Source organism: Lentzea sp. NPDC003310, assembly GCF_040610935.1.
Taxonomy (GTDB): domain Bacteria; phylum Actinomycetota; class Actinomycetes; order Mycobacteriales; family Pseudonocardiaceae; genus Lentzea.
Genome location: NZ_JBEXNC010000014.1, coordinates 56886 through 172228, shown reverse-complemented (window position 1 = coordinate 172228; position 115343 = coordinate 56886). Strand labels below are relative to the sequence as shown.

Here is a 115343-nt window from a genome sequence, read left to right as displayed (position 1 = left end):
GCCACCGCCAGTGAGAGGTTCTCATGGGCGTGAATGCCTATTTCGGTTCGCTCGTCGAGGACGTCCTTGTAGGCACGGATGCGGTCGCGGACGTCGTTCGGCAGCAGCCGGCCGCCGGAGTCCGTGACGTAGACGCAGTGCGCGCCGTAGGACTCCATCAGCTTCGCCTGCCGTGCGAGCTCTTGTGGTTCCGCGAGGTGGCTCATCATCAGGAACCCGGACACGTCCATGCCGAGCGCACGCGCGCCGGCGATGTGTTGGGCCGAGATGTCGGCCTCGGTGCAATGCGTGGCGATGCGGACCGACTGCACGCCAAGGCCGTGAGCGCGCTTCAGGTCGTGCAGCGTGCCGATGCCCGGCAGCAGCAACGTCGTGAGCTTGGCCTGCGTGAGGCCTTCGGCGGCCGCCTCGATCCACTCCCAGTCGGTGTGGCTGCCGGGTCCGTAGACGAGCGAGCCGCCGCTGAGGCCGTCACCGTGCGAGACCTCGACGGCGTCGACCCCGGCCTGGTCGAGCGCCCTGGCGATCTCGGTGACCTTCGTCGGGTCGATGCGGTGCCGCAGGGCGTGCATGCCGTCCCTGAGGGTCACGTCCTGGAGGTAGAGCTTCATGCGCGCGCGACCGCCTTCGCCATCGTCTCCGCGACCCGCACCGCGGCGCTGGTCATGATGTCGAGGTTGCCCGCGTAGGCGGGCAGGTGGTCGGCCGCGCCCTCGACCTCCAGCAGCACGGTGACCTGGTGCGTCACCGGTTCCTCGGTGAGCGTGCCCGGCTGGTCCACCGAGTCGATCTGGACCTGCTGCTTGAGCCGGTAGCCCGGCACGTACGCGGCGACCTGCGCGACCACGTGCTCGACGGACTCGCGAATCCGTTGCCGCGTCTGCGAATCCGGCGCGTGGACGAGCGCGAACACCGTGTCGCGCATGGTGATCGGCGGGTCGGCCGGGTTGAGCACGATGACGGCCTTGCCCCTGCCCGCCCCGCCCACGTCCGCGATGGCCCGCGAGGTCGTCTCGGTGAACTCGTCGATGTTCGCCCGCGTGCCGGGACCGGCGCTGCGCGAGGAGATCGACGCGACGATCTCCGCGTACGGCACCGGGGTGACCGCGGTGATCGCTGCGACGACCGGGATCGTGGCCTGGCCGCCGCAGGTGACCATGTTGACGTTGGGCGCGTTCAGGTGCTCGTCGAGGTTGACCGTCGGCACCACCATCGGCCCGATCGCCGCGGGGGTGAGGTCGATGACCTTCTTGCCGTGCGCCGCGAGGACCTCGGCGTGCTTCGCGTGCGCGCCGGCCGACGTGGCGTCGAAGACGATCTCGACGTCCGCGAACCCCGGCATGGCGACGAGCCCGTCGATGCCGTCCGCGATCGTGTGGACGCCGAGCTTCCGCGCCTTGGCGAGGCCGTCCGACTCGGGGTCGATACCGACGAGCGCCGCCACCTCGAGCGCGGCGGACCGCTTGAGCACCTTGATGACGAGGTCGGTGCCGATGTTGCCCGATCCGATGACCGCGACCTTCACGACTCCTCCTTCCCGAACGACGCCCGCACCGTCCCGAGGCCGGTGAACGTCGCTTCGACCACGTCGCCCGCCTGCACGGGGACGACGGGACCCAGCGCGCCGCTGAGCACGACGTCCCCGGCCCGCAACGGGGCGCCCAGCCCGGCCGCGGTGGTGGCGAGCCAGGCGAGGGCGGTCAGCGGGTCACCCATGCAGTCCACGCCGGCGCCGGCCGACCGCTCCACGCCGTTGACGGTGAGCACCACCGCCACCTCCTTGGGCGTGACCTCCGCGAGCGTCTTCGCGTCGGCGCCGAGCACGTAGAGCCCCGCCGAGGCGTTGTCCGCGACGGTGTCGGCGAACGTGATGTCCCAGCCCGCGATGCGGCTGTCCACGATCTCCAGCGACGCGTGCACCCGTCCGACCGCCGCCGCGACCGCCGCCTCGTCGAACGGCCCCTCGACGAGGTCGGCCTCCAGCACGAACGCCACCTCGGCCTCGGCGCGCGGCTGCAACAACCGGTGCGTGGGCAGCACGTCGCCGTCCGCGAACGCCATGTCGTCGAGCAGCACCCCGAAGTCCGGCTGGTCCACCCCGAGCTGCTGGCGCACCGCCGTGGAGGTGAGCCCGATCTTGCGCCCGACCGGCCGGGCACCGTCCGCGACGCGGGCGGCGATGGTGTGCTGCTGGACCGCGTAGGCCTCGGCCTCGCCGATGAGATCGCGGACAGGCGCACACGCGACCTTCTCGCGCGCCGCCGTCGCGAGGCGCTCCGCTGCAGTTCGGACTTCGCTCATGCCGCCCATCGTGGCGGTGCCCCGGCCTCACCGGTGACTCCGGAGTTCCGCTGACCGGAACTCGGTGGCACGATCGAGTGATGACCGAGGTGCCGAACACCCTGCTGGGCAAGGTGATGTCGGTGCTGAACGCCTTCGGAGCCGACGACGACGAACTCGGCTTCGCGGAACTGGGCCGCCGCACGGCCCTGCCGAAGGCGACGCTGCACCGCCTCCTGGGCGACCTGGCCGAGGCCCGCCTGCTCGACCGCGGCACGCGCGGCTACCGCCTGGGCGGCCATCTGTTCCAGCTGGGCATGCGCGCCTCGGTGGAACGCCGCCTGGTCGAGGTGTCCACGCCGTACCTCGAGGACCTCTACGAACGCACCCACGAGACCGTCCACCTGGGCATCCTGGAGGGCCACGAGGTCGTCTACGCGGCCAAGATCGGCGGCCACCGCCAGGCGTCCTCGCCGTCCCGCCTGGGCGGCCGCATGCCGCTGCACGCGACGGCGATCGGCAAGGCCCTCCTCGCGCACGCCGTGCCGTCGGTGCGGACCTCGGTGCTGTCCGCGCCCCTGACCCGGCGGACTCCGCGCACCGTCGTCACGCCCGGCATGCTCCGCCGCCAACTCGCGACGATCCGGCAGACGGGCGTGGCGTACGAGTTCGAGGAGTCCCGCGTCGGGCTCGCGTGCGTGGCGTCGCCGGTGCTCGGGCACGAGGGGGAGGTGGTGGCGGCGGTCAGCGTCGCCGGCCCGGTCACCCGGTTCGACCCGCGGGCGCACGCGACGTCGGTGCACGCGGCGGCGACGGGCATCGCACTGACCCTGATCCGCCGCGCGACGCTGTCGTCGGGCGGGTGAGTCCGGCCTTCCGACACGGCCGTCACCGCCGCGCGACGTTGTAGTCGGGCGCGTGAGTCCGGCCTTCCGACTCGCCCGGCACCGCCACGTCTGCCTTGCTGTCGGACGCTGAGTCCGGTCGTCAGACCCACCCGCCACCGCCGCGCGTCCCTGTCGTCCGGCGGCTGGGTCCACCCTTCAACCCATTCGCGCCATTTCTCAGCAGCAGTGACCTGACCTGCCCGAACACCTTTGCAACGAGTGTTTTCCGTCGTCCGCAAACGTATTTTGCATCCGGCGGACGGGGTCAGAACGCCTTCACGTCGAGGTACGCGCCGAACGTCCCGAGCCAGTGGTCGGCCATGTACCCGTGCCCACCGAACACGTACGTCCACCCGGCCTCCCGGTGCGCCACCGACGCCGTCCGGGCGAGCGCCGAGTACCGGTGCCCCTCCGGCAGGGCGTCCGCGATCGCCTCCCAGTTCCACGCGCGCGACAGCGCGAGCCCGGCCAGGTGCGAGCCGTAGGGGTCGCTGGGGTCGTCGACGGGGAACGGCTCGCGCAGCTCCCGCCACCGCTCCGACTCGAGCTCGGGCAGGTACGCGTCGAGCCACTCCGCGAACGCCGAAGCGGGCAGCGCGCGGCGCATCAGGTCGGCCGTCGTCAGGGCCGGCGACAGGAAGTCCGCGGCGTCCGGCTCGAAGCCGCCGTACCCGGCCTCGCCCCGGTGCCAGCGCAGCGCCGCCTCGGCGCACGCGGTGGCCAGTTCGGTGTCGCCGGTCGCGACGGCGGCGTCGAACACCAGGCCCGTCGCGAACGCCGTGTTGGTGTGCGTGCCGGTGCGCATCGGCAGGCGCGCCGCCGAGATCCACTCCAGCCAGCGGTCGCGCAGCACGTCCCCGATCGCCGCCACCGACCACGGCAGGTCCGAGGTGCGCAGCTCGGCGTCGAGCAGCAGCAGCCACGCCCAGCCGTACGGCCGCTCCCAGTGGCGGCCGGCCGGGGAGGCGAAGAACGCGGCCTCGGTGGCGCAGTTGTCGGGGGTGATGAGCTTGTCGAGGGCGTTGCGGGCCGTGTCCGCGCCCGCGAGAGAGGGGCGCAGCCGCAGCAGACGCACGGCGAGCCACGTCTGGTGCACGCACGAGTGCCAGTCGAACGACCCCGCGAACACGGGGTGCAGCACCCGTTGCGGCACGAGCCGGTGGTCGCCGTCGATGACGTGCGTCCAGTGCACCGGGTGGTCGCGTTGGATGTTGTCGACCGCGATGCCCAGCAGCCGGGTCGCGGTGCTGTCATCCAAACGGGTGGCGTTCATGGCCCACATCATGCAATGCGGCATCTCAATAGGGCAGAGGGCGATAGTTGACAAGTAACAGACTTCACTCTGCCGGAGGTAACAAGCGCTACGCCGGATGACGGCCCTGGGAGCGCTGACAGGCCCGGCCCGGTCTCTCAGTGTGGGACAACTAGGATGAGCAGCGTGAACTGGACCGTGGACGTGCCCATCGACACGCTTCCCGAGCTTCCGCCGCTGCCTCCCGAGATGCGCAAGCGCCTGGACGACGCCCTGTCGCGCCCGGCCGCCCAGCAGCCCGACTGGCCCGACGCCGAACAGGTGCGTCGCGTGCGGACCGTGCTCGAGAGCGTGCCGCCGATCACCGTGCCCGCCGAGATCGACCGGCTGCACACGCAACTGGCGCAGGTCGCGAACGGTGAGGCATTTCTCCTGCAGGGCGGTGACTGCGCGGAGACGTTCGCTGACAACACCGAGCCGCACATCCGCGCGAACATCCGGACCCTGCTGCAGATGGCCGTGGTGCTGACCTACGGCGCGAGTCTCCCGGTGGTGAAGGTCGGCCGCATCGCCGGCCAGTACGCCAAGCCGCGTTCGTCGGGCATCGACGCTCTCGGTCTGCCGTCCTACCGCGGCGACATCATCAACTCCCTCGTGGCGACGCCGGAGGCCCGCGTCGCCGACCCCGGCCGCATGATCCGCGCCTACGCCAACGCGGGTGCGGCCATGAACCTGCTGCGGGCGCTCACCGGCGCCGGTCTCGCCGACCTGCACCGCGTGCACGACTGGAACCGCGACTTCGTGCGCACCTCGCCCGCGGGCGAGCGCTACGAGGCCCTGGCCGGCGAGATCGACCGCGGCCTCAAGTTCATGTCGGCCTGCGGCGTGAACGACCAGTCGCTGCACGGCACGGAGATCTTCGCGTCGCACGAGGCGCTGCTCCTCGACTACGAGCGCGCGCTGCTCCGCCTCGACACGACCGGCGACGAGCCGAAGCTCTACGACCTGTCGTCGCACTTCGTGTGGATCGGTGAGCGCACCCGTCAGCTCGACGGCGCGCACATCGCGTTCGCCGAGATGCTGGCGAACCCGATCGGTCTCAAGATCGGTCCGACGACGACGCCCGAGATGGCCGTCGAGTACGTCGAGCGCCTCGACCCGCACAACCGCCCCGGCCGCCTGACGCTCATCTCGCGCATGGGCAACCAGAAGGTGCGCGACGTGCTGCCCGCCATCGTCGAGAAGGTCGAGGCCAGCGGCCACAAGGTCATCTGGCAGTGCGACCCGATGCACGGCAACACGCACGAGTCGTCGACCGGCTACAAGACCCGCCACTTCGACCGCATCGTCGACGAGGTCCAGGGCTTCTTCGAGGTGCACCGCCGGCTCGGCACGCACCCCGGCGGCATCCACATCGAGCTCACGGGCGAGGACGTCACCGAGTGCCTCGGCGGCGCCCAGGAGATCTCGGACGACGACCTGGCCGGCCGCTACGAGACGGCGTGCGACCCGCGCCTGAACACGCAGCAGTCGCTCGAGCTCGCGTTCCTCGTGGCCGAGATGCTGCGGTCGTAGTTTCCTGAAGACGAGCTGAAGAACGAAGGGCCCCGCGTCGAGAACGCGGGGCCCTTCGCTTTGTGCTGATCAGAGACCGACGATCGTGATCTCGGTACCGCGCCGCACCCGCTGGCCCGGCTGGATCGACTGGTTCACCACCGTCGCGTTCCCGCTCTTGTTGAACTCGACCTTGACCTTCAGGCCGAGCCTCTCGAGCGCCTCCTTCGCGTCGCGCACCTTCTGGCGTGCGACGTCGGGCACCTCGACCTCGCGGTTGTTCTCGTAGAACAACGTGACGCGCTTGTTCTGCGTCGGGTCGAGCACCGTGCCCGCCGGGGGATCCGTGCGGACCACGCGCGACCCGTTGTTCTCCGGGCCGTCGTCGCCACCCGCGTCGACCGCCTCCAGGCCCGCGCGCTGCAGCTCCGCGAACGCCTCGTCCTTCGTCTTGCCCGTCACGTTCGGCACGGGCAGGCGCGGCGGCGGTCCCTTGCTCAGGATGAGCGTCACCGGGGCGTCGATGGCGAGCGCCGTGCCGGGACGCGGGTCGAGACCGACGACCCTGCCGATCGGCACGGTGTCGTGGAACGCGTCCTTGGCGGCGTCCTTGACCGTCTTCAGGCCCGCTGCCTGGATCTCCTTGACCGCGGCGGCCTCCTCGGCACCGGCGGTGATGAACGGCACCACCGGCCTGCCGCGCGACACGACAAGCTTGACCTGGTCGTTCTTGCGCAGCTCCGCACCGGGACCGGGGTCGGAGCTGATGACGGTGCCGTTCGGGACGTCGTTGGACGGCACCTTCTCGACCAGGCCCGTCAGGTCGGCCTTCGACAGCAGCAGCTGCGCGTTCTGCTCGGACTGACCGGCGACCGACGGCATCTCCGTGTAGCGGTTCGCGCCGACGTACCAGATGAACACGCCGACGAGGACCACGACGACACCGGCGACGGAGCCCCAGATCGTGTAGAGCTTCTTGCGGCGCTTGCGCTCCTCCTCGAGCTTCTCCGCCTGCGTCTTCCGCTTCTGCGCGGGACGGCGGCGCGGCTGCTCGGGCCGCTGCATCGTGCGCGTCGCCGAGGCCGGGATGCCGGGAGGAGGCGTCGGCGGGCCGGCGGTGTGGACCGTCGTCATCGCCGAGTTGATCGGGGGCTTGGGCACGACCGGACGGGTCGCCTCGGCCGCCGAGGGGGGAGTGGCGCCGACCGCGACGGGCACCGGCCGCATCACGACGGTCCGGTCGTTCTCGGGCAGCGAACCGGGCACGGGCACCGGCTGCGGCGTGAGGCCCAGCTCCGTGCCCACGCGCTCCAGCTCGGCGAGGAACGCCTCGGCGTTCGCCGGCCGCAGCACCGGGTCGCGTCGCGTCGCCTTGCGCACCAGCGTGTCGAGCGCGAGCGGGATCTCCGGGATCGACGGGACGTCCGAGTTCACGTGCTGGTACGCCACCGAGATCGCCGTCTCGCCGCGGTAGGGCGCCTGACCCGCCAGCATCTCGTAGAGCACGATGCCGGCCGAGTAGACGTCACTGCGCGCGTCCGCCGAGCCCGTCTCCACCTGTTCGGGGGACAGGTAGGCAACCGTGCCCAGGATCTCGCTGTCGCTCGTGACGCCGTTCTCGCCGATAGCCCTGGCCAGCCCGAAGTCCGCCACCTTGACCTGGCCACCCGGCCCGATCAGCACGTTCTCCGGCTTCACGTCGCGGTGCACGAGCCCGGCGCGGTGGGCCGCGCCCAGCGCCGACAGCACCGGCCCGAGAATGCTCAACGCGACGGCGGGAGCGAGCTTGCCGCGCTGGTTGAGCAGGTCACGGAGGTTGCCGCCGTCGATCAGCTCCATCACCAGGTACACCTGGTCACCGTCGACGCCCTGGTCGTGCACGGACACCACGGCCGGGTGATGCAGCTGGGCCGCGGCGCGCGCCTCGCGCTCGAAGCGCAGCACGAACGAGGGGTCCGCCGTCAGGTGCGGATCCATCACCTTGATGGCGACATCGCGATCGAGGCGGGTGTCACGACCTCGATAGACGGTGGACATGCCACCGCGCGCGAGCACGGAGTCCACCCGGTAGCGCTGCTCCAGCAGTCCACCCATCACGTTCGAAACCGACCTCTCCACAGTGCGAGATGGTAAAGCTCAGGATGACCCGGTTGGCGGAAGGGCGTTCCCAGTTCGGTTATGGCATTGTGACCCCCGTGAGTGCGATTCCTGCCGCTGCGGATGTACTGGCTGCCGACCTGGAGGTTCTTCCCCTCCCCGAGGTCGCCGAACGGATGGGGCTTCCGGTCACCCGGGTCCACCAACTGCTGCGCGACGGGCAACTGCTCGCCGAGCGGCGGTCCGGCGTTCTCGTCATCCCCGAAGCGTTCCTCGCTGCCGGAGGTGTGGTGAAGGGTCTGCCCGGCACCATCACGGTGCTGCGCGACCAGGGCTTCTCCACGGACGAGATCCTGCGCTGGCTCTTCACGGAGGACGAAAGCCTCCCTGGCACTCCGATCGAAGCATTGCGCGGTGACCGTGGGCGTGAGGTAAAGCGCCGCGCGCAGTCCATGGGCTTCTAGACCACAGGCCGCGGCCGTTCCGGGCGTCTCCGCTGATGGGAGACGCCCGGAACCTGCGTGCGCGACTAAGCCGGTGCTCACCTCTGCAGCGCCCGCGCCATGAGCGCCTGCGCGGCACCGGGCACCGCCACGGCCAGTCGCCGCGAGTTCGGCACGGCCACTCGCCGCCACAACACCTCGCAGCCGACGAGCCCGAGGATGTCGCTATACAGCCTGTATGCAGTGCGCACACAGGGGCGCGACGCGACCGACAACATGTCGATGCCCGGCTCCGCCGACCGGTAGACCTCGTAGGTGTGCGCGACGAGATCGTCGAGCGCCCTTTGCACCCGGACGTTTGCGCGCGACCGCAACCGACACCATTGCAAAAGCTCGCGGTCAACGCCGTGCGCGGTTAGAACGTCTAACGGCAGATAGACCCGCCCGCGGTCGAGGTCCTCGCCGACGTCGCGCAGGAAGTTCGTGAGCTGGAAAGCCACCCCGAGGCGCGCGGCGTACGGCGCGGCCTCCTCGCGCGGCACGACGGTGCCGAGCACCGGAAGCATCTGCAGCCCGATGACCTCCGCCGAGCCGTGCACGTACACGCCGAGCGCGTCGAGGTCCGCGTACTCGGTCACGTCGAGGTCCATCCGCATCGACGCGAGGAAGTCCGTGAACAGCTGCCGGTCGATGTCGTAGCGGTGCGTCGTGTCCGCGAGCGCGCGCAGCACCGGGTTCGACGGCTCCTTCTCGAGGAGGCGCTCCAGGCGGTCCAACTCGCCCGCGCGGTCGGCGACCCCGGCCGCGTCGACGATCTCGTCGGCCCAGCGCGCGAACGCGTACAGGGCGTGCACCGCCGGACGCTGCGCAGGGCTCAGCAACGTCGTGGCCAGGAAGAACGTCTTGCCGTACCGCGCGTTCACCCGGCGGCAGGCCGCGTAGTCCGCCGCCAGGCCCTCTGTCGCGGGGCTCATTCGTAGCGCGTGGACAGGCCGAACGGGTCCGGCTTCACCAGCGACCGCGCGGCGAGCACCGACACCGCCAGCGCGAAGAACAGGTAGCCCCACGAGTAGAGCGCCGTGTCGCCGTTCGGGAACGTGACCAGCAGCAGGAACAGCGACGCGATCGTCATCGTGACCAGGCCGGCCGTGCTCCAGGCGAACCCGGCGGCCAGGGCCAGCGGCCAGCTGAAGTACCAGGGCAGCGTCGCGGGCGACAGCAGCGCCACGGCCAGCATCGTCAGCGCGCCACGCCGGATCGCGTCGCGCACCTCGCCGTCGCGGGCCGCCCACCACTGCGTGTACGCGATCCAGATCAGCACCACGGAGCCCAGCGCGCGCGCCACGCCGATGAAGATGCCGCCGTCGACGTAGACGAACCAGTTCACGACCATGCGCACGAAGTCGCCGACCGCGCTCGGCAGCGACAGCCAGTTGATGATCATCGACGAGCTGCGCAGAGCCGGGATCCAGCCGAGGTTCACCCCGGCGATCACCGTGCACACGGCGAACGTGCCGAGGAACGCGGCGAGGGCCGGCAGCAGCGCCTTGCGGAACTGGGCCTTCTTGTCGCCGTCGAGCCGCGCCGCCCAGATCCACACGAGGAACGGGGCGATCACGACCGCCGTCGCCTTCACCGAGAACGCGAGGGCGAGCAGCACGAACCCGAGCACGTGCCTGCGGTCGAGCACCAGCAGCACGCCGGCCGCCATCAGCCCGACCATCAGCAGGTCGTTGTGCGCGCCGCCGATCAGGTGGATGAGCACCAGCGGGTTCGCCGCGACCAGCCACAGCGCGATCGCCGACTTGCCGCCCAGGTGCCTGCTCAGGCCCGGCAGCGACCAGCACAGCAGCACCAGGCCGCCCGCGAGGGAGAACCGCATGGCGACGACGCCGAGGATGACGCTCGCGTCCGTGATCCACACGATCGCCTTCGCGATCAGGATGAACAACGGCCCGTACGGCGCCGGCGTGTGCTGCCACACCCAGCTGACGTTCTCCGACAGCGTGCTCTGCAGGACCGCGGGCCCGACCGTGTACGGGTCGTACCCGCTCAGCGCGAGCTGGCCCTGGGCCAGGTAGCTGTAGATGTCCTTGCTGAACAGCGGCGGCGCGAAGAGCAGCGGCAACGTCCAGACCGTGACCGCGACCAGCACCGCGAAGTCGCCGATCTCGCCCCACCGCACGAGGCGGCCGAGCCGGATCCACGCCCAGATGACGAGGCCCAGCCCGAGGTACAGGACCATGCTCGCGAGGTCGCGGCCGTGGCCGTAGCGCAGCCAGCTCAGCCCGACCTGGGCGAGCAGCGGGTCGCGCTCGAGGATCGCGCCGGCACCCATGCCCCCGAGCGCGATCAGCGCCACGCCCAGCAGGCCGAGCATGGTCGTGCGGATGGGGATGGCGTAGGTGTTCGCGCGCACGACTGGTCGAAGCTCCTGTGGAGACGCCTCGGAGCTCGTGCGGGGGAGGGACGGAGTTGCTGCCATCGCCCGAACATCGTTGCACAACGCGCGGAAGCGTCAGCAGGCAACGGCCCACACGGTCACGAGGAGTTAATCAACTCTCAGGAACGGCGGCGGGTGATCGACTTCAGAAGGCCCGCTTCGTGGAGCTGATCGCGAGGTCGGCGAGCTTGGTCGCGGCCGGTTCGGCCACGGGGGCGGCGTCGAGGGCGGCGAGCGCGCTCTTCGTCAGGTCCTCGATGCGCTCCTCGACGGCGTCGACGGCGCCGACCTTGACCAGCGCGCGCCGCACCTCCTCGACGGTGTCCAGGTCGAGGTCGGGCCGGCCCAGGGCGGTGTCCAGCACGTCGGCGCCGAACTGGGTGCCCAGGGCGACGAGCAGAGTGCGCTTGCCCTCGGCGAGGTCGTCGCCCGCGGGCTTGCCGGTGACCTCGGGGTCGCCGAACACGCCCAGCAGGTCGTCGCGCAGCTGGAACGCGACGCCGATGTTGGCGCCGAACGCCCGCAGGCCGTCGATCAGCTCGGGGGAGCCGCCCGCCATCGCGGCGCCCATGTGCAGCGGTCGTTCGACGGTGTACGCGGCCGTCTTGAGCCGGTCGATGCGCAGCGCGGCGTCGGGGGACGAGTCGCCCGTGGCCTGCGTCAGCACGTCGAGGTACTGGCCCGCGAGCATCTCGGTGCGCATGTCCCGCCACGGCTCGCTCATCCGGCGCAGCACATCGGACGGCAGCCCGGCGGCGAAGAGCATGTCGTCGGCCCACGCCAGCGCGACGTCGCCGATCAGCACCGCCGCCGACATGCCGAAGCGCTCCGACGAGCCGAGCCAGCCCTGCTCGCGGTGCCGCGCGCCGAACGCGACGTGCACGGTCGGCTTGCCCCGGCGCACCGACGAGGCGTCCATCAGGTCGTCGTGGATCAGCGCGCACGCCTGGATCAGTTCCAGCGAGCTGACCGCCATGAGCACCTCGCCAGCCAGCTCGCCGTCGGGGTCGCCCCCAGCCGCGCGCCAGCCCCACCACGCGTAGGTCGGGCGGATGCGCTTGCCCCCGCCCAGCACGAAGTCGGAGAGCGCGTCGACGGCGCTCGCGAAGCTCGGGTCCATCGCCTCGCCGGACGCGCGGCGGGAGGCCAGATACGTGGTCAGCGCGTGCTCGACGTGCTGGGGCAGGGCGACGTCGATCTGGTGGTGGGACACCCCACCATGGTCCGCTGTGTCCCGGGCCACGCGCATGTCGGGGCGGCGTACCACATGGTGAGCTGGTGTCCCACCCAGCGGAAGACCCACTAGGGTTGGCCCCATGACGTCGGTGGTGGAACGGCTCCAGGGGGAGTCCCCCAAGTTCTCGGTGGAGTTCCTCCCGCCGCGAGACGCGGAGGACGAGAAGATCCTCTGGAGGGCCGTCCGCGAGCTGGAGGGCCTCGACCCGGCGTTCGTGTCCATCACCTACGGAGCGGGCGGCTCGCGCCGCGACCGCACGATCCGCGCCACCGGTCGCATCGCGCAGGAGACGACGCTGCTGCCCGTCGCCCACCTCACCGCCGTCGAGCACTCCGTGGCGGAGCTGCGCAACGTCATCGGCTGGTACGCGGCGATCGGTGTGCGCAACATCCTCGCGCTGCGCGGCGACCCTCCCGGCGACCCGATGGGCGAGTGGGTCGCGCACCCCGAGGGCCTCAACTACGCCGACGAGCTGGTGCGGCTGGTCCGCGAGCTCGGCGACTTCTGCGTGGGCGTGGCGGCGTTCCCGTACGGGCACCCGCGCTCCGGCGACCTCGACACCGACCTGAAGTACCTGCTGCGCAAGCTCGACGCGGGCGCGGACTACGCGGTGGCGCAGCTGTTCCACGCGCCGGAGCCGTTCCTGCGGATGCGCGACCGGGTGGCGGCCGCGGGCTGCACCGCCGCGATCCTGCCCGGCATCATGCCGATGCTGTCGCCGCGCGGCCTGGCCAAGATCGTGGAGCTGTCGGGTGCCGACCTGCCGCTCGACGTGTCGCGCCGGCTGGAGCCGTACGCGGACGACGTGGCGGGGTTCCGGGCCACGGGTATCGACATCGCCACCGAGATGTGCCAGCGGCTGCTCGACGAAGGCGTTCCCGCGCTGCACTTCTACACGATGAACAGGGCGAAGGCGACGCGGGAAGTGTTGGGGCGCCTGGGTTTGGTGACGCGCGCCTAGAGCGTGACGTTGCGCTTGTGGGCGATGAGCGCGAGCACGACGACGATCAGCGCGGCCCCGCCCGTGAGCCCGGCGACGAGCAGTGCCCAGCCGAAGAAGGACTGGGAGTTCTCGCCCGCGTACTGCACGGTGGCCTGCAGCATCGAGGCCTGACCGGGTTTCGGAGACCACGCGATCGTGTTGTTCTCCTCCTCGCGGCCGTTGGTGTTCACGATCTTGCCGGGGAAGCTGACCTTGACCTGGATGTCCGCGCGTTCGACGGGCACCTGGGTCAGGTCCACCGACCCCGAGAGCGTGACAAGATCACCCGACCGGCGGAAGTTGAGGCTGTAGCGGCTGTTCGACGAGCTCGTGGACGTCGAGAGCGTCCGCATCTCGTCGAACGTCAGGCCGTTGAAGAACAGCTGCGTGCCGGCGTAGGACTCCACCCGGTACGGCTTGGTGGTGACGCGGCTCGCGAGCTCCTCCGGCACCTTGAGCTGCGGACCGGGGTCGTTGTCCTGCGTCGGCGGGGTGGCCGCGACGATCTCGCCGGAGATGCGGTCGTCGTCCGAGACGGCCATGGCGGCGTAGACGCGAACGCAACCGCTCAACGAGAACAAGGTGAGCAGCAAGAAGACCGGCAGCAGCAGTGCCCGGGAACGACGCACGGCGGACATCCTGCCAGGGCGGTCCAAACGACGCAGGTCCCCTCCGAAGGTCGTGAGCTTGACTAACTACCTTTTGGTGTCGGAAGGCGCGAGGTAGCGTCTCGGCGCATGGCATCCGTGCACGACATCAGCAACAAGTTCGTCAGCGACTACGTGGCGCTCGACCCCATCACCGCCACCGCCCTGGGCTTCGCGGGATCCGACGACCAGCTGCCGGACCTCTCCCCGGAAGGGCACGCCGCACGCGACGAACTCGCCGTCCGCGCTCTCGCCGCCATCACCGCCGCCGAGCCCGCGGATGCCTCGGAGGAGGCGGCCCGCGCCGTCTTCCTCGAACGCACGGGCCTGGAGCACGAGCTGTACGAGGCCGGGGAGACCGAGTCCTCGCTGAACGTCATCGCGAGCCCGATCCAGTCCGTCCGCGACATCTTCGACCAGATGCCGACCGACACCGCCGAGCAGTGGGCCACCATCGGCCGCCGCCTCGCCGCCGTGCCCGCCGCACTGGACGGTCTGCGCGCCTCTCTCTCGCACGCGGCCTCGCGCGGTCACGTCTCCGCGATCCGTCAGGTCACCAAGGTCGCCAAGCAGTGCGACACGTTCGCCTCGACGTTCTTCGGCCCGTTCGTCGCCTCGGCCGACGTCGACGGCACCGTGCGTTCCTCCCTCGACGCCGGCGCGACGGCCGCGGCCGCCGCCTACGCGGACTTCGCGTCGTTCCTGCGCACGACCCTCGCACCCCAGGCGCCCGCGAAGGACGCCGTGGGCGAGGAGCGCTACCGGCTCGGCTCGCGCTACTTCACCGGCTCGCGCCTCGACCTCGCCGAGGCCTACGAGTGGGGCTGGCAGGAGTTCCTCGGCATCGAGGCCGAGATGAAGGAGGTCGCGGGCCGCCTCAAGCCGGGCGCGACCCTCGCGGAGACCGCCGCGTACCTCGACGAGCAGCCGCGCTACCAGGTCCACGGCCAGGCCGGGCTGCAGGCGTGGATGCAGGAGCTGTCCGACAAGGCCCTGCTCGACCTGCGCGACGTGCACTTCGACCTGCCCGACGCGCTGATGAGCCTCGAGTGCAAGATCGCCCCGCCCGGCGGTGGCGTCGGCGCCTACTACACGCCGCCGACCGCGGACTTCTCCCGCCCTGGCCGCATGTGGTGGTCGATCGCCGAGGGCAAGTCGGTGTTCCCGACGTGGCGCGAGACCTCGACGGTCTACCACGAGGGCGTCCCGGGCCACCACCTCCAGTGCGCGACGGCGGTCTACCAGTCCCAGACGCTGAACGACTTCCAGCGCCTCATGTGCTGGGTCTCGGGCCACGGCGAGGGCTGGGCGCTCTACGCGGAACGCCTCATGCGCGAGCTCGGCTACCTCGACGACGACGGCGACCTGCTCGGCATGCTCGACGCGCACCTGTTCCGCGCGGGCCGGGTGATCGTCGACATCGGCATGCACCTGGAGCTGGAGATCCCGAAGGGCGCCGGCTTCCACGACGGCGAGCGCTGGACCCCGGAGCTCGGCCTGGAGTTCATGCTGACCCGCACGCTGCAGGAGCCGGCGGCGGCCCGCGACGAGATCGACCGCTACCTCGGCTGGCCGGGCCAGGCGCCGGCGTACAAGCTCGGCGAGCGCCTGTGGCTCGCGGCCCGCGAGGACGCACGGGCCCGCAAGGGCGCCGACTTCGACCTCAAGCGCTTCCACAAGGACGCGCTGGAGATGGGCGCGATGGGCCTCGACACCCTTCGCGAGCGGCTGGCCGCGCTCTGACGCACGAGCTCGTCGCAAAGCTCTGACCAGCGCTGACACCTGTGCAATGGACGTTTGCGGTCGACTGCAAACGTCCATTGCACAAGGCGTGCTGTCGTGGGAGCTCCCGCCGTCAGGCCGGATCGGCCCACCGCACGCGCACCCGGTGAGTGATCGGCTCCGCGTCCTCGGTCCGCACGAACTCGAGCCACGGCCCCGGCTCCGGCCGCACCGACGCGAAGCCGTCGCCGCTGCGCGCCACCGGGTGCCCGGTCGCCTCCGCCGACGCCAGCGGCTCCCGCGAGTCGACGACCACCGCCGCGACGACGCCGGGGTACTCGGGCCGCGGTTCGAGGACGCAGAACTCGTTGCCCTGCGGATCGCGCAGCACCACCCACGGCACGTCGGCCTGGCCGACGTCGGCGTGCTCGGCGCCGAGCTTCAGGGCGCGCGCCACGATGTCCGCCTGGTGCTCGGGCGAGGAGGAGGCCAGGTCGATGTGGACCCGGTTCTTCTCGATCTTCGGAGCGTCGCTCCACACGAACGTCAGCTCGATCTCGTCGCCGGCGAACTCGGACCAGAACGCGGCCAGCGCCGGGGGATCGGCGGACTCGAACGTGATTTCCACCCGTGCGAGGGTACTGTCTCGCGCGTGGCGAAGCTGGTGCTCGGACCCCTTCTCAGATATGTCGACGCAACGTCCGCGACGTTGTGGGTGGAGACCGACGCTTCGTGCGAGGTCGAGATCGCGGGCAGCACCGCCCGCACGTTCCAGGCGGGCGCGCAGCACTTCGCGCTCGTGCGGCTGGAGAACCTGGGCGCGCGCACCGAGTACGACGTCCGGCTGGACGGCGAGCTCGTGTGGCCGGAACCGGACAGCGAGTTCCCCAAGCCGGTCATCCGCACCGGAGAGGTCCGGCAGATCGCGTTCGGGTCGTGCCGTGCCGCTCCGAAGGCGCCGGTCGGGCCGGACGCCCTCGACGCGTTCGCGCAGCGGCTCATGGAGCTGCCGGAGGAGGCGTGGCCGCAGGCGCTGGTCCTGCTGGGGGACCAGGTCTACGCCGACGAACCCACCGAGGCCACCAAGCAGTGGCTGCGCGAACGCCGCAACGGCACCAAGGAACCCGACGGCGAGGTCGTGCACTTCGGCGAGTACGCGCGCCTCTACCACGAGACCTGGGGCGACCCGGAGATCCGCTGGCTGCTGTCGGTCGTGCCCACCGCGATGATCTTCGACGACCACGACGTGCGCGACGACTGGAACACGTCCGCCGTGTGGCGCAAGGAGATGGCGGAGAAGCCGTGGTGGCGCGACAGGATCCGCGGCGCCATCTCGTCGTACTGGGTCTACCAGCACCTGGGCAACCTCAGCCCGGACGAGCTCGCCCGCAACCCCTTGTACGCCAAGGTGAAGGCCCAGGACACGGACGTCCTGCCGCTGCTGCTCGAGTTCGCCGAGGAGGCGGACAAGGAGACCGACGGCCGCAAGCCGACGTGGTGGAGCTTCCGCCGCGAGTTCGGCCGCGCCCGGTTGCTCATGGTCGACACGCGCTCCGGCCGCATCCTCGACGAGGGCAAGCGGCAGATGGTGAGCGACGAGGAGTTCGACTGGATCGAGCAGAACACCGACGGCGAGGACATCGACCACCTGCTGATCGGGTCGTCGCTGCCGTGGCTGATGCCGCACGCGCTCAGCCACTTCCAGTCGATCAACGAGATCGGCGCGCGCAAGGCTGGCTGGCAGGGCAAGGCGGCCGAGGGCATCAGGCAGGCCGTCGACCTCGAGCACTGGCCCGCGTTCCGCGAGTCGTTCGACCGGCTCACCCGCATGATCGAGAAGGCCGCGAACAACGGCGCCGCGACGGTGTGCGTGCTCTCCGGCGACGTGCACCACAGCTACGTCGCCGAGGCCGAGTTCCCCAGGCCCACCAAGGCCTTCGTCGCTCAGCTCGTGTGCTCGCCGATCCACAACGAGGCGCCGAAGTTCCTGCGGCCGGGGTTCCGGTTCTCCTGGTCACGCCCGGCCTCGTGGATGTTCCGCAGGCTCGCGACGTGGGTCGGCGTGCCGCAGGACCAGGTGAGCTGGCGCAAGACCAGCGGCCCGCACTTCGGGAACTCCGTGGCACTGCTGGACTTCGACGGCCGCCGCGCCCGCTACCGGCTGATCTCGGCAGCGGGCGAGGAGACCACGAGCGTCCTACTTGGTCGCGAGCCGCAGTAGCGCCCACAGCTGCGCGATCGCGTCGTGGTCGCCGACCACCTCGACCATCCGGTCGGGCAGCCGGCCCCACAGCCAGCGGTACATCGTCATCGGTCCCGCCGACACCTGCGCGTCGGCGACGTGCGCGTCCTCCGGGTCGACCACGCGCCACGCCGACGCGCCGTGCGGCCCGCAGCGCGTGAGCCACAGGTGGTCCTCGACCTGGATGGTGACGAGGCTGTCCCGCGACCCCCGCACGCCGAGCACGTCCAGCTTGTGCCCCAGCCACAACGTGAGCACCTCGTCGACGCCGTCGACCGCGACCTCGTCGTCGACGGCGCCGACCTCCAGACCGGCCGCGCCCTGGACGTCCATGCGGTGCACGGTCGTCTCGTGCGCGAGCCTGCGCCGCCAGAACCCGTAGTTCTGCTGGTCGGGCCACCACGTCGCGCACGGCTCGTCCTCGTCGTGCGCCTCCAGTTCCGCGAGCACGGCCTCCGCGCCGGTCCGCATGAAGTCGAGCGGGTCCTCGCCGGGCTCGGGGTAGTCGCGCCACTCCCCGGCCTCCGGTTCGCGGCCGAGCCTGATCCACGCCAGCGCGCCGCGGTAGCCACCGCCGACGTGCCGCACCGTCTCCCCGAGGTTCAGCCCGGGGCAGGCGGGCACGCCCTTGTGCGGCGGCTGGCCGATCGCGGACATGACGAGCAGCTCCGCTTCACGGCGCAGGACTTCCAGGTGGTTCACCGTCGCGCCTCGCTCATCACGCGGTCGACGATGGACACGAACAAATGGGTCTGACGCACGAGATCGTCGGCCGTGCGCGCGTTGACGTGCCTCGTGATCCCCGCGAGCACGGCGGCCCGTGTGGCCGACCACGACGCGAAGAAGGTGGCCCACTCGCTCATCTCCGGCGCCATCGCGGCGAGCAGCACCCACGCGCTGGTGGGCCTCGACCGTCCGCGATGAGGTCGTCCGCGCAGGGCGAGCACCGCCGCGGCGGCGCGCAACGCGGCGAGATAAGCGGTCGCGAACCGTTGCGGGGGTTCGGGCGTGCGCTCCGCCTCGGCGAGCGAGTCGCGGGCCTGCCGCAGCAGGGCGAGCGCGGACGCGGGTGGCAGCGGAACGGGGATCGGAACGGGGAAGGCTGCCGGATTCGAAAGTTCGGCGGTCATCTCGGCCTCCTCGTGGCGTCGGCGAACGACGTCACCGCCGAGGGGAAGCCGGCGGCTCTCGGAGGTGGGGTGCTTCCCCCACCCCACCTCCGAGGCATGGTGAGACTCGAACACATGTTCGAGTCCCCACCAGCGTAGCTGTCCGCGGAGGGATTCCTCAACCCGCCCCACCGCGTGGGCGCGAGTCGTGGTCTGATGGAGACGTGAGTGCGCTCGAACACCCCGGAATCCGCAGGGTGGCGGAAGCCCTGCCGCCCGCCACCGCCGACCGCATCGTCGTGCTGCCGGACGCGGTGCGGACCGCGGCGGCCGCGGCGCAGGCGGTGGGCGTGGAGGTCGGCGCCATCGCGAACAGCCTGGTCTTCGCCGCGGTGCGGGACGGGGAGGCGACGCCGCTGCTGGTGCTCACCTCGGGCGCGCACCGCGCGGACACCGCACTGGTCGCCGAGCTCGTCGGAGCCGACGCGGTCAAGCGCGCCGACCCCGAGTTCGTCCGCGAGCACACGGGCCAGGTGATCGGCGGCGTGTCGCCGGTCGGGCACCCGGCGCCGATCGAGACCGTGGTGGACGAGTCGCTGTCCGGCTACGAGGAGATCTGGGCGGCCGCGGGTCATCCGCACGCCGTCTACCCCACGACGTTCGCGGACCTGGTGGCGCTGACGGGCGGTCGCGTCGCGGTGGTGTCGGCATGACGGCCTCGCCGCGCCTGGAGCGCATCGTCGAGCTCACGGCCGAGGAGCTGAACGTGCGGCTGGGCGAGGCCCTCGCCCTGTACGTGACGGCCATGAACTACCCGCCCGCCACGGTCGAGCAGCGCGCCCCGATGTGGCTCGCGCACATGATGCGCGAGGACTGGCGTTGCGTCGTCGCGCTGGGGGAGTCCGACGAGCTCGTCGGCATCGGCTACGGCTACCGCGGCGCGGCCGGCCAGTGGTGGCACGAGCAGGTGCGGCGCGGGCTGATGCAGGTCTCGCCGCCCGCCGTCGTCGACGCGTGGCTCACCGACTACTTCGAGCTCACCGAACTGCACGTGCTGCCGCGCGCGCAGGGCCGCGGCCTCGGCGAGGACCTGCTGCGCCACCTGCTGGAGGGCGTGCGGTCCGCGAACGTGCTGCTGTCCACGCCCGAGGGCCCGAGCAAGGCGTGGAAGCTCTACCGCCGCGTCGGCTTCGAGGACGTGCTGCGGCACTACCAGTTCACCGGCGACCCGCGCCCGTTCGCGGTGCTCGGCCGCAAGCTGCCGGTCTAGAACCAGTCCGACTTCCGCGCCGCGCGCATCGCCTCGCGCCGCAGCTCGGGAGTGAGGCGGGACAGGTACAGCCTCCCGTCCAGGTGGTCGGTCTCGTGCTGCAGGCAGCGCGCCATCAGGCCGGTCCCGCGCACGACGACAGGCTCGTTGCGCAGATCGACGCCGCGCACGACGGCCTCCCTGGCGCGCACCGTGGGGAACGCGAGCCCGGGAACCGACAGGCACCCCTCGCCGCCGTCCTGGGTCTCCTCGGACAGCTCCACGATCTCCGGGTTGAGCACGTACCCGCGCCGGCGGCAGCCGTCCTCCGGCAGGTCGTAGCTGAACGCGCGCAGCCCGACGCCGATCTGCGGCGCCGCGAGCCCGGCCCGACCCTCCGGCTCGACCGTGTCGAGCAGGTCCGCGACCAGCGCCTCGAGAGCGCGGTCGAACCGCGTCACCGGGTCAGCCGGGCTCGCCAGCACGGGATCGCCGAAGAGCCGGATGTCGCGCATCGCCATGTCGATCAGCCTAGGTTGCGATCATCCGGCCCCGGACCTACTCTCACCAATATGCAATATATTGGATATGGGTCACTGAAGGAGCGGGCGGCGGCCGAGATCCGGTCGGCGATCGTGCGCGGCGACCTCGAGCCGGGCGCGCCCATCAAGGACGTCGAACTGGCCGAGCGGCTGGGCCTGTCCCGCACCCCGGTGCGCGAGGCGCTCGCGACGCTGACCGACGAGGGCCTCGTCGAGACGAAGCGCCACGCCTACACCCGTGTCACCGCCTTGGAGGCGGAACCCGTGCGCGACGCGCTCGTCGTCGTGCAGTCGATGCACTCGCTCGCCATGGGCCTGGCCGTGCCCCGGATGACCGCCGAGGACATCACCGCGATGCGCACGGCCAACAAGGCGTTCAAGAAGGCGTTGGACGCCAACGACGCCGTGGCCGCGCTCGCCGCCGACGACGAGTTCCACGCCGTAGCCGTCCGCTGCTGCGCCAACTTCGCGATCGCCGCGACCATCGACCGCTACACCCCGCTGGTGCGCCGGATCGAGCACAGCCGCTTCTCCTCACCGAACGCGCGGCACTCCGTGACGCAGCACGAACAGATCGTCGAGGCCTGCGAGCAGCGCGACGAACCGCTGGCCACACGCCTGGTCGACCAGAACTGGAACACGCTGAAGGAGGAACTGTGAACAGATTCCCGCTGCTCTTCGGTCCGTCCCCGGTCCACCGCCTGGACCGCCTCACGTCCCACCTCGGCGGCGCCGCGGTCTGGGCGAAGCGCGAGGACTGCAACTCCGGCCTCGCCTACGGCGGCAACAAGACCCGCAAACTCGAGTACCTCGTCGCCGACGCCCTCGCCACCGGCTGCGACACCCTCGTGTCGATCGGCGGCATCCAGTCCAACCACACCCGCCAGGTCGCCGCCGCAGCGGCCCGCGCCGGCCTCAAGGCCGTGCTGGTGCAGGAGAGCTGGGTCGAGTGGTCCGACGTCGGCAGCGACCGCGTCGGCAACATCCTGCTCAGCCGCATGATGGGAGCCGACGTCCGCCTGGTGGACGCCGAGTTCGGCATCGGCGTCAAACCGGCCTGGGAACAGGCGATCGAGGAGGTCCGCGCGAACGGCGGCAAGCCGTACCCGATCCCGGCCGGCGCCTCCGACCACCCGCTCGGCGGCATGGGCTTCGCCTCGTGGGCCGACGAGGTCCGGCAGCAGGAGGAGCAGCTCGGCGTCTTCTTCGACACCATCGTCGTCTGCTCGGTCACCGGCAGCACCCAGGCGGGCATGGTCGCGGGCTTCGCGGGAGACACCGGCCGCCGCGTGCTGGGCATCGACGCCTCCGCCAAGCCCGCCGAGACCCTCGACCAGATCACCCGCATCGCGCACAACACCGCGAAGCTGCGCGAGGTCACCGTGTCCGAAGAGGACATCCTGCTCGACGACCGGTTCCACGCGGGTGTCTACGGCATCGCCGACGAGTCCACTGTGGAGGCGATGCGGCTGGGGGCGAGCCTGGAGGGCATGATCACCGACCCCGTGTACGAGGGGAAGTCGCTGGCGGGACTCATCCACCTCGTGTCGTCAGGGGAGATCGGGCGTGACTCGACGGTGCTGTACGCGCACCTGGGTGGGCAGCCGGCGCTGAACGCCTACAGTTCGCTCTTCCCGCAGTAGGAGGGGCTCGCGGGTTCGGTGGGGCTGGGGCTGGGGCGGGGCGGCGGCCGGGTTGTGCGGTCGGGTCGGCTCAGCCACCGCCGTGAGACGTGTCGGCTCGGGCGCGGGTCACAGCTCACCTGCTTGGCGGCGCCTTGGCTCACCAGCCCGCCGCCCACCAGCCCGCGCCTGTCCACCAGCCCGCCGCCCACCAGCCCGCGCCTGTCCACCAGCCCGCCGCCAGCCAGCCCGCGCGTGTCCGCCAGCCCGTCACCGCCGCTCACCCGCGCGGCAGCCGCACCGCCCGCCCGACCAGACCGAAGCCCGGCGCGGCCGTCAGGCGCGCAGGCGCAGGCCCTTCGGGGTGGCGCGGAAGCCCGCCTCCTGCAGCACTGCGGCCAGGTGCGAGGTGAGCGCCACCTCGCCGTCGGCCCGCTGCACCGCCAGCTGGCCCAGCCAGCCGTCGCGGACCGCGCGGCTCAGGGCGTTCGCCGCGGTGCGCAGGGTCGGGTCGTCGTCGGTGAACGACAGCAGCGACTTGCCTCCTCGTTCCACGTACAGGGCCGGGACGCCGTCCACCAGCACGGCCAGGGCCCCGGCCTTGCGGGCCGGGCGGTGCTTGCCCTCGCCGAGCGGGTCCGGCCACGGCAGGGCGGCGCCGTAGGGCTGGGCCGGGTCGGCCGCCGCCAGCACCACCGCGGACTGGTCCGCCTGGGCCGACTGGCCCGGCGGGCGGGACAGCGCCCGCAGGCGGTCGACCGCGCCGCGGGCCGCGAACTGGGCCGCGCCCAGGCCCTCGACCACGTAGCCGCGGATCACCTGGCCCGACTCCTCCATGGCCCGCAGCACCTTGTAGACGCCGCTGAAGCCGCCCGTCACGCGCTCGGTGTCTAGGGCGCCCCTGGTCAGCACGCCGTGCCGTTCCAGGAAGGCCTCGGCTCTCGCGTGCGCGCGGCGGGTCGGGTCCTGGGCCGGGGCCACGGCCAGGGACCAGCGGCCGCCCGCGGTGGGCGGGCCCGTGCGCGACGGCATGTCCGGGCGGGTGCGCAGGCGGGCGTAGCGGCCTCGTGGGGCGCTGCGGCGTGGTTTGTGCGCCGCACCGCCGCCGGAGACGAGGGCGCGCAACGGGGACAGCGTGTCGTTCGTGATCAGGCCCGCCCACACCAGGTCCCACAGCGTGCCGACCACCTCGGCGTCCGTGCAAGTCACCGACAGCGAGGCCCGGTCGACCACCTGGCGGAAGAACAGCGCCCCGCCGGACAGCGCCTCCAGGACCGCCGTGTGCAGCGGTGACTCCGGGATCGACTCGGGCACCAGGTCCGGCAGCAGCAGGTCGGCCACGTCGGTCGGGGCCAGGGCGATCCAGCCGTCGCCGCCGGCCAGCGCGCCGCAGCCCGTCCAGGTGACCTCGCCGGACGCCGTCAGCTCGTCCAGCAACGCCGGGTAGTAGCCGGGCAGCCGGGACGGCAGCAGCAGCGACTCCAGCGCCGAAGCCGGCAGCGGTGCGCCCGCCAGCTGTTCCACCACCGAGAACACGTCGTCGACCGTCGGCGCAGACCGCAGCCGCCGGCCCAGGCCGTGCCACTGCGGCAAGAACCTGCCCAGCGCGGCGGGTTCGACCGGCTCCACCTCGGACCGCAGCCGCGCGAGCGACGCCCGGCGCAGGCGGCGCAGCACGTCCGCGTCGCAGTACTCGGTGTGCGTGCCGCCCGGCCGGAGCTCGCCGCGCACCAACCGCCCCGTGGCCGCCATCCGTTCCAGCACACCCGTCACCACGGCCACGCCGAGACCGAAGCGGGCCGCGGGCTCGGCGGCGGGGAACGGCCCGTGCGTGCGGGCGTAGCGGCTCAGCAGGTCGCCCAGCGGATCCGCGACCGGCTCGGTGAACGCCTCCGGCACGCCGACCGGGAGCGCCACGCCGAGCGCGTCCCGGACCTTGCCCGCGTCCTCGATCGCGATCGTGCGGTCCTCACCGGCGATCCGCACGCGGATCACCCGGCGTTCTGCGACCAGTTCGTCCAGCCACGCGCGGGGCACGCCGCGTTCGAGCGCCTCCGCGTCCGAGAGGTCTCCCAGGAACCGCACCAGGTCCGCGGCGTCCTCGGCGTGCCGCGGGCGCCGGTCCTCGGACAGGCGCTGCAGGCTGCGTTCGACCTCGGCCACGACCTCCGGGTCGAGCAGCTCGCGGATCGCCTCCGACCCGAGCAGCTCCGCGAGCAGCGTCGAGTCGATCGACAGCGCCGCCGCCCGCCGTTCCGCCAGCGGCGTGTCCGCCTCGTAAAGGAACATGCCCACGTACCCGAACAGCAGGCTGCGGGCGAACGGCGACGGTGACGGCGTCTCGACCTCGACCACGCGCACCTTGCGCGCGCGGACGTCCGCCATCAGCTCCTTGAGCCCCGGCACGTCGTAGACGTCCTGCAGGCACTCGCGCATCGCCTCCAGCACCACCGGGAAGCTCTCGTACTTCGCGGCGACCGACAGCAGCTGCGCCGACCGCTGCCGCTGCTGCCACAACGGCGTGCGCCGCTTCGGGTCGCGGCGCGGCAGCAGCAACGACCGGGAGGCGCACTCGCGGAACCGGGCCGCGAACAACGCCGAGCCGCCCACCTCCGCGACGACGATCTGCTCGACCTCGTCGGGGTCGAGCAGCACGTCCTCCGCGCCCGCCGTCACCTCCACGCCCTCGTAGTCGAGCGCGTCGGGCAGGCGCAGCACGATGCCGTCGTCGGAGTGCGCGGCCTGCACCTCGACGCCGCGCTTCTCCCGCAGCCGCGCCGCGATCGCCAACGCCCACGGCGCGTTGACCTGGGCGCCGAACGGAGAGTGCACGACGAGCCGCCAGTCGCCCAGCTCGTCGCGGAACCGTTCCACCAGGACGGTCCGGTCGTTCGGCACGTGCCGCGTGGCCTCGCGCTGCTCGCCCAGGTACGCCAGCAGGTTGTCCGTCGCCCACTCGTCCAGGCCCGCCGACACCGCCCGTTCGCGCGCCGCGGCGTCCTCCATCGTGGACACCTCCCGCAGGAACTTGCCCATCGCCCGGCCGAGTTCCAGCGGACGGCCCGGAGCGTCGCCCTTCCAGAACGGCATCCGCGCGGGCTGACCCGGTGCGGGCACCACGATCACCCGGTCGTGTGTGATGTCCTCGACCCGCCACGACGACGTGCCCAGCAGGAACGTGTCGCCGACGCGAGACTCGTAGACCATCTCCTCGTCGAGCTCGCCGACGCGGGAACCCGGACCGTTCTCCGACGGCGGCGTCATGACGGTGTACATCCCCCGGTCGGGGATCGTGCCGCCGGACGTGACCGCCAGCCGTTGCGACCCCGGCCGGCCGCGCAGCTCGGAGTTCACCCTGTCCCAGGTGATCCGGGGCCGCAGCTCGCCGAACTCCTCGGACGGGTACCGGCCCGACAGCATGTCGAGCACCGCGTTCAGCGCCGAGTCCGGCAGCCCCGCGAACGGCGCCGCCCGCCGCACCAGCGCCGTCAGCTCCTCGACCGCCCACGTCTCCATCGCGACCATCGCGACGACGTGCTGCGCCAGCACGTCCAGCGGGTTGCGCGGGAACCGGACGGCCTCGATCGCGCCGTCGCGCATCCGTTCCGCCACCACCGCGCACGACACCAGGTCGCCGCGGAACTTCGGGAACATCACGCCCTTCGACACCGCGCCCACCTGGTGCCCGGCGCGGCCGACGCGCTGCAACCCGGACGCGACCGACGGCGGCGCCTCCACCTGCACCACCAGGTCGACCGCGCCCATGTCGATGCCGAGCTCCAGCGACGACGTCGCCACGACGCAGGGCAGGCGGCCCGACTTCAGGTCCTCCTCCACCGAGGTGCGCTGCTCCCGCGACATCGACCCGTGGTGCGCACGGGCCACGGCCGCGGTCTTCTGCACCGTCATCCCGGACTGGCCGATCGCCGCGGCCGGGAACGACTCCGGCTCGGCGGCGCCTTCCTCCGCTTCCTCCGCCAGCTCGTTCAGGCGCGCTGTCAGCCGTTCCGCGAGCCGCCGCGAGTTCGAGAAGACGATCGTCGACCGGTGCGCCCGCACCAGCTCCAGCACCCGCGCCTCGACCGACGGCCAGATGGAGGTGCGCTGCTCGGCCCCGGCGGCCGACCCCGACACCTCACCGGTCGGCTGGCCGAGCTGCGCCATGTCCTCGACCGGCACCTCCACCTCGACCTCGATGACCTTGGGCGTCTTCGGCTGCACCACCGACACCGGCCGCCCGCCGGCGAGGAACGTGCCGATCTCCTCGACCGGCCGCACCGTCGCCGACAGCCCGATCCGCTGCGCCGGCTTCTCCAGCAGCGCGTCCAGCCTTTCGAGTGACAACGCCAGGTGCGCGCCGCGCTTGGTGCCCGCCACCGCGTGCACCTCGTCGACGATCACCGTCTCCACGCCGCGCAACGACTCCCGCGCCGACGACGTGAGCAGCAGGAACAACGACTCCGGCGTCGTCACCAGCACGTCCGGCGGAGTGCGCCCGAACGCCCGCCGCTCCTCCGGCGACGTGTCGCCCGTGCGCATGCCGACCGCGATCGACGGCTCCGCGAGGCCCAGCCGGTGCGAGGCCTGCCGGATGCCCGCCAGCGGCGCGCGCAGGTTCCGCTCGACGTCCACCGCCAGCGCCTTCAGCGGCGACACGTACAGCACCCGGCACCGCCGCTTCGGCTCCGCGGGCACCGGGGACGCCGCCAGCCGGTCCAGCGCCCACAGGAACGCGGCCAGCGTCTTGCCCGAGCCCGTCGGGGCGATGACCAGCGCGTGCTCGCCCGCCGCCGCGGCCGCCCACGCACCCGTCTGCGCCTGGGTGGGCGCGGCGAAGGCCCCGGCGAACCACTGCCTGGTCGCCGGTGAGAATGCCTCCATCACGTCCATGGCGACCATCATGACGCCGGGGTCCGACAATTTCTGATTACGCAGGTCCGAGCACCCGGCGAAGCCCTCTGTGGCACGATCACCCGGTACGTCCTGCGAGGGGAGCACGGTGCGCGTCCTGTCCGTCGACCTGGGCACCGCCAACACGGTTGCGGTGCTGTCCGACCACGGCGTGGTGGATGTGGACGGAGGGCCGACGATGCCCTCCTCCGTCTACCTCGACGAGGACGGCTCCCTCCGCGTCGGCAGAGAGGCGGAACGGCGGTCGCGCCAGGACCCGTCGCGCTACGAGCCGAACCCCAAGCGCCACATCGACAAGGCGACGATCAAGCTCGGCGAGCAGAACCTGCCGACCAACGACGCGCTCGCGGCCATCTACGCGCGTGTCATGGAGGCCGTGACGCCGCTGCTGGGCGAGGAGAAGCTCGACGAGATCCGCCTGACGCACCCGGCCGAGTGGGGCCCGAGCAGGCGCAACAAGCTGCTGTCCTCGGCCAGGCTCGCGGGCATGACCGGGGAGCTCGTGCCCGTGCCCGAGGCCATCGCGGTGGCCTCGCTCGGCGGCGGCCGCCCGCTCGCCGTCTACGACTTCGGTGCCGACACGTTCGACGTCTCCGTGCTCGACGCCGAGCACCGCATCCTCGCCGACGGCAGCCTCAGCGACGTCGGCGGTCTCGACGTCGACCAGGCGCTGCTCGAGCACATCGGCCGCATGGTCTCGCACAAGGACCCGGCCGGCTGGCAGCGGTTGCTGCGCCCCACCACCGTCGACGACCACCGCGCCCGCCTCGGCCTGCGCGAGGAGCTCCGGCTCGCCAAGGAGGACCTCTCCGAGCTGCCCCAGGTCGAGGTGATGATGCCGGAGCCGTTCGAGAAGGTCGTCATCACGCGCGCGGAGCTGGAGGCGCTGGTCCGGCCGAGCCTGATCCGCAGCACCGAGGTCCTGATCTCCGCGGTGCGCCGGGCCGGCGTGACGCCCGAGCACGTCTACCTCGTGGGCGGGTCCTGCCGGATGCCGCTGGTCGCGCAGACGATCGCGGAGAAGGTCGGCATCGTCCCGACCAACCCCGACCACCCGGAGACGATCGTCGCGTCCGGCGCGCAGGTCGTGGACCGCGCGATGATCACGCTCAAGGCCGAGGACGACAAGCCCAAGTTCGTCGAGCCGCCCACGGTCGTCACGGCGCCGGTCAGCCCCGCCGTCACCGGGCCGCACCCGGTCAACCCGAACGTCAGCGGCCCGAACCCCGTGGTCAGCGGCTCTTACCCGAGCGGGTCGTACCCCAGCGGATCCTACTCGGCGAGCGGCAGCTACCCCGTCACCGGCCCCTACCCGGTCAACCCGAACGTCAGCGGCAGCTACCCCGCGAACTTCCCGCAGCAGGCGCCGAAGAAGAACAACAGGAAGGTCCTGCTCGCCGCCGGCGCCGCGGTCGTCCTGGTCGCGGGCGTGATCGGCGCGGTCTTCGCGCTGTCCGGCCCGAGCCTGCCCAGCGCCGACGAGTGCAAGGACGACGTCACGCAGGACGGCCAGGGCTTCACGAAGTGCCTGCGCCAGCTCGCGGGCACCGTGCCGGACGGCGGCGGCTGCGAGAAGGCCGACTCCGCGCAGATCACCGGCATGGAGGAGATCAAGGGCATCGTCGTGAGCTGCACGATCCGCGACGGCTACGCGGTGCAGTACATCCTCACCGACAGCGTCACGGGCGCCGAGAACAACGCGGACTCCATCGCGAAGTCGTTCCAGACCGACCGCGTCGAGGCCGACTGGACCGGCAACGGTCTCGAGGGCGACTACCGCGCGGCCACGTCGACAGGCACCGGCGTACTCGTGTTCACCGCCAAAGGCCGCCCCATGTTCGGCATCCTCACCAAGACCGCCGAGGAGAACGCCGACGAGCTCAAGGCGGACGAAATGGCCGATTTCTTCGAGAAGTCCGTGCAACCGGGTGAGTAACCGCCCCTGATGGACCTGTCGGCACGACGCCCGGCCGTGCCACGATCGTGATCATGGTGACCGTCGCGCCGCAGGTCGAACGCGTGCAGCGCAAGGTCGTCCGCGTGCTGACCGGCACCCAGGTCCTGGGGTCGGCGGCGGTGACGATCGGCCTCGCGTTCAGCACGCTGATCGCCGCGTCGCTCTCGGGGTCCGAGGCCGTGGGCGGACTCGCGCAGACCGCGGCCGTCGCCGGTGCCGCGCTGCTCGCCCTCCCCGGCGCCCGGCTCGCGCAACGCAGCGGACGCCGTCCCGCGCTGGTGCTCGGCTACGGCATGGGCGGGCTCGGCGCGCTGATCGCCGCCGTCGCCGTGGGCCTCGGGCTGTGGCAGGTGCTGCTGGTCGGCCTCCTCCTCTTCGGAGGGGCGTCCAGTGCGAACTACGCGGCCCGTTACGCCGCCACGGATCTAGCGCACCCTCACCGCCGTGCGCGCGAACTCTCCCGCGTGGTCTGGGCGGCCATGATCGGCGCGATCATCGGCCCGAACCTCGCCGATCCCGCCGGACGGGCGGCCGGCGCGCTGGGACTGCCGGCGGGCGTCGGGCCGTTCCTGCTGGCGGCGGTCGTGCTCGCCGCCGCCGTGCTGGTGATCCAGTTCGGGCTGCGGCCGGACCCGCTGGTCGTCGTGCAGAGCACCCGAAAGGTTGAATCCGCGGACTGCTGCACCGGAGGTGCCAGCGGCGAGAGTCCCCGCGGTCTCAAGGTCTGGGGCACGCTCGGCCCGATGGCCAGGCTTGCACTCGTCGGTGTGATGTTGTGCCACACCGCGATGGTCGGGCTGATGTCGATGACGCCCGTGCACATGAACCACGCCGGGTCGTCGTTGCGCGTCGTCGGCGTCGTGATCAGCCTGCACGTCGCCGCGATGTACGCCGCGAGTCCCCTGTTCGGGTGGATGGCCGACCGGCTGGGCCGCGTGCCCGTGCTCGCGATCGGCGCGTCGCTGGTGGTGGCGGCCTCCGGGGTCGCGGGCATGGCGCCCTCGCACGACGCCCCGCAGCTCGCGGTCGGTCTGGCGCTGCTCGGGTTCGGCTGGTCCGCGGGGCTGGTGGCGGGGTCGGCGCTGCTGACGGAGTCCGTGCCGGTGGACGACCGCCCCGCCGCGCAGGGGCTGTCCGACCTGGTGATGAACGTCGGCGGCGCCATCGGGGGAGCGGTGTCGGGGATCGTCGTCACCGCGTGGTCGTACGCGGCGCTCGGGCTGATCGTCGGGTTCGCCGCGCTGCCGCTGCTCGTCGTCTGCCTCTTCGCGTCCCTGCGCAGGCCCGTTCGTTAGGGTCTCCCGGTGCGCATCACCATGTTCCGCAAGCTCATGGCAGGGGAGTTCGGGCAGGTCAGGGCGGAGATGATCGCCCACGACCACGTGCTGTCGTCGCTCGGCGGCCGCACCGCCGACCAGGCCCTGGAGGCCGGGATCGGCGCGAAAGAGGTCTGGGTCGCGGTCTGCGACGCGTTCGAAGTTCCCGAAAATCGCCGCTGACGTGGCGGTTCGGAGTGTCACGTGTGCTCGAACACGTGTTCGGCTACAGTGGCCCCGACCCCCGGCTTCGCAGAATTGTCAGACCCCGCCAGTAGCGTCAGGTCCAACATGACGAAGCAACGGCAGACGACAAAAGGTGGACCCAAGATGGCACCCGCAGCACCCGACCGGGACAAAGCGCTCGAGCTGGCCCTGGCGCAGATCGACAAGCAGTTCGGCAAGGGCTCCGTGATGCGCCTCGGCGAGGAGGGCCGTGCCCCGATCGAGGTGATCCCGACCGGCGCCATCGCGCTGGACGTGGCGCTTGGCATCGGCGGTCTGCCGAAGGGTCGCGTCGTCGAGATCTACGGTCCTGAGTCCTCCGGTAAGACCACCGTCGCCCTGCACGCCGTCGCGAACGCCCAGAAGGCCGGCGGCATCGCCGCGTTCATCGACGCGGAGCACGCCCTCGACCCGGAGTACGCGAAGCGGCTGGGCGTCGACACCGACGCGCTGCTGGTGTCGCAGCCCGACACCGGTGAGCAGGCGCTCGAGATCGCGGACATGCTGGTCCGCTCCGGCGCGCTCGACATCCTGGTCATCGACTCGGTCGCCGCCCTCGTGCCGCGCGCCGAGATCGAGGGCGAGATGGGTGACAACCACGTCGGTCTGCAGGCCCGCCTGATGAGCCAGGCGCTGCGCAAGATCACGGGTGCGCTCAGCGCGTCCGGCACGACCGCGATCTTCATCAACCAGCTGCGCGAGAAGATCGGCGTGATGTTCGGCTCCCCGGAGACCACGACCGGTGGTAAGGCGCTGAAGTTCTACGCCTCCGTGCGTCTGGACGTGCGCCGCATCGAGACCCTGAAGGACGGCGGCGAGCCCGTCGGCAACCGCACCAGGGTCAAGGTCGTGAAGAACAAGGTCGCGCCGCCGTTCAAGCAGGCCGAGTTCGACATCCTCTACGGCAAGGGCGTCAGCCGCGAGGGTTCGCTCATCGACATGGGCGTCGACCAGGGCATCCTGCGCAAGTCCGGTGCCTGGTACACCTACGAGGGCGACCAGCTGGGCCAGGGCAAGGAGAACGCCCGCAAGTTCCTGCTGGACAACCCGGACATCGCGAACGAGATCGAGAAGCGCATCAAGGACAAGCTCGGCATCGGCGCCACCCTCGACGCCGAAGAGGCCGCTCCGGCCGCGCCGGTCGAGTTCTAAGAGGTAGTGGGGTTTGGACGAGGCTGAGGAGCAGCGCAAGGCGCGGGACATCTGCTACGCGCTGCTCACCGCCAGGGCCCGTTCCCGGCAGGAACTGCACGACGCCTTGCTGCGCAAGGGGATCAGCGCCGGCGCCGCCGAGGTCGTCCTCGGCAAGTTCGACCGCGCCGGCCTGATCGACGACGCGCAGTTCGCCGAGATGTGGGTGCGGTCCCGGCACACGTACAACGGCCTGGGCCGCCGTGCCCTCGCCATGGAACTGCGCCGCAAGGGCGTGGCGGACGAGGTGGTGGCCGAGGCCGTCGCCGCGGTCGACGGCGAGGCCGAGGAAGAACGCGCCCGCGAACTGGTCCGCAAACGCCTGCGCACCCTGTCCACCGTGGACGAGACGACGAAGATCCGCCGTCTCGTGGGTGCGTTGGCGCGCAAGGGATACGCCGAAGGCCTCGCCTACCGGGTGGTGCGCGACGAGTTGCGCAACGCGGGCGACGAGGCCACGGCGCTGGACGAGCCCTGGTCGTGACCGCCGGTCTCGTGCCGACGGGTGGGTCGGTGGTCGTGGTGCGTGAACCGCTCCCGGCGTCGTGAGTACGAACGCCCCGTAGTCGAGCCTTTCGAGACCGCGGGGCTGGGCGTGACCGCTGGCGGTCACGTGCGGCCGACGGGTGCGTGAACCGCTCTCCGGTCATGTGTACGTACGCGCCCCGTAGTCGTGCCTTTCGGGACCGTGGGGCGGGCGCATCTGATGCTCCTGGGGCGCCGCAGCGTGTCCCGGGCACACCCGGCCTGGGCGTTGGCGGCGCGGTGTTCGCAACGCCACAGATCCCGGTGCTACCGCGAGTAATCTGGTTGACGTGAGCACCACACCCGACGCCCCGTCCGCCGTGACCCCCACGGTCTCGGACCTGCTGTGCTTCGACCTCTACACGACGTCGCGTGCGGTCACCGGCTTCTACCGGCCGATCCTCGACAAGGCGGGCATCACCTACCCGCAGTTCCTGGTGATGCTGCTGCTGTGGGAGCGGGACTCGCGGCCGATCAGGGAGCTCGTGCAGGAGCTCGACCTGGAGTACAGCACCCTCTCACCGTTGATCAAGCGGCTCGAGAAGGGTGGTCTGCTGGTGCGCGTCACGCATCCCGACGACGAGCGGTCGGTGCTCGTCCAGCTCACGGACAAGGGCCGTGAGCTGCAGTGGATCGGCGCCGAGATGTTCAACCAGCTCGGCAAGGCGCTCGGCATGACGCTCGAGGAGATCGCGGTCCTGCGCAAGGCGCTGAACCGCGTGAGGCACGGCGCCGAGCGCCGGTGAGCTGAAACACATCGCGTACGAGGTAACTCGTCGGGTAACTTACATCGTGCACGACCTAATCGAGCGCGATGCACCACCGCCACGGTGCCTGACGAGAGAGTGAGAGAGCAATGCGAGTTCGCAAGGTGATCGCCGTTCTGGGGACGCTGCTGGCGCTGGGTGCCGTTGTTCCGTCGGGCGCCGGTGCCGCGGACGAGACCTCGAAGCCCGGCACCAAGAAGCCGACCGTCGTGCTCGTGCACGGCGCGTTCGCGGACGCCTCCAGCTGGAACGGTGTCGTGGAACGGCTACAGCGCAAGGGATTCCCGGTCGTGGCGGTGGCGAACCCGCTGCGGTCCGTCGCCGGTGACGCGCAGTACCTGAAGCAGGTGCTGGCCACGATCGACGGTCCGATCGTCCTCGCCGGACACTCCTACGGCGGCATGGTCCAGTCGGCCGCGGCGCTCGGCAACCCGAACGTGAAGGCGCTCGTCTACGTCGCGGCGTTCGCGCCGGAGAAGGGCGAGAGCGCCCTCGGGCTGTCGAACAAGCTGCCCGGCAGCACCCTCGGCGAGGCGGTGCGGCCCATCGCCCTCGGCGACGGCACCACCGACCTGGTGATCGCGCAGGACAAGTTCTGGCAGCAGTTCGCGGCCGACGTGCCCCGCAAGGACGCGACGCTGGCGGCGGCGACGCAGCGTCCGATCAACGACGCCGCGCTGACCGAGGAGGCCGGCGAGCCCGCGTGGCGCGCCATCCCGTCGTACTTCGTGGTGGCGGGCAAGGACAAGAACATCCCGATCGCCGCGCAGAAGTGGATGGCCGAGCGCGCTCACTCGAAGGCGACCGTCGAGGTCGAGGGCGCTTCGCACTCGGTGGCAGTGTCGCACCCGGACACCGTGGCTGACCTGATCGTGCGCGCCGCGCGGTAAGGGGAGGACGAGGAAGCCGGGACGCGGGCAGGGGCGTCCCGGCTTCCTCGCGTTCAGGGCTTCGCGACCCGGCAGCCGGGCAGCGACAGGTCGAGCCTGCTGCCGGGGCGGAAGCAGGCGGCAAGACCGTAGGTCTGCTGGCCGTAGCCGGTGCCGCGGCGGACGGTGATCGTGCCGTCGGCGCCGACCTCGCATGGGTTGTTCATCGTGCACCGGCCGCCGCTCTCGTTGCCGGTGTTGTTGACCCCGACGACCTCGCCGCTCCCGGCGTCGATGATCGGCGCGCCCGACGTGCCGCCGATGGTGTCGCAGGACGGCGTGTAGCGCAGCGAGTCGTCCCAGGTCCAGCCCGCTTCCCTGACCTGGTGGACGAACTCGTCGAGCCGGCACGAGTAGATCTTGGTCCAGTAGCCGGAGACGATCCGGATCTCCGACTGGACGGCGGGTCGCGTCGTCGACAGTGTGAGCGCGCGGCCACCGTGCTGCTCCTGGATCTGCCGGTAGGTCTGGTCGAGCCGGTAGAGCGCGGCGTCGGTGCCGGTCATCGTGGCGTACACGAGCCGGGAGCTGTGCAGCTTCGCGATCTCCGCACCAGGCCCGCTGAGCAGCTTGAACGTCCGGTCCGCAGGTTGGTCGACGAGCACCTGGCCGGCCTTCATCAACTCGACGCAGTGCCCGTTGGTGAGCACGAGCGCCTTGTCTGCGGCGCTCGAACCGGGCAGCCGCACGAGTGAGCCGGAGCAGTTGTTCAGCTTCACCGCGCCGGTGAAGTCGACGGGAGCCTGAACGGGTGCCGTGGTCATGCCGAGTGTGGCGATCGCGGCCAGCAGGGGTCCGGCGAGTCGTCGTGCCATGCACGGATCGTAGTCAGTTCGCTACCTTCGGAAATCGACCGACCGGCCGGTGTTAGCTCGATCGGGTGAGGGCGTCGAGTGGGGCTAACGGGTGAACCAGACCAATCGACGTGGTGGTCACACATCGCTACCGCCGCCAGGAGACGTGATGACCTACCCGACGCCGCCCGTCTACGCCCAGCCCCCGGTCGCACCGCAGAGACCCGCCCGGTTCGGGGCGCTCGCCTGGACCGCGGTCATCCTCGGGATCGTCGGCGTGGTCGGTTCGTGGGTCATCTTCCTCAACAACCTCACCGCGATCGCCGCGTTCGTCGGGATCGTGCTCGGCGTGATCGCGTTGTTCGGCACCCGCAAGGTCCTCGCGGCGATCGGCGTCGTCCTCTGCGTCCTGGCGATCGTGCTGACCGTCGTGGCGCAGCAGGCCGCGGTGAAAGAGCTCGACAAGATCCTCGGCGACACGAACCAGGGCCAGGTCGACGCGCCCGCCGACACCGCGCGGCAGGACGCGCTGAAGGAGAACCCGACCTGGGGCAAGCGGTTCTCGTGGGCGAACGGCCTGTCGGTCGACGTCGCCGCACCGGTCGCGTGCACGCCCGGCCAGTACGCGGCGCCGGCGAGCATCGCCCGCGCGGTGAAGTTCGAGATCACCATCACCAACGGCACGACCGCCGCGTTCGAGACCGCGCTGATGTCGGTCGGCACCGACGCGCAGTTCAACGGGCAGAAGGCCGACATGGTGTTCGACTCGAGCGGCGGCTGCGACAGCACGTTCGACTCGGCGACCGTGCTGCCCGGCAAGACCTACACGTTCCACGTCGCGTACTCGGTCGGCGCGCAGCCCGGTGAGATGCAACTCGTGTTCGAGCCGACCTTCAACTCGGAGAAGGCGGCGTTCATCGGCCGCGCGTAATCCGTTCGCCCGCGGGTGCCTTGCCGGGATACAACTTCCGGCATGTTGCGCAAGTATCCGCGAACGCCCCACCTCGAGGGATCGCGCCTGCAACCGGGCGACGAGGACCTCGACCAGGTGCCGTTCCGCGCGATTGCGGGGCGGCACCTCGTCGTCGAGGAGAAGCTCGACGGTGCCAACGCGGGCATCAGCTTCGACCCCGGCGGCGTGCTGAAACTCCAGTCACGCGGCCACTTCCTGGCGGGCGGACCCCGCGAGCGGCAGTTCGCGCCGCTGAAGGCGTGGGCCGCGACGCACCAGGGCGTGCTGTGGGAGAGGCTCGGCACGCGGTACGTGCTCTACGGGGAATGGTTGTACGCCAAGCACACCGTGTTCTACGACGCGCTGCCGCACCACTTCTGCGAGTTCGACCTGCTCGACCGCGACTCCGGCGAGTTCCTGTCCACACCGGAACGCCGCCGCGTGCTCGACGGGACGCCGGTCGTGTCCGTGCCGGTGCTGCACGAGGGACCGCTGCGCCACCTGAAGGACCTGACCGCACTGGTCGGTCCGTCGACGTGCCGGACCGACCGCTGGCGTGCCGCGCTGGTCGAGGCAGCGCGCGCGGCCGGCCAGGACCCGGACGTCGTGGTCGCGGAGACGGACTCGGACGACGCCATGGAAGGCCTCTACGTCAAGGTGGAGGAGGACGGCCGCACGGTCGAGCGCTTCAAGTGGGTGCGGCCGACGTTCCTCACCGCCGTGCTGGACTCGGGCAGCCACTGGCAGGACCGCCCGATCCTGCCGAACCAGGTGGTGGCCCGTGTTTGAGCAACTCTGCCCGTCCGGTCCGGAGTGGACCCTCGACTGGGACGCCGTGCGCTCGGCGTTCCCGTGGGTGCGCGCTCTCGACGGCGTGCCGCAAGATTCCGTGCACCACGCCGAGGGCGACGTCGCCACGCACACCAGGATGGCGTGCGAGGCACTGGTGTCGCTGCCCGAATGGCGTGCGCGCTCCGAAGAAGACCGCGTGCGCCTGTTCGCGACGGTGCTGCTGCACGACGCCGCCAAGCCGTTCCGCACACAGATCGCCGACGGCCGTGTCACCGCCCACGGCCACTCGCGCGCCGGAGACCTGCTGGCACGCAAGCTGTTGTGGGAGATGGGCCGACCGATCGCGTGGCGCGAGCACGTCGCCGCGCTGGTGCGCCACCACCAGGTGCCGTTCTGGGCGCTCGAACGTCCGGACCTCGACCGCATCGCGTTCCGGGTGAGCCTGCTCGCGCGCAACGACGACCTGGCGACGCTCGCCCGTGCCGACATCCTCGGCCGGATCTGCGGCGACGCGGACACGGTGCTGGAGAACATCGCGCTGTTCGAGGAGTACTGCCGCGAACGGTCGTGCCTCGACCGGCCGCGCGCGTTCCCGTCCGACCACGCCCGCTTCCAGTACTTCCGGACCCCCGGCCGCGACCCCGGCTACGACGCCTACGACGACACGCGCGTCGAGGTGACTGTGCTGTCCGGGCTGCCGGGGGTCGGCAAGGACCACTGGATCGCGCGCCACCGGCCGGGCTGGCCGGTGGTGAGTCTCGACGCGGTGCGCCAGCGGCTCGGCATCGCGCCCGACGGTGACCAGCGCGCCGTGGCGGCCGCCGCGTTCGAGGAGGCGCGGGCGTTGTTGCGGGCGGGGGAGCGGTTCGTGTGGAACGCGACCAACATCTCGCAACAGCTGCGCGAGCGGTGCATCGGACTCGCCGCGGACTACCGCGCCCGCGTCACCCTGGTCGGTCTCGAAGCGCCGCAGAACGTGATCCACGCTCGCAACCGATCCCGTTCGGAACCGGTGCCGGCCGCCGTGATCGACCGGCTCGTCGGCAAGTGGGAGGCGGTCGATCCCACCGAGGCGCACACCGTCGAGTGGGTGGACACCGCGACTCGTCCGTGACCTGGCCGACCCCTCTCCACCGTTCACCTTCGTTATGTCACTTCGTTTCGCGCTGACCTGGGCCTTAGCAATGACTCTTTGGACTTCGTCGGCAAAAGAGCTGTTGCAAAGGCCCTCGGGGCGGGTCAGCGGCGGTGTTCGCCGTGGTGGCCCACGGCTCGAACCAGCCAGAGGGTGCCCGCGCCGGCGACCACCAGGACGGCGATGCCGGTGAGGAAGCCGACGCTCGTCGACGAGTCGTCGGGCTCGGGCGGTGGGCTGCTGTTCGACTTCTGCTGGGTGATGGCCGGGACGTCGGTCATCTGCAGCGAGTTCGCCTTCACGAGGCCGGTGCCCTCCAGCAGGAGCATGTGCTTGAGCAGGAGGGTCAGGGCGGTCTGCGAGGCGATGCGGGCCGGGAGGCTCTTGGTCGTCGCGCGCGAGTGGGCGACCTGAGTGATGAGCGAGCCGTCGGCGGCGCGGGACAGGTTCGCGTACATGGAGTCGAGCTCCTCGCCCGAGCTGGACGAGATGGCGTTCGCCCACGACTTCTGCTCGGTCGTCGGTTCGGCGGGGAGGTCGACGCCGATCTGGGTGGCGGCGTCCCTGACCGACTGGCTGAGCTGGGTGTGCTCGGCGGCGAGCTGGCCCGCGACCTTGCGGACCTTCGCGTCGCGGGCGCGTTCGGAGCTCTCGCGGCTCGCCGGTTTCTGCCACAGCGAATGCTGGGTGAGCAGGACGAGCAATTCCCGGTCCGACGGTTCTACGTTCTGGCCGATGACGCGGACCGCGTTCACCTGTGCTTTGGCGGTCACCAGTTCGAGCGCGGACGGGTCGACTTTGCCCGTGTTCTCGAGAACCGTCATCGTGCGGATGAGCATCTGGACGGTTTGATGGGAAAGCGTGCGAATTGTGGTGTTCTGCGTTGTCGCCCTCGTTTGCACGGCCATCACCAGAAGGCCGCCCTGGGTTTGCCGGACGATCGTCGCGTAGGCGCGGTCGTGGTTGTCGCCGGTGCGTCCGGCCATCTCGTCGATGAGTGATTGGTGTTCACTGCTGACGTCGTTCGGCAGGACGACACCCAATGACTCGGCTGATTTGAGGAGCTCGACGTCGAGGCGTGAATGCGCTTCGAAGATGTCGCGGCCGGCGTTGCTGACGGCCGCGTCCGTCGACCGTGCCGGCGCTTCTTTGCTCACCGGTACCAACCACGAGTCCGCCTGGCGAAGAGAAACCATGAATGAGCGGTCCGACGGTTGTACCTCGGTCGATTGCGCATTGGCTGGGACGGCTCCGACGAAAGCCCCCAGAAATGCGACAGACAATGCGGTGAGCAGCGCAAACCGCTGCCCCAGCGTGTCCAATCGGTGACGCATAGTGCCCGTTCCCTCCCGCGATCGAGCTGCCTTCGAAGGTGATACGCGCAGGTGAGGTCGGGGTTCACGACGATGAGGCGATCCGTTATGTGATGTGCATCACACATGCAGCAGCGAACCATTTGTGCTCGATTTACGTACCCGAGAGGTTTTCGCGTTCGCGGGGTACTATCTGAACGATTCCACGCTCGGCCACCGAGTCGCTAGGACTGCCGCCCGAAGCGAACCTGTCGCCGATATCTGGGGAGGTCGTCAGCTTCATGGGTGATCAGGGCAACGTCGCACACGCCCAGCAGGACGAAGAATTGCTCACGCTGCTCTACGGGCAGTTCCAGCGGATGCTGTTCTCGCAGGTCCTGTGCCTGACCAACTACGACCGCCAGTGGACGGAAGATGTCGTCCAGGAGACGTTGATCAGGGCTTGGCAGAACTCCGCGCACCTCGTTCGGGAACCGGGTATGTTGCGCGGCTGGCTTTGTACTGTGGCTCGTCGCATTGTGATCGACGGATGGCGCAGCCGGCAGGCACGCCCGCAAGAAGTCGAATTGTTGCGACCGGACATCGCGGAATCCCCGGATGACACCGAACAAACACTTTCGGTGATGGTCATTACCGACGTGGTACGCCAATTGAGTGATGAACACCGTTCAGCAATCTACGAAACGTATGTCATGGGACGAACCGTGAAGGAAGCGGCGATCGTTCTCGGCGTCCCGGAAGGAACCGTCAAGTCCCGGCTGTACAAGGCGATGCACACGATCCGCCGGGCGCTGCAGGACAGGAGCTAGTGATGGTGACCCGTCAACCACATCACGAGCACGTGGGAGCAGGACCTCGTCAGGAGCAGGAAGCGGAAAACCGCACGAGGCCGGAAGGGCCGTGCGGTGACGTCGCGGCGTACGCGCTGGGGGTGCTCGAACCGGCGCAGCACGTGAGGTTCTCCCGGCACCTAGCCGGGTGCGAGGAGTGCCGGCGTGACGCGGCCGACTTCGGCACGTTCGCGCCGGTGCTGAGGACGGCGCTGCGGGAGCACCCGCCCGGTGCGCGCGAGCAGTGCCCGATCGCGCGCAGCATCCTGCTGGTCGCGGCGGGCGTCGTGGTGGCCATCGCCGCGGTGCTCTCGGTCGTGGAGTCGCTGTCCTCGCACACCGGCGGTCCCGTGGACGTAGGGGGTCTCACGCGTGCTGCACCCTCTCACCACGAGGGGTTCCCGCTGGTCGAACGCATCTGAATGCCGAGGAGAGCCGCTGAGCAGGCAGGCGAGGCGCACCCATGCGCGCACCAGCCCGGCGAAGATCATCGCTCGCTCCCGCTCTCCACTTCGAACACGACTCACGGTTTCGGTAACCGTTACCTGTGGGTAAGTTTGCCCGACGACGAAGCGCAGGTCTCTACGGTCGCCACCGAAGGAACACCGGAACCTTCGACCTGCGGTCCTCTCGGTACCGAAGGCAGGGGTGGACAGAGGTGACATCTCAACTGCTCGGCCGCGACGCCGAACTCGCGGCTCTCGGACGTCTGCTCGACGCCGCCGTGCAGGGCACCGGTTCCTGCGTCGTCGTCACGGGCGGGTTCGGGATCGGCAAGACGGCCGTCCTCGACGCGCTCGCCGCCGAGGCCCGCGACCGCGGCTTCACCGTCCGGCTTGCGAAGAGCGCCCGCCTGGAGAGCCACCTACCCGGCGCCGTGGTGCGCCAGCTCGCCCCGTGCCTCGCGAACGAGCACGACCTCGAAGAGCTCTACGCGCGTGCCGCGAGCTCCGCGCGCAAGGGCCCGATCCTGATGGTCATCGACGACGTGCACGTCGCCGACACCTTCTCCAAGCGCGCTCTCGCCTACCTGCGCCCGAGGCTGCGGGAACTGCCGGTGGTCATCGCGCTCGGCGCGTCCCAGGGCTACCTCTCCACCGACGAGGTCACGCTGCCCGAGATCGCGGGCTCCCACCCGAACCGCCTGGACCTCGACGGCCTCGACGTCGCCGCCGTCGAAAGCCTCACCGAACACCTCCCGGACCGCGACCCGAAGCGCTGCCACGAGCTCACCGGCGGCAACCCGTACCTGCTGCAGGCGTTGCTGCGCGAGGAGGGCGAGGGATCGGCCGCGGTCGGCGAGATGATCGGCATGCGGCTGCGCGAGTACACCGGTGCCGCCGAGGTCGCCCGGTCCGCCGCCGTCCTGGACGGCGACGCGGGGCTCGACCTGCTGTCCGCGCTCACCGGCTTCGACGCGCTGCCCGCCGTCGACACGCTCGTCCGGCTCGGCGTGCTGGCCGACACCGACCCGCTGACGTTCCGGCACCCGTTCGTGCGCAACAGCATTCTCGCCGACATGCCGGTCGCCGTCCGGTCCGCCGCGCACTCCCGCGCGGCCCGGCTGCTCTTCGAGGCGGACGCCCCCGGCGAGCGCGTCGCGGAGCACGTGCTGAAGGCCAGATCCGTGCGCTTACCGTGGTCCGTCGACCTGTTGCGCGAGGTCGGCGGAGTCGAGCACCTCGAACGGGCGCTGGAGGAACACCTGTCCGAAGAGGACAGACTGGCCGTCGAGGTCGAGCTCGGCCACACGGAACACTTGCAGGACAACGCACTGGGCCGCGACCGGGTCCGCGACGCGTTGATGCGCTGCGAGGACCCGCACCTCGCCGCGAACGTCGCGCTGGCCCTGATCCAGCGCATGTGCACCGGCTCGGACGCGCACTTCGCCGTCTCCCTCGCGATCATGGTCGTCGCCCGGCTGCTGCCGGAGGACCGCGACCTCGTCTGGAACCTCGTCTGCACCACGTACCTGCTGGCGGCCAACCGCAACGCGCGCATGGCGAACTGCGCGGGCAAGTACTTCGACGACCTCGTCGGCGAGGTGCCCAAGACACCGGCCCTCCAACGCGCCCGGTCGGCGTTGCTCGCGGTCGGCAACGCGCGCAGCGGCGACTCGTACGCCGAGGCCGTCGACCACGCGTTGGACGCGCTCGAAGGCGAGTGGGTCGACGTCTTCGGCGAGCCCTACATCTTCACGTTCCTGGTGCCGGTCCTCGGCGACGATCCCGGACACATCAACAAGTTGTGGCTCTCGCACAGCACCGCGCCGGTCTCGCACGACCCGCACCTGCGCCGCGGCATGCTCAGCATGATCGCCCGCGCGTCCGCCTTCCACCACAGCGGTGACCTGGCGCGCGCCTACACGTTCCTGACACCGCCGGTCTCGACCGGCAACATGGACTGCCCCGGCGTCGTGCTCGCCGCCGCGAAGCTGGCCGAGGTCTGCGTCGAGATGGGACAATTCGATGAGGCGGCGCCGCTCGTCGCCGAAGACGGCGAACTGCTGCAGCACATCAACATCGTCTACGCGCGCGGCCGGCTCAAGCTCGCGTCGTGCCACGCGGAGGGCGGCCTGGAGGACCTGCTGGAGGCGGGACGCCGGCTCGCCGCGCGCGAGATGCCGAACCCCGCGCTGATCGCGTGGCGGCACCACGCCGTCCGCGCGTACCTGGCGCTGGGCAACAAGGACGACGCCGCGCGGCTCGCGCACGAGGAGCTCGACCTGGCCAAGCGGTGGGGCTCGGCGCGGGTGATCGGGACGGCGTTGATGAGCGTCGGCATCAGCACCGACGACGTCGACGTCCTCGCCGAGGCCGAACAGCTCCTCGCCTCGACCCCGCACCGCCTGCTGCACGCCCAGTCGTTGTACTGGCTCGGCCACCACCTGCGCCGCAAGGGCCGTGCCGAGGTGGCCGCGACGTCACTGCGGCAGTCGTTCGACCTGGCCCGCCACCTGAGCGCGCACCCGCTCGCGAAGCTCGCGGGCGACGAGGTCCGCGACGAGGACGACCAGGTGCAGGGCCTCACCAAGCAGGAGAACCGCGTCGCGCGGATGGCGGCGCAGGGCCTCACCAACCGGCAGATCGCCGAAGCCCTGCACCTCACCCGGCGCACGGTGGAACTGCACCTGTCGAGCGCCTACCGCAAGCTCGGCATCACGGGACGGGCCGAGCTAGTCGCCGCCCTGTGGTCCTGACGACCAGTACCCGTGTCACCCCAGCCGGACGGACTCCCGCGCGAGCGTCTCGATCCGCTCCCAGTCGCCCTGCGCGAGGGCGTCCTTCGGGGCGAGCCACGAGCCGCCGACGCAGCCGACGTTGGCGAGCTTCAGGTAGGTCGGGGCGGTCTGCGGCGTGATGCCGCCGGTCGGGCAGAACCGCACGTGCGGCACCGGCCCGCCGATCGACTTCAGGTAGTCGACCCCGCCCGCGGCCTCGGCCGGGAAGAACTTGAGCGCGGTCAGCCCGCGCTCGGCCAGCCGCAGCACCTCGGACACGGTCGCCGCACCCGGCAGGTACGGCAGCCCGGTCGCGTCGGCGGCGTCGAGCACCCGGTCGGTCGTGCCGGGCGTGACGAGGAACGCCGCGCCGGCCTTCGCGGCCTGCTCCGCGTGCTCCGGCGCGGTGACGGTGCCGGCGCCGATCACGATCTCCGGGACCTCGCGCGCGACGTTCTCGATCGCGGCGAGCGCGGCGGGGGTGCGCAGCGTGAGCTCGATGACGCGCACGCCACCGCGCAGCAGTGCCTGGGCGAGCGGCACCGCGTGGTCGGCGTCGTCGACCACGACGACGGGGATGACGGGCGACAGGCCGAGGAGGTCCGCGCCGGTGGTCACCCGGAGATTGTCACCGTTGGTCACTGCTGCTCTCCTTGCCGAACTCTCGAGGATCGAAAACTTGGTACTTCGCATGCTGCCTGGTCGTCGCGCCCGCGTTCGGACGCCCAGGCCGCACGTCCCGCAGTCTGCCTGCCGCGGCGACGCCCCGTTGCCCCGGCCCGGATGCAAAAGACGTTTGCGGACGATGACAAACGAGTCATTGCAAGGGCATCCGGGCAGGTGGCGAATGCCGGTCGGGTTTGCCGACCCTTGCAACGACTCGTTTGTCGACGAAGTCAAAAGACCCGTTGCAAAGGCCGGTCAGGTCGGCGCACCGCGCCGAGCGGGCTTCGTCACCATTGCAACAGCTCGTTTGACGACGAGCGCAAACGAGCTGTTGCAAGGGCGGCTGAGCGAAGCCGCAACCGTCAGTGGTGCGTGACGGGCGCGAAGTGGTCGGCCGTGATGGGTCCGAACACCGTCGCGCCCCGGTCAGCCGGCCCAACGCTCCGCCGCAGCGCCGCGAACAACTCGCGCCCCGTCCCCATCCACTCCCGGCTCGTCGGCGGGAAGTCGACCAACGGGCGCGAAGCCAGCTCCTCGGCGGGCACCTGGACCTCCAGCGTCCCGGCCGTCGCATCCAGCCGGACGACGTCGCCGTCGCGCACCCGGCCGAGCGGACCGCCGACCGCGGCCTCCGGGGTCAGCTGGATCGCCGCCGGGATCTTGCCCGACGCGCCGGACATGCGGCCGTCCGTCACCAGCGCCACCTTGAACCCGCGGTCCATCAGCACCCCGAGCGGCGGCGTCAGCTTGTGCAGCTCCGGCATGCCGTTCGCCTGCGGCCCCTGCTGGCGGACGACCACGACGACGTCGCGGTCGAGCTCGCCCGCCTTGAAGGCTTCCTGGAACGCCTCCTGCGTCGTGAAGACGCGGGCCGGGGCCTCGACGACGTGGTTCTCCGCCGCCACGGCCGACACCTTGATGACCGAGCGGCCGAGGTTGCCCGAGAGCATCCGCAGGCCGCCGTCGGAGGCGAACGGGTCCGAGGCCGGGCGCAGGACGTCGGTGTCCAGGGAGCGGCCGGGGCCGTCCACCCAGATCAGCTCGCCGTCGGCCAGCATCGGTTCCTGGCGGTAGCGGTCGAGGCCGGGGCCCGCGACGGTGTTCACGTCGGCGTGCAGCAGGCCCGAGTCGAGCAGGGTGCCCACGACGAACTGGACGCCGCCCGCCGCCTGGAAGTGGTTGATGTCGGCACTGCCGTTCGGGTAGACCCGCGCGATCAGCGGCACGACGGACGACAGGTCGGAGAAGTCGTCCCAGCTCAGCTCGATGCCCGCGGCGGCGGCGATGGCGACCAGGTGCATCGTGTGGTTCGTGGAGCCGCCGGTCGCCAGCAGGGCGACGACGCCGTTGACCACGGCCTTCTCGTCGACGACGTGCGCGATCGGGGTGTAATCGTCGCCGCGGGCCATCTCGACGGCGCGGCGGCCCGCGTACTCGGTCAGGGCGCGGCGCAGGCCCGTGCCCGGCGGGACGAACGAGGCGCCCGGCAGGTGCAGGCCCATGACCTCGACGACCATCTGGTTCGAGTTCGCGGTGCCGTAGAACGTGCAGGTGCCGGGGGAGTGGTACGAGGCGGCCTCGGCCTCCAGCAGGTCGTCGCGGGAGGCCTTGCCCTCCGCGTAGAGCTGCCGGACGCGCGCCTTCTCCTTGTTCGACAGACCGGACGACATCGGGCCGGCGGGCACGAGGATCGACGGCAGGTGGCCGAACGACAGCGCGCCGATCAGCAGGCCCGGCACGATCTTGTCGCACACGCCGAGGAGCACGGCGGCGTCGAACATCTCGTGCGACAGGGCGACACCGGTCGACATCGCGATGACGTCGCGGCTGAACAGCGACAGCTCCATGCCCTCGCGGCCCTGCGTGATTCCGTCGCACATCGCGGGCACGCCGCCCGCGAACTGCGAGACGCCGCCGGCCGAGCGGACGGAGTCCTTGATCCAGGCCGGGTACTCCTGGAACGGCTGGTGGGCGGACAGCATGTCGTTGTAGGACGACACGATCGCGACGTTGGACTTGCGCAGCGCGCGCAACGCGGCCTTGTCGCCACCGGTGATCCCGGCGAAGCCGTGCGCGAGGTTGCTGCAGGCGAAGCCGGACCGGGACGTTCCGTCCTGTGCGGCGGCGGCCACGCGCTCGAGGTACGCGCGGCGGGAGTCGGCGCTGCGAGCGGCGATCCGGCGTGTCACCTCTGTCAGAACAGGATGCAGTTCGGTCATGGGGGTCTCCGGGTCATCACGGGCCGTGGTGGGGCCCTCACGAGACGACAACGGTGGCGTCCCACGGACGGGCGTGACGCCACACACACTAGAACATTGCTGGTCGCAGACACAAAAACGATTCAGTAGCTGGGAGGCGACCAGTTTTGAATCTTGGCGTGTGGTGCTTGTCACATGGCTTGAGATTGGGCAGAGTGCGGGGCACGACCTTGGAACGGAGGTGTCCCATGAACTCCACGGAGATCGTCGAGCTGCGCCGGGTCATCGGCCAGATGCGGCACGCCGTCAGCAACCTGCGCGCCAGGTATGGCGACGTCGCGGCCGTGCAACGCCTGGCCAACGACGTAGAGCGCATGGACATCGACGCCACCGAACTCGTCGACCTGAGCACCCCGAGGCAACGCGAGGCGCCTCAAGTGGAACGCGAGGTCGTGGTCGTGCCCGACACGCCTTACGACGAGTCGCTCTGGAAGGACGCGGACGACGAAGGACTCGGTGGGTACCGGCACCGGACCTGACCCAGCCCGACCTCACGGCCCTCGCAGTCAGCGGGGGCCGTTACGCGTTTCCTCCACAACGACGTGGACCCCCAGAAAGGTGACCAATGGCGAGGGCAGAGATCGCCGCCAGGACTCTGCGCACGGACCGATGGTGGTTGCCGCCGCTGACGACGTTCGTCGGCCTGCTGCTCATCTCGATCTACGCGGCGTTCCGCACGTTCCAGGGGGACTACTACTGGGTCGACCAGTACCACTACCTCACACCGATGTACTCGCCCTGTCTCACCGAGGAGTGCGTCCCCGCGGCAAGTCACTTCGGTCAGTGGTTCCCGGCACTGCCCGGCTTCCTGACCCCGCCGCTGCTGATCATCCCGTTCCTGCTGGGCTTCCGGATCACCTGCTACTACTACCGCAAGGCCTACTACCGCGCGGCCTGGGCGTCGCCGCCCGCGTGCGCCGTGGCCGAGCCGCACAGCAAGTACACCGGTGAGACCCGGTTCCCGCTGATCGCGCAGAACCTGCACCGCTACTTCTTCTACGCGGCCTCGATCCTGTTGCTGGTCAACATCTACGACGCGGTCTCCGCGTTCAGCACCGGCCTGGGCCTGGGCAACATCATCCTGCTGGTCAACGTGAGCCTGCTCGCCGCGTACACGCTGAGCTGCCACTCGTGCCGGCACATCGCGGGCGGACGCCTCAAGCACTTCTCCAAGCACCCGGTCCGGTACTGGGCGTGGACGCAGATCTCGAAGCTCAACAACCGGCACATGCAGCTGGCGTGGGCGTCGCTGATCTTCGTCTGCCTCACGGACCTGTACGTCGCGCTGGTCGCCTCGGGAACGATCTCCGACCTCCGCTTCATCAACTAAGGAGTGGTTTTGCCCGAGCTGGAAAGGCATTCGTTCGACGTTCTCGTGATCGGCGCGGGTGGTGCCGGTCTGCGTGCCGCGATCGAGGCCCGTGAGCACGGCCTGCGCACCGCCGTCCTCTGCAAGTCGTTGTTCGGCAAGGCCCACACCGTCATGGCCGAGGGCGGCATCGCCGCCGCCATGGGCAACGCGAACGAGAGCGACAACTGGCAGGTCCACTTCCGCGACACCATGCGCGGAGGCAAGTTCCTCAACAACTGGCGCATGGCCGAGCTGCACGCACAGGAGGCGCCGCAACGGGTCTGGGAGCTCGAGACCTACGGCGCGCTGTTCGACCGCACGAAGGACGGCCGGATCTCGCAGCGCAACTTCGGTGGCCACGAGTACCCGCGCCTCGCCCACGTCGGCGACCGCACCGGCCTCGAGCTGATCCGCACGCTGCAGCAGAAGATCGTGTCGTTGCAGCAGGACGACTTCAAGGAGTTCGGCGACTACGAGGCACGCCTGCGGGTATTCCAGGAGTTCACCGTCACCGAGCTCACGAAGGACGGCGACCGGATCTCCGGCGCGTTCGGCTACTGGCGCGAGTCCGGCCGGTTCGTGCACTTCGAGGCACCGGCGGTGATCCTCGCGACCGGCGGCATCGGCAAGTCCTTCAAGGTCACGTCGAACTCCTGGGAGTACACCGGCGACGGCCACGCGCTCGCGATGCGCGCCGGTGCCTCGCTGATCAACATGGAGTTCATCCAGTTCCACCCCACCGGCATGGTCTGGCCGCCGTCGGTCAAGGGCATCCTCGTCACCGAGTCCGTGCGCGGTGACGGCGGTGTGCTCCGCAACTCCGACGGCAAGCGGTTCATGTTCGACTACATCCCCGAGGTGTTCAAGGACAAGTACGCCGACAACGAGGCGGAGGCCGACCGCTGGTACACCGACCAGGCGAACAACCGGCGCCCACCGGAGCTGCTGCCGCGGGACGAGGTCGCCCGCGCGATCAACTCCGAGGTCAAGGCAGGGCGCGGGTCACCGCACGGCGGCGTCTTCCTCGACGTGTCGACGCGCCTGCCCGCCGAGGAGATCCGCCGCCGGCTGCCGTCCATGCACCACCAGTTCAAGGAACTGGCCGACGTGGACATCACCGCGCAGCCGATGGAGGTCGGGCCGACCTGCCACTACGTCATGGGCGGCGTCGAGGTCGACCCGGACACCGGATCCTCTTCGGTACCAGGGCTCTACGCGGCCGGCGAAGTCTCCGGCGGCATGCACGGCTCGAACCGGCTGGGCGGCAACTCGTTGTCGGACCTGCTCGTCTTCGGGCGCAGGGCCGGTGCGGGAGCGGCGGAGTACGTGCGCGCGCTCAAGGACCGGCCGGCGGTCTCGGAGGACCTGATCACCGAGGCCAGGGCCGCCGCGCTCAAGCCGTTCCAGCAGGAGGGCGGTGAGAACCCGTACACCCTGCACATGGAGCTGCAGCAGTCGATGAACGACCTAGTCGGCATCATCCGCCGCGCCGGCGAGATGGAGGAGGCGTTGCAACGGCTGGAGAAGCTCAAGGAACGCGCCCGGTCGCTGACCGTGGAGGGCCACCAGCAGTTCAACCCCGGCTGGCACCTCGCCCTCGACCTGCGCAACATGCTGCTGGTGTCGGAGTGCGTGGCCAGGGCCGCGTTGCTGCGCACCGAGTCACGCGGCGGTCACACCCGCGACGACCACCCCGTGATGGACGCGGAGTGGCGGCGGAAGCTGCTGGTGTGCAAGACCGACGGTGACGGCGTCGCGGTCGCGGAGCAGCCGCAGATCCCGATCCGGCACGACCTGCTGGACCTGTTCGACCGCACCGAGCTGGAGAAGTACCTGACCGCCGAGGAGCTGTCATGAGCTACCAGGGGAAGTTCCGGGTGTGGCGCGGCGACGACTCCGGCGGCGGGCTGGAGGACTTCACCGTCGAGGTCAACGAGGGCGAGGTCGTCCTCGACATCATCCACCGGCTGCAGGCCACGCAGGCCCCGGACCTCGCGGTGCGGTGGAACTGCAAGGCCGGCAAGTGCGGCTCGTGCTCGGCCGAGATCAACGGACGGCCGCGGCTGCTCTGCATGACCCGGATGTCGACCTTCACGGAGGGGGAGACGATCACGGTCACGCCGATGCGGACGTTCCCGATCATCCGCGACCTCGTGACCGACGTGTCCTTCAACTACACCAAGGCGCGCGAGGTCCCGTCGTTCGCGCCGCCGAAGGACCTGGCGCCGGGCGAGTACCGGATGCAGCAGGTCGACGTCGAGCGCTCGCAGGAGTTCCGCAAGTGCATCGAGTGCTTCCTGTGCCAGAACACCTGCCACGTGGTGCGTGACCACGAGGAGAACAAGGAGGCGTTCTCGGGACCGCGGTTCCTCATGCGCGTCGCCGAGCTGGAGATGCACCCGCTCGACACCGCGGACCGCGTCGACCAGGCCCAGGACGACCACGGCCTCGGGCTCTGCAACATCACCAAGTGCTGCACCGAGGTGTGCCCCGAGCACATCCACATCACCGACAACGCGCTCATCCCGATGAAGGAGCGCGTCGCCGACCGCAAGTACGACCCGATCGTCTGGCTCGGCAACAAGCTGTTCAGGCGGTCCTAGCGAGAGCCTGCGGGATGACCAGTCCGGACTCGTACGCCGTCACCACGGCCTGAGCCCGGCTGGTCAGCCGCAGCTTCGTCATCACGCGGTTGAGGTGCGTCTTGACCGTGCCCTCGGTGACCGACAGCTTGCCCGCGATCGCGGTGTTCGTGAGCCCGGTGCCGACCAGCCGCAACACCTCGCGCTCGCGGTCGGTCAGCTCGTCCAGCCCGAACGAACCCCGTGGCGCGACAGCGGAATCGCCCTTCAGGTACGCCGCCACGAGCCGGCGCATCACGGTGGGGCTGAACCGCATCTCGCCCGCCGCGACGGCCTTGATGGCCGAGATCAGCCGCGCCGGTTCGGACTCCTTCAGCACGAACCCGGCGGCACCCAGCCGCAACGCCTCGTGGACGTGCTCGTCCAGGTCGAACGTGGTCAGCACCAGCAGGCGCGCGGACGCGGCGACGCGGGCGAGCTCGGGCAGACCCGGCAGGCGGATGTCGAGCAGCACCACGTCCGGTCTCGACGACACGGCCAGCGCGGCCGCCCCGGCACCGTCGCAGGCCTCGCCGACGACGGTCAGATCAGGTGAAGCGTTCAGCAACGCGACCAGGCCCGCACGGAACAACGGCTGGTCGTCGACCACAAGCACGCGCGTCACAATGCCCCTTAATCATGTGACGTCACCGCAGTAGATCCCCCACCACGAGCGTACCGCGAAAGTTGACGGGAGATCCACTCTTCGTGAGACGACCCGGTTCCGCTTCCGCCGATACGTTCCGGCCCATGCGCACCGCATCGGCCGACCTGCTCGCCGCCCGCACGGTCACCGTGGACGGCTCGGACGTCTACCTCCGGGTCACCGCCAGTCCCGTCGACCTGGAGATCCGCTGGTGCCGCGACGGCCGGGTGGCGGGCAGCCCCGTGCTGTTCCCCGCGGGGGACCGCTCGCGCCGGCTGCTCGGCACGAACCTCCCGGCGGGCACCACGTTCTGCCTCGACGTCGTGGGGGAGCGCGACCAGGCCTGGAGCGGAGTCGTCGACTGGAACGTCTCCCGGTGACGACGAACGGGGCGCGTCCGAAGTGGACACGCCCCGTTCCTCGCGGTGTGGTGGGTCAGACGGTGACGCCGCCACCCACAGCCGTCGACGCGTTGCCGAGCTGGACCTGCCCGGCGTCGTCGTTGTCGAGCTTGACGACCTTCTTGTTGCGGCGGTTGCGCTTCTCCAGGTACGTGGCGAGCCACGTCAGCAGGAGGCACATCCCGATGTAGATCAGGGCGACCACGATCATCACCGAGATCATGGGGCGACCGAAGTTCACCGCGTCACCACCGATGCGCGTACCCCACCGCAGCAGTTCCTCGAACGTGATGAGGAAGCCGAGCGCCGTGTCCTTCAACAGCACGACGAGCTGGCTGATGATGGTCGGCAGCATCGCCCGCAACGCCTGCGGGAGCAGCACGAACGTCATCACCTGCGTCTTGCGCATGCCCAGCGCGTACGCGGCCTCGGCCTGGCCCTTCGGCAGCGAGTTGATGCCCGCGCGGAAGATCTCCGCGAGGACCGAGCCGTTGTACAGCATCAAGCTGACCACGACGGCCGTGAACGCGCTCAGCTTGATGCCGGCGGACGGAAGGCCGTAGTAGAAGAAGAACATCATGATCACGAGCGGGATCGCGCGGAAGATCTCGACGATCACCGCCGCGGGAGTGCGCACCCAGGCGTGGTCGGACAGCCGCGCCGCGGCGAAGAGCGCACCGAACACGAGCGCCAGCACCGCGCCGACGGCGAACGCGGACAGCGTGTTGCCGATCGCCTCGACCAGCGACAGCTGGATCTGCTTGTAGTTGATCCAGTCGAGCCGGCGGGCGCTGAACTGGTCGGTGGCGATGAAGCGCATGACCACGTACGCGACCGCGGCGAGCGCCGCCGCGATGCCGACGACCGCCATGATCTTGTGACGGACGCGGGCCTTCGGGCCCGGGACGTCGAACAGCACCATGCTCATCGGGCCACGCTCCACCGCTTCTCGAAGACCTGCTGGACGTACGTCAGCGGCATCACCAGGACGACGAATCCGATCGCCACCCAGACGAGTCCGAACAGGACGTTGTCACCCTGCTCCGACAGCGCGTCGCGAATCGATCCCGCCTGGGGGACGGCGAAGCCCGAGGCGACCGTGGTGTTCTTCAGCAATGCGATCATCGTGCTCGTCATCGGCGGCACGACCGAACGCATCGCCTGCGGCAGCACCACGTTGCCGAGCATCTGCGTGAACGTGAGACCGAGCGCGCGCGAGGCCTCCGCCTGCCCGACCGGCACCGTGTTGATGCCCGAACGCACGACCTCGCAGACGAAAGCCGCGGTGTAGAGCGACAATGCGACGACGGCCGCGGTGTAGGGCTCGATCCTCAGGATCTCGAGGAGCGGATACGCGAAGAGGAAGAACACGAACACCAGCGTCAGCGGCGTGTTGCGCAGCACCGTCACGTAGGTCGCGCCGATGCCCCGGAAGACCGGCACGGGGCTGACCCGCAGCGCTGCCAGCAGCGTGCCCAGCACCAGCGAGATCACCGCCGAGATCGCGAAGAGCTGGAGGGTCTGGCCAAACAGGCGCAGGAAGAGTTCTAGGTTGTTGGTGAGGACGCTCATCGGTTTCCTTGCCGTCCGTCCGCCTTCAAAGGATCGGCCGGTGGACCCACGTGGGATCCACCGGCCACGTGACTAACGCGTCAGTAGCGGTCGATCGTCGGCTTCTCCGCCGAGGAACCCGACTTGCCGAGCGTGCCGTCGTAGATCTTCTGCCAGTCGCCACCGTCGAGCGAGGCCTGCAGGATGTCGTTCACCTTGTCGCGCAGCGCCTTGTCGTCCTTGGGCAGGCCGATGCCGTAAGGCTCCTTGGAGAAGGTCTTGCCGACGACCTTCAGCTTGCCCTCCTCGGCGGCGGCGTAGCCCTTGAGGATCGCGTCGTCCGTGGTGACCGCGTCGACCTCACCGTTGAGCAGCTTGGTGACGCACTGGGAGTAGCCCTGGAACTCCTGGATGTTCTCGGGCTCGGTGTAGCCCTTCTCCCGGACGTTCTTGATCGGCGTCGAGCCGGTGACCGAGCAGACCTTCTTGCCCTTGAGGGTCTCCGGGCCGGTGATCGACGAGTCGTCCTTCTTCACCAGCAGGTCCTGGCCGGCGACGAAGTACGGGCCCGCGAACGCGACCTTCTCCTTGCGGCCGGCGTTGATCGTGTAGGTGCCGACGTAGTAGTCGACGTCACCGTTGATCAGCGCCTGCTCGCGAGCGGCCGACTGGATCGTCTTGAACTGGATCTTCTCGGGGTCGAAGCCGAGCTTCGCCGAGATCAGTCGCGCGATGTCGATGTCGAAGCCGCTGTACTTGTTCGTCGTCGGGTCCTTGTAGCCCAGACCCGGCTGGTCCTCCTTGACCCCGACGATCAGCGAGCCGCGCGTCTTGATCTTCTCGAACGTCGGCGAGCCCTCGACCTTGACGTCCTTCGCGACGTCGAAGACACCGGCGGGCGCCGGCGTCTCGCCGGGGCCACCTTCCTTGCCACACGCGGTCAGGGCCAGTGCGCCCGTGAGCAGCACCGCCGCAAGGGTGCGAACCCTCATCGTCCTTCTCCTGCCATTCGATCTGGAAGTGGGCTGACTACTAGTGAGTCAGGATCTTGCCAAGGAAGTCCTTCGCGCGGTTGGACTTCGGGGCCGAGAAGAACTCTTCCGGGGTGGAGTCCTCGACGACCTCGCCGTCGGACATGAAGATCACCCGGTCCGCGGCCTTGCGGGCGAAGCCCATCTCGTGCGTGACGACGAGCATCGTCATGCCGTCCTTCGCGAGACCCGTCATGACGTCCAGGACCTCCTGGACCATCTCGGGGTCGAGCGCGGACGTCGGCTCGTCGAACAGCATCACCTTCGGCTTCATCGCGAGCGCGCGGGCGATCGCCGCGCGCTGCTGCTGCCCACCGGAGAGCTGAGCGGGGAACTTGTCGGCCTGGTTGGCGATGCCGACGCGCTCCAGCAGTTCCATCGCGGTCTTGCGCGCGTCGGCGGCCGGGGTCTTGCGGACCTTCACCGGCGCCAGCATCACGTTCTCGACGATGGTCTTGTGTGCGAAAAGGTTAAAAGATTGGAACACCATGCCGACATCGGCACGCAGGCGGGCCAGTTCTTTTCCTTCGGCGGGAAGTGGCTGCCCGTCGACCTCGATGACGCCGGAATCGATCGGCTCGAGGCGGTTGATGGTCCGGCACAGGGTCGACTTACCGGAACCCGACGGCCCCAGCACGACCACTACCTGCCCCTTCGGCACTTCCAGCTGCACGTTCTTGAGCACGTGCAACGGGCCGAAGAACTTGTCCACACCCGCCACACGAATCATCGGCGGGGCAGAGGCGGCAGTCATCCAGTCCTCCATTTGGGGTCGTCGGCGTTGGCGGAAACCTAGGTGTCCGCCACCACACCAGTCCAGGACATTGAGCAAGACTTAGGGTCTCAACTCTGTCACAGGCAGACATCGGTTGCCCGGGAGGTAGCGAAAGTGCGCGTGCTGCTCGTCGAGGACGACGACAGGGTCGCCGAGGCCTTGGTCCCAGCCCTGACCAGACGGGGTTTCCACGTGGACCGGCAGGCCACGGGCCGCGGCACGCTCGACCGCCTCACCGGCGTCGACGTGGTGCTGCTCGACCTCGGCCTGCCCGACATGGACGGCGTGACGCTGTGCCGTGCCATCAGGGCCGCGTCGGACGTCGCGATCATCGTGGTGTCCGCGCGGGGGGAGATCGACGACCGGATCCTCGGCCTGCACGCCGGGGCCGACGACTACCTCGTCAAGCCTTACGACGTGGGAGAACTGGTCGCGCGGGTGCACGCGGTGCGGCGGCGCCGCGGTGCCGATCCGGTCGGGGTGGGCGCGGTGTCCACCGAGGTGTTCGAGACCGGTGACGTCCGGGTCGACCTGGGGCGTCACGAGGTCACGGTCGCGGGGGAGTCGGTCGCCCTGTCCCGCAAGGAGTTCCAGGTGCTCGCGCTGGTGATGGCCGCGGGCGGCGCGGTCTGCACGCGGGAGCGGATCCTCGCCGAGGTGTGGGGCCGCACGTGGTCCGGTGCGAACCGGACGCTCGACGTGCACGTCGCCACGCTGCGGACGAAGCTCGGCAGGCCGGCGCTGCTGGAGACGGTGCGGGGCGTCGGCTACCGGCTCGGGCAGGTGTGATCTCGATTGGGTGATCTTTTTCCGTCGGCGTGTCGCGATCGGGTGGGGTGACGGGCTGTGAGGTCTCGGCTGCTGGGCGTGGTGCTCGCCCTGATCGTGCTCGTCCTGGTGGGCCTGGGCGTGCCGCTGGGCCGCAACGTGGCGGCCGCGGAGCAGCAGGAGATGTTCCTCGACCGGCTCACCGACACCAGCCGGTTCGCCTCGCTCGCGCAGCGGCCGCTGATCGACCGCAGCCCGAACCTGCTGCGCCCGGAGCTCGAGCGCTACGACGAGCTGTACGACATCGGCGTGGCCGTGGTGGACCGCGACGCGCCGACCGTGCCGCTCGTGGCGTCGCGCAACGACCTCGCGCTCGGCGACAGCGGCGTGCAGGACCTGGTCAGCAAGGCGCTGGCCGGGCGCCTGCCGGTCGCGCCGGCGTTGTTCGCGCCGTGGAGCGACACCAAGCTCGTGCTCGCCGAGCCGGTGCTGGTCGACGGCGAGGTGCGCGGCGCGGTGATCACGTTCTCGCCGACCGACAAGACCCGGTTCGAGGTGCTGGCCTGGTGGGCGGTGCTGCTCGCGGCGAGCCTGCTGGTGCTGGCGCTCGCGGTGCTGCTCGCGCTGCCCGTCGTGCGCTGGACGCTGCGGCCCGTGCAGGCGCTCGACGACGCCACGGGCAAGCTCCTCGCCGCGGTCGTGGCGGGCCGGCCGGTGCCGCCGGTGGGCGCCGAGTCCGGGCCGCCCGAACTGCGGCAGCTGTCCCGGTCGTTCGACCAGATGGCCGCCAACGTGAGCGGTGTGCTCGCCGCGCAACGGGCGTTCGTGGCGGACGCGTCACACCAGCTTCGCAACCCGTTGACCGCCCTGAAACTCAGACTGTCCAACCTGGAGGGACACGTCGACTCCGAGGCGGAGGTGCACCAGGTCGAGGCGCTCAGCGAGACCGACCGGCTCAACCGCATCCTCGACGAGCTGCTCGCCATGGCGCGCGCCGAGTCCAGCTCGGTGGACCCGGTCCCGGTCGACGTCGACAAGTCCGTGGCGGCGCGGCTGTCCGCGTGGCAGGCGGCCGCGGCGGCCAAGGAGGTGCACCTGGTGCTCGACGGGGAGAAGGTCGGCATGGCCCTGTCCCCGCCGCGCGGCGTCGAGACGATCCTCGACGCACTGCTCGACAACGCCCTGAAGTTCACCGCCGAGGGCACGCTGATCGTGGTCGACGCGCGCAAGTCCGACGGCGTCATCCGGCTGTCGGTCGCCGATCACGGGCCCGGGCTGCAACCCGACGAGCTGGAGCGCGCCACCGACCGGTTCTGGCGCAGCCCGGCCCACCAGAACGTGCCGGGCTCCGGGCTGGGGCTCTCGATCGTGCGGCTGGTCGTGGAACGCGTCGACGGCACGGTGGCCCTGGAGTCCCCTGAGGACGGTGGCCTGAAGGTCGTGATCACGCTCCCGGCGATCTAGACCTTCACCTCGCGGTAGTAGCGCATGGCGCCGTTGTGCAACGGCACAGGCGACGTCTCGATCGCGGAGCGCTGTTCGATCGTGCGCGCCGCGGAGTGGGCCTTCACCAGGTCGGGCTGGCCCTCGAACAGCTGCCGCACCAGCGCCTCGGCGACGTCGTCGGGCATGGACTCCTGCACGAGCAGGAAGTTGCGCACCACCAGCGTGATGACCGGCCCGGACTGCAGGTTGTAGATCGAGGCCGGCAGCGTCGCGGAGCCGTACACCGGGTACTGCTGGCGGAACTGCGGCAGGTCGTCCTTGAGGTCGAGCATCCGCACGCCGAGGCCCTTGGTTAGGTTGGTGATGCTCGGCGTGGGCAGGCCGCCCGACCAGAAGAACGCGTCGAGCTTGCCCTCCTGCATCTGCTGCGCGGAGTCGTCGAGGCCGAGGCTGACCGCCTGCGGCGTGACGTTCGCGGCCTTCAGCAGCCGGTTCGCGATGATCTCGACGCCCGACCCGGTCGCGCCGGTCGACACGCGCAGCCCGGACAGCTCGCGCAGCTTCGTCACCGGCAGGTCGGCGCGCACGATCACCTGCAGGTAGTCGTCGTGCATGCGGGCGAGCGCGCGCAGCTTCTCCGAGCCGGGGACGCCCTCGAGCGCGTCGGCCTGCGAGAAGCCGACCTGGGCCTGGTTGCTGACGAGGCGCAGCACGTTGTCCCGCGACCCGTCCGTGCGCACGACCTGGGGCCGCGCGATGCCGAGCCGGCCGCTCCAGACGTCCGCCAGGCCGTTGCCGAGCGAGTAGTAGACGCCGAACTCGCTGCCGGTGGCCATCGTGATCTTGATGTCCGAGACCGTGCTGGTGCAGCCCGTCAGGACCGTTGCGGCGGCCAGCAGGGACACGGCGGCATGTACTCGTCCGAACATCAGCGCATCGTGCCACGGGGGTACCGGGCCGGTGCACCCGACGAAGGTCCTGCCTGGTCAACGTGTGGATGCGGTCTGCTTTGCCCGGTCCGCGCGACTCGGGCGTGTGACCAGGAGTTATCGTGTTGACGTGAGTACCGCGCAGGTTCGCAAGAGCTTCCAGATCCGCACGTTCGGGTGTCAGATGAACGTGCACGACTCCGAGCGGCTCGCCGGTCTGCTCGAAGACGCGGGCTACGAGCGGGCGACCGAGGCCGAACAGCCCGACGTCGTCGTCTTCAACACCTGCGCGGTCCGCGAGAACGCAGACAACAAGCTGTACGGCACGCTCGGCCACCTCGCCCCGCAGAAGGCGGCCAAGCCCGGCATGCAGATCGCCGTCGGCGGCTGCCTCGCCCAGAAGGACCGCAGCGAGATCGTGCGCCGCGCCCCGTGGGTGGACGTCGTGTTCGGCACGCACAACATCGGTTCGCTGCCCGTGCTGCTCGAACGCGCCCGCCACAACTCCGAGGCGCAGGTCGAGATCCTCGACGCGCTGGAGACGTTCCCGTCGTCGCTGCCGGCCGCGCGCGACTCCGCCTACTCGGGCTGGGTGTCGATCTCGGTGGGCTGCAACAACACCTGCACGTTCTGCATCGTGCCCTCGCTGCGCGGCAAGGAGAAGGACCGCCGCCCCGGCGACGTGCTGGCCGAGGTGCAGACGCTGGTCGACGAGGGCGTGCTGGAGGTGACGCTGCTGGGCCAGAACGTCAACTCCTACGGCGTCGAGTTCGGCGACCGGCTCGCGTTCGGCAAGCTGCTGCGCGCCTGCGGGGAGATCGACGGGCTGGAGCGCGTCCGCTTCACCTCGCCGCACCCCAAGGACTTCACCGACGACGTCATCGCCGCCATGGCCGAGACGCCGAACGTGTGCCACAGCCTGCACATGCCGCTGCAGTCCGGTTCGGACCGGCTGCTCAAGGCGATGCGCCGCTCGTACCGCACCGAGAAGTACCTGGGGATCATCGAGAAGGTCCGCGCCGCCATGCCGGACGCCGCGATCACCACGGACATCATCGTCGGCTTCCCCGGTGAGACCGAGGAGGACTTCCAGGGCACGCTCGACGTCGTGCGCCAGGCCCGGTTCTCGTCGGCGTTCACCTTCCAGTACTCGAAGCGGCCCGGCACCCCGGCCGCCGAGCTGCCGGACCAGCTGCCCAAGGCCGTCGTGCAGGAGCGCTTCGACCGGCTGGTGGCGCTGCAGAACGAGATGACGCACACGCTCAACAAGGAGCAGGTCGGCCGCACGGTCGAGGTGCTCGTCGCGACCGGTGAGGGCAAGCGCGACGCGGAGACGCAGCGCATGAGCGGTCGCGCGCGCGACGGACGCCTCGTGCACTTCACGCCCGGTGCGACCGTTCCGCGTCCCGGTGACGTCGTCGAGACCGTCGTGACGTACGCGGCGCCGCACTACCTCGTCGCGGACGGCGAACCGCTGTCGTGGCGGCGCACCAAGGCCGGTGACCGTTCGGAGGCCGGCATCAAGCCCAAGACCGCGGGCATCGGCCTGGGTCTGCCGTCGTTCGGGGCGCCCGAGCCCCTGCCCGCCGTGTCCGGATGTGCGGCCCAGTGAGTGAGGACGACTTCTTGCGCAAGGAAATCGACTCGGTGGAGCACGAGGCCGCCAAGCGGATCGACCCCGGCACCGGCGCGCTGACGATCTCGATCGCGGTGCTCGCGATCCTGGTCTCGCTGATCCTGCCGTGGATCGGGGAGTACACCGGGCTGCAGGTCGTGCTGGGCGAGTCGACGCTCTTCCTGCCGAAGCTGTTCTCGTACCTCGCACTGGGTGTCGGCGTGGTCGGCTCCGGCATCACGCTCGCGGTGCGGCGCTGGGGGCTCACCTGGGTGTGCTCGCTCGGGCTGTTCGCGGGCTCGATCATCGGCGTGCTGTCGATCTGGACGCAGCAGACCACGACGAGCAACAAGACGATCGGCCCCGGCCCCGGTCTCGGGCTGATCATCGCGGTGATCGCCGTGATCGTGCTGCTGGTGAAGTGGGTGAAGATCGCGGCGTCGCGGCCGCCCCAGCTCTGACGGTTGTAATGATCCGAACGGTGTTCCCGACACGCTGGGCATGACGGACGCGGGGGAGCACCACGCGAACTCCACGCACGGCGACAACAGCGGCATGGTCGTGCAGGCGCGCGACCTGTACATCGGTGGTCGGCGCACGCCGTCCCGCCTGGTGCGCGCCGGCATCGTGATCGGAGTGGTGGTGGCGCTGGCCGCGGCCGCGATCGCTGCCCTGTACCTGCGGGAGGACGGCGGTCAGCAGGCCGCCGCAGACCCTTCGGTGTCCGCTCCGCCGTTGCTCTCCACCGCCACGACGACGCCGGGCACGTCGTCGGGGACGACCACCCCACCGCCTGCTCCCGGTCCGTTCACGACCGGTGCGCCGATCGTGAAGCCCGTGCCGGTGCCGACGACGCTGGTGCCCCCACAGCCGCCTCCGCCGCCGCCCGGTCCGACGAAGCCCGCCACCGACGGCCCCGGCTACCTGGTGCCCGCGGGCAACGACCAGAAGGCCGCGGACTTCTACCAGAACAGCTGGAACGACGCGGTGATGTGGGAGCGGCACCCGCCGAGCGACGGCACGAGCTTCCAGCCGTTCTGGGCACGCGAGTTCTCGGACGCCGACCACAGCGCGTTCCGCATCCGCAACCAGCGCGGGAACCTCTGCATGGAGCCGGTGTACCAGGAGAACTTCGGCGAGCACGTCAAGGCGAACGCCTGCAACCCGAGCAACGACGCGCAACTGTGGCGAGTGGTGAACACCGACCAGTTCGCCCACGTGACGTCCGGGCGGTGCCTCGGGACGGCCAACAGCGGTTCGTACGAGAACGGCACCTGGCTGATCGCGTCGCTGTGCACGGGCAGCGCCGACCAGCGCTGGCGCATCGCCCGCTAGAAGGCCCTGAAACGTCCGAGAGCCCTTCTCCGCAGCGGGAGAAGGGCTCTCGGACGTTAGAACCTCTAGCGGGTCGCCAGGGCCTGCTCAGCGGCGGCGAGCCACTCGCGCCACTGGGCCGCCTGCGCCTCTGCCTGCTCGGTGCGGCGCTTGTCGCCCGCGGCACGGGCCTTCGCGGCCTGCGCCTCGAACTGCTCCACCCGCTCGCGGAACTGCGCCACGCGGGCCTCGGCCTCGGGGTCGGACCGGCGCCACTGGGCGTCGACCGCGCCGCGGACCTTCTCCTCGATGGTGCGGAGCTTGCCCTCGAGCTCGCGGATGCGCTCGCGCGGCACCTTGCCGATCGCGTCCCAGCGCTCCTGGATCTTGTAGAGGTGCTGGCGCGCGGCCTCGAGGTCGGTCGACGGGTCGATCGTCTCGGCCTCGGCGAGCAGTTCCTCCTTCAGCTTCGCGTTGGCCGTGAACTCGGCGTCCCGCTCGCTGAACGCCTCGGAGCGCTTCTGGAAGAACGCGTCCTGCGCGGCCCGGAACCGCTGCCACAGCGCGTCGTCGGCCTCCTTGGGCGCACGCCCGGCGGCCTTCCACTCGACCATGAGCTCCTTGTAGCGACCGGCCGTGGGGCCCCAGTCGTCGGAGTCGACGAGCTTCTCGGCCTCCTCGACCAGCGCCTGCTTGGAGGTCTTGGCCACCGAGCGCTGGCGGTCGAGGTCCGCGAAGTGCGAGCCGCGACGGCGGTTGAACGCGTCCCGGGCCTTCGAGAACCGGCGCCACAGCTGCTCGTCGGTCTTGCGGTCGACGCCGCGGATGGTCTTCCACTCGTCGAGGATCTGCCGCAGCCGGTCGCCCGCGACCTTCCACTGGGTCGACTCGTTCGCGATCGACTCGGCCTCGTCGACGAGCGCCTGCTTGCGCGCCACGGACTGGGCTCGGGCGGCCTCCTTGGCCTCCTTCGCCTTCTCCATACCCGCCTCGGCCCGCTCCAGCACGTGCTCGACGCGAGCGGCCAGCGCCTTCAGGTCACCGACGACGGCGGCCTCGGCCAGCTGCTCCTTGACGTGCTTCGCGCTGGTCAGGGCGTGCTTGGGGTCGCCGGCGCCGGACGCGAGCCGCGAGACCAGCAGCTCGACCTCGGTGCGCAGGTCGTCGAAGCGCCGCGCGAAGTGCGCGAGGCCCTCGACCGGCTCCCCGGCCTGCCACGACCCGACGGCGCGTTCGCCGTCCTCGGTCTTCACGTACACGGTGCCGTCGGCGTCCACGCGCCCCCAGCGGTCAGGGTGGTCCGACGCCACGGGGACGGCCGGAGCGCTCGCCGGCGCCGCGGTCTCCTTCGGCGTGTGTTCGACCCCGCTCTCGGCTGCACCCTCGACTGGGGCGGTCTCCGCCACGGCCTGCGGTGTGCTGTCCTGCTCCGACATCGCCGGTTCCTCCCGTCTGACGCCCGTGCCTGCCACGGGCGCCCCGCCAGAAGCGGGGCCGATGCAATACGGGCGCTGGAGGGTCTCCCGTCCCCAGTTCCCCGCGCGCATTCAAACAGGTCAGAGCTCGACTCGGTACTGGGAGTCCACGATAGGTAGCCTCGTTCGTTGTGATCACCCGCGCTGCGGTGGTGCCGCACCCACCTCTTCTGGTGCCAGAACTGGTCGTGGGAGCCGCCGCCGAAACCGAACCCGTGCGCGCCGCAACCCTTGCCGCAGCAGGAAAACTGCCCGGTCCGTGGGTCGCCGTCGCGGTGGACCGCGGCGGCCGCGCGACCTGGGCGCCCCCGTTGTCGGGAACTTTTCTCGGTTATGGGGTCGATCTGCCCGTGTCACTCGGCGGTGACCTGCCGCCGGACGCGGAGATTCCGTTGCCAGTGCTAATCACCGCCTGGCTGCGGGAACACTGCGCAGTCGAGGTGTCACGCGTTGAACTCGTCCCACCTGATCTGGCCCCTTCGGACTGTGTCTCGTTAGGACGGCGGCTCGCGGCCGAGGACGCCGGCCTGCTGGTCCTCGGCGACGGCTCGACCCGCCACGGCCCGCGCTCGCCGGGCTCGGACGACGAGCGTTCGGGACCTTTCGACTCTTTGGTCCACAGTTTGCTCGCCGCCGCCGATGTGGACGGCCTGCTCGGCCTCGACCCCGCCCTGGCCCACGAGCTGGGCGCGCAGGGCCGTGCGGCGTGGCAGGTCCTCGCCGGCGTGCCCGGCCCCTGGCGCTGCACCGGCGCCGAGTTCTTCGTACCTGCCGGCGTGGGCTACCACGTCGCCGTCTGGGAGCGCCCGTGATCACCCCCATCGCTGTGGTCGGCCCCACCGCCACCGGCAAGTCGGACCTGGCCGTCGCACTCGCCGAACGCTTCGGCGGAGAGGTCGTCAACGCCGACGCCATGCAGCTCTACCGCGGCATGGACATCGGCACGGCCAAGATGCCCGTCGCCGAACGCCGCGGCGTGCCGCACCACCTGTTCGACGTCCTGTCCGTCACCGAGACCGCGTCCGTCGCGGCCTACCAGCGCGAGACCAGGGCCGTCGTCGAGGACCTGCTCGCCGCCGGACGGCCGCCGGTCCTCGTCGGAGGTTCGGGACTTTACGTCCAGGCGGTGCTCGACGACCTGAAGTTCCCGGGCACCGACGACGCGGTGCGGCTGCGGTTCGAGGCCGAGCTCGCCTCGCTCGGCTCCGAGGCGTTGCACCGGCGCCTGGAGGAGCTCGACCCGGCCGCCGCGATCGCGATCCTGCCGTCCAACGGCCGCCGCATCGTGCGCGCGCTGGAGGTCATCGAGCTGACCGGGCAACCGTTCTCGGCGAACCTCCCGAAGCCCGGCCCCGCCCGCTACGGCACCGTCCAGATCGGCGTCGACCGCGAGGTGTCCGAACTGGACGAGCGCGTCGACCTGCGGGTGGACCAGATGTTCCAGGCGGGCCTCGAGGCCGAGGTGCGCGCCCTGGTCCGGATCGGCCTGCGCGACGGCAAGACCGCGTCCCGCGCCCTCGGCTACCAGCAGGTGCTGTCCGCAATGGACGGAGCCTGCACGATCGACTTCGCCGCCGAGGAGACCAAGCGCGCCACCCGCCGGTTCGTGCGGCGGCAGCGCTCGTGGTTCCGGCGTGACCAGCGCATCACCTGGCTCGACGGCGCGCGCCCGGATCTTTTGGAGGCCGCCGGTAACCTGGTGCCGTGGAGTTCGTGAAGGGGCACGGCACGGAGAACGACTTCGTCATCCTGCCCGACCTCGATGACCAGCTGGACCTGACCGTCGCGCGCGTCCAGGCGCTGTGCGACCGGCAGCGCGGCCTGGGCGCCGACGGCGTGCTGCGCGTCGTGCGGTCCGAGGGCAAGTGGTTCATGGACTACCGCAACGCCGACGGTTCCATCGCCGAGATGTGCGGCAACGGCCTGCGCGTCTTCGCCCGCTACCTGGTCGACGCGGGCCACCAGCCGCAGGGCGAGTTCGTCGTGGGCACGCGCGCCGGCGACAAGACGGTGACGACGCACCCGGACGGCTCCGTCACGAACGACATGGGCCCCGCCCGCGTCACCGGCACGTCCATCGCCGCGGTCGGCGGCGCCGGCATCGGCGGCTTCGCGGTCGACGTCGGCAACCCGCACCTCGCGTGCGTCACCGACACCCCGGTCGAGGGCTTCGACCTCACCGTGCCGCCCGGCTTCGACCCGGTGATGTTCCCGCACGGCGTGAACGTCGAGCTGATCAACGTCATCGGTGACTCCGACCGCGGCGGGGCGCTGCGCATGCGAGTCTACGAGCGCGGCGTCGGCGAGACCCGCTCCTGCGGCACCGGCACCGTCGCGTCGGTCGCGTCCTGGCTCGCGGGCCAGGGCCGCACCACCGGCGAGGCGACCGTCGACGTCCTCGGCGGCCAGGTCCGCGTGACCATCGAGCCGACGACGTCGACCCTCACCGGACCTGCCGTGCTCGTCGCGCGCGGCGAGCTCGACAAGTCCTGGTGGGACGCCCTCGCGTAACACCCGCGAACGTCAGTTAGAGCTTGTAACTCTCGATCTTCCCGAGCCGGTCGGGCCTGACCACGCTCGGGTTCGAGTCCGGCGCCGTGAGGCACACGAGGTGGTCGTCGACGACGGCGACGGCGAAACACGTCTGCGTCGTCTCGACCCGGTGCGTGACCTTGCCGCCCTCGGTCACCCGGAACACCGCGGGCTGCAACGCCGGCGCCACCCACACGCCGTCCCCGTCGCCCGCGATCCCGTCCGGCGCGATCCCCAGCTCCTTCACATCGGCCCACACCCTGCGGTTTTGCAACGATCCGTTGCGGTCGACCGCAAATGAAGTGAGCTGGAATGCAACGGTCTCGGCGACGACGAGGATGCTCCCGCTCTCCGACTCGCCCGTCGGGTCGGGCAGCAGCGCCATGCCGTTCGGGAACTTGAGGTCCTCGGCGGCGACGCTGACGGAGCCGTCCGGTTGCACGAGTGCGAGCGAGGCGCCGAGCGGGTCGAAGTCGGGTTCGAGCAACCGCGGGATGCCGACCTCGTCGATCAGGCCGTGCAGGTCGAAGCCGAAGTTGCCGACGTACGCGCGGCCCTCGGCGTCGACGAGCATGTCGTTCGCGTGGAACGTCGCGATGTGCGAGATGTCGGCGTGCACGACGAGTTCGTCCCCGACGAGCCTGCGCACCGTCCGGTCGAGCATCGACACGACGAGCAGGCTCCCGTCGGGCAGCCAGCCGAGGCCCGACGGCTGGCCGTCGAACGCGACGACGACCTCGTCGTCACCCGTCGCTAGGTCGAGGGCGTGCACCTCGCCCGCGTAGAAGTCCGAGTAGTAGAGGCGGCCGTCCGGACCGCGCCGCGGCCCCTCGCCGAAGTGAAGACCGTCCCGCACAACCTTCGTATCAGCCATGAACCGCGACGCTAGACGCGGTCGGCAGGTCACGCATAGACCGCAACGGCGAGAACAGCACCCACAACATGCCCGCCACCGACCCCACCAGCGACACCCACAGCGTCGGCACGATCCCGATCCACGTCCCGAGCCCACCGCCGAGCAACGCGCCGAGCGGCGTCGCGCCCCACACCACCCAGCGGATCGACGCGTTCATGCGGCCCAGCAGGTGGTCGGGGCAGATCGCCTGCCGGTAGCTCACCTGGCCGACGTTGTAGACGACGACGCCGAACGAGCTGATCGCGAGCCCGGCCATGGCGAACCCGATACCCCAGCCCGGCTTCGTGAACGGCATCAGCAGCACGAACGGCCAGGTCAGCAGCGGCACGAGCCAGATCAGCCGCGCCTGTCCCACCAGCACGCCGAGCCGGTGCGCGACCATCGCTCCGAGCACGCCGCCGACCCCGCTCGCGCTGAACACCAGGCCCGCCGTGCCCTCGTTCAGCCCGGCGACCCGCAGCAGGAACAGCACGCTGACGGCGTTCTGGATGCCGTGGAAGAAGTTCGACGTGCCGGTGCAGGCCACGATCTTGCGCAGGGTGGCGTTGCCGAAGACGAACCGCAGCCCCTCCATGATCTCGCGGCGCAGGTGCGGGTCCGGGTGGCGTTCCGGCGCCGGCTCGACGCTGCGGATCCGGACCAGGAAGAACGCCGAGCTCAGGTAGCCGAGGCCGGTCCCGAGCACGCCGTTGGCCGCGCCGAGGAACTGCGCCACGTAGCCGCCGATCGCCGGTCCCGACACGTCGGCCACGGACATGCTGGCCTGCAGTTTCGAGTTGCCCTCGACGAGCTGGTCGCGACCCACCAGCGACGGCAGGTACGACTGGTACGCGACGTCGAAGAAGACCGTGCACACGCCGACCGCGAGGCTCACGACGACCAGTTGCGGCAGGTCGAGCACGCCCAGCCACCACGCCACGGGCACGCTCAGCATCAGCGTGGCGCGCACGACGTCCATCCAGATCATCAGCGGTTTGCGGCGCATCCGGTCGACCCAGACGCCCGCGGGCAGTCCGATCAGCAGGAACGCCACCGTGCTCGCCGCCGCCAGCAACCCCATCTCGAACGGTGTCGCGTGCAGCACACCCGCCGCGAGCAGCGGGATGACCGTGATGCCGATGCTCACGCCGAACTGGCTGATCGTGTCGCCGACCCACAGCCGGCGGAAGTCGTGATGCCCCCAAAGCGCCATGCCGGGGAGTCTGCGCCGAGTGATTGGAAACTGTCAATCACTCACTTAGACTGAGCCCGTGGCACTGTCTGGGAAGCGACGTCCCGCGACGAGCGAGGAAGCCGCCGCGCTGAGCTCCGACCTGCGGCTCCGCATCATCCGCCTGACGTTCGAACGGCCGCTCACGAACAAGGAGCTGGCGCAGCGGCTCGGCAAGGACCCGGCCACGACGCTGCACCACGTGCGCAAGCTCGTCGCCACCGGGTTCCTGGAGGCGATGCCGCCGCGCGCGGGCAACAGGGGAGCGAAAGAGATCCCCTACCGGTCGACGGGACTGTCCTGGCAGCTCGACAACAGCGAAAATGCGGTCGCCGTCGGCGAGGCGATGTTGCACGCTTTCCTCGGCGAGGTTGCCGACATCGGGCTCAGTGACGTGGATCAGAGCCGCCTGGTCGTCACCGTCGACCCGGAGGAACTAAAGCAGCGGCTCGCGTCGTTGATGGATGAGCTGGCCGCGCAACCGGTCAAGCCGGATGTTCCCCGTGTGGCGATCTACCTCGCGGTGTATCCGGGGGACTAACGGTCCGTGGGACGATGAAGGGCAAATGACGGAAAACATCCAGAGCACAGAGTTCGACCCCGAGTTCGACGAGTCGTGGGACGACGACTTCTCGACCGGCGACTACGAACTCGCCGAACGCGCCGCACTGCGCCGTGTCGCGGGGTTGTCCACCGAGCTCGAGGACATCACCGAGGTCGAGTACCGGCAGCTTCGCCTGGAGCGGGTCGTGCTCGTCGGGGTGTGGACCGAGGGCACGGCCGCGGACTCCGACGCGTCGATGGCCGAGCTGGCGCGCCTCGCCGAGACGGCGGGCTCCGAGGTCCTCGAAGGCGTCGTGCAGCGGCGCGACAAGCCCGACGCGGCGACGTACATCGGGTCCGGCAAGGTCTCCGAGCTGCGCGACGTCGTGCAGTCGACCGGCGCCGACACGGTGATCTGCGACGGCGAGCTCTCGCCCGGCCAGCTGCGCCAGCTGGAGGAGAAGCTCAAGGTCAAGGTCATCGACCGCACCGCGCTGATCCTGGACATCTTCGCGCAGCACGCGCGGTCCAAGGAGGGCAAGGCGCAGGTCGAGCTGGCCCAGCTGCAGTACCTGATGCCGCGCCTGCGCGGCTGGGGTGAGACGTTGTCGCGGCAGGCCGGTGGTCGTGCCGGCGGTGGCAACGGTGGTGTGGGTCTGCGCGGTCCCGGTGAGACGAAGATCGAGACCGACCGCCGCCGCATCCGCGCGCGCATCGCGAAGCTGCGCCGGGAGATCGCCGCGATCGGCGTCATCCGCGAGACCAAGCGGGGCCGCCGCACGGCGAACGAGATCCCGAGCGTCGCCATCGCGGGCTACACCAACGCGGGCAAGTCGTCGCTGCTCAACGCGCTGACCGGCGCCGGAGTCCTGGTGGAGGACGCGCTGTTCGCCACCCTCGACCCGACGACGCGCCGCGCGCTGACGCCCGAGGGCCTGCCGTACACGCTGACGGACACGGTCGGCTTCGTCCGGCACCTGCCGCACCAGCTGGTCGAGGCGTTCCGCTCCACGCTGGAGGAGGTCGGCCAGTCCGACCTGCTCGTGCACGTGGTCGACGGCTCCGATGCCATGCCGGAACAGCAGGTCAAGGCCGTGCGCGAGGTCCTCGCCGAGATCAACGACAAGACCGAGACGCCGATGCCGCGCGAGCTCCTCGTCGTGAACAAGATCGACGCGGTGGGCGACCTGGGCATGGCCCGGCTGCGGCACCTGTTCCCGGACGCGTCGTTCGTGTCGGCGCACTCGGGCGTGGGCATCGAGGAGCTGCGGGTCCGCATCGCCGAGCTGATGCCGCGACCCGAGGTCGTGGTCGAGGCGCTCGTGCCGTACGCGCGCGGCGAGGTCGTCGCCCGCGTGCACCGCGACGGCGAGGTGCTGTCCGAGAAGCACACGGAGTCGGGCACGCTGCTGTCCGCCCGCGTGCGCCCGGACCTCGCCGGCGTCCTCGAGGAGTTCGCGACGAACGGGACGCCTGCTTGATCCTCCCGCCTCCACCGGTGGACGTGTGCCCGGTAGCCATGCAGGAGCTCTCCGGGCTCACGTCCAACGGCACAGAGTTCTTCGCCGTCAGCGACAGCGACAACGGCACGCTGCGCATCCAGGTCATGGGCCGCGACTGCGTCGTGAAGCGCACGATCACCGCGCCCGTCGACCCGTACGACGTCGAAGACCTGGCGATGACGCCGGACGGCACCCTCTGGGCGTCCGACACCGGCGACAACAGCAAGTCCCGCTCCACGGTCGCCCTGCACAAGGTCTCGCCTTCGGGCGCCGTGGAGCGGTTCCGCGTCACCTACCCGGACGGCAAGCACGACGCCGAGGCGCTGCTCATCGACAAGTCCGGCACGCCGTACATCATCACGAAGGAACCCCTCGGCTCCGCGCTGGTGTACCGCCCAACGGGCCCCCTCCGCACCGATGCATCGGTACCGCTGGAGCAGGTCACCCGCGTGTCGCTGTCGACCACGGACACCCCGGGCGGCCCGCTGGAGGGCACCCTCGACTCGCGCCTGGTGACCGGAGCGGCCTCCACGGCCGACGGCTCCGTCATCGCCCTGCGCACCTACACCGACGCGTACCTCTTCCCGGTCCCCGACGGCGACGTCGTCAAGGCCCTGTCCGGCGACCCGGTGCGCGTCCCGCTGCCGAACGAACCCCAGGGCGAGGCCATCGCCTTCGACCCGGACGGCACCCTGCTGTCCGCCTCGGAAGGCGCCGGCACGCCGATCCGCGCCGTGGCGGGAGCCGCGGCCCTGGCCCAGCCACCCGCGCCGACGACCACGACGCCACCCCCGGCGGCCGACGAGCCGCAGGCGGCGCCACCCGCGTCGTCGTCCTGGCAGAACTGGCCGCTGGCGCTCTCCCTGGGCGGCATCGCGCTGGTCGTCGCCCTGGTCATCGGCCTGCGGTTCCGCCGTCGCGCCTGAGCTCAGTCCCAGGCGACGGGCATCCGGTCCAGACCGCCGATCACCAGGCTCTGCCGGCGCGGCAGCTCGTCCTCGGCAACGGCGAGCCGCAACTTCGGGAACCGCGCGAACAACCCCGGAAAAGCGATCTTCAACTCGATCCGCGCGAGGTGCTGGCCGATGCACTGGTGAATCCCGTGCCCGAACGCGAGGTGCCCGGCGGCCCCGCGAGCGAGATCCAGGACGTCGGGATCCGCGTACCGCGCCGGATCCCGGTTGGCCGACCCCAGTTCCACGAACACGGTGTCACCGGCCCGCACGACGACGCCGTCGATCTCGACGTCCTCCACCGCGGTCCGCGCCGTGTCGGGCGTGAGGCTGATGTACCGCAGCAACTCCTCGACCGCCGCCGCCGGATCGGCGAACAACGCCTCCACCCGTGCGGGCTCCCGCATCAGCTCCAGCGCGCCGAGCGACAACATGTTCGTCGTCGTGTCGAGCCCGCCCCCGAGCAACGCCATGCCCATGGCGGCCATCTCGTCGTCCGTCAGGTCGCTGCCCGAGTTGACGAGATCGCTCAGCACGTCGTCGGTCGGGCGCGCCCGCTTGGCCGCGACCATCTCCAGCATGAACGCCTGCAGCCGTTCGAACGCGGCGTACATCTCCTCCGCCGCTCCGGCCTCCGCACCGCTCGCGCCGGTCAGCACCACGGCGTCCTGCTGGAACTCCTCCCGCCGCTCGTACGGCACCCCGAGCAGCTCGCAGATCATCAGCCCGGGCACCGGCACGGCGAAGTGCTCGACCAGGTCGGCCGGCGACCCCTGCGCGGCCAGCACGTCGAGGTGCTCACTCGTGATCACCTCGAGCCGCTCCGCGAGCAGCCGCATCCGCCGCACGGTGAACTGCCCGGTGAGCCTGCTCCGGTACCGCGTGTGCTCCGGCGGGTCGTGGTCGGTGAACGCACCGGGCGGCGACGGCGGCGCGTCACCGGGGCTCCCCGGCCCGAACGGGTTGTGCATCCGATCCGGCCGGATGCTGAACCGGCCGTCCGCGAGCACCGCCCGCACGGTCGCGTGATCGTGCGCCCTCCACCCTGCGTGGCCGTCCGGGAACGTCATCGGACTCAACGCCATTGCTCCCCCTTGCAACGAGTGTCTTTCCCCGAACTTCAAGCTAAGAACGTTTGCGGACGAAGTCAAAAGACTCATTGCAATGGCTTGGAGCGCAAGGCACCATGGGGTTGTGCCTGGTAAACGCCTAGACGAAGAAGAACGGCAGCTCATCGCCCAGTTCCTCTGGGACGGGCTGGGCTACTCCGAGATCGGGAGGCGGTTGCAAAGGCCGGCCTCGACGATCCAGCGCGAGGTGGTCCGCAACGGCGGCCACAACGCTTACCGGCCGGGCGCCGCGCACCGGGCCGCGAGCGAGCGCGCGTCGCGCAGGATTCCCTCGGTGGACGACCTCGACATCGACGACGAGGCCTACTCGTTCGACCGCAGCCCGCTGAAGGTGCAGGAGTTCCACCTCCGGTTGGAGAGGGTGTTCCGGCAGACCGGGCTCACGCGCACCGCGTCGCGGATCCTCGCCGAGATCTTCATGACCGACCGGGGCAGCCTCACCGCGACGGAACTCGTCCTGCGGCTGTCGGTCAGCCCGGGCACGGTGTCGCGGTCGGCGGCCTACCTGCAGGACATCGATCTGCTGCACAGCGAGCGCGACGGCAAACGTGTGCGCTACTTCCTGGGCGACGACCTCTGGTACCGGGCGTGGCTCTCCAGCGCCCAGCGCAACTCGACCTGGGCGGACACCGGACTGGACGGTGCCGAGATCTTCGGTCTCGACACGCCGGTCGGTGCCCGCCTCAAGGACATGGGCCAGTTCTTCGCGTTCGTCGTCGTGGACATGGAGGCCACGAGGCAGAAGTGGCTCGACTTCTTCGAGAAGAAGAAGCGGGCCCGCGGGGAGAGCTAGGGGAGACGCCGGAGCACGGTCACGACCTTGCCGAGGATCGTGGCCTCGTCACCGTTGATCGGCTGGTAGGCCGGGTTGTGCGGCATCAGCCACACGTGCCCGTCCTTGCGCTTGAACGTCTTCACGGTCGCCTCGCCGTCGATCATGGCGGCGACGATCTCGCCCTGGTCCGCGGTGGGCTGCTTGCGGATCACGACCCAGTCGCCGTCGGTGATCGCGGCGTCGATCATCGAGTCACCGACGACGCGCAGCAGGAACAGCTCGCCCTCGCCCACGATCTCGCGCGGCAGCGGGAACACGTCCTCGATCGACTCCTCCGCCAGGATCGGGCCACCGGCCGCGATGCGTCCGACCATCGGCACGTACGCGGGCGTCGGCTTGGACATCGGGTCGAGACCGGGGTCGATCTCGGTCGGCAGCATCCCGACCGCGCGCGGGCGGTTCGGGTCGCGGCGCAGGAAGCCCTTCCGCTCCAGCGCGCGCAGCTGGTAGGCGACCGACGAGGTCGACGTGAGACCCACGGCCTCGCCGATCTCGCGCACGCTCGGCGGGTAGCCGAAGCGGTCGACCCAGTCGCGGATCACGTCGAGCACCTTGCGCTGACGCAGGGTCAGGCCGGCGTTTCCCGCGATCTCGTTCACCTGTGTCTCCACAAGAGCGGGATCCGGGTCGATCGTCTTGCCTGCCACGGTCGCTGTCCTCCTCGCCGCCCCCAGTTCGAATGGGATTCCGGCCTCCGTCGATCTTCGTGCTCGACGGTAGTCGTGTTTGCTGCACAGATCAAACACCTGTTCGAGGTATTTGGGCGCGTGTTGTGGCGTTCGGGAAGTGGGTCTGGTAGAAATTCGCACGGACGTTCGATCGAACCCCTGTTCGATCATGATGGCTGACCTGCGATGGAGGTCGTGATGGCGGTGCTCGTCGAGAAGCGGATGCGTGTTGTCGAGGACGCGGACGTAGCAGCGGGACGTCCACTCCGTTCGGGGCCCCGCGTCATGCCGCGCCGGCCTGCGACCAAGCCGCGGCCGGTCTCCGTGCCCGCGTCGCGCGAGTCCAGTTCGTGCGACGTCCGCCCGAAGCGGGAGTCCTTGTTCGAACTCGTCGCGGTCGGCGTCCTGAGCGCCCTGACCGTCGTCGCGCTCGGCGTGCTCTACCTACAGCAGACGGGGGTCACCCCGTAGCTCCGCCCCCACATCTTGTGTTTCCGGCGCCCGCCGTGACGTGAACGCTCCGTCATCGGCGGGCTTTTTTGCGTAATCACCGCTGATCGTCGGCGGTTCGCCCAACAGGGTGACACGCGAAGCGTCGTGTCGAGTTGCGCAGGGGTTGGGTTGCGATCTAGGTTCTACCCCTACATCTAGTGGTTGCACCGTTGTAAGTAGTCCACAGGTTGTGGGTAACCCGACCAGTGAGGCTGCTGCGATGGGTGCTGCGCGGGGGAAGGGGTGAGGTGGCGTGCGGTGTCCGTTCTGCCGCCATTCGGACTCGCGAGTGGTCGACTCCCGCGAGGTCGACGAGGGTCAGGTGATCCGTCGTCGGCGCTCCTGCAACAGCTGCAGCCGCAGGTTCACCACGGTCGAAGAAGCGGTTCTCGCCGTGGTCAAGCGCTCCGGGGTGACGGAGCCGTTCAGCCGCGACAAGGTCGTCGTCGGCGTGCGCAGGGCGTGCCAGGGCCGCCCGGTCGACGAGGACGCGTTCCAGGTGCTGGCGCAGCAGGTGGAAGAGTCGATCCGGTCGACGGGGTGCGCGGAAATCGCGAGCCACGAGGTGGGCCTCGCCATTCTCGGCCCTCTGCGCGAACTCGACGAGGTCGCTTATCTGCGCTTCGCGAGCGTCTACAGGTCCTTCTCGTCCGTCGAGGACTTCGAGAAGGAAATTCTCGATCTTCGCACTGCACGAGCCGAGGAAGCACCGGCCGAGCAGTGATCCGCGCGCACCAAAGCGCGTGAGACAACCATCTTTTTCAAGTACCAGCACGAGGGAGATCCACCGTGACCGAGACCGTCGGCGGCTCAGCCAAGAAGACAGCCGCACGGGCGGCTGCCAAGCCTGCTGCCGCGCTGAAGGTCCAGCGCGTCTACACCACCGAGGGCCGCCACCCCTACGACGAGGTCACGTGGGAGCGTCGCGACGTCGTCATGACGAACTGGCGCGACGGCTCGGTGAACTTCGAGCAGCGCGGTGTCGAGTTCCCCGAGTCCTGGTCGGTGAACGCCACGAACATCGTCACCAGCAAGTACTTCCGCGGTGCCGTCGGCAGCGAGAAGCGCGAGCAGTCGCTGCGCCAGCTGATCGACCGCGTCGTGAAGACGTACGTGGGCGCGGGCAAGGAGCACGGCTACTTCGCGGGTGACGCGGACGCCGAGATCTTCGAGCACGAGCTCACCTACATGCTGCTGCACCAGGTGTTCAGCTTCAACTCGCCGGTGTGGTTCAACGTCGGCACGAGCTCGCCGCAGCAGGTCAGCGCGTGCTTCATCCTCGCGGTCGACGACACGATGGAGTCGATCCTCAACTGGTACCGCGAGGAGGGCCTGATCTTCAAGGGCGGCTCCGGTGCCGGCCTGAACCTCTCGCGCATCCGCTCGTCGAAGGAGCTGCTGTCCTCCGGCGGCACCGCGTCCGGCCCGGTGTCGTTCATGCGCGGCGCCGACGCGTCCGCGGGCACCATCAAGTCCGGTGGCGCCACCCGCCGCGCGGCCAAGATGGTCGTCCTCGACGTCGACCACCCGGACGTCGTCGAGTTCATCGAGACCAAGGCGCGCGAAGAGGACAAGATCCGCGCCCTGCGCGACGCCGGCTTCGACATGGACCTGGGCGGCGCCGACATCGTGTCGGTGCAGTACCAGAACGCGAACAACTCGATCCGCGTGTCGGACGAGTTCATGCACGCCTACGAGAGCGGCGGCGACTTCGGTCTGCGCGGCCGTCAGACCGGCGAGGTCATCGAGCGCATCGACGCCAAGGAGCTGTTCGGCAAGCTCGCCAAGGCCGCGTGGGAGTGCGCCGACCCCGGCATCCAGTACGACGACACGATCAACGACTGGCACACCTGCCCCGAGTCGGGCCGCATCACCGCGTCCAACCCGTGCTCCGAGTACATGCACCTCGACAACTCGAGCTGCAACCTCGCGTCGCTGAACCTGATGAAGTTCCTCGGTGACGACGGCCGCTTCGACGCCGTCACGTTCGCCAAGGCCGTCGAGCTGATCATCACCGCGATGGACATCTCGATCTGCTTCGCGGACTTCCCGACCGAGCCGATCGCGGACACCACTCGCAAGTTCCGCCAGCTCGGCATCGGCTACGCCAACCTCGGCGCGCTGCTGATGGCCACCGGCCACGCGTACGACTCCGAGGGTGGCCGCGCGCTCGCCGCGACCATCACCTCGCTGATGACCGGTGTCTCGTACCGCCGTTCCGCGGAGCTCGCGGGCTTCGTCGGCGCGTACGACGGCTACAAGCGCAACGCCACGGCGCACCAGCGCGTCATGCGCAAGCACGCCGCCGCGAACGACCTGATCCGCACCTACCACGCGAACGACTCGTCGGTGCACAAGGTCGCGACCGAGGCCTGGCAGCAGGCGCTGGAGATCGGCGCGAAGAACGGCTGGCGCAACGCCCAGGCGTCCGTGCTGGCCCCCACCGGCACCATCGGCCTGATGATGGACTGCGACACCACCGGTATCGAGCCGGACCTGGCCCTGGTCAAGTTCAAGAAGCTCGTCGGCGGCGGTTCGATGCAGATCGTCAACCAGACGGTGCCGCGCGCCCTCAAGGCGCTGGGCTACCTGGACGAGCAGATCGAGGCGATCGTCGAGTTCATCGGCGAGCACGGCCACGTCGTCGACGCGCCGGGCCTGCGCCGCGAGCACTACGAGGTCTTCGACTGCGCCATGGGCGAGCGCTCCATCGCGCCCATGGGCCACGTGCGGATGATGGCGGCCACGCAGCCGTTCCTGTCCGGCGCGATCTCCAAGACGGTCAACATGCCGGAGACGGCCACGATCGCCGACGTCGAGGAGATCTACTACCAGGGCTGGAAGCTCGGTCTGAAGGCGCTCGCGATCTACCGCGACAACTGCAAGGTCGGCCAGCCGCTGTCCGCCGGCAAGTCGGCGAAGGCGACCGAGGAGAAGAAGGCCGCGACCGAGACGGTCGTCGAGTACCGCCCGGTCCGCAAGCGCCTGCCGAAGAAGCGCCCGTCGCAGACCGTGTCGTTCACGGTCGGCGGTGCCGAGGGCTACCTGACCGCCGGTTCCTACCCGGACAACGGCCTCGGCGAGGTGTTCGTCAAGCTCGGCAAGCAGGGCTCGACGCTCGCCGGCGTGATGGACGCGTTCTCGATGTCCATCTCGGTGGGTCTGCAGTACGGCATCCCGCTCGAGTTCTACGTCTCGAAGTTCCAGAACCTGCGCTTCGAGCCGGCGGGAATGACCGACGACCCGGACGTCCGCATCGCGACCTCGGTGCTCGACTACCTGTTCCGCCGCCTGGCGCTCGACTACCTGCCCTACGACAAGCGCGCGCAGCTCGGCATCTTCACCGCCGACGAGCGTTCGGCGCAGGTCGCGGGCGAGTACGGCGGCCCGGTGTCGTCCGACGTGGACCTCGAGGGTCTGCGCGGCTCGGTCGAGGCGGCTCCGGCCGTCGAGGCCGCGGTCGAGCCGGCCGCACCGAAGCAGGTCGGCAGCTCGACCGAGCTGCTGGAGCTGCACCTCGGCAAGGCCGCCGACGCGCCGCTGTGCATGACCTGCGGCACGAAGATGCGTCCGGCCGGCTCGTGCTACCTGTGCGAGGGCTGCGGCAGCACCTCCGGCTGCAGCTGATAACCGCTGAGTTCTGAACGGCAAGTGGGGCCTCGATGCTTCGTGCGTCGAGGCCCCACCTTGTGTCGCCCACTTGTGCCGCTGAGAACTCTTAGCCGCGGTTAGACCCTCTAGCTGGTGCGGGACTCCGTCACGGCAGCGTGATGCCGTGACGGTCGGCCAGCTTCTTCTCGACCTCCGCGATCACGCACGCGATCGTCGACGGGTTGAGCCGCCCCTCGCCGAACCGCACCACGGTCTTCGCGAACTCGTCCGCCGCCAGCGCACGGCACTCGGCGTTCAACATCCGGTGGTCCACCGCTGCCTCCTTGAAGCACTCCAACGGCTTGCGCCCGAAGATGACCTCGAACTCCTCCCACCCGCGCAACGTCCAGTACGTGTCGTAGGCCGAGACGGAGACGGAGGTGGCGCGCAACCACCGCCACAGGTATCCGGGATCCAGGTGGCTCGGAGACTCGCTGACGCACCGGCCGCACAGCAGCACGACGTTGTCCAGCGCGCGGGTGCCGCCCATCGACGCGGGCACGACGAGGTGTTGCTCCAGTGAGGACCTGTAACCGCAGCGCCAGCATCTCTCGTGCGCGGTGCTCCAGTCGATGACGAGGTCGACCTCGTGCTCGACCCAGTACGCGACGATCTGCTGGTTGCTGATGCGCATGTGATCCTTCCCCAGGTGTTGCCTCCCCTGTCGGTCGTGAAGGCGATTCCGTTTCACCCACCCGCAACTGATAGAACATCTCGCATTAAGAGGGGGAGAGATGCCTTCGTTCGACGACTTACGCCGGTACCTGCTCGGCCAGCTCAACGCGGCTGTCCGGCGTCCCGGCATGTACGGCGGTGAGGCGGTGATCCTCACCCTGCTCGACGCGCTGGCGTTCGCCGACGACCGCACGGACCGGTGGCAGACCGAGCTCGAAGCGCTGGTCAAGCGCGGCGCGGCGAACGCGGCGATGGTCAGCGGAGCGGTCCACGAGGCGCTCGGGCACCGCAGCGAGGACGTCATGGCGTCGGTGTACGCGGACCTCGCCCACCGGCAGGGCTGGCTGAGCCTCGACGCCGACAGCCGCATCCCCGGCGTGCTGGGGGAGGACGACTGCCTGCTCGACGACGTGATCGCCGAGTACGGCGAGCCGCCGTTGTGGCTCGGCGGCACGAACCCCAAGTACTCGAAGACCCTCGGCTACCCGGACCGGTCGGGATCGCTGGTGTTCTTCCACTTCATGCCGGAGATGCGGCTGATGGCCACGCGGCGCGGCGACGGCGGCTTCCGGGAGAGCTTCGTGTTCACCCCTGCCGGGCTGTCGCGCTGAACTCCTCGAACAACAGCGTGTCCCGGTGCGAATTCGACCGGCACGTGGGCAACGAAGTGCGCGAAGGTCCAAATCCAGGTGACCTTGGCAGGCCAGAACAGTAAAATCGCAGGTGATGCGCATAGTTCTGCACACTCGTGCGCGCCTGGACCTCGCATACGCCTCGCTCGACGGGCTCTCCGTCGGCGACGCTCTGGGCGCTCAGTTCTTCATGGTCGGCCGCTCGTTGCCCGACCTCGTGGCCGGCAAGCCGCCGCGGGGCCCGTGGGAGTGGACCGACGACACCGAAATGGCCTGCAACCTCGTCGCCGAGCTCCGTGATCACGGAGACGTCGACCAGACCCGGCTCGCGGCGACGTTCGCCGACCGCTGCGAGCCCTATCGCGGCTATGGCGCAGGGGCGTTCACGATCCTGCGCAAGATCCGCCAGGGCACGCCGTGGAAGGAAGCGGCCTCCAGCGCGTTCGACGGCCAGGGGTCCTGCGGCAACGGGGCCGCGATGCGGATCGCGCCGCTGGGCGCCTACTTCGCCGACGACCCGGACACCGTGACGGCACAGGCGATCCGGGCGAGCGAGGTGACGCACCAGCACCCGGAGGGCGTCATGGGAGGCCTCGCCGTCGCCCACGCGGCAGCGGTCGCGGTCCGGGCACGGCTGACGGGCGTGCCACCACGCGACCTGCTCGGGACGGTGCTCGACCACCTCGAAGACTCGTTCGTGCGCAAGGGGATCGACAAGGCGCGCAAGATCACCGGCGCCGAGGAGGCCGCGTACGTCCTCGGCAACGGGTCGCGGGTGACGGCGCAGGACACAGTGCCGTTCACGCTCTGGGTCGCCGCCCACCACCTCGACGACTACCGCGCGGCCATCACCGCGTGCGTCCGGGCAGGCGGCGACATCGACACCACCGCCGCGATCGTCGGCGGCGTCATCGGGAACCCGCCAGAGGACTGGCGGCACGCTCGCGAACCGTTGCCGGAGTGGGTGAGCCGCTCCGAGCAGGAGCTCTGACCCGGCGGTGTGATTTATTCATCGCGTGTTGAGTTTTTGGCTCAACGCTCGTAGCCTCCTCTTCAGGCGGAACCTGGAGGGGTTGTCATGGCGCTCACGATCGGCTTCAAGTCCATCGACGGCTCGATGCTCGCCACCGTGGGCGGCAAGGCCGCGAACCTCGGCGAGCTCACCAGGGCCGGCCTGCCGGTGCCGCAGGGCTTCTGCGTCACCACGGACGCCTACCGCGCCGTCGCGCGGGCCGACGAGCTGGCGGGCACCACCCCGGAGAACGCCCGCAGGACGTTGCTGGAAACCCCTGTGCCGCAGGAGATCCGGGACGCGATCGTCGCCGAGTACCGCGTGCTCGGCGACGACCAGCCGGTCGCCGTCCGGTCCAGCGCCACCGCGGAGGACCTGCCGTTCGCGAGCTTCGCGGGTCAGCAGGACACGTTCCTCAACGTCGTCGGCGAGGACGCGGTGGTCGACGCGGTCCGCCGCTGCTGGGCGTCGCTGTGGACGGATCGGGCGGTCAGCTACCGCGAGAGCAACGGCATCGACCACGCCACGACCTACCTGGCCGTCGTCGTGCAGCGGATGGCGCAGTCGGCGGTGTCCGGCGTGATGTTCACGGCGAACCCGGTCACCGGCAAGCGCGACCAGGTCGTCATCGACGCGAGTCCCGGTCTCGGCGAGGCCGTCGTGTCCGGCGCCGTCAACCCCGACCACTTCGTCGTCGACGGCAGCGACATCGTCGAGAAAAGACTGGGGGACAAGAGGTTCGTCATCCGCTCACGACCCGGCGGCGGCACCGAGCACGTCGAGGTCGGCGAGAGCGGCGAGCAGTGCCTCACCGACGGGCAGATCCACGCGCTCGCCGTCCTCGGCCGCAAGGTGCAGCGGCACTACGGATCGCCGCAGGACATCGAGTGGGCGATCGACGACGAGGGCGAGCTGCACCTCACCCAGGCGCGGCCCATCACGACGCTGTTCCCGTTGCCGGACAACCCGGACGGCGCGGCGCACGTCTACTTCTGCTTCAGCCTCGCGCAGGGGCTCGAACGCCCGATCACGCCGATGGGCCGCGCGGCGTTCCGCGAGATCGCCAAGTCCGCCTTCGAGATCGTGATCGGCGATCCCGCGAGCCGGTCCTATGTGGAGAACGGTGAGCGCATCTTCTTCGACGTCACCAAGGTGTTGCAGAGCAAGGTCGGCCGCGAGTTCGTCACGCGTCTGCTCGCGGTGATGGAGGCGCGGTCCTCGGAGGTGCTGCGCGGGCTGTTCGACGACCCGAGGTTCGCGGTCAGGAACTCCTCCCCGACGCCCGCGCTGAAGCGCGTGTTCCGGCTCGCCCGTCGGTTCCACGTGCCCGTGACCGCGGTGAAGGCGTTGGTGAACCCCGAAAAGGCCGTGCAGACCGCGTTGCGGATGGAACGCCAGGTCCTGGAGAAGTCCGCGACCCTGTCGATCGAGCAGGCACTGCGGCTGTGCACCGTGCCCGTCCTGCCCCGGCTGGCGCCGACCGCGTTGATCGGGTTCGCGATGCTCGGCCTGGTCGGCAAGGTCGTGAGGACGAGGCCGGGGGAGCTGCAGACCGTGCTGCGCGGCCTGCCGAACAACATCACCACCGAGATGGACATGGCGATGTGGGACCTGGCGCAGGAGATCAGGCACGATCCCGTGGCGCTGCGGCAGTTCCGCGACGGTGAACGCCCCGCCGCGCTCGACCGGTTCCTGGCGAGGTGGGGTCACCGCGCCGTCGCCGAGATCGACCTGGGCCTGCCGAGGTGGTCCGACGACCCGGCGCACGTCGTCGGTGTCGTCAGGAACTTCCTGCTCCTGCAAGACGACCAGGCCTACCCGGACGTGGTCTTCGCGCGCGGCGCCGCCGAGGCCGAGGCGATGATCGAGACGCTGGCGCGGCGTGCCCGGGGACGGGGCTGGTTCGTGCGCTTCGCGTTGCGCCGCACCAGGGTGCTCGCCGGTCTGCGGGAGTACCCGAAGTACCTGATCATCACGTTGTTCGGGGCGCTGCGGAAGCGCATCGCGGACGTGGGTGCCGAACTCGTCGCGGCCGGCCGGCTGGACGCGCCGGACGACGTGTTCTTCCTGACCATGGAGGAAATGCGCTCCGCCCAAGCAGATCTGCGCGAACTGGTGACCGCGCGCCGCGAGGTCTACGACCGGGAGATGCGGCGCCGGCGCATCCCGCGGGTCCTGCTGTCGGACGGCACGGAACCCGAAGCCGTGCACCACGGAGTCCTGCCCGAGGGCGACCTCGTCGGCACCCCGGCGTCGGCGGGCACGATCACCGGTATCGCGCGCGTCGTCATGGACCCGGTCGGCGCCCACCTCGAACCGGGCGAGATCCTCGTGGCGCCGTCGACGGATCCGGGCTGGACACCGCTGTTCCTGACGGCGGGCGGCCTGGTGATGGAGATGGGCGGCGCGAACTCGCACGGTGCCGTGGTGGCGCGCGAGTACGGGATTCCGGCGGTCGTGGGCGTGCGCGAGGCCGTGACGAGGATCAAGAGCGGCGAACGCATCACCGTGGACGGCAGCACGGGAGCGATCACGACGCTCGACTCGCCCGTTGAGCCGTCATCGCGGCAGCCGGACGCGTAATGTCGGGATTGTGGCTGAGTCCAAGGGTGAGCTGAACAAGGCCCAGCAGGGCATCGCGGACTACCTGCTGCGCGCGGGTGTGGACGGCTTCGGCCCGTTCAAGAGCGCCCGCGAGTCCGCGTCGGACGCGCTCGTCAAGAAGGGCGACGAGGCGGACGCGGTCAAGCACCTCATCCGCACGCACGTCGCGCTGGCGGGCGCCCAGGGCTTCATCACGAACCTCGGCGGCCTGATCACGCTGCCGATCTCGCTGCCGTCCAACGTCGCGGCCACCTATGTCATCCAGACGCACCTCATCGCGTCCATCGCGTCGTTGCGCGGACACGACGTGGACAGCGACGAGGTGCAGATGGCGATCCTGCTGTGCCTTCTCGGCAATGCCGGAACCGAGCTGTTCAAGAAAGTCGGCATCAAGCAGTTCACCAAGAAGGCCGCGTCGGCACTCATCACGAAATACGGCACGAAGAAACTCGGCACCGTCGCCGCGAAGGGCGTTCCGCTGCTGGGCGGCGTCATCGGCGGTGGCGTCGACGCCGCCTCGACCCGGGCGGTCGGCGCATTCGCGAATCGCTACTTCGCGCAGACCGACGCATTGCCTAAGGTCATCGACGGCGAAGTACTTGCCGTCGAGATCGAAGAAGCGGACGGAACGGCCGAATCGCGCTAACTCAGCCGGTCCAGTGCGGAGCTGAACGCGTCCGGCGGGATGAGCACACCGCCGCTGAACGGGTTCTGCAACTGGTGGATCGCGAACAGCAGCAGCACGAGCGTCGAGCTGAGCGTGATCGTGATCAGCAGCTGTGAGACTAGGTTCGGCCCACCGAACAGATACGGGAACAGCAGCGACAGCCCCGTGCCGATCAGCAGCGCGAGCCACACGACCGGGTTGACCCCGTTGTCCGCCGCGTCGAGCCGCTCCTGCCGGGCCTGGTAGACCTCCCAGAGCTGGTTCGCCGCCTCGGCCTTGCGGTCCTCCTGCCAGCCGCCGTCCGGCGCCGCCGTCGAGATCGTGTCCCTGAGCTGGTTCAACGTGCTCCAGCCCTGGTTTCCGACCTCCTCGCCCTCGCGCATGCGGGGCCACTCGTCGTCGACCACGACCGAGACGTAGTCGCGGATCAGCTGGTCGACCTTCGACTTCGCCGGCTCCGGCAGCGAGTCCGACGACCAGTCCACGGCGACCAGCGCGTTGGCCTCCTTCTGCACCTGCTCCTCGGCGGCGTTGGCCGAGTCGAACAGGGAGATGAGGATGAACGCGGCGAGCACCGCGTGCAGCCCGGCGACGATGCTGAACACCGAACCGCCGGCACCGAGGTTCTTCTCGCCCACTTCGTCCGAGCCGAACCGGCGGGTGATGACGACGAGAACGGCGGAGATGGCGGCGGCTCCGAGAACCCAGAGCGCGCCGCTGAGGTAAATGCTCAATTCGGCTCCTTTCTGGTGTGGGATTAGACCACGGTCTACTGTGACCGGTACAGCACGGTCTGGTTAACGAGTAATGGTCAGGTGGGAATGCGCGGCAACAGCAGAAATACCCGGTTGTCGTATGGAGCTACTCCATTCCGGTGGAGGCGGAATGTGCTCGGGATGAGCGCCGTGTCGTCGCTGCTGGTGCTTTCGACGCCGTTCACCAGCGCCGTTGCCGAAGCCGCGCCGCCGAACTGTGACGCTTATCAAGTGCGTTCATCCCATCGGGGACACTTTTCGTCGTTCACGAAAGTGGATGTGTCATCCGGTGGGGTGACAGAGGTGGCCCGCCTGGACTACGCAGTGAATGCACTGGGGTACTCGACGGCACTGGGTCGCCTGGTCGGCCTCACCGCTAGAGGCCATCACCGGTGGAAGAACCCGTCACACGTCGTCCTGATCGATCCCAAGGGCGTGGTCAACGACCTCGGACCCGTTGACGCGCACTGGTTCCGCACCGACGACGTGTCGGCGGGCGCGGTCGTGGGCTCCACGTTCTACGTGCGCGACAACGCCCGGCTGCACGCCATCGACATCGACCCGGACAGCCCCACGTACCTCGAGGTCGTGCGCACCGTCGTGCTCGGCTGGCCCGCCCTGACGCTCGACGACTTCACCGCCGACCCGGTGAGCGGCAAGCTGACCGGGGTGTCGACCGGCGGAGAGGGTCCGGCCGAGGTCGTCACGTTCGACCCGGTGTCCGGGCGGGTGCTGGGCAGGACGGAGATCGCGGACCTGCCCGGCAGGTCCACCTACGGCGCCGTGCTGGTCGACTCGGCGGGCACGGTCTACGCCGTCAACAACGGCTACAAGGGCCGCAGCCGCTTCTACCGGATCACGGGCACCACGGCGGTGGAACTCTCGGCCGGTCCGCAGATGGGCATGATCGACGGAGCGGGCTGCCTGCCGAACCCGATGCCACCGCGCGTCGAGCCACCGGCACCCCGCCCCGAGGTACCCCCGCCCGCGACGCCCGTTCCTCCCGCCCCGACGTCGGCCCCGGCACCCGTGCCCGCTCCGGTCGTGGTGCCACCTCCGGCCGTCGCGACCACGCCGCCGCCCGCTCCGCCGCACCAACCGGTGCCGGTGCGCCTCGCCCGGCAGAAGGTCGAACCGCGCAAGGACCTCCCGCTCGACCCCGAGACGACGCCGATGACCAAGTCCCGCAAGTGGGCGGTGGTCACGGTCATCCTCGTGATGCTCGGAGCAGGAGCAGCCGCCGCACGGGTGCGCGGTTAATTCGGTTGGCGTGAGACGACGACGTCGCTAGCGTTGCGGGCATGCTGTACATCTGATGAAGCCGCAGCGCTCTCGACGCTGCCCTCGCGACCTAGACGTCGCGCACTTCTTCGGTGACCCATGCGCGGGTCCATCTCCCACGGCCCTCTTCAGCCGTGTCGTCTGCACGCCCTCTTCGCGAGGAGGCTTTCGCATGCCTGACACCAGCCAGCCCCAGGAACAGTCCCAGGAACAGTCCCAGCCCGCCAACCGCGCCGCACGCCGTGCGCAGAAGCGGGGCGCCAAGCCGGACCAGAACACGCACTTCCAGCTGCCGCAGCAGCGGGTGCCCGTGGTCCAGCCGCGCCAGTTCGCGACCCGTCGCCGCGGAGGAACCGCGTAGCCGACGCCGGACCAGGCGCGACACCGGCGGGGGACGTGGTCGAACGACCACGTCCCCTGCTCCCTTCGGGGCACGATCTCCCGTTCTGTCCGAATCCGATCTAGCCTGAAGTGCCTACCGGACCGACAGGATCGGAGGCGCCAGATGAGGATCGCTGACGTTTTGCGGACCAAGGGATCGGCGGTCGCGACAATCGACCCGGACGTCCCGGTGTCCGAACTGCTCAGAGCGCTTGCCGAACACAACATCGGCGCGATCGTCGTCGTCGGCTCTTCCGGCGTGGCGGGGATCGTGTCGGAGCGCGACGTGGTGCGCCGGCTCCACGAAACCGGCCCTGAGCTGCTGTCTTCCCCAGTGTCGGCAATCATGACGGCCGACGTCTTCACCTGTTCTCCGTCGGACACCGTCGACAGCCTCACCGTCGTCATGACCGAACGGCGCTTCCGCCACGTCCCCGTGCTGTCCGACGGGCGACTGGTCGGCATCGTCAGCATCGGCGACGTGGTGAAGAGCCGGATCGGGCAGCTCGAACAGTCGCACGACCAGCTGCAGGCCTACATCGCCCAAGGCTGACCCGCACCGGACCCGTAAGTACGCTCGACCGGGTGAAAACGTCTCCTGACCGGCCCGAACTCCTCCCGGAACTGGTGGAGGTCGCGCCAGGCGTGCACGCCTACGTCCAGCCCGACGGGTCCTGGATGATCAACAACACCGGCGTCGTCGTCGGCTCGGACGACACGCTGCTGCTCGTCGACACGACGTCCACCGAGGCCCGCAACCGCGCGTTGCTCGCCTCGGTGGCGTCGGTGAGCACCGCTGTCCCGGCCTACGTGATCAACACCCACCACCACGGCGACCACACCTTCGGCAACTGGCTCATGCCGCCGTCGACCGTGATCGTCGGCCACGAGGCGTGCCGCGAGGAGGTGCTCGCCGCCGGCCTGCTCGCCGCGCAGGTCCTGACAGGCCCGGACTACGGCCACCTCGAGGTCCGCCCGCCGTCCCTGACCTACAGCACGTCCCTGACGCTGCACCTGGGCACACGAGTGGTCGAACTGCACCATCCCGGCCCGGCGCACACCCGCGGCGACACCGTCGTGTGGCTGCCGGCGGACCGCGTCCTGTTCACCGGCGACCTGGTCTTCGCGGGCGGCCAGCCGTTCCTCGCCGAGGGCAGCATTCACGGCTACCTGTCCGCACTCGAGTTCCTGCGCGCGTTCGACGCCGACGTGCTCGTCCCCGGTCACGGTCCGCTACTGCGAGGCCCCGAGATCACCCGAGTCCTCGACGACCTCGTCGCCTACACGACCTACCTGTTGGAACTCGCCACCTCCGGCCACGCCGCCGGCAAGACCCCGATGGACGTCGTCCGCGAAGCGGGGGAGTCGCGCTTCTCGTCGTGGCAGGAGTCCGAACGCCTGGTCGGCAACCTCCACCGCGCTTACCACGAACTGGACGGCAAGCCGCTCTCCGAACGCCTCGAACTCCTGCGCGTCTGGACGGACATGACGGAGCTCCACGGCGGCCCCATCGCCTGCCACGCCTGACCCCACCCGTCCGGCACCACTGCTGACCTGCCGCTTAGCAATGAGTATTTGGACGACGACGTGCAAAGACTCATTGCCAAAGCAGGATTCACGTTCTAGACGGCCTGGCCGATGCCGGGAGGTTCGGGAACGTTCTCGGTCTTGGTGCCCGCCGGCATCGCCCACATGAAGGCGCGCATCATGGCGTACTGGAGCTTCAACCCGGTGCCGACATCGCCGGACTCCACGACCTGCTTGAGCGCTCCGAGGATGCCCTTCCACGTCGCGTCGACCTTGTCGAGCCGCTTGACGCCCTCGGGCCAACCGGAGTTGCGCAGCGTGACCCGTGTGCCACCGTCGACCTCTTCGAGCTCCCACGAGACCACGGTCCACGGATCGTCGCGCATGGTGAGCCGCTGCGTGTGCGACAGCAGCCGGGGCGGATCGACCTCGACGACGCGGCCGACGACGAAGACCCGCTTCCCGTCGGTCGACCGGTAGTACAACGGCGCGCCCGGTTCGAGCGCGGAGTCGAGCACCGCGTCCATCATCGCGCGCTGCTTGCCGTCGAGTCTGGTGATCTCCGCCCACACCTTCTCGATGGGCGCGGCGATCACGATGCTGTGCACCAGCTCGGTACCGGGTTCAGCCAACGTCCTCATCCTCCTGACCGGCGCTCTCGACCGTGAGCTTCAGGCCGACCAACGCCGCTGCCCAGTTCTGCTCGTACTGCGCGACCCACCGCTGGTGGATCTGCTGGATGGGCACGGGATTCAGGTGGTTGACCCGCTTCCGGCCCCGCGGCTCGACGAGCACCAGATCGGCCTCGCGGAGCACACCGAGGTGCTGCATGACGACGTGCCGGCTGATCTCCAACGCCTCGACCAGTTCGCCGGTCGTGCACGGCCCGGTGCGCAGGACGTCGAGAATCGCGCGCCTCAGCGGGTTCGCGAGGGCGCGCCAGACGGCGTCGTCATCATGTGGCAACTTCATTACGTAAGGTTTTTAACACCTATCTGGCTGCATGTCGAGCGGCACTGCTTCGCGCGCTCAACGCCTATAAGTTCGAATCATGCTGCACGACGTCGCCGACGCCACGCACCGCTATCTCGCCCTGCTGGCCGCTGACCAGCACGAACACGCTGTCCGCGCCATCACCGACGACGACCTCAGGCACCGCTGGGCCTACACGCCCGGCACCCGCCCCGGACTGGCGCTGGGCGAACTGCACCGCGACCAGCGCAAGGCGGTCCACGGCATGCTCGCCACCGTGCTCAGCCCGCACGCCTATGCCCAGGCCGCCGCGGTGATGGCGTTGGAAGACGTCCTCGACCACCGAGAAGGCGGCCACCGCGACCGGCACAACGGCGACTTCTGGACGGTCCTCTTCGGCACGCCCGGCGGCGACGACCCGTGGGGCTGGCGCATCGAAGGACACCATCTGTCCGTGAACGTCGTTGTCGCCAACGGCCGAGTCTCCGCGACACCGTTCTTCCTGGGCGCGAACCCGGCCCGCGTGACCTACCGCGGCCACGTCGTGGCCCAGCCACTCCGCCTCGAAGAAGAGCTCGCCCGCGAACTCCTGGACCGCATGGGCCCGACCGCCCGCCGCCTGGCCGTCGCCGCGGACACCGCGCCGCACGACATCCGCACCGGCAACGAGCCGCGGATCACCCCGTCCGACCCTGTCGGCGTCACGCCGGCCCAGCTGGGCAAACCCGCCGCCGAACTGCTCGTCGACATCGTCCGCTTCTACCTCGACCGACTCTCCTACGAACTCGCCGACGAGGAGTTCGCCCAGATCGACCCCGAGCGCCTGCACTTTTCGTGGGAAGGCTCGCTACGCCGAGGCGAGGGCCACTACTACCGCGTCCAAGGCCCGAACCTGCTCATCGAGTACGACAACACCGCGAACGAGGCCAACCACGTCCACACGGTCTGGCGTCGCCATTCGGGTGACTTCGGCGACGACCTGCTCGCCGCCCACTACGACGAGTCACGGCACACTGTCGCCCGTGGAGTGGCCCAGAACGGTTGACGACGCAGTCGCGTTGCAAGAACGCCTGCGCACGCAAGTGATCACCACCAGCGCCCCTGACCTGCACATAGACACCGTCGCAGGCCTGGACGTCGGCTACCGTAGCAATGACACAGTTGCAGGCGTGTGCGTGGTGTTCGATGCAAAAACGCTGGTCGTCCTCGACGAGGTCGTCGTCGAGGACACGACGGACTTCCCGTACATCGCCGGGCTCTTCGCGTTCCGCGAGATGCCGGTCCTGCTGAAGGCACTCGACCAGGTGACCGTCAGGCCCGACCTGTTGGTCGCGGACGGTCAGGGCCTCGCCCACCCGCGCCGGTTCGGCCTCGCGTGCCACCTCGGCGTGCACACCGGCATCCCGAGCATCGGGGTCGCGAAGAACGCGATGGGCTCGTTCGAGCAACCCGGCCACACCCGCGGCTCGATGAGCGACCTCGTCATGGATGACGACGAGGTCGTCGGCAGGGCCCTGCGGACACAAGACGGCGTGAAGCCCGTCTTCGTCTCGGTCGGCCACAAGATCGACCTCGACCGGGCGTGCGCCGAAGTGCTGCGCCTGGCCCCGCGCTACCGACTTCCAGAGACGGCCCGCCGCGCCGACACGCTCACGCGGCAGGCTGCTTCGTCGGCGTGAAGCTCAGCAGCACGAGCAGGATCGCGCCGCAGACCAGCGCGATGTCCGCGACGTTGCCGACGAACCAGCCGTTGTAGTCGATGAAGTCGACGACGTGCCCGCGCGCGAAACCCGGCGGCCGGAACAGCCGGTCGAGCAGGTGCGTGGTCGCGCCGCCCAGCATCAACGCGAGCGCAGCGGCCCTCAGCTTCGTCTGCGGCTGCATGCCGTAGCGCGCGAGCAGCACGACGGCGACGGCCGCGACGATCGTGAAGATCCATGTCGACCCCGCGCCGATCGAGAAGGCGGCACCGGGGTTGTAGAGGAGCCTGAACTGCAGGAACTCCCCGAGGACGGGAATGGGCGCGCGGCCGGTCAGCGCGCTCTCGGCCCAGAACTTCGTGGCCTGGTCCAGCAGCAGCACGAGCACGGCGATACCCACGACGAGCGGCACGCGGCGAGAGGTGGTGGTGTCCATTTGCCGACGAGCGTAGTTAAGAACACCCCCACTCGGCATCAGACCCTCGTCACTCCGTGAACGAGACGACCGTCTGCACACGTCGACACGAGCTGAAAGATCCCACGCTCACGCGCAACGCCATCCATCACAAGACGCTCGACGAACCGGCACGAGACGCTCACGGAGCTGTCGCCGCCGGAGAGCTCGGCGAACCCCTGCACCTGCTTTGCCGGACCGCCGGCGCGGATCAGCTCCGGCGAGTACAAACTCAACAACGCCGATGCGTCCAACCGCGCGTAAACGAGCCGGAACGGATGCCAGATGTCGTTGTTGAGCTTCCCCAACAGATCGGGGTTCACGGCTTCAGAAGGCAGCGCGGAACACCCCGGACAGAAGCGGGTGCGAGTCCACGATCTTGCGTGCGACGTTCACGGAGTCCACGAGCGGATGCAACGCCAACGCCTTCACGGCATGTGCACGCTCACCGCTGATGGCCGCCTTGATAGTGGCGCGTTCGACAACCTTGAGCGCGGTGACGAGCCCGACGCTCTCATCCGGCACCTGGCTGACCGACACAGGCCGCGCACCGTTCGCGTCGACCAGGCTCGGCACCTCGACGATGGCCTCCGCGTCGAGACACGACAACGTCGACCGGTTCGGCACGTTGAGGATCAACGTTGCACGCTTGTCGGACGTGATGGCGTGCATCAGGTCGAGGGCGACTCGCTCGTACCCGCCGCCGTCGAGGTCGTCGCTGTCTCGTTCCTCGTCGCGCGTCTCGGCCATGTACGTCTGCTCGCGCTCCAAGCGCGTCCGCTCCCAGCTCTCCCACGAAGGCGCCGCATAGAACTGCTTTTGCTGTTCCAACAGGAACGCCCCACGCGACGCACCGGACTCCACGGCCTCACGCGTGAAGTAGTAGTAGTGCAGGTACTCGTTCGGAATCGCGCCCAACGTCCGCAGCCACTCCGAGCCGAAGAGCTTGCCCTCCTCGAACGACTCCAGGCGTTCGGCGTCCGCGAGCAGGTCCGGCAGCACATCCCGCCCGCCGAGGTGGACACCCCGCAACCAGCCGAGGTGGTTGAGCCCGGCGTAGTCGAGCCACGCGTCCTCAGGGGCGGCGCCGACCGCGCGTACCACCCGCTTGCCGAGTCCGACGGGGGAGTCGCAGATGCCGATGACGCGACGGCCGAGGTGCGCGGCCATCGCTTCGGTGACCATGCCGGCGGGGTTCGTGAAGTTGATGACCCAGGCGTCCGGGGCATGGACCGCGACCCGACGTGCGATGTCGAGCGCGACGGGAACGGTACGCAGCCCGTACGCGACACCGCCGGCACCCACGGTCTCCTGTCCGAGCACACCGCATCCCGCCGCGACGCTCTCGTCGGCCGCGCGCCCTTCGAGCCCGCCGACGCGGATCGCGGAGAACACGAAGTCCGCGCCGCGCACCGCTTCGTCGAGGTCGGTCGACGTCGTCACGGCCGGCGCGTCCGACGTGCCGGCCGCGAGTTCGGCCAGGACGCCGCCGATCGCCGAAAGCCGCGTGGCGTCGAGGTCGTGCAGCATCACCTCGGTGACGCGACCGGGCGAACGGTCGGCGAGCAACGCGCGATAGACGAGCGGCACCCGGAAGCCGCCTCCGCCCAGGATGACCAGCTTCATGCTTCGACCACATCCATTCCGGCCTGTTCCGCGGCGATGGCGGCTCCGCCGAATCCTACATTTGCAACTGCGGTCGGCGACGAATTGCCGGACATCCGGCAGTTTGGCTCTTGGGTGGACTGAAGCCATCTGTCAGGCCGCTGAACAGCAGGATCACCATCAGTGCGGGCTCTCGCAAAGGGTGTCGCACGCGACGAAAGTGTGCTACAAAGAATGGCTTTGGGATTTCGGAATGAATTTTCCGAGAAGATAGAAAGATTGTATCACAGGGGGCAAGGTGTTGGCGAGCGAACAGGCACGGATCACCGCTCTGTATGAAAAGCTCGACAAAGAACGGAACAAAGCAGCCGCCGACCTCGCGGCCGCGTTGAGGGACACCGTCACCCGGCGACTGGAGCGCGAGGCCTCCGTCGAGGTGCTGACCAGGGAAGTGACGAAATACCGGGCGGCGGAGACGGGCTTGTGCTTCGGCCGCATCGACTCGACGAACGGCGAGAGCGCCTACATCGGACGAGTAGGACTGTTCGACGACGACTTCGTACCGCTGCTGCTGGACTGGCGTGCTCCGGCCGCGCGCCCGTTCTACACGGCGACCGCCGCGAACCCGGAGGGCGTCGTGCTGCGTCGTCACTTCCGTGTGCGCGACCGGGAGCTCCGCGACTTCCATGACGACGAACTGCTGACGGACATGACAGCGTTGCTCGCCGCCCTCGACGCGCCGCGGACCGCGACGATGCGCGACATCGTCTCGACCATCCAGGCCGAGCAGGACGAGATCATCCGCTACTCCGGTCCCGGCGTCCTCGTGATCGAGGGCGGCCCCGGCACCGGCAAGACCGCGGTGGCCCTACACCGCGTCGCATACCTGCTGTATACGCGTCGTGAACGACTCGCACACCACGGTGTGCTGATCGTCGGCCCGAACACCGGCTTTCTCTACTACGTCGGCGACGTACTGCCGTCGCTGGGCGAGACCGACGTCGTGTTCGCCACCCCGGGCGAGCTGTACCCCGGCGTCGCGACCGACGTCGAGGACACCCCGCCGTTGCAACGGGCGAAGGGCGCCCTGTCAGTCCTGGACCTGCTGGACGTCGCCGTCGCCGACCGGCAGGAGCTCCCCGACGAACCCATCGAGATCGAACTGGAGGACGTGGTCGTCCCGCTCGACGCGCACACGGCCGCTGTCGCCCGTGAAAAGACGCGGTACTACGGGCTGCCGCACAACGCCGCGCGCAAGTACTTCTTCCTCGCACTCGCCGAGGAGCTCGTCGCGCCGGCGATGAGGCTGATCGGTGTCGACTGGCCGGAGATCGAGGAGGACGTCCGCCACGAGCTCCGGCACAGCGTCGCGGTACGTGACGCCGTCGACCGGCTGTGGCCGCTGCTCACCCCGGAGCAGCTGCTCTCCGACCTCTACGAGGGCCGCTGCTTCCGGATCGGCGCACCGGAGCTGTACCGGCCCGACGGCGACGCGTGGACCGTGTCCGACGTGCCGCTGCTCGACGAGCTCGCCGACCTGCTCGGATCCGACGGCACCGCCGAACGCGCGGCCAGGCGCGCAGAGGAAGAGCAGCTCGAGTACGCGCGTGGCGTCATGGACGTCCTGTCGATCGACGAGCGCGCGGACGCCGACGAGTACATCGTCACGGACTTCGTCAACGCTGAGGCCCTGGCCTCCCGTCACGAGGTCCGCGACCAGCGCGCTCTGGCCGAACGGGCCGCCGAGGACCGCACCTGGACCTACGGCCACGTCGTCGTCGACGAAGCGCAGGAACTGTCCGCCATGGACTGGCGGGTGCTCCTGCGCCGATGCCCGAACAAGTCCATGACCGTCGTCGGCGACCTGGCCCAGCGCCAGGCCGCGGGCGGCGTGCGGAGCTGGGGCTCGGTGTTCGACCGGTTCACCTACCGTCGGCTGGAGGTCAACTACCGCACCCCTGGCGAGATCATGGCCGTCGCCACCCCGGTCCTGGAACTCGTCGACCCCGACGCCTCGGCACCGGTGTCGATGCGCCAGGCCGGAGTCCGCCCGTGGGCCCGGCGCGTGACGGACATGTCGGCGGCTGTGCGCGACGAACTCGACGCACACGCCAACGCGCACGACGAACGCTCAATCGCCGTCATCGGCGAGGGCTGGATGTCGCCACGCGCGTCGAAAGGCCTGGAGTTCGACGTCGTCCTCGTCGTCGAACCGCAACGCATGTCGCCCAGTGAGCTGTACGTGGCGTTGACGAGGGCGACGCAGCGGCTCGGCGTCCTGCACACCGAGCCGCTGCCACGTCACCTACGAGGTCTCCTCTGACACCCACGCGAGGTAGTCATCGTTGCCCCCGGTCACAGGCGTGACGACGACCTCCGGCACGTCATAGGTGTGATGAGCCTTGATGTGCGCGACGAGTTCATCGGCGCGGATGGCGGACGTCTTCACGATGCACTGCCATTCCGCGTCGAGGCGCACCTCACCGTCCCACCGGTAGACGCTGCGTATCGGCACGATCTGCACGCACGCGCCGAGACGTGCCTCGACGATGCTCTTCGCCAGAGACTCCGCGGCTTCGGCGGAGTCGACCGTCGTCGTCACCACGCTCACACCACTCACAGGGCTTCGATCTCCTTCAACATCCGGTCCTTGAGTTCCGCGGGTGCGTACGACGCGTGCACCGCGGCTCGTGCAAGGCCGGCGAGTTCGTCGCTGCCGAACCCGAACCGCTCGTGGCACAGCAGGTACTCGCGGTCGAGATCGGTGTGGAACATGCCGGGGTCGTCGGTGCTGATCGTCACCGGCACCCCGGCCTCCACAAGTCGCGGCAACGGGTGGTCGTCCAGCGACGTCACCGCACCCGTGCGGATGTTCGACGTCGGGCAGACCTCCACCACGACGCCCTCGTCGGCGAGGTACCGCACCAGATCAGGGTCCTGAACCGCACTGACGCCGTGCCCGATCCGTTCGGCGTGCAGATCGCGCAGCGCGGCCCAGATCTCGCCGGGCGGCGTCGTCTCACCGGCGTGCGGCACCATGTGCAGCCCCGCGTCACGCGCCATCGCGAACGCCTCGCGGAACTTCGCCCTCGGCGAGTCCGACTCGAATCCACCCAGGCCGAACCCGACCAGCCCCTCGGGCCGGTACTCGGCCGCGAACCGTGCGCTGGTCATGCCCCAGTCGCGATCCCACGTACCGGGAACATCGAAGATCCACTGCAGCGTCACGCCGTGCTCGGCGAGCGCCTCGTCACGTCCGGCCTTCAGCGCCGCGACGAGTTCGTCGGGTGCGATGCCCGCCCGCAGGTGACTGGTCGCGCTGATCGTCAGCTCCGCATAGCGCACATTGGTCCGTGCGGCGTCACGCGCGTAACCGACTACAAGAGTGCGGATGTCCTCGCCTGTGGTGACCAGGTCGTTGACGATCCCGTACACGTTGATGAAGTGCCGGAAGTCCGTGAACTCGTAGAACTTCCGCAACGCGGCCTCGTCGGTCGGCACTCGCCCGCCTGGGTGGTTGCGCGCGAGCGTGAGGACGGTGTCGACGGAAGCGGCGCCCACGAGGTGGACGTGCAGCTCGGCTTTCGGCAACGCGTGGACGAAGTCGGAAATGTGCACGGTCCATGCTCTCAGGTCAAGGGCCGTTCGACGGGTGACATGTCTTGCAGTCAAAGGAGAGGGTGCAGGGCGATCCCTGTCTCTGGCTTCCGCATTGGGGGTGCCTCGTGAGGGGCGCACGAAGAGTTGCACTGCTGACAGCGGTGCTGGTTCTGCCATTCCTGCCCACGACGGCCCAGGCGGCCGAGGGGCCGGTGTTCCAGGACGGCGAGGCGCAACCCGTCTTCGATCCGAAGGACGTGGTGAAGGAGAGCCTCTGGGTCCGGGCGCCGGTCGACAGCGACCGCGACGGCAAGGACGACGAGGTCTACACCGAGGTCGTCCGGCCCCGTGCCACCGAACGCGGCCTCAAGGTCCCCGTCGTCTACATGGTCAGCCCGTACTTCTCGGGCGGCAACGACGTCGCCAACCACAACGTCGACGTCGAGCTTTATGTGCCCGACAAGCGCAACGGCCGTTTGCTGAAGGCCTCCTCCGACGAGCGCATCACCGCCGCCCTCGGCCCGAACCCCATCACCTCGGGCCGTTACGAGGCTTACTTCATCGCGCGCGGATACGCCGTCGTCTACGCCGAGTCCCTTGGCACCGGCAAGTCCACGGGCTGCCCGACGACAGGCGACGTCAACGAGACGATCGGTGCCCGCGTCGTCGTCGACTGGCTCAACGGCCGTGCGAGCGCACGCACCGCCACGGGCGACGCCATCAAGGCGACCTGGTCGACCGGCAAGACCGGCATGATGGGCGTCTCCTACAACGGAACGCTGCCCAACGCCGTCGCCTCCACCGGAGTGCGCGGCCTCGAAGCCATCGTGCCGATCGCCGCGATCTCCAGCTGGTACGACTACTACCGCGCGGACGGCGCCGTCGTCGCACCCGGCACGTTCCAGGGTGAGGACGCCGACGTGCTCGCGGAGTACGTCTACACGCGCGCGGACCGGGAGATCTGCAAGCCGATCATCGCCGAGATCGCCAAGGACCAGGACCGCGTCACCGGCGATTACAGCGAGTTCTGGGACAAGCGGAACTACATGAACGACGTCCGCAAGGTCCGTGCGGCCGTGCTGGCGGTGCACGGCCTCAACGACTGGAACGTCAAGATGACGCACGTCGAGCAGTGGTACTCGGCGTTGAAGAAGGTCGGTGCGCCGCACAAGATCTGGCTGCACCAGTCCGGGCACACGGACGCCGACACGCTGCGGTCCGCCGAGTGGAGGCGCACGCTCAACCGCTGGTTCACCCAGTACCTCTGGGGTCACCGCAACGGCGTCGACAAGGAGCCGAAGGCGACGATCCAGCGCGAGGACAAGACGTGGGCCGACGAGAAGGACTGGCCGGCTCCCGGCACGTCCGACGTGCGGCTGCGCCTGTCTCCGGGCGGCACCACCAAGGGAGGCCTCGGGATCCTGCCGGGCCGCGGCGTCGAGAAGCTGACCGACGACGCCACGAAGACGGCCGAGTCGCTGATCGACCTGGCCACGTCGCCGAACCGGCTCTCGTACACCTCGGAGCCCGCCAAGAAGCCGGTGCGGCTCTCGGGCAAGTCGACGGCGAACCTGCGTCTCGCGTTCGACCGGCCCGCCGCGAACGTGACGTCGCTGCTCGTCGACCGCGCCCCGGACGGCAGGTCGCACGTCATCACGCGCGGTTCGACCGACCCGCAGAACCGGGACCGGCCGGACAGGACGTCGCCGATCAAGCCCGGCAAGTTCTACGACGTCGAGGTGCCGATCGTGCCGGACGACTACGTCCTGCAGACCGGTCACCGGCTCGAGTTCGTCGTGATCTCCAGCGACTACGACTACACGCTGCGCCCGAAGCCGGGCGCCGGACTGTCGCTGGACCTCACGCGGACGTCGGTGGAGCTGCCGGTCGTCGGCGGCTGGCGCACGGTGCTCCAGTCGTTCTGACGTGATGCCGCGCTTCGGTCTTACAGGACCGAAGCGCGGCAACCTAGCACCCACCCCCGACAAAACCCCGCACGACAGTGCTCCAAGATCTCGACCTGTCCACAGCCGCCGAGTTGTCCACAACTTCGCGCCGACCCGGCTCCACCCCCGGCCCCGCCCTCCACAGTGGGCCCATGCCCTCAACCCTCTCGAAGCCGATCCGGGTCCGTGACGCGGGCGATCTCTACGCCGCGATCCCGCACCTGATGGGGTTCCACCCGTCCGACTCGCTGGTCGTGCTGGTGCTCCAGGACCACCTGATCAGCATGACCATGCGCGTCGACCTACCGCGCCCGCGACATAGAGGCGTCCTCGCGGCCCAGCTGGAAGCCCCGCTGCAGGAGCAGGACGCGTCCGAGGTGATCCTCGTCGTCGTGTGCCCGCCGTCCGAGCACATGCCCGAGCAACTCCCGCACGAGCCACTCGTCAAGACTCTCGTGAACCGGCTCGGCGGCGTGGGCATCGACGTCGTCGAGGCGGTGTGGCTGCCCTCGTGCCAGAAGGACGCGAAGTGGTTGTGCTACCTCGACGTCGACTGCCACGGCACATTGCCGGATCCCCAGCTGTCCGCGGTGGCCGCCGCGTCCGCCCACGAGGGCAACGTGACGTTCGAGTCGCGTGCCGCGATGGCCGCGATCCTCGCGCTGGATCCGCCCGACGCGCTGGAACGCAGATCGACGCTGCTCGACGAGCTCACGACGAGTTCGGGCGACCCCGACCCGCACACCGAGCTGCACTTGGTGAGCGCCGCGATCGACGCCGTCGAACACCGCAAGGGATCTCTGCCGGACAAGGAGATCGCCGCCCTGGCGCGGGCGCTGGCGGTGCCGGACGTGCGCGACGCGAGCCTGGGCTTCGCGACACAGCCCAGGTCGAGGCTGGCCGAACGGCTGTGGATCGAGCTCACCAAAGCCTCCCCGGCGCCGGAACGAGCCGAGCCCGCGTGCCTGCTGGCGTTCTACGCCTACCAGCGCGGCGACGGAGGGCTCGCCTCCATCGCGCTCGACGTGGCCGAGGAGGCGTGTCCGGGCCACGCGCTGAGCAAGCTCATCCGCTCGGCCGTCAGCGCGGCGTTCCCGCCCTCGGAGATGCGGGCGCTGTCCGCCAAGTACATGGACAGCGCCCGTGAGCTGCTCGCCGGCCCTCAGAGCAGTTCGGGCCGCTCCCAGTCCTGATCCAGGACGTGTTCGGCCAGGAACGCCCACACCGTCTCGTACCAGACCCGAGAGTTGCCGGGGGTGAGGATCCAGTGGTTTTCGGTTGGGTAGTAAAGGTATTTCGCGGTGACCCCGTGTCGGACGAGGTCGAAGTACAGGCGATGCCCTTCACCGATCGGAACCCGGTAGTCCTTGTCCCCGTGGATGACCAGCATCGGCGTTTTGATGTCGGCCACCCGCAGGTGCGGGGAGTTGGCATGGATCCGCTCCGGCTGGGTGAGGGGATCGCCCATCTCCCGCATCCAGTAATAGGAGCTGTCGGTGCCGCCGGAGAAGGCGTCGAGGTGCCACAGGGACGCGTGCGTGACGATCGCGCGGAACCGGTCGGTCTGGGTGGCGATCCAGTTGGCCATGTAGCCGCCGAACGACCCGCCCATGGCGGCGGTCCGGGAGGCGTCGATGTCGGCCCGCTCGACCGCGACGTCCGTGATGGCCATGAGGTCGGTGTAGGGCTCGGCACCCCAGCGGCCCCAGCCGGCCTGGATGAAGTCGGGTCCGTACCCGGTCGACAGGGCGGGGTCGGGCAGCAGGACGGCGTAGCCGCGAGCGGCCATCAGCCACGGGTTCCAGCGCCAGGTCCAGCCGTTCCAGCTCATGACGGGTCCGCCGTGGACCCAGAGGAGCAGTGGGGCGGGGGAGTCGGCGGAGGCGCCGTCCGGCAGCACCAGCCAGGAGCGGACGGTCCTGCCGTCCGCGACGACCGTGGAGATCTCGGTGAGGGTGCCGGGCACCGACGCGAGGGCACCGGGGGCGCGCAGCCGCTCCGGGTCCTGGTCGGCTCCGGTCGCGGCGAGCCGCACGGGCTGTGGCGGGTGGTCGACCGAGTTGCGCAGCGCGTACAGCGTCTGGCTGTCCGGGCTCACGATCACGTCGCTGTAGTAGCCCGACACCGTGAGCTTCATGATCTCGCCGGACGCGAGGTCGAGGCGCCAGAGCGGCTGGTGCCCGAGGTGGCTCGCGGTGAAGAAGACCGCCAACCCGTCCGGGCTCACCACCGGGTGGTCGGGTACCTCGTCGAACTCGGGCGCCAGTGGCGTGATCGAGCCGTCCGCCAGGTCGATCCGCACCAGATCGCGCCGGAACGGCGAGTCCGGAGTGGACTCGCGCGTCCTGATCGCGATCACCGCGGAGGAGTCCGGCGTGAAAGTGCCTGCGTGGAAGGAGAATCCCTCCTCGGAGGCGACGGTCCGGGACTCCCCACCGGTCGTGGCGACGACCCGCAGCTCGACCCTGCGGCCGTAGGCGGCACTGACGTCGACTGCGTGGCCGTGGACGGCCCACTTCCCGTCCGGGCTCAGCTCGACGTCCTCGTCGCTGAACCGGGTTCCGGCGTCCTCGCTGAGGGTCACGACGGACTCGGTGGTGACGTCGGCGAGAGGCGCCGCGAACAGCCGAGGGTGAGCCGGGCCGAGGTCCGCGTCCCAGTACCGGATCGGGTACGACTCGTGCAGGATCGCTGTCACGCCGGCGTCGTCGCGGGCCTTGCGCTTGGCGTTGTCGTCGTCGCCGAACTCCGTGAAGCGATAGGTCGACGACGTGAACAGCAAGGTGTCGCCCGCTGCCCGCACTTGACCGACTCCGCCACCCGGTCGCAGCACCTCGGCGGCCTCACCGCTGACCGGAAGCCGCCACAGCGCCTTCGTCTCCTTGGACTCTCCTGGTTTCGCGAGCGGGTCCGGGCGAGCCGAGAGGAACAGCAGCGACCCGTCCGGGGCGAACACGGGGGAGGAGTCGCCCTTGGCGGAGCGGGTGAGCCGGACGGCCTCCCGCTCCCCGGTGGGGTCGACCTCCCAGAGAGCGCCCTGCCACGTCTTGCCGTCCGGCGCGAGCGTGGACACGACGGTGACGAGCCGGGTGCCGTCCGGGGACAGCGCGAGCGACGCGAGCCGCGCGGTGGCGTTGTAGCTCTCGAAGGAGGCGAAGTCGGTCATGCCGGCTCAGGCTCCGTGCCGGGCGCGGGTGAACTCCCACGCGTCGCGGACGATGCCGGTGATGTCGGCCCGCTCGGGCTTCCAGCCGAGTTCGGTGCGTGCCCGCTCGGCGGAGGCGACCAGGACAGCCGGGTCCCCGGCGCGGCGCGGGGCGACGACGGCGGGGATGGCGTGGCCGGTGACCTCGCGGCAGGTGTCGATGACCTGCTTGACCGAGAAGCCGGTGCCGTTGCCCAGGTTGTAGATCCGGTGCTCGCCGGCGGTGGCGTTCTCGAGCGCGAGGAGGTGGGCGTCGGCGAGGTCCAGGACGTGGATGTAGTCGCGGACGCAGGTGCCGTCCTCGGTGGGCCAGTCCTCGCCGTAGATCGAGATGTGCTCCCGCTGCCCGAGCGCGACCTGGAGCACGAGCGGGATCAGGTGCGTCTCGGTCGCGTGCCGCTCGCCGATGGTGCCGTAGGCGCCGGCGACGTTGAAGTACCGCAGGCTCGTCGCCGCCAGGCCGTGCGCCGCGGCGTACGACGTGATCGCGTGGTCGATGGCGAGCTTGGTGGCGCCGTAGGTGTTGGTCGGCGCGGTGGGGGCCGTCTCGGGGATCGGCACCTCCCGCGGCTCGCCGTACGTCGCGGCAGTCGAGGAGAAGACGAGCTTCGGCGTGCCGTGCTCCTTCATGGCGTCGAGCAGGCGGATCGCCGTAAGGACGTTACCCGTCCAGTACTTACCGGGGTCCTGCATGGACTCGCCCACGAGCGACTTCGCGGCGAAGTGCAGAACGCCGTCGAACCCTTCTGCGAGGACATCGCCGATGACCTCGGCGATGTCACCCCGGATGAAGCGCGCTCCCGAGGGGACGGCGTCCTCGTGGCCGGTGGAGAGGTCGTCGAGGACGGCCACCTCGTGTCCGGCTTCGAGCAGCCGGGCAGCGCACACACTGCCGACGTATCCGGCCCCGCCCGTGACGAGCAGCTTCACCACAGTCCTCGCATTCCTGGTCAAGATCGTTCTTGGCTACCGGTCCCTGCCCGCGCCCGCGGACGGAACCGCCGTGAAGAGCCTCGGTCGCGTGAGCGAACGCGAGGCGAAGCCGGCGAGCACGGACCGTTCGACCTCGTCGTGCCGTTCGACGGGCACGAGGGCGATGGCCGAGCCGCCGAAACCGCCGCCGACCATCCGGGCGCCCAGGGCGCCGGCCGCCATGGCGGAGTCGACGGCGACGTCGAGCTCGAGGCACGAGACGCGGTAGTCGTCCCGGAGGCTCGCGTGCGAGCCCGAGAGGAGCGGCCCGACCTCGGCGAGCCGGCCCGCGCGGAGCAGCTCGACGGTCCGCAGGACCCTGTCGTTCTCGGTCACGACGTGCCGCACCAGCGGACGCAGCTCTTCGGGCAACCGGACGAGCGTCTGGTCGAGTTCGGCGATGTCGACGTCGCGCAGAGCGGGCACGCCGAGGATGCCGGCGGCACGCTCGCAGCCCGCCCGCCGGGCGCCGTAGCCGCCGTCGACGAGGGCGTGGCTCGCGCGGGTGTCGATGACGAGGACCTCGAGCCCGCTGGCAGCCGCGTCGAACGCGACCTGCTCCGGCTTGCCGGAGCGCACGTCGTAAAACAGGGCGTGCGCTTCGACGCAGCACAGCGATGCCGTCTGGTCCAGGATGCCGGTCGGAGCACCCACGAAGTCGTTCTCGGAGCTCTGCACCCAGCGCGCGATGTCCGTCCGCTCGGCGTCGACGCCGGCGAGACCGAGCAGGGCGAGGGCGACAGCGCACTCGAGGGCGTGCGAGGAGGAGAGACCGGCGCCCGCGGGCACGTCGCCCGCGATGACGAGGTCGGCGCCGCCGGTGACGGCGATCCCCTGCTCACGCAGGGCCCAGGCGACTCCACCGGGGTACGCGGCCCACCCCTTGACGGTGCCGGGGGCTAGGTCGGAGATCACGACCGAGTCCGCCACCTGCACCCCGCCGTCGTCGCCCATCGTGCTGACGGTCAGCACGCCGTCCGTGCGGGGCGACGCCGCGACCGCGATGCGGTGGGGCAACGCGAACGGCAGCACGAAGCCGTCGTTGTAGTCGGTGTGCTCACCGATGAGGTTGACCCGGCCGGGAGCCGACCAGACCCCTTCGGGGGCGCGCCCGTGCTGCCGCTCGAACGCCTCCGCCGCCTTCGCCGCTGGTGTCGTCGCCTGGGTCACCGGGCGAGCACCAGGACCGCGTGGGCGACCGCGGGGTCGAGCTCGGCCGAGTTGCCGTTGCCGCCGCGCACCTGGATGACCTTGGCGCCACCGAGCGCCTCGACCTCCACCGTGCCGCCCGGCACGACGCCGGCTTCCTTGAGCTCGGCCATGAGGTCCGGGTCCAGCTGGACGTGCTCGGCGATGCGGCGGATCTCGACGCGGCCACCGCCGCGGCGGGCCACCTCGTCCACGCGCACCAGGTCCGCCTCGGCGGGCGGGGCCGGCTCGCCGTCTCCCAGCTTGTCGAGGCCGGGAATCGGGTTGCCGTAGGGCGACGTGGTGGGGTTGCCGAGCAGCTTGATGAGCTTGCGTTCGACCGCCTCGCTCATCACGTGCTCCCAGCGGCACGCCTCGCTGTGCACGTGCTCCCACTCAAGCCCGATGATGTCCACGAGGAGGCGCTCGGCGAGCCGGTGCTTGCGCATCACGGCGATCGCGAGGTTGCGGCCCTGCTCGGTGAGCTCGAGGTGGCGGTCCTCCGCCACGACCACCAGGCCGTCGCGTTCCATGCGGCCGACGGTCTGGCTCACCGTCGGTCCACTTTGGCCGAGGCGTTCGGCGATGCGGGCGCGCAGTGGCACCACGCCCTCTTCCTCGAGTTCGTAGATCGTGCGGAGGTACATCTCCGTGGTGTCGATGAGGTCGTTCACACCCGCTCCCCTTCGTATGGTGTCGATGGTAGTCGTGCCGGGGGACACAGGTGTCCGCGCGGGTGCAGGATGTGAGCCGTGCATCCCTTGATCACTCCTGAGGCCCTCGCCGAGGCGCTGAGCGCGCGTCCGGCCACCGTCGTGCTGGACGTCCGGTGGCGTCTCGGCGGACCACCCGGACGCCAAGACTACGAGGTCAGCCACGTGCCCGGCGCGGTGTACGTGGATCTGGACACCGAACTGTCCGCTCCGCCCGGAGTCGGTGGCCGTCATCCGCTGCCGGATCCGGAGCGGTTGCAGGAAGTGCTGCGCGCCGCCGGCGTGCGCGAGGGTGGCCGGGTCGTGGCGTACGACGCGGGGGACGGGTCGGTGGCCGCGCGGGTGTGGTGGCTGCTGCGGTGGGCCGGGTTCGGCGAGGTGGCGGTGCTCGACGGAGGGTTCGCCGCGTGGGAGGCCGCCGGGTTGCCGGTGACCGCGGAGGTGCCGGCGGCGCTGACCGGCGATGCCGCGGGTGACGTGGTGGTGCGGTCCGGTCAGATGCCCGTGCTGGACGCGGACGAGGCGGCGGCGCTCGCTCGGGAGGGCGTGCTGCTCGACGCTCGGGCCGCTGCTCGGTACCGCGGCGAGACCGAGCCGGTGGACCCCAAAGCCGGGCACATCCCGGGCGCGCTCAATGCACCGACCACCGGGCACGTCGGAGCGGACGGGCGGTGGTTCCGGGCGGAGGAGTTGGCCGCGCGGTTCGCCGGGCTCGGGGTGTCGGGTGGTGCGGCTGTCGGGGCGTACTGCGGGTCGGGGGTGACCGCCTCGTCCGTGGTGCTCGCGCTGGAGGTCGCGGGGGTCACGTCGGCCGAGAAGCCGGCCGCGTTGTACGCGGGGTCGTGGTCCAACTGGTGTGCGCTCGACCGTGAGGTCGCCACTGGCGGCTGAGACGGTCCGGTGGTGGCGTCAGGCGTTGGGGATGCGGTTGAAGCCTTCGGTGGCGAGCTTCAGGGCGATGGCGCAGGTGTCCAGTTCGTCGATCGCCAGGACGTTCACCGAGAAGGCCGAGGTGATGGCGGTCGGGTCGTCGGTCAGCACGACGGTGACCTGGCAGTCCTCCTTGGAGGCGCTGACCTGCCACGCGGTGTTGCCGCCGATCTCGATCTGCTTCTTCTCGCCGTCCTCGCCCGCCACGTCGGGGACTGTGACGATCTGCGTGATGACGGTCGACGGGCCGGTGGTGGTGTGGATGCAGCCGCCGTCCGCCGAGGACTTGCCGCCGGTCGCGGCCTCGATGTCCGCGGCCTTGAGGACACCGCAGGTCTCCAGGCCGGTGGCCTTCTTCTTGGTGCCGATCTTGACGTCGCCCTGCTTCTGCGTGGTGGGGGCCTTGGGCTTCGAGGGCGCGGTGCTGGCGGTCGGCTTCCTCGTGGTCGTGGTGGGGTCGGCGGGCTCTTGGACCGCGTTGGCGTCGGCCCTGGCCGAGCCGCTGACCTCCTGCGCGCAGCCGGAGACGGCGGCGAGGGGCAGGGCGAGTGCGAGGAGGATGGCCGCTGGTCTCAGGTGCATGTCGCCTCTGACCCCTGTTCGGTGAGATCGGTTCCGCGCTCGCGACTGTAGGTTGCTGGGCATGGGTAAGCCAGCCGCTGTTGTCTGGGACAGGTCCTTCCTCGGGTACGACCTCGGTGGCGACCATCCGCTGAACCCCGTCCGGCTCGACCTCACCGTGCGGCTCGCCACCGCGCTCGGGGTGCTGGACGGCGTCGAGATGCGGGTGCCCGAGCCGGCCAGCGACGAGGAGATCGAGCTGGTGCACAAGCCCGGCTACCTGAGTGCGGTGCAGGCCGCGCCCACGGCCGGGTGGGACGTCGGGCACGGGCTCGGCACCGCGGACAACCCCGTGTTCGACCGGATGCACGAGGCGTCGGCGCTGGTGGTCGGCGGGTCGCTGGCGGCGGCCCGGGCGATCGCGTCCGGGGAGGTGGACCGGGCCGTGAACATCGCCGGCGGGTTGCACCACGCCATGCCGGACAGCGCGGCCGGGTTCTGCGTCTACAACGACTGCGCGGTGGCGATCGAGTGGTTGTTGCGCAGCGGGGTGGAGCGCATCGCGTACGTCGATGTCGACGTGCACCACGGGGACGGGGTGCAGACGGCGTTCTGGGACGACCCCCGCGTGCTCACGATCTCGTTGCACCAGCACCCCATGAGCCTGTGGCCCGGTACCGGGTGGGCCAGCGAGGTCGGGGGAGCCGGGGCCGAGGGGAGCGCGGTCAACGTGCCGCTGCCCGCCGGCACGCGGGACGGGTCGTGGATGCGGGCGTTCCACGCGACGGTGCCGTCGTTGCTGCGCGCGTTCCGGCCGCAGGTGCTGGTCACGCAGTGCGGGGTCGACACGCACAAGGAGGACCCGCTGGCGGACCTGTCGCTGAGCGTGGACGGGCACCGGGCCATCTACCAGGCGTTCCGGGACCTCGTGACCGAGCACGGGTTCAAGTGGCTCGCGCTCGGCGGCGGCGGTTACGAGCTGCTCAGGGTCGTGCCGCGGTCGTGGACGCACCTGCTTGCCACGGTGCTGGACCGCGACGTCGACCCGAACCGGCCGCTGCCGGCGGAGTGGGTCGCCCATGCGACACGCGTCGCACCTGAGTGGCCTTTGCCTGCGTCCATGACCGATGGGTGCGACGCTGGGCACCAGCCGTGGGGCGGGGACGCGGAGGAGCCGGTGGACAAGGCGATCCGCGAGACCCGGCGCGCGGTGTTCCCGTTGCATGGACTCGATCCCGACGACCCCAGGGACTGACACCGGTGCCGGAGACAGCGAGAGACCCGTTCGACTTCCCGCGCGGCTGGGAGGCCGACGTCGTCCTCAGCGACGGCGGCACCGTCCACCTGCGGCCCATCACGCCGGACGACAGCGAGAAGCTGCGCGAGTTCCACGGCCGGCTGTCGGAGCGGACGCGGTACTTCCGGTACTTCGGGCCGTACCCGCGGATCCCGCAGCGCGACCTCGAACGGTTCAGCACCGTCGACCACCACGACCGGGTGGCGCTCATCGCGCTGCTCGGCGACGACATCGTCGCCGTCGGCCGGTTCGACCGGCTGGTCGGCGAGCACCACCGCGGGGACAGCGCCGAGGTCGCGTTCGTCGTCGAGGACGGGCATCAGGGGCGCGGGGTCGGCAGCATCCTGCTCGAACACCTCGCCGCCGCGGCCAGGGAGGTCGGGCTCGCGCGGTTCGAGGCCGAGGTCCTCGCCGAGAACGGGCAGATGGTGCGGGTGTTCCGCGACGCCGGCTACCAGGTCAGCAGGGCGTTCGAGGAGGGCGTGCTGCACCTGGAGTTCGCGATCGACCCCACCGACGAGTCCGTCGCCGTCGCCAGGGCACGGGAGCAGGCCGCCGAGGCCCGCAGCGTGCACAACCTGCTGCACCCCAGGTCAGTCGCGGTCATCGGCGCGTCCACCGACCCGACCAAGATCGGGCACGCGGTCCTCAAAAACCTCCTCGAGGCCGACTTCAACGGACCCGTCTACCCCGTCAACGCCGAGCACCGGTCCGTCCGGGGCGTCCGCGCCTACCCGACCGTGCTCGACATCCCCGACGACGTCGACCTCGCCGTCGTCGCCGTGCCCGCGGCCAGCGTCGACGAGGTCATGGACGGGTGCCTCGCCAAGGGCGTGAAGGCGCTCGTCGTCGTCAGCTCCGGCTACGGCGAGACGGGCCCCGACGGGCTGTCGGCCGAACGCAGGCTCGCCGCGGAGGCGAGAGCGCACGGCATGCGCGTCGTCGGTCCCAACGCCCTGGGCGTGCTCAACCTCGACCCCAAGGTCCGCCTCAACGCGAGCCTCGCCCCGAAGCTGCCACAACGGGGCCGTGCGGGCTTCTTCTGCCAGTCCGGCGCCCTCGGCACGGCCATCCTCGCCAACGCCGCCGGCTGGGGCCTCGGCCTGTCCACGTTCGTCTCGGCCGGCAACCGCGCCGACGTCTCCGGCAACGACCTGCTGCAGTACTGGGAGACCGACCCCGCCACCGACGTCGTCCTGCTCTACCTCGAGTCCTTCGGCAACCCGCGCAAGTTCGCGAGGCTCGCCCGCCGCCTCGGCCGCACCAAGCCCATCGTCGCGGTGAAGTCCGGCCGGCACGCCGTCGTCCCCGGCCTCGCCGCCACCGCCGCGAAGGTCGACGAGGCGAGCGTCCAGGCCCTGTTCGAGCAGGCCGGCGTGATCCGGGTCGACTCACTGGCTCAGCTGTTCGACACCGCGTTGCTGCTCGCCCACCAGCCCCTCCCGCACGGCAAGCGCGTCGCCGTCGTCGGCAACTCCACCGCGATCGGCCTGCTCGCCGCCGACACGCTGCTCGCCCAGGGCCTCGACCTCGCGGGCGACCCCGTCGACGTCGGCGCCCAGGCCACCCCCGAGGAGTTCGCGAAGGCGGTCAGCGAGGCGCTGGACCGCGACGACACCGATGCCCTCGTCGTGGTGTTCGTGCCGCCCATCGCGGTCCCCGGCGCCGCTTACGCCCGCGCGCTCAAGGAGTCCGCGCACCGCACGAAGCCGATCGTCTCCACGTTCCTCGCGGTCGAGGGAATTCCAGACGAGCTGAAAATGCCCGGAAAGGGTTCCATCCCGAGCTACGCCAGTCCCGAACGGGCCGTGCTCGCCCTGGCCCGCGCCGTCCGCTACGCCCGCTGGCGCGCCGCACCGCAGGGCACGTTCGTCCGCCCGGACGGCATCGACGTGGACCGGGCGCGTTCCATTGTGGACAACCCCGCCGCCGAGGTCCGCCTCGACGACCACACCGCCGTCGAACTGCTGGAGTGCTACGGCATCGACGTCGTCCCGTTCCGCATCGCCCACAACGAGGAGGAGGCGGCCGAGGCCGCCGACGAGCTCGGCTACCCCGTCGCGATGAAGGCCACCAGTGAACGCCTGCGCCACCGCACCGACCTCGTCGGCGTCCGGCTCGACGTCGCCCAGCGCGAATCGGTCAAGGCCGCCTACCACGACCTCGCCGCGCTCTCCGGCAAACCGGGCGTGTACGTGCAACGCATGGCGCCCAAGGGAGTCAGCTGCGTCCTGGGTCTGCAGGACGACCCGAGCTTCGGCACGCTGGTCTGGTTCGGACTGTCGGGTCTCGTCAGTGACCTCCTCGGCGACCGCGCCTACCGGGCGGTACCCCTCACCGACACCGACGCCGCCGAACTCGTTGCGGCGCCGAAAGCAGCGCCTCTGCTCACCGGCTACCGCGGCGACGAACCAGCGGACCTGAAAGCACTTCGGGAACTGGTACTCCGTTTGGCGGCACTGGCCGAGGACCTTCCGGAGGTGCGCTCCCTGAAGCTCGAGCCCGTTCTTGCTTCTGCCGCAGGGGCTTTCGTGAGCAGCGCCCGCATCGTCGTCGGACCGCCTCCGTCCCTGCACGACGCCGGTCCGCGCCGCCTGCGCTGACTTGCGCTACTGATGAGTTACCGCAACGATTCCGATGTTTCATTCGCGCGCAGGTATGGACATGCGTCCTGTCGCCGCTTAGGTTTCCCGACATCGCCCAGCAGCGCCGAAGAAGGTGCGCGGGCGCATGCCCCGTGGAATAGCGCTGTGAGTAGGGACGAATGACGCCGAGAGCACTTCTCCGCCTGGCCGCGACAACAAGTGCGGCCGTGCTCCTGCTCGCATCGTGCGCGGGTGGCGGCGGGTCGGGAATGGCCAGCAAGGTGAGCTCGAACGACCGCATGGTCATCGCCGTGTCCTACGACCAGCCCGGACTGTCGGTGCGCCGTCTCGACGGCAGCTACCGCGGCTTCGACGTCGACGTCGCCAAGTACATCGCGAACGAGCTGGGCGTCAAGGAGCAGAACATCACCTGGAAGGAAGCGCAGCCCGGCAACCGGGAGACACTCCTGACCAGCGGCGAGGCCGACATGGTCGTCTCCACCTACTCGATCACGGACAAGCGCAAGCAGATCGTCGACTTCGTCGGCCCGTACTTCGTCGCGGGCCAGGACCTGCTGGTGCGCATGAACGAGAACCGCATCGAGGGCCCGAAGTCGCTCAACGCCACCCTCCGCCTGTGCTCCACGGCCGGCTCCACCTCCGCCGAGTACGTCCGCGACCAGTTCGCCAAGGACGTGAAGATGGTCGAGTACGCCAAGTTCAGCGACTGCGTCACGGCCCTGCTCGCGGAGAACGTCGACGCCGTCACCACCGACGACGTGCTGCTCGCGGGCTACGCCGCCCAGAACCCGGAGCTCCTGCGGGTCGTCGGCGACCCGTTCAGCAAGGAGGAGTACGGCGTCGGCCTGCACCGCGACGACCCCGGCAGCAAGGCGAAGGTCCAGGCCGCGCTGCAGAAGATGATCGACACGGGTGCCTGGCGCAAGTCCCTCGAGGACAACATCGGATCTTCCGGCTACAAGATCCCCGACCCGCCGAAGCTGGCCCCCTGATCACACGGGGCGTGACGTAGGCTCACGCCACGTGAACCGCGTCCCGCCGCACCGCGCTGATCGACCCGTTCGCGCGGGCATTCCAGAACACGGCCGAGTCCCGCGCTACTACGCGGTCAAGGCCGAGCTGTTCGACCTCGTCGAGACCCTCGGCGAAGGCACCGTCCTGCCGTCCGAACGCGAGCTCGCCGAACGGTTCTCCGTCTCGCGCGTCACGCTGCGCCAGGCCGTCAGCGAGCTCGTGCTCGAAGGCAAGCTCATCCGCCGGCAGGGCAGCGGCACGTTCGTCGCGCCACCGAAGCTCGTGCAGCCGTTGTCCCTGGTCAGCTACACCGAGGGCATGCGCAGGCAGGGCGTCGAGCCGAATCGCACGGTGATCACCGTCGAGGAGATCGGCGCCGACGACGGCCTGGCCCGCGACCTGGTGCTCGAACCGGGCGACCGGGTCGTGCACCTCGAACGCGTGCTGCTCGCCGACGACGAGCGCATCGGCCTCGAGTCGACCTACCTGAGCCTCGGCCGCTTCCCGGACCTGCTGGACAAGCTCGACCCGGGCGGTTCGCTCTACGCGTGCCTCACCGAACGCCTGGGCGTGCGTTTCGCCGAGGCCGAGGAACGTGTCGAGACCGTGCTCGCCACGCCCCGCGAGGCGCTGCTGATCGGCACGAACCCGGCGCTGCCGATGCTGCTGCTGCACCGCGTCTCCTACGACGTCGACGGCCACCCGATCGAACGCGCCCGGTCGCTGTACCGGGGCGACCGGTTCAGCTTTGTCGCCCGTTTGCACGCGGATCGTTAGGAACAGAACCAGCTCCGGAAGCGTCTGAGGATCATGGCGCTGGAACCGGAGATCGGGCTCGTCGGCAGGGACGACATCACCGCACTGGTGGAGTCCCTGGTGGAACGCCGCGCGAAACAACCCCTGCCCGTGATCGTGGCGTTCGGCCCCGGCGGCAGCGGCAAGACGTCCCTGCTCGACCACGTCCGCCGGCGCTACCGGGACGCGCCCACGGCCAAGGTCGACCTCGACAAGGCCGGATCCCGGTCCTGCAAGGACATCCTCGACGTCGCCGCCGAGCAGCTGCGGTCCTACCAGCACGCCGAGTTCGGCCGCATGCGGTTGCCGCGCTACGACCTGGCCCGGCTCGCGCTGCACACCGACCCCGGCGACGACCCGCACCACCGCGCCCGCGAGCTCGCCGCGCGGCAGATGACCCGGCTCGTCGCGGTCGCCGACGCGGCCGAGGTCGTCGACGTGCTGCCGCCCGCCCAAGGCCTCGGCAGGGTGTTGCGGCCGTTGTTGCTGTGGCTGATCGGGCTCGCCGTCGTCGCGCCGCGGCCGTTGCGCTGGCTGCTGGGCGGGCCTCGGGTGGCCGGTGCGCTGCGCTGGTTCGAGAACTACGTGGGTCGCCGGAAGTTCGACGACGCGCTCGTGCACATGTGGAGCCTGAACCGCGCCGGTGACGCGCTCGAGATCGACCGGCTGCTCGTCGCGGCGTTCCTCGCCGACATCACGGCCGCCTACCGGTTCCGCCGGTACCGCAGGATGAACAGCCTCCTGCTGCTCGACGGCGCCGACCTGCTCGACGGCATCGACTCCTACCTGCCGCCGAAACGACCGCGGCCCGCGGCGCGGCCGACCGACTTCCTCAGCCTGCTCGCCGAACGACGTGCCGAGGAACCGCTCGTGCCGCTGCTCGTGATCGCCACCAAGCAGTCTGCGCCCTCGCCGGCCGGCTCCGCGGTCTTCAAACCGGTGCGCCTGGAACCGTTCACGCTCGCCCAGACGCGGCAGTTCCTCGCCGAGTGGAACAGAACCCGCAACAGCACCGTCGAGTCCGAGGCGCTCGTCGAGGAGTTGCAGGAGGTCACGCACGGCCATCCGCTCGCGGTCCGGCTCGCCATCCAGCTCGTGCAGTTCGTGTTCGCGCGCGACCAGGTGCTGCCGTCGGTGCGCTCGGTCTTCGACGAACGGCTGCCCGTCGACGAGACCACGACGTTCCAGGACGCCACGGTCGGCGACTACCTGCTCCTCCGCTTCTTCCAACGGATCCCGGGCACCGAGGAGATGCCCGAACGCGAGGCCGCGCGCGAGATCTTCGCCCGCCTCGCCGCCCCGCGCATGCTCGACCGGCACGTGATCCGCGCGCTGCTGCCGCCGTCGTGGTCGGCCGAGAACATGCGGGCACTGCTGGCACAGCTCAGCTTCGTCGGCCAGGACGGCGACAACTTCGTGCTGCACCCGCTGTTGCGCGACCTCCTCGCCCGCAGGCTCCGCGAGGTCCCGGCGGACGCGCCGTTCTCGCACGCGAACGTCCACCGGTTGCTCAAGGACCGCTACGACAGCCTCGGACAGCGCGAGGACGCGCTCTACCACGCGCTCGCACTCGGCCAGGTCCACCTCGTCGCGCACCGCCTGCGCCCGCACGTCGACGAGCGCAGCGACCGCTGGATCGCCGAACTCGCCGCCATCGCCGAGGCGCCGATGCCGCCCGGCGAAGGCGAACCCGAACACGCCGAGGAACCGCGGTCGTGGTGGGACCGCCTGCGCAGCGGCACCACGCGGAACCTGCACCGCCGCTACGACAGCGTGGTGAGACCGGAGACCGGGTTGCTCGAGGACGCGGTGATCGCCACGTGGGAACTGCGTTCGCGCACGCGCACCGACCGCGCGACCGTCGAGATGTACGACCGGGTGCTGCGCACGCACCAGGAGCTCGATGGTGCCGAGGAACGCCTGACCGCTTACCGCGCCACGAAACGCGCGCTCGAACACAACATCCCCGCGTCGCCGCCCGCGTCACTGCCGCGCGCGTCGACCGTCGGCAGGTTCCCGTACCCGCGTCGCTGGCCCGGCCGCAACTCCGTGCGCCGCGTGGTCGTCTACCTCGTCGTCGTGCTGCTTGTGTTGTACGGCGCGGCTTTCTACCTCCAGGACAGCACGCACTGCCTGCGCTACGGCATCATCGACCCGCGCGAGCTCGTCGCGGACCTCGCCGGTGAACGGCCACGTCTGTCCAAGATGGACGGCGTGCAGTGCGTCGGCCTCAGCGAAAAGCCCGGCCGGTTCGCCTACGGTGACCCGGCGACGCAGAACAACGACGACGCCGAGGTGGAGGAGCTCGCGAAGCTCATCGCGGAGGAGAACGACCGCGCCGCCAAGGTGAAGGACCGCGAGGTCGTCACGATCGTCGTCGCCACGATGCTCAGTTCCAGCGAGCGCGTGAAGCGCGACCTGTCCGCGGGCGTCAACGAGCTGCGCGGCGCCTACCTCGCCCAGCACGACTGGAACCAGCTCGACGGACTCGGCCGCAACCCGTTGGTGCGCCTCGTCCTCGCGAACTTCGGCGGCGAGTCCAAGTACGCCGTGAAGGTCGCCGAGCAGATCCGCGCCTACGCCGCACGCGACCGGTCGGTGATCGCGGTGACCGGCCTGGGCCAGAGCCGTGAGACCACGCAGTCCGCGCTCGCCGTGCTCGGTCCGTCCAAGGACCAGCCGACGGGAATCCCGATGGTCGGCTCGTCGCTGTCGTCGACGAACTTCAGCCAGAAGCCGTACTTCTTCCGCGTGGCTCCGGCCAACGACCGCCAGGCCCAGGTCGCCGCGCGGATCATCGAGCGCACCGAGGCGTTGCGCGGTCGCCCGGTGCACCTCGTGCGGAGCCCCGGCGACGAGTACAGCTCCGATCTCGCCGACGAGTTCGAGGACGTGCTCCGGCCCGAACGGCACGACTACGACGAGACCGCGAACGCCGTCACCACGCAGTTGGGCCGCGTGGTGACGGACATCTGCGCGAAGGCGCCGAACCCGCTCATCCTCTACACGGGCCGCACCGCGGAGGTTGGCGGACTGCTGACCGAGCTGAGCCGCAGCAACTGCTCCGACCCGGTGGTGTTCGGCGGCGACGACCTGACTCAGCTGGAGACGACGAACTTCACCGATCTGGAAGACGTCAAACGATTCGCCGGCGGCCGGCTCTACTTCACGACGTTCGCGTGGACGCCGGGCCGCGAACCGATTCCCCAGCCGACGCAACAGTTCTTCACCACCTATGAGGCCGCGCAGAAGGCGCACGCACGCCGGGCATTCCTTTCGGGCCCCAACGGACACGTGCTGCTCGCCTACGACGCCGTCAGCGTGGTCGCGCGCCAGACGTCCGTTGGGGCGTCACGAGAACAGGTCTACGAGAAGCTGCGCACTTTGCGTGACTTCCCCGGCGCGTCCGGGAGGCTGACGTTCGACCGGACCGGCACCAGCGGCACGTCCGGCGCGGACCCGGCCGACAAGCTGGTGGTGGGGCAGATCGTCAAGCTGGACAACGGTTTCCTGGTCTCGCACTACCTGGCGCACGAGGGAACGTGACCAGCGGGTGAAGTGACTGCGGGTCACCGGACCCCGTGCGGGCGCGGGAAGAGACCGCCCGTTCGCACTCGTTCCCCGCCCGAGTTGCGGAGGTACTGTTGTGGTCACGATTCCAGGACGTCCGCGACGGTGCGGAGGAGCGGGGGTGTGCCGTGTCCTTCAAGGCGGAGTTCCTCGCAGAACTCGAGGACTGCCTGCGCGGCTACGGCGCGGTCCCGGTGAGCAACGCCGACGCGCTGGCGTTGTTCATCGAGTTCGTGCGAGCTCTTCCGGCGACCGACCAGAGGCTGCGCTGCCTCGAAGGCGTCGACCAGGGGTCAGGCTCGTTCTGGAACAACCCCGCGGTGTGGTGGGAGCAGGTGCCGAGATTCGGCGCCGGACTGCCGCGCTGCGGGTCGGCGGAGTGCCGCAAGCTGCTCGACGACATGCTGGACGAGGCGATCAGCGACGAGATCGACGTCCTCGAGATGGAGATCCGGGAACTGCCGAGCTAGGCCGGACATGCCTGCCGGCGCCGCCACCTGTTACGGCCGCGGCGCCGGGGCTTCCAGCACTTATTTGACGGCGACCAGCGACTTGAAGAGTTCCCGATAGCGGTGGAGCGCCAGTCGCAGGTCCTCGGTCTGTGGATCACTGTTTCCCTCGAGCTGCTTGGTGAGGGAACGGTGGCGGGTGGTCAGTTCCTCGAGCGCGCGGGTCACGAGGTCGTCTGCCTTGCGGACGGCCGCCTTGGGGTCGTCGACGAACTCGTACTGCACGGCCTGCCACTCGTCCTCGAGCTTGCCGACCGGCTGCCGGTCGCCGTGCTGCGACTCGGTGCGGTGGTGGTCGGCGCGGGCCTGGTCGGTCCGGCTCTGCTCGGCCCGGACCTGGTCGGCGCGCTGCGGTTCCGTGCGCTGGTGCTCGGTGCGCTGCACGTCCGTCCTCTGCACGTCGGTGCGCTGCTGCGCGTCCGTGCGCTGAGCATCGGTGCGCTGCGCGTCAGCCCGCTGCGCGTCGATCCGTTGCGCCTCAGCATGTTGCGCGTCGGTGCGCTGCGACTGCTGGGGCATGCGCTCGGCCTGCTGCCCCTGCTGCGGGGGAGTCTGCTGGGGCCGGGCCGGGGTGGGAACCCCAGCGGCGTGAGTCGGTGCTTCAGACATCTGACTTCTCCTTCCGCGTGGCTTCCCTGGTGTTCGCACGCGTCTCCGCGCCGTGTTCGAGCAGATCGGTGAAGAGCTCGCGGTAGTGCACCATGGCGGTGCGCAGGTCCTCGGTGCTCGCCTCGCCGATCTCCTGGCGCTCCGAGATGTCGTGCGCCTTGCGGTAGTGCTCCAGCGTCTTCGCGTGCTCGACGGACAGCACGCTCAGCTGCGCCTCGTACCCCTCCGTGGGGTAACCGCGCTCGGCCATCAGATCGGTCACGAGGCGGTCGGCGTCGGAGATGGCGCTCTCCGGGGAGTCGACGAACTTCGCCTGCACGGTCGCCCAGTGCCGGCGGTAACTGTCCTGTGCCGTCTGCGAAAGCGGCTTCAGGTCGAACTCGCTGTGGCGGTGCTCCCGCTCCGCGAGCTCTTTCTCCGCGGCCGATCTGCTCTCGCTCTCGGTGACCGCGCGGTCGTACTCAGGGCCGAAGCGGTCGCGCAGCTTCTTGCGCTGCATGGCGGGCCTCAGCACGATCGCGAGGATCACCAATGCCGCGAGAATCGCGACCGCCACGCCGATGATGGCGCCCGTTGACATGGAAAAACCTCCAAGACAGGCAAACTCTCTGGCTGTCCGGGAGGCTTTCCCGTTCACTCACAAGGGAAACATCAACCCTTGATACAAACCACCTGCTTGAGCTTCGCGACCACCTCGACCAGGTCCGACTGGTTCGCCATCACCGTGTCGATGTCCTTGTAGGCGCCCGGAATCTCGTCCACCACGCCGGAGTCCTTGCGGCACTCGACACCACTTGTCTGGTCGGCGAGATCCTGCGTCGTGAACGTCTTGCGGGCCTTGTTGCGCGACATCCTCCGGCCGGCACCGTGCGACGCCGACTCGAACGAGTCCGGGTTCCCGAGCCCGCGCACGATGTACGAGCCGGTGCCCATCGACCCCGGGATGATGCCCAGCTCACCGCGGCGGGCGCGGATCGCACCCTTGCGCGTGACCAGGACGTCCTCACCGAAGTGGTGCTCCTCCGACACGTAATTGTGGTGCGCGCTGATCGGCTCCTCGAAGGCGATCTGCGGGAACTCGGCGCGCAGCACGTCACAGACCAGGCGCAGCATGACGGC

109 protein-coding genes (2 of these 109 cut by a window edge) are annotated in these 115343 nt (G+C 69.9%); 63 read left to right on the top strand and 46 right to left on the bottom strand.

The annotated features are described in order from the left end of the window. The 3 genes in view from dmpG to ABZX02_RS28470 are tightly spaced (each overlapping or abutting the next) and all read right to left on the bottom strand, a layout consistent with a single transcriptional unit that may run on beyond the window. A protein-coding gene (gene dmpG, locus ABZX02_RS28480; protein ID WP_355302433.1) for a 4-hydroxy-2-oxovalerate aldolase crosses the window boundary here: on the bottom strand, positions 1–611 show its 5' portion. 388 nt of this gene lie to the left of the window's left edge; only the first 611 of its 999 coding nucleotides appear in the window; the start codon lies at positions 609–611; its stop codon lies off the left edge, out of view. Continuing rightward, positions 608–1525, bottom strand: coding sequence for an acetaldehyde dehydrogenase (acetylating) (locus ABZX02_RS28475; RefSeq protein WP_355302431.1), 918 nt, complete (start codon positions 1523–1525; stop codon positions 608–610). Before ABZX02_RS28475 ends, dmpG begins: the two co-directional genes overlap by 4 nt. After that, complete coding sequence (locus ABZX02_RS28470) at positions 1522–2301, bottom strand: fumarylacetoacetate hydrolase family protein (RefSeq protein WP_355302429.1); 780 nt, start codon at positions 2299–2301, stop codon at positions 1522–1524. The genes ABZX02_RS28475 and ABZX02_RS28470 overlap by 4 nt, the downstream gene beginning before the upstream one ends. Positions 2302–2381: 80 nt before the next feature. Between ABZX02_RS28470 and ABZX02_RS28465 the strand changes: the two genes are divergently transcribed. After that, complete coding sequence (locus ABZX02_RS28465) at positions 2382–3146, top strand: IclR family transcriptional regulator (protein ID WP_355302427.1); 765 nt, start codon at positions 2382–2384, stop codon at positions 3144–3146. Between the two features lie 286 nt (positions 3147–3432). Here the strand turns inward: ABZX02_RS28465 and ABZX02_RS28460 are convergent, their stop codons facing one another. After that, on the bottom strand, positions 3433–4440 hold the full coding sequence (locus tag ABZX02_RS28460) for a DUF2891 domain-containing protein (RefSeq protein ID WP_355302425.1): 1008 nt from the start codon (positions 4438–4440) through the stop codon (positions 3433–3435). A 165-nt stretch (positions 4441–4605) separates the two neighbouring features. Here ABZX02_RS28460 and ABZX02_RS28455 point away from each other — a divergent pair, with 165 nt between their 5' ends. Continuing rightward, positions 4606–5994 (top strand): class II 3-deoxy-7-phosphoheptulonate synthase, encoded by a 1389-nt coding sequence (locus ABZX02_RS28455; RefSeq protein WP_355302423.1) that lies wholly within the window; start codon positions 4606–4608, stop codon positions 5992–5994. Positions 5995–6063: 69 nt separating this feature from the next. Here the strand turns inward: ABZX02_RS28455 and pknB are convergent, their stop codons facing one another. Continuing rightward, positions 6064–8091 carry a Stk1 family PASTA domain-containing Ser/Thr kinase gene (pknB, locus tag ABZX02_RS28450; RefSeq protein WP_355302422.1) on the bottom strand — a complete coding sequence of 676 codons (2028 nt, stop codon included), beginning with the start codon at positions 8089–8091 and terminating at the stop codon, positions 6064–6066. A gap of 77 nt (positions 8092–8168) precedes the next feature. Between pknB and ABZX02_RS28445 the strand changes: the two genes are divergently transcribed. Continuing rightward, the gene (locus tag ABZX02_RS28445; protein ID WP_355302421.1) at positions 8169–8534 is read left to right on the top strand and encodes an Rv2175c family DNA-binding protein; all 366 of its coding nucleotides are present in this window, start codon (positions 8169–8171) and stop codon (positions 8532–8534) included. A 77-nt stretch (positions 8535–8611) separates the two neighbouring features. On the opposite strand, the gene ABZX02_RS28440 is transcribed toward ABZX02_RS28445, so the two are convergent. The 3 genes from ABZX02_RS28440 to ABZX02_RS28430 all read right to left on the bottom strand — a co-directional run bounded on the left by ABZX02_RS28440 (position 8612) and on the right by ABZX02_RS28430 (position 12169). Next, positions 8612–9487 carry a phytoene/squalene synthase family protein gene (locus ABZX02_RS28440; RefSeq protein WP_355302419.1) on the bottom strand — a complete coding sequence of 292 codons (876 nt, stop codon included), beginning with the start codon at positions 9485–9487 and terminating at the stop codon, positions 8612–8614. Then, the gene (gene mptB, locus ABZX02_RS28435) at positions 9484–10932 is read right to left on the bottom strand and encodes a polyprenol phosphomannose-dependent alpha 1,6 mannosyltransferase MptB (protein WP_355302417.1); all 1449 of its coding nucleotides are present in this window, start codon (positions 10930–10932) and stop codon (positions 9484–9486) included. Before mptB ends, ABZX02_RS28440 begins: the two co-directional genes overlap by 4 nt. A 169-nt stretch (positions 10933–11101) precedes the next feature. Beyond that, positions 11102–12169, bottom strand: coding sequence for a polyprenyl synthetase family protein (locus tag ABZX02_RS28430; RefSeq protein ID WP_355302416.1), 1068 nt, complete (start codon positions 12167–12169; stop codon positions 11102–11104). A 103-nt stretch (positions 12170–12272) separates the two neighbouring features. Here ABZX02_RS28430 and metF point away from each other — a divergent pair, with 103 nt between their 5' ends. Next, entirely contained in the window at positions 12273–13154 is an 882-nt protein-coding gene (metF, locus tag ABZX02_RS28425; protein WP_355302414.1) for a methylenetetrahydrofolate reductase [NAD(P)H], read from the top strand. Here metF and ABZX02_RS28420 read toward each other — a convergent pair. Beyond that, complete coding sequence (locus tag ABZX02_RS28420; RefSeq protein WP_355302412.1) at positions 13151–13804, bottom strand: DUF3153 domain-containing protein; 654 nt, start codon at positions 13802–13804, stop codon at positions 13151–13153. The two genes, metF and ABZX02_RS28420, sit on opposite strands and share 4 nt — an antisense overlap. Before the next feature lie 108 nt (positions 13805–13912). On the opposite strand from ABZX02_RS28420, the gene ABZX02_RS28415 reads away from it, so the two are divergent. Then, positions 13913–15565, top strand: a complete 1653-nt coding sequence (locus ABZX02_RS28415; protein ID WP_355302410.1) for a DUF885 domain-containing protein — start codon at positions 13913–13915, stop codon at positions 15563–15565. A gap of 112 nt (positions 15566–15677) precedes the next feature. Here the strand turns inward: ABZX02_RS28415 and ABZX02_RS28410 are convergent, their stop codons facing one another. After that, entirely contained in the window at positions 15678–16172 is a 495-nt protein-coding gene (locus tag ABZX02_RS28410; protein ID WP_355302408.1) for a VOC family protein, read from the bottom strand. A gap of 24 nt (positions 16173–16196) precedes the next feature. On the opposite strand from ABZX02_RS28410, the gene ABZX02_RS28405 reads away from it, so the two are divergent. Beyond that, complete coding sequence (locus ABZX02_RS28405) at positions 16197–17765, top strand: alkaline phosphatase D family protein (protein WP_355302406.1); 1569 nt, start codon at positions 16197–16199, stop codon at positions 17763–17765. Here ABZX02_RS28405 and ABZX02_RS28400 read toward each other — a convergent pair. Next, positions 17742–18488, bottom strand: coding sequence for a maleylpyruvate isomerase N-terminal domain-containing protein (locus tag ABZX02_RS28400; RefSeq protein WP_355302404.1), 747 nt, complete (start codon positions 18486–18488; stop codon positions 17742–17744). The two genes, ABZX02_RS28405 and ABZX02_RS28400, sit on opposite strands and share 24 nt — an antisense overlap. Then, entirely contained in the window at positions 18485–18916 is a 432-nt protein-coding gene (locus ABZX02_RS28395) for an SAV_6107 family HEPN domain-containing protein (RefSeq protein ID WP_355302402.1), read from the bottom strand. Before ABZX02_RS28395 ends, ABZX02_RS28400 begins: the two co-directional genes overlap by 4 nt. A 203-nt stretch (positions 18917–19119) precedes the next feature. Between ABZX02_RS28395 and ABZX02_RS28390 the strand changes: the two genes are divergently transcribed. After that, positions 19120–19608, top strand: coding sequence for a YbaK/EbsC family protein (locus tag ABZX02_RS28390; RefSeq protein ID WP_355302401.1), 489 nt, complete (start codon positions 19120–19122; stop codon positions 19606–19608). Next, positions 19605–20165 (top strand): GNAT family N-acetyltransferase, encoded by a 561-nt coding sequence (locus ABZX02_RS28385; protein ID WP_355302399.1) that lies wholly within the window; start codon positions 19605–19607, stop codon positions 20163–20165. The genes ABZX02_RS28390 and ABZX02_RS28385 overlap by 4 nt, the downstream gene beginning before the upstream one ends. Here ABZX02_RS28385 and def read toward each other — a convergent pair. Beyond that, positions 20162–20665: a peptide deformylase gene (def, locus tag ABZX02_RS28380; RefSeq protein WP_355302398.1), complete on the bottom strand. Its 504-nt coding sequence runs from the start codon at positions 20663–20665 to the stop codon at positions 20162–20164. The two genes, ABZX02_RS28385 and def, sit on opposite strands and share 4 nt — an antisense overlap. A 51-nt stretch (positions 20666–20716) precedes the next feature. Here def and ABZX02_RS28375 point away from each other — a divergent pair, with 51 nt between their 5' ends. Together ABZX02_RS28375 and ABZX02_RS28370 are read left to right on the top strand one after the other, a co-directional pair. Further along, on the top strand, positions 20717–21346 hold the full coding sequence (locus ABZX02_RS28375) for a GntR family transcriptional regulator (RefSeq protein ID WP_355302396.1): 630 nt from the start codon (positions 20717–20719) through the stop codon (positions 21344–21346). After that, positions 21343–22329 (top strand): 1-aminocyclopropane-1-carboxylate deaminase, encoded by a 987-nt coding sequence (locus ABZX02_RS28370; protein WP_355302394.1) that lies wholly within the window; start codon positions 21343–21345, stop codon positions 22327–22329. The genes ABZX02_RS28375 and ABZX02_RS28370 overlap by 4 nt, the downstream gene beginning before the upstream one ends. A gap of 315 nt (positions 22330–22644) precedes the next feature. Here ABZX02_RS28370 and ABZX02_RS28365 read toward each other — a convergent pair whose 3' ends face one another. Continuing rightward, the gene (locus ABZX02_RS28365) at positions 22645–27198 is read right to left on the bottom strand and encodes an ATP-dependent helicase (RefSeq protein ID WP_355302392.1); all 4554 of its coding nucleotides are present in this window, start codon (positions 27196–27198) and stop codon (positions 22645–22647) included. Between the two features lie 109 nt (positions 27199–27307). Here ABZX02_RS28365 and ABZX02_RS28360 point away from each other — a divergent pair, with 109 nt between their 5' ends. The 7 genes from ABZX02_RS28360 (at position 27308) to ABZX02_RS28330 (ending at position 34090) form a co-directional block, all read left to right on the top strand. Further along, entirely contained in the window at positions 27308–29155 is a 1848-nt protein-coding gene (locus tag ABZX02_RS28360) for an Hsp70 family protein (RefSeq protein WP_355302391.1), read from the top strand. 53 nt (positions 29156–29208) lie between these two features. Then, positions 29209–30471, top strand: coding sequence for an MFS transporter (locus ABZX02_RS28355; RefSeq protein WP_355302389.1), 1263 nt, complete (start codon positions 29209–29211; stop codon positions 30469–30471). Between the two features lie 9 nt (positions 30472–30480). Then, positions 30481–30675 (top strand): DUF3046 domain-containing protein, encoded by a 195-nt coding sequence (locus ABZX02_RS28350; RefSeq protein WP_330849659.1) that lies wholly within the window; start codon positions 30481–30483, stop codon positions 30673–30675. 147 nt (positions 30676–30822) lie between these two features. After that, complete coding sequence (recA, locus tag ABZX02_RS28345) at positions 30823–31869, top strand: recombinase RecA (protein WP_355302387.1); 1047 nt, start codon at positions 30823–30825, stop codon at positions 31867–31869. A gap of 13 nt (positions 31870–31882) precedes the next feature. Further along, a complete protein-coding gene (locus ABZX02_RS28340) occupies positions 31883–32392 on the top strand; it encodes a regulatory protein RecX (protein ID WP_355302385.1) in 510 nt (169 codons plus the stop codon). A gap of 331 nt (positions 32393–32723) precedes the next feature. Next, on the top strand, positions 32724–33179 hold the full coding sequence (locus ABZX02_RS28335) for a MarR family transcriptional regulator (protein ID WP_355302383.1): 456 nt from the start codon (positions 32724–32726) through the stop codon (positions 33177–33179). A gap of 110 nt (positions 33180–33289) precedes the next feature. Then, positions 33290–34090 (top strand): alpha/beta hydrolase, encoded by an 801-nt coding sequence (locus ABZX02_RS28330; protein ID WP_355302381.1) that lies wholly within the window; start codon positions 33290–33292, stop codon positions 34088–34090. A 53-nt stretch (positions 34091–34143) separates the two neighbouring features. On the opposite strand, the gene ABZX02_RS28325 is transcribed toward ABZX02_RS28330, so the two are convergent. Then, entirely contained in the window at positions 34144–34944 is an 801-nt protein-coding gene (locus tag ABZX02_RS28325) for a serine protease (RefSeq protein WP_355302379.1), read from the bottom strand. Between the two features lie 148 nt (positions 34945–35092). Between ABZX02_RS28325 and ABZX02_RS28320 the strand changes: the two genes are divergently transcribed. From ABZX02_RS28320 to ABZX02_RS28310, 3 genes are read left to right on the top strand one after another with little or no spacing between them, the layout of a single operon-like run. Further along, positions 35093–35854, top strand: a complete 762-nt coding sequence (locus tag ABZX02_RS28320) for a hypothetical protein (protein WP_355302377.1) — start codon at positions 35093–35095, stop codon at positions 35852–35854. 42 nt (positions 35855–35896) lie between these two features. Beyond that, positions 35897–36664 carry an RNA ligase family protein gene (locus ABZX02_RS28315; protein WP_355302375.1) on the top strand — a complete coding sequence of 256 codons (768 nt, stop codon included), beginning with the start codon at positions 35897–35899 and terminating at the stop codon, positions 36662–36664. Further along, on the top strand, positions 36657–37781 hold the full coding sequence (locus tag ABZX02_RS28310; RefSeq protein ID WP_355302373.1) for an AAA family ATPase: 1125 nt from the start codon (positions 36657–36659) through the stop codon (positions 37779–37781). The genes ABZX02_RS28315 and ABZX02_RS28310 overlap by 8 nt, the downstream gene beginning before the upstream one ends. Before the next feature lie 125 nt (positions 37782–37906). Here the strand turns inward: ABZX02_RS28310 and ABZX02_RS28305 are convergent, their stop codons facing one another. Continuing rightward, on the bottom strand, positions 37907–39124 hold the full coding sequence (locus ABZX02_RS28305) for a DUF4142 domain-containing protein (protein WP_355302371.1): 1218 nt from the start codon (positions 39122–39124) through the stop codon (positions 37907–37909). A 272-nt stretch (positions 39125–39396) separates the two neighbouring features. Here ABZX02_RS28305 and ABZX02_RS28300 point away from each other — a divergent pair, with 272 nt between their 5' ends. From ABZX02_RS28300 to ABZX02_RS28290, 3 genes are all read left to right on the top strand, one after another. Then, on the top strand, positions 39397–39924 hold the full coding sequence (locus tag ABZX02_RS28300; RefSeq protein WP_355302369.1) for a sigma-70 family RNA polymerase sigma factor: 528 nt from the start codon (positions 39397–39399) through the stop codon (positions 39922–39924). 2 nt (positions 39925–39926) lie between these two features. Continuing rightward, positions 39927–40367, top strand: coding sequence for a zf-HC2 domain-containing protein (locus tag ABZX02_RS28295; protein WP_355302367.1), 441 nt, complete (start codon positions 39927–39929; stop codon positions 40365–40367). Positions 40368–40603: 236 nt separating this feature from the next. Further along, entirely contained in the window at positions 40604–43144 is a 2541-nt protein-coding gene (locus ABZX02_RS28290) for a BREX system ATP-binding domain-containing protein (RefSeq protein WP_355302365.1), read from the top strand. 15 nt (positions 43145–43159) lie between these two features. Here ABZX02_RS28290 and eda read toward each other — a convergent pair whose 3' ends face one another. Both eda and edd read right to left on the bottom strand, forming a co-directional pair. Then, the gene (eda, locus tag ABZX02_RS28285; protein ID WP_355302655.1) at positions 43160–43783 is read right to left on the bottom strand and encodes a bifunctional 4-hydroxy-2-oxoglutarate aldolase/2-dehydro-3-deoxy-phosphogluconate aldolase; all 624 of its coding nucleotides are present in this window, start codon (positions 43781–43783) and stop codon (positions 43160–43162) included. Positions 43784–44193: 410 nt separating this feature from the next. Then, positions 44194–46050 (bottom strand): phosphogluconate dehydratase, encoded by a 1857-nt coding sequence (gene edd / locus ABZX02_RS28280; protein ID WP_355302363.1) that lies wholly within the window; start codon positions 46048–46050, stop codon positions 44194–44196. 227 nt (positions 46051–46277) lie between these two features. On the opposite strand from edd, the gene ABZX02_RS28275 reads away from it, so the two are divergent. The 4 genes from ABZX02_RS28275 (at position 46278) to ABZX02_RS28260 (ending at position 50043) form a co-directional block, all read left to right on the top strand. Next, positions 46278–46568, top strand: coding sequence for a hypothetical protein (locus tag ABZX02_RS28275; RefSeq protein WP_089924263.1), 291 nt, complete (start codon positions 46278–46280; stop codon positions 46566–46568). An 86-nt stretch (positions 46569–46654) separates the two neighbouring features. Then, complete coding sequence (locus ABZX02_RS28270) at positions 46655–47419, top strand: hypothetical protein (RefSeq protein WP_355302361.1); 765 nt, start codon at positions 46655–46657, stop codon at positions 47417–47419. A 9-nt stretch (positions 47420–47428) separates the two neighbouring features. Then, the gene (locus ABZX02_RS28265) at positions 47429–49297 is read left to right on the top strand and encodes a fumarate reductase/succinate dehydrogenase flavoprotein subunit (RefSeq protein ID WP_355302359.1); all 1869 of its coding nucleotides are present in this window, start codon (positions 47429–47431) and stop codon (positions 49295–49297) included. Then, positions 49294–50043, top strand: a complete 750-nt coding sequence (locus ABZX02_RS28260; RefSeq protein WP_355302358.1) for a succinate dehydrogenase/fumarate reductase iron-sulfur subunit — start codon at positions 49294–49296, stop codon at positions 50041–50043. Before ABZX02_RS28265 ends, ABZX02_RS28260 begins: the two co-directional genes overlap by 4 nt. On the opposite strand, the gene ABZX02_RS28255 is transcribed toward ABZX02_RS28260, so the two are convergent. Further along, a complete protein-coding gene (locus ABZX02_RS28255; protein ID WP_355302356.1) occupies positions 50030–50686 on the bottom strand; it encodes a response regulator transcription factor in 657 nt (218 codons plus the stop codon). The two genes, ABZX02_RS28260 and ABZX02_RS28255, sit on opposite strands and share 14 nt — an antisense overlap. A 125-nt stretch (positions 50687–50811) precedes the next feature. Here ABZX02_RS28255 and ABZX02_RS28250 point away from each other — a divergent pair, with 125 nt between their 5' ends. Beyond that, positions 50812–51087, top strand: a complete 276-nt coding sequence (locus tag ABZX02_RS28250) for a hypothetical protein (protein WP_355302354.1) — start codon at positions 50812–50814, stop codon at positions 51085–51087. A 55-nt stretch (positions 51088–51142) separates the two neighbouring features. Here the strand turns inward: ABZX02_RS28250 and ABZX02_RS28245 are convergent, their stop codons facing one another. The 4 genes from ABZX02_RS28245 to ABZX02_RS28230 all read right to left on the bottom strand — a co-directional run bounded on the left by ABZX02_RS28245 (position 51143) and on the right by ABZX02_RS28230 (position 54420). Further along, positions 51143–52036, bottom strand: a complete 894-nt coding sequence (locus tag ABZX02_RS28245; protein ID WP_355302353.1) for an amino acid ABC transporter permease — start codon at positions 52034–52036, stop codon at positions 51143–51145. After that, entirely contained in the window at positions 52033–52680 is a 648-nt protein-coding gene (locus ABZX02_RS28240) for an amino acid ABC transporter permease (protein WP_355302351.1), read from the bottom strand. The genes ABZX02_RS28245 and ABZX02_RS28240 overlap by 4 nt, the downstream gene beginning before the upstream one ends. A gap of 80 nt (positions 52681–52760) precedes the next feature. Next, positions 52761–53651 carry a glutamate ABC transporter substrate-binding protein gene (locus tag ABZX02_RS28235; RefSeq protein ID WP_355302349.1) on the bottom strand — a complete coding sequence of 297 codons (891 nt, stop codon included), beginning with the start codon at positions 53649–53651 and terminating at the stop codon, positions 52761–52763. Positions 53652–53691: 40 nt separating this feature from the next. Then, complete coding sequence (locus ABZX02_RS28230) at positions 53692–54420, bottom strand: amino acid ABC transporter ATP-binding protein (protein ID WP_176960056.1); 729 nt, start codon at positions 54418–54420, stop codon at positions 53692–53694. A 159-nt stretch (positions 54421–54579) separates the two neighbouring features. Here ABZX02_RS28230 and ABZX02_RS28225 point away from each other — a divergent pair, with 159 nt between their 5' ends. Together ABZX02_RS28225 and ABZX02_RS28220 are read left to right on the top strand one after the other, a co-directional pair. Further along, positions 54580–55254, top strand: coding sequence for a response regulator transcription factor (locus ABZX02_RS28225; protein WP_030464939.1), 675 nt, complete (start codon positions 54580–54582; stop codon positions 55252–55254). Between the two features lie 57 nt (positions 55255–55311). After that, entirely contained in the window at positions 55312–56697 is a 1386-nt protein-coding gene (locus tag ABZX02_RS28220; protein WP_355302347.1) for a HAMP domain-containing sensor histidine kinase, read from the top strand. Here the strand turns inward: ABZX02_RS28220 and ABZX02_RS28215 are convergent. Beyond that, positions 56694–57608, bottom strand: coding sequence for a TAXI family TRAP transporter solute-binding subunit (locus ABZX02_RS28215; protein ID WP_355302345.1), 915 nt, complete (start codon positions 57606–57608; stop codon positions 56694–56696). The genes ABZX02_RS28220 and ABZX02_RS28215 overlap by 4 nt on opposite strands. 130 nt (positions 57609–57738) lie before the next feature. Between ABZX02_RS28215 and miaB the strand changes: the two genes are divergently transcribed. The 3 genes from miaB to ABZX02_RS28200 are packed head-to-tail and all read left to right on the top strand — an operon-like array spanning position 57739 to position 60558. Further along, positions 57739–59220, top strand: a complete 1482-nt coding sequence (gene miaB / locus ABZX02_RS28210) for a tRNA (N6-isopentenyl adenosine(37)-C2)-methylthiotransferase MiaB (protein ID WP_355302344.1) — start codon at positions 57739–57741, stop codon at positions 59218–59220. Between the two features lie 14 nt (positions 59221–59234). Then, positions 59235–59684 (top strand): hypothetical protein, encoded by a 450-nt coding sequence (locus ABZX02_RS28205; RefSeq protein ID WP_355302342.1) that lies wholly within the window; start codon positions 59235–59237, stop codon positions 59682–59684. 40 nt (positions 59685–59724) lie between these two features. Then, positions 59725–60558, top strand: coding sequence for an RICIN domain-containing protein (locus ABZX02_RS28200; RefSeq protein ID WP_355302340.1), 834 nt, complete (start codon positions 59725–59727; stop codon positions 60556–60558). 65 nt (positions 60559–60623) lie between these two features. Here ABZX02_RS28200 and ABZX02_RS28195 read toward each other — a convergent pair whose 3' ends face one another. Then, positions 60624–61973, bottom strand: coding sequence for a DUF349 domain-containing protein (locus tag ABZX02_RS28195; protein ID WP_355302338.1), 1350 nt, complete (start codon positions 61971–61973; stop codon positions 60624–60626). A 170-nt stretch (positions 61974–62143) separates the two neighbouring features. Here ABZX02_RS28195 and ABZX02_RS28190 point away from each other — a divergent pair, with 170 nt between their 5' ends. The 3 genes from ABZX02_RS28190 to dapF are packed head-to-tail and all read left to right on the top strand — an operon-like array spanning position 62144 to position 64523. Next, positions 62144–62824 carry a hypothetical protein gene (locus ABZX02_RS28190; RefSeq protein ID WP_355302336.1) on the top strand — a complete coding sequence of 227 codons (681 nt, stop codon included), beginning with the start codon at positions 62144–62146 and terminating at the stop codon, positions 62822–62824. Continuing rightward, on the top strand, positions 62821–63729 hold the full coding sequence (gene miaA / locus ABZX02_RS28185) for a tRNA (adenosine(37)-N6)-dimethylallyltransferase MiaA (RefSeq protein ID WP_355302335.1): 909 nt from the start codon (positions 62821–62823) through the stop codon (positions 63727–63729). Before ABZX02_RS28190 ends, miaA begins: the two co-directional genes overlap by 4 nt. Further along, on the top strand, positions 63717–64523 hold the full coding sequence (gene dapF / locus ABZX02_RS28180; protein WP_355302333.1) for a diaminopimelate epimerase: 807 nt from the start codon (positions 63717–63719) through the stop codon (positions 64521–64523). Before miaA ends, dapF begins: the two co-directional genes overlap by 13 nt. Positions 64524–64539: 16 nt before the next feature. On the opposite strand, the gene ABZX02_RS28175 is transcribed toward dapF, so the two are convergent. Beyond that, complete coding sequence (locus tag ABZX02_RS28175) at positions 64540–65418, bottom strand: SMP-30/gluconolactonase/LRE family protein (RefSeq protein ID WP_355302331.1); 879 nt, start codon at positions 65416–65418, stop codon at positions 64540–64542. Then, entirely contained in the window at positions 65411–66652 is a 1242-nt protein-coding gene (locus tag ABZX02_RS28170) for an MFS transporter (protein ID WP_355302329.1), read from the bottom strand. Before ABZX02_RS28170 ends, ABZX02_RS28175 begins: the two co-directional genes overlap by 8 nt. A gap of 64 nt (positions 66653–66716) precedes the next feature. On the opposite strand from ABZX02_RS28170, the gene ABZX02_RS28165 reads away from it, so the two are divergent. Genes ABZX02_RS28165 through ABZX02_RS28155 form a run of 3 tightly spaced genes read left to right on the top strand, consistent with a single transcriptional unit; the run spans position 66717 to position 69641 of the window. Further along, complete coding sequence (locus tag ABZX02_RS28165; RefSeq protein ID WP_355302653.1) at positions 66717–67211, top strand: helix-turn-helix domain-containing protein; 495 nt, start codon at positions 66717–66719, stop codon at positions 67209–67211. A 25-nt stretch (positions 67212–67236) separates the two neighbouring features. After that, positions 67237–68694, top strand: coding sequence for a GTPase HflX (gene hflX / locus ABZX02_RS28160; RefSeq protein ID WP_355302327.1), 1458 nt, complete (start codon positions 67237–67239; stop codon positions 68692–68694). A 38-nt stretch (positions 68695–68732) separates the two neighbouring features. Next, complete coding sequence (locus tag ABZX02_RS28155; protein WP_355302651.1) at positions 68733–69641, top strand: hypothetical protein; 909 nt, start codon at positions 68733–68735, stop codon at positions 69639–69641. A gap of 2 nt (positions 69642–69643) precedes the next feature. Here the strand turns inward: ABZX02_RS28155 and ABZX02_RS28150 are convergent, their stop codons facing one another. After that, positions 69644–70753 (bottom strand): cytochrome P450, encoded by a 1110-nt coding sequence (locus tag ABZX02_RS28150; RefSeq protein WP_355302325.1) that lies wholly within the window; start codon positions 70751–70753, stop codon positions 69644–69646. A 109-nt stretch (positions 70754–70862) separates the two neighbouring features. On the opposite strand from ABZX02_RS28150, the gene ABZX02_RS28145 reads away from it, so the two are divergent. Then, on the top strand, positions 70863–71591 hold the full coding sequence (locus ABZX02_RS28145) for a helix-turn-helix domain-containing protein (protein WP_355302323.1): 729 nt from the start codon (positions 70863–70865) through the stop codon (positions 71589–71591). Here the strand turns inward: ABZX02_RS28145 and lexA are convergent. Beyond that, positions 71588–72244, bottom strand: coding sequence for a transcriptional repressor LexA (gene lexA / locus ABZX02_RS28140; RefSeq protein WP_245786568.1), 657 nt, complete (start codon positions 72242–72244; stop codon positions 71588–71590). The two genes, ABZX02_RS28145 and lexA, sit on opposite strands and share 4 nt — an antisense overlap. Positions 72245–72499: 255 nt before the next feature. On the opposite strand from lexA, the gene ABZX02_RS28135 reads away from it, so the two are divergent. The 3 genes from ABZX02_RS28135 (at position 72500) to ABZX02_RS28125 (ending at position 76420) form a co-directional block, all read left to right on the top strand. Next, positions 72500–72772 (top strand): hypothetical protein, encoded by a 273-nt coding sequence (locus ABZX02_RS28135; RefSeq protein WP_355302321.1) that lies wholly within the window; start codon positions 72500–72502, stop codon positions 72770–72772. A 274-nt stretch (positions 72773–73046) separates the two neighbouring features. Then, a complete protein-coding gene (nrdR, locus tag ABZX02_RS28130; RefSeq protein WP_089924179.1) occupies positions 73047–73517 on the top strand; it encodes a transcriptional regulator NrdR in 471 nt (156 codons plus the stop codon). 65 nt (positions 73518–73582) lie between these two features. After that, entirely contained in the window at positions 73583–76420 is a 2838-nt protein-coding gene (locus ABZX02_RS28125) for a vitamin B12-dependent ribonucleotide reductase (RefSeq protein WP_355302319.1), read from the top strand. A 130-nt stretch (positions 76421–76550) separates the two neighbouring features. Here ABZX02_RS28125 and ABZX02_RS28120 read toward each other — a convergent pair whose 3' ends face one another. Then, a complete protein-coding gene (locus ABZX02_RS28120; protein ID WP_355302318.1) occupies positions 76551–77078 on the bottom strand; it encodes an HNH endonuclease signature motif containing protein in 528 nt (175 codons plus the stop codon). Positions 77079–77178: 100 nt separating this feature from the next. Between ABZX02_RS28120 and ABZX02_RS28115 the strand changes: the two genes are divergently transcribed. The 4 genes from ABZX02_RS28115 (at position 77179) to ABZX02_RS28100 (ending at position 82013) form a co-directional block, all read left to right on the top strand. Further along, positions 77179–77730 carry a hypothetical protein gene (locus ABZX02_RS28115; RefSeq protein WP_355302316.1) on the top strand — a complete coding sequence of 184 codons (552 nt, stop codon included), beginning with the start codon at positions 77179–77181 and terminating at the stop codon, positions 77728–77730. Positions 77731–77845: 115 nt separating this feature from the next. Beyond that, positions 77846–78742 (top strand): ADP-ribosylglycohydrolase family protein, encoded by an 897-nt coding sequence (locus ABZX02_RS28110; protein ID WP_355302315.1) that lies wholly within the window; start codon positions 77846–77848, stop codon positions 78740–78742. Between the two features lie 87 nt (positions 78743–78829). Then, positions 78830–81346 (top strand): PEP/pyruvate-binding domain-containing protein, encoded by a 2517-nt coding sequence (locus tag ABZX02_RS28105; RefSeq protein ID WP_355302314.1) that lies wholly within the window; start codon positions 78830–78832, stop codon positions 81344–81346. Beyond that, a complete protein-coding gene (locus ABZX02_RS28100) occupies positions 81315–82013 on the top strand; it encodes an EcsC family protein (RefSeq protein WP_355302312.1) in 699 nt (232 codons plus the stop codon). The genes ABZX02_RS28105 and ABZX02_RS28100 overlap by 32 nt, the downstream gene beginning before the upstream one ends. Here ABZX02_RS28100 and ABZX02_RS28095 read toward each other — a convergent pair. Next, a complete protein-coding gene (locus ABZX02_RS28095) occupies positions 82010–82768 on the bottom strand; it encodes a DUF4239 domain-containing protein (protein ID WP_355302310.1) in 759 nt (252 codons plus the stop codon). The genes ABZX02_RS28100 and ABZX02_RS28095 overlap by 4 nt on opposite strands. A gap of 345 nt (positions 82769–83113) precedes the next feature. Here ABZX02_RS28095 and ABZX02_RS28090 point away from each other — a divergent pair, with 345 nt between their 5' ends. The 4 genes from ABZX02_RS28090 (at position 83114) to ABZX02_RS28075 (ending at position 85978) form a co-directional block, all read left to right on the top strand. Continuing rightward, the gene (locus ABZX02_RS28090; RefSeq protein ID WP_355302309.1) at positions 83114–84049 is read left to right on the top strand and encodes a hypothetical protein; all 936 of its coding nucleotides are present in this window, start codon (positions 83114–83116) and stop codon (positions 84047–84049) included. 193 nt (positions 84050–84242) lie between these two features. After that, positions 84243–84431 (top strand): hypothetical protein, encoded by a 189-nt coding sequence (locus ABZX02_RS28085; RefSeq protein WP_355302308.1) that lies wholly within the window; start codon positions 84243–84245, stop codon positions 84429–84431. Positions 84432–84575: 144 nt separating this feature from the next. Next, positions 84576–85004 carry a CBS domain-containing protein gene (locus ABZX02_RS28080; RefSeq protein ID WP_355302306.1) on the top strand — a complete coding sequence of 143 codons (429 nt, stop codon included), beginning with the start codon at positions 84576–84578 and terminating at the stop codon, positions 85002–85004. 32 nt (positions 85005–85036) lie between these two features. Further along, positions 85037–85978 (top strand): MBL fold metallo-hydrolase, encoded by a 942-nt coding sequence (locus ABZX02_RS28075; RefSeq protein ID WP_355302304.1) that lies wholly within the window; start codon positions 85037–85039, stop codon positions 85976–85978. 95 nt (positions 85979–86073) lie between these two features. On the opposite strand, the gene ABZX02_RS28070 is transcribed toward ABZX02_RS28075, so the two are convergent. Beyond that, positions 86074–86610 (bottom strand): SRPBCC domain-containing protein, encoded by a 537-nt coding sequence (locus tag ABZX02_RS28070; RefSeq protein WP_355302302.1) that lies wholly within the window; start codon positions 86608–86610, stop codon positions 86074–86076. Continuing rightward, positions 86603–86950 (bottom strand): metalloregulator ArsR/SmtB family transcription factor, encoded by a 348-nt coding sequence (locus tag ABZX02_RS28065; protein ID WP_355302301.1) that lies wholly within the window; start codon positions 86948–86950, stop codon positions 86603–86605. Before ABZX02_RS28065 ends, ABZX02_RS28070 begins: the two co-directional genes overlap by 8 nt. A gap of 79 nt (positions 86951–87029) precedes the next feature. Between ABZX02_RS28065 and ABZX02_RS28060 the strand changes: the two genes are divergently transcribed. Then, positions 87030–87995: a DUF3500 domain-containing protein gene (locus tag ABZX02_RS28060; RefSeq protein ID WP_355302299.1), complete on the top strand. Its 966-nt coding sequence runs from the start codon at positions 87030–87032 to the stop codon at positions 87993–87995. After that, positions 87913–88629 (top strand): endonuclease V, encoded by a 717-nt coding sequence (locus tag ABZX02_RS28055; RefSeq protein WP_355302297.1) that lies wholly within the window; start codon positions 87913–87915, stop codon positions 88627–88629. The genes ABZX02_RS28060 and ABZX02_RS28055 overlap by 83 nt, the downstream gene beginning before the upstream one ends. Here ABZX02_RS28055 and lspA read toward each other — a convergent pair. From lspA to ABZX02_RS28040, 3 genes are read right to left on the bottom strand one after another with little or no spacing between them, the layout of a single operon-like run. Then, positions 88601–89086, bottom strand: a complete 486-nt coding sequence (lspA, locus tag ABZX02_RS28050; RefSeq protein WP_355302296.1) for a signal peptidase II — start codon at positions 89084–89086, stop codon at positions 88601–88603. The genes ABZX02_RS28055 and lspA overlap by 29 nt on opposite strands. Positions 89087–89124: 38 nt before the next feature. Further along, a complete protein-coding gene (locus tag ABZX02_RS28045) occupies positions 89125–89427 on the bottom strand; it encodes a hypothetical protein (RefSeq protein WP_355302294.1) in 303 nt (100 codons plus the stop codon). 4 nt (positions 89428–89431) lie between these two features. Next, a complete protein-coding gene (locus ABZX02_RS28040; RefSeq protein ID WP_355302292.1) occupies positions 89432–90730 on the bottom strand; it encodes a 6-phospho-beta-glucosidase in 1299 nt (432 codons plus the stop codon). A 277-nt stretch (positions 90731–91007) separates the two neighbouring features. Between ABZX02_RS28040 and ABZX02_RS28035 the strand changes: the two genes are divergently transcribed. After that, on the top strand, positions 91008–93032 hold the full coding sequence (locus ABZX02_RS28035; protein WP_355302290.1) for a helicase: 2025 nt from the start codon (positions 91008–91010) through the stop codon (positions 93030–93032). Here the strand turns inward: ABZX02_RS28035 and cutA are convergent. Both cutA and add read right to left on the bottom strand, forming a co-directional pair. Then, complete coding sequence (cutA, locus tag ABZX02_RS28030) at positions 93015–93311, bottom strand: divalent-cation tolerance protein CutA (RefSeq protein ID WP_355302649.1); 297 nt, start codon at positions 93309–93311, stop codon at positions 93015–93017. The genes ABZX02_RS28035 and cutA overlap by 18 nt on opposite strands. Positions 93312–93325: 14 nt before the next feature. Next, positions 93326–94327: an adenosine deaminase gene (add, locus tag ABZX02_RS28025; protein WP_355302288.1), complete on the bottom strand. Its 1002-nt coding sequence runs from the start codon at positions 94325–94327 to the stop codon at positions 93326–93328. A 107-nt stretch (positions 94328–94434) separates the two neighbouring features. On the opposite strand from add, the gene ABZX02_RS28020 reads away from it, so the two are divergent. Then, positions 94435–96234: a Xaa-Pro dipeptidyl-peptidase gene (locus ABZX02_RS28020; RefSeq protein WP_355302287.1), complete on the top strand. Its 1800-nt coding sequence runs from the start codon at positions 94435–94437 to the stop codon at positions 96232–96234. Between the two features lie 173 nt (positions 96235–96407). Further along, positions 96408–97448 (top strand): DUF4192 domain-containing protein, encoded by a 1041-nt coding sequence (locus ABZX02_RS28015; RefSeq protein ID WP_355302285.1) that lies wholly within the window; start codon positions 96408–96410, stop codon positions 97446–97448. Here the strand turns inward: ABZX02_RS28015 and ABZX02_RS28010 are convergent. From ABZX02_RS28010 to ABZX02_RS27995, 4 genes are read right to left on the bottom strand one after another with little or no spacing between them, the layout of a single operon-like run. Continuing rightward, entirely contained in the window at positions 97418–99421 is a 2004-nt protein-coding gene (locus ABZX02_RS28010; protein WP_355302283.1) for a S9 family peptidase, read from the bottom strand. The two genes, ABZX02_RS28015 and ABZX02_RS28010, sit on opposite strands and share 31 nt — an antisense overlap. Positions 99422–99427: 6 nt before the next feature. Beyond that, positions 99428–100390 (bottom strand): UDP-glucose 4-epimerase GalE, encoded by a 963-nt coding sequence (galE, locus tag ABZX02_RS28005; protein WP_355302281.1) that lies wholly within the window; start codon positions 100388–100390, stop codon positions 99428–99430. A gap of 36 nt (positions 100391–100426) precedes the next feature. Beyond that, positions 100427–101602: a galactokinase gene (galK, locus tag ABZX02_RS28000; RefSeq protein ID WP_355302280.1), complete on the bottom strand. Its 1176-nt coding sequence runs from the start codon at positions 101600–101602 to the stop codon at positions 100427–100429. Beyond that, entirely contained in the window at positions 101599–102294 is a 696-nt protein-coding gene (locus tag ABZX02_RS27995) for an iron dependent repressor, metal binding and dimerization domain protein (protein ID WP_355302278.1), read from the bottom strand. The genes galK and ABZX02_RS27995 overlap by 4 nt, the downstream gene beginning before the upstream one ends. 78 nt (positions 102295–102372) lie before the next feature. Here ABZX02_RS27995 and ABZX02_RS27990 point away from each other — a divergent pair, with 78 nt between their 5' ends. Further along, positions 102373–103224, top strand: a complete 852-nt coding sequence (locus ABZX02_RS27990; protein WP_355302276.1) for a sulfurtransferase — start codon at positions 102373–102375, stop codon at positions 103222–103224. A gap of 18 nt (positions 103225–103242) precedes the next feature. Here the strand turns inward: ABZX02_RS27990 and ABZX02_RS27985 are convergent, their stop codons facing one another. Beyond that, on the bottom strand, positions 103243–103845 hold the full coding sequence (locus ABZX02_RS27985; RefSeq protein ID WP_355302274.1) for a hypothetical protein: 603 nt from the start codon (positions 103843–103845) through the stop codon (positions 103243–103245). A 61-nt stretch (positions 103846–103906) separates the two neighbouring features. Between ABZX02_RS27985 and ABZX02_RS27980 the strand changes: the two genes are divergently transcribed. The 6 genes from ABZX02_RS27980 (at position 103907) to ABZX02_RS27955 (ending at position 113576) form a co-directional block, all read left to right on the top strand. Then, positions 103907–105079: an acetoin utilization protein AcuC gene (locus ABZX02_RS27980; protein ID WP_355302273.1), complete on the top strand. Its 1173-nt coding sequence runs from the start codon at positions 103907–103909 to the stop codon at positions 105077–105079. Continuing rightward, on the top strand, positions 105076–107724 hold the full coding sequence (locus tag ABZX02_RS27975) for a GNAT family N-acetyltransferase (protein ID WP_355302647.1): 2649 nt from the start codon (positions 105076–105078) through the stop codon (positions 107722–107724). Before ABZX02_RS27980 ends, ABZX02_RS27975 begins: the two co-directional genes overlap by 4 nt. Before the next feature lie 209 nt (positions 107725–107933). Further along, the gene (locus tag ABZX02_RS27970; protein ID WP_355302271.1) at positions 107934–108719 is read left to right on the top strand and encodes a glutamate ABC transporter substrate-binding protein; all 786 of its coding nucleotides are present in this window, start codon (positions 107934–107936) and stop codon (positions 108717–108719) included. Positions 108720–108750: 31 nt separating this feature from the next. Further along, the gene (locus ABZX02_RS27965; protein WP_355302269.1) at positions 108751–109518 is read left to right on the top strand and encodes a GntR family transcriptional regulator; all 768 of its coding nucleotides are present in this window, start codon (positions 108751–108753) and stop codon (positions 109516–109518) included. 33 nt (positions 109519–109551) lie between these two features. Beyond that, positions 109552–113082: a hypothetical protein gene (locus ABZX02_RS27960; protein WP_355302267.1), complete on the top strand. Its 3531-nt coding sequence runs from the start codon at positions 109552–109554 to the stop codon at positions 113080–113082. A gap of 98 nt (positions 113083–113180) precedes the next feature. Further along, a complete protein-coding gene (locus ABZX02_RS27955) occupies positions 113181–113576 on the top strand; it encodes a hypothetical protein (protein ID WP_355302265.1) in 396 nt (131 codons plus the stop codon). A gap of 60 nt (positions 113577–113636) precedes the next feature. On the opposite strand, the gene ABZX02_RS27950 is transcribed toward ABZX02_RS27955, so the two are convergent. The 3 genes from ABZX02_RS27950 to ABZX02_RS27940 form a co-directional block, all read right to left on the bottom strand. Then, positions 113637–114224 carry a hypothetical protein gene (locus tag ABZX02_RS27950; RefSeq protein ID WP_355302263.1) on the bottom strand — a complete coding sequence of 196 codons (588 nt, stop codon included), beginning with the start codon at positions 114222–114224 and terminating at the stop codon, positions 113637–113639. Beyond that, complete coding sequence (locus ABZX02_RS27945) at positions 114217–114804, bottom strand: hypothetical protein (protein ID WP_355302261.1); 588 nt, start codon at positions 114802–114804, stop codon at positions 114217–114219. The genes ABZX02_RS27950 and ABZX02_RS27945 overlap by 8 nt, the downstream gene beginning before the upstream one ends. 71 nt (positions 114805–114875) lie before the next feature. Next, positions 114876–115343, bottom strand: the end of a protein-coding gene (locus tag ABZX02_RS27940) for an RtcB family protein (protein ID WP_355302259.1). Its footprint extends 711 nt past the window's final position; 468 of the gene's 1179 nt are visible here — the last part of the coding sequence; its start codon lies off the right edge, out of view — the gene reads right to left on this strand; it ends in the stop codon at positions 114876–114878.

Coding starts and splice junctions, on each gene's coding strand:
- ABZX02_RS28470 (WP_355302429.1), bottom strand. CDS start 2,301: ATGAGCGAAGTCCGAACTGCAGCGGAGCGCCTCGCGACGGCGGCGCGC.
- ABZX02_RS28465 (WP_355302427.1), top strand. CDS start 2,382: ATGACCGAGGTGCCGAACACCCTGCTGGGCAAGGTGATGTCGGTGCTG.
- ABZX02_RS28460 (WP_355302425.1), bottom strand. CDS start 4,440: ATGAACGCCACCCGTTTGGATGACAGCACCGCGACCCGGCTGCTGGGC.
- ABZX02_RS28440 (WP_355302419.1), bottom strand. CDS start 9,487: ATGAGCCCCGCGACAGAGGGCCTGGCGGCGGACTACGCGGCCTGCCGC.
- metF (WP_355302414.1), top strand. CDS start 12,273: ATGACGTCGGTGGTGGAACGGCTCCAGGGGGAGTCCCCCAAGTTCTCG.
- ABZX02_RS28415 (WP_355302410.1), top strand. CDS start 13,913: ATGGCATCCGTGCACGACATCAGCAACAAGTTCGTCAGCGACTACGTG.
- ABZX02_RS28395 (WP_355302402.1), bottom strand. CDS start 18,916: ATGACCGCCGAACTTTCGAATCCGGCAGCCTTCCCCGTTCCGATCCCC.
- ABZX02_RS28385 (WP_355302399.1), top strand. CDS start 19,605: ATGACGGCCTCGCCGCGCCTGGAGCGCATCGTCGAGCTCACGGCCGAG.
- def (WP_355302398.1), bottom strand. CDS start 20,665: ATGGCGATGCGCGACATCCGGCTCTTCGGCGATCCCGTGCTGGCGAGC.
- ABZX02_RS28375 (WP_355302396.1), top strand. CDS start 20,717: ATGCAATATATTGGATATGGGTCACTGAAGGAGCGGGCGGCGGCCGAG.
- ABZX02_RS28365 (WP_355302392.1), bottom strand. CDS start 27,198: ATGGACGTGATGGAGGCATTCTCACCGGCGACCAGGCAGTGGTTCGCC.
- ABZX02_RS28355 (WP_355302389.1), top strand. CDS start 29,209: ATGGTGACCGTCGCGCCGCAGGTCGAACGCGTGCAGCGCAAGGTCGTC.
- recA (WP_355302387.1), top strand. CDS start 30,823: ATGGCACCCGCAGCACCCGACCGGGACAAAGCGCTCGAGCTGGCCCTG.
- ABZX02_RS28330 (WP_355302381.1), top strand. CDS start 33,290: ATGCGAGTTCGCAAGGTGATCGCCGTTCTGGGGACGCTGCTGGCGCTG.
- ABZX02_RS28325 (WP_355302379.1), bottom strand. CDS start 34,944: ATGGCACGACGACTCGCCGGACCCCTGCTGGCCGCGATCGCCACACTC.
- ABZX02_RS28320 (WP_355302377.1), top strand. CDS start 35,093: ATGACCTACCCGACGCCGCCCGTCTACGCCCAGCCCCCGGTCGCACCG.
- ABZX02_RS28315 (WP_355302375.1), top strand. CDS start 35,897: ATGTTGCGCAAGTATCCGCGAACGCCCCACCTCGAGGGATCGCGCCTG.
- ABZX02_RS28300 (WP_355302369.1), top strand. CDS start 39,397: ATGGGTGATCAGGGCAACGTCGCACACGCCCAGCAGGACGAAGAATTG.
- ABZX02_RS28295 (WP_355302367.1), top strand. CDS start 39,927: ATGGTGACCCGTCAACCACATCACGAGCACGTGGGAGCAGGACCTCGT.
- edd (WP_355302363.1), bottom strand. CDS start 46,050: ATGACCGAACTGCATCCTGTTCTGACAGAGGTGACACGCCGGATCGCC.
- ABZX02_RS28275 (WP_089924263.1), top strand. CDS start 46,278: ATGAACTCCACGGAGATCGTCGAGCTGCGCCGGGTCATCGGCCAGATG.
- ABZX02_RS28270 (WP_355302361.1), top strand. CDS start 46,655: ATGGCGAGGGCAGAGATCGCCGCCAGGACTCTGCGCACGGACCGATGG.
- ABZX02_RS28260 (WP_355302358.1), top strand. CDS start 49,294: ATGAGCTACCAGGGGAAGTTCCGGGTGTGGCGCGGCGACGACTCCGGC.
- ABZX02_RS28250 (WP_355302354.1), top strand. CDS start 50,812: ATGCGCACCGCATCGGCCGACCTGCTCGCCGCCCGCACGGTCACCGTG.
- ABZX02_RS28245 (WP_355302353.1), bottom strand. CDS start 52,036: ATGAGCATGGTGCTGTTCGACGTCCCGGGCCCGAAGGCCCGCGTCCGT.
- ABZX02_RS28240 (WP_355302351.1), bottom strand. CDS start 52,680: ATGAGCGTCCTCACCAACAACCTAGAACTCTTCCTGCGCCTGTTTGGC.
- ABZX02_RS28235 (WP_355302349.1), bottom strand. CDS start 53,651: ATGAGGGTTCGCACCCTTGCGGCGGTGCTGCTCACGGGCGCACTGGCC.
- ABZX02_RS28230 (WP_176960056.1), bottom strand. CDS start 54,420: ATGATTCGTGTGGCGGGTGTGGACAAGTTCTTCGGCCCGTTGCACGTG.
- ABZX02_RS28215 (WP_355302345.1), bottom strand. CDS start 57,608: ATGTTCGGACGAGTACATGCCGCCGTGTCCCTGCTGGCCGCCGCAACG.
- ABZX02_RS28200 (WP_355302340.1), top strand. CDS start 59,725: ATGACGGACGCGGGGGAGCACCACGCGAACTCCACGCACGGCGACAAC.
- ABZX02_RS28195 (WP_355302338.1), bottom strand. CDS start 61,973: ATGTCGGAGCAGGACAGCACACCGCAGGCCGTGGCGGAGACCGCCCCA.
- ABZX02_RS28175 (WP_355302331.1), bottom strand. CDS start 65,418: ATGGCTGATACGAAGGTTGTGCGGGACGGTCTTCACTTCGGCGAGGGG.
- ABZX02_RS28170 (WP_355302329.1), bottom strand. CDS start 66,652: ATGGCGCTTTGGGGGCATCACGACTTCCGCCGGCTGTGGGTCGGCGAC.
- hflX (WP_355302327.1), top strand. CDS start 67,237: ATGACGGAAAACATCCAGAGCACAGAGTTCGACCCCGAGTTCGACGAG.
- ABZX02_RS28155 (WP_355302651.1), top strand. CDS start 68,733: ATGCAGGAGCTCTCCGGGCTCACGTCCAACGGCACAGAGTTCTTCGCC.
- ABZX02_RS28150 (WP_355302325.1), bottom strand. CDS start 70,753: ATGGCGTTGAGTCCGATGACGTTCCCGGACGGCCACGCAGGGTGGAGG.
- ABZX02_RS28135 (WP_355302321.1), top strand. CDS start 72,500: ATGGCGGTGCTCGTCGAGAAGCGGATGCGTGTTGTCGAGGACGCGGAC.
- ABZX02_RS28120 (WP_355302318.1), bottom strand. CDS start 77,078: ATGCGCATCAGCAACCAGCAGATCGTCGCGTACTGGGTCGAGCACGAG.
- ABZX02_RS28115 (WP_355302316.1), top strand. CDS start 77,179: ATGCCTTCGTTCGACGACTTACGCCGGTACCTGCTCGGCCAGCTCAAC.
- ABZX02_RS28110 (WP_355302315.1), top strand. CDS start 77,846: ATGCGCATAGTTCTGCACACTCGTGCGCGCCTGGACCTCGCATACGCC.
- ABZX02_RS28105 (WP_355302314.1), top strand. CDS start 78,830: ATGGCGCTCACGATCGGCTTCAAGTCCATCGACGGCTCGATGCTCGCC.
- ABZX02_RS28085 (WP_355302308.1), top strand. CDS start 84,243: ATGCCTGACACCAGCCAGCCCCAGGAACAGTCCCAGGAACAGTCCCAG.
- ABZX02_RS28080 (WP_355302306.1), top strand. CDS start 84,576: ATGAGGATCGCTGACGTTTTGCGGACCAAGGGATCGGCGGTCGCGACA.
- ABZX02_RS28065 (WP_355302301.1), bottom strand. CDS start 86,950: ATGAAGTTGCCACATGATGACGACGCCGTCTGGCGCGCCCTCGCGAAC.
- ABZX02_RS28060 (WP_355302299.1), top strand. CDS start 87,030: ATGCTGCACGACGTCGCCGACGCCACGCACCGCTATCTCGCCCTGCTG.
- lspA (WP_355302296.1), bottom strand. CDS start 89,086: ATGGACACCACCACCTCTCGCCGCGTGCCGCTCGTCGTGGGTATCGCC.
- ABZX02_RS28040 (WP_355302292.1), bottom strand. CDS start 90,730: ATGAAGCTGGTCATCCTGGGCGGAGGCGGCTTCCGGGTGCCGCTCGTC.
- ABZX02_RS28015 (WP_355302285.1), top strand. CDS start 96,408: ATGCCCTCAACCCTCTCGAAGCCGATCCGGGTCCGTGACGCGGGCGAT.
- ABZX02_RS28010 (WP_355302283.1), bottom strand. CDS start 99,421: ATGACCGACTTCGCCTCCTTCGAGAGCTACAACGCCACCGCGCGGCTC.
- ABZX02_RS27985 (WP_355302274.1), bottom strand. CDS start 103,845: ATGCACCTGAGACCAGCGGCCATCCTCCTCGCACTCGCCCTGCCCCTC.
- ABZX02_RS27980 (WP_355302273.1), top strand. CDS start 103,907: ATGGGTAAGCCAGCCGCTGTTGTCTGGGACAGGTCCTTCCTCGGGTAC.
- ABZX02_RS27960 (WP_355302267.1), top strand. CDS start 109,552: ATGGCGCTGGAACCGGAGATCGGGCTCGTCGGCAGGGACGACATCACC.
- ABZX02_RS27950 (WP_355302263.1), bottom strand. CDS start 114,224: ATGTCTGAAGCACCGACTCACGCCGCTGGGGTTCCCACCCCGGCCCGG.
- ABZX02_RS27945 (WP_355302261.1), bottom strand. CDS start 114,804: ATGTCAACGGGCGCCATCATCGGCGTGGCGGTCGCGATTCTCGCGGCA.